Genomic DNA, 104,519 nt, shown 5'->3' on the forward strand with positions numbered 1-104,519 from the left:
GACCCCGCTCCCGAAGGGAGTAGCGCACACCAGGTTGAGTCAAGTGTTGTGCCAACAAGCACAGCCCAAGTAACACCGAACGCGCTTAACCCGCGCAGTTCGACTACTTCTTCCCAGATTGGTTGTGGCGTCTCCCCCAGAAACGACACAGCAACAAGTCATGCCTCATGACCATAGCGAGTTGGTACCACCCCTTCCCATCCCGAACAGGACCGTGAAACGACTCCACGCCGATGATAGTGCGGATCTCCCGTGTGAAAGTAGGTAATCGTCAGGCTCCTCATGCGTTAAACAAAAACCCCACCCTCAAAGTGGGGTTTTTGCGTTGGGGCGCGGCTATATATGAGAGGGCTAATCGAGCCAGATCGAATGTTGGGCTTGACACAAGCGTGTTGTTCTCTCATAATCGATAGTTCTCTGCGGAGGGGTGCCCGAGCGGCTAAAGGGGGCAGACTGTAAATCTGTTGGCTTACGCCTACGTTGGTTCGAATCCAACCTCCTCCACCAGAATTAAAGCGGTAATACGTAGGGAATCAACGCCCGTGCGGGTGTAGCTCAATGGTAGAGCAGAAGCCTTCCAAGCTTATGACGAGGGTTCGATTCCCTTCACCCGCTCCAACATCAATGGTTGCGCCCATGTGGCTCAGTGGTAGAGCACTCCCTTGGTAAGGGAGAGGTCGGCAGTTCGATCCTGCCCATGGGCACCAGTAGCTTCGGTTTAGAGTGTTTGCGCGCGGCGCAAGGTACGAAAATCCTGTTAGGAGTCGAAAATGGCCAAAGGTAAATTCGAGCGGACCAAGCCGCACGTGAACGTTGGAACGATTGGTCACGTTGACCACGGCAAGACCACGCTGACGGCAGCGATCACGACGGTGCTGACCAAGAAGTTCGGCGGCGAAGCCAAGGCGTATGACCAGATCGACGCGGCGCCGGAAGAAAAGGCGCGTGGTATCACGATCAACACGGCGCACGTCGAGTACAAAACGGCTAACCGCCACTACGCACACGTCGATTGCCCGGGTCACGCCGACTATGTGAAGAACATGATCACGGGTGCCGCGCAGATGGACGGCGCGATCCTGGTGTGTTCGGCCGCCGACGGCCCGATGCCGCAAACGCGTGAGCACATCCTGTTGGCTCGTCAGGTTGGCGTGCCGTACATCATCGTGTTCCTGAACAAGTGCGACATGGTTGATGATGCCGAGCTGCTCGAGCTCGTCGAAATGGAAGTGCGCGAGCTCCTCTCGAAGTACGACTTCCCGGGCGACGACACGCCGATCATCAAGGGTTCGGCCAAGCTCGCGCTGGAAGGCGACAAGGGCGAGCTGGGCGAAGTGGCGATCATGAACCTGGCCGACGCACTGGACACGTACATCCCGACGCCGGAGCGTGCAGTTGACGGCGCGTTCCTGATGCCGGTGGAAGATGTGTTCTCGATCTCGGGTCGCGGCACGGTGGTGACGGGCCGTATCGAGCGCGGCGTGGTGAAGGTTGGTGAAGAAATCGAAATCGTTGGTATCAAGCCGACGGTGAAGACGACCTGCACGGGCGTGGAAATGTTCCGCAAGCTGCTCGACCAAGGTCAAGCGGGCGACAACGTCGGTATCCTGCTGCGCGGCACGAAGCGTGAAGACGTCGAGCGTGGTCAGGTGCTGGCCAAGCCGGGTTCGATCAACCCGCACACGCACTTCACGGCAGAGGTGTATGTTCTGTCGAAGGACGAAGGCGGTCGTCACACGCCGTTCTTCAACAACTATCGCCCGCAGTTCTACTTCCGTACGACGGACGTGACCGGTTCGATCGAGTTGCCGAAGGACAAGGAAATGGTCATGCCGGGCGACAACGTGTCGATCACGGTAAAGCTGATCAACCCGATCGCGATGGAAGAAGGCCTGCGCTTCGCCATCCGTGAAGGCGGCCGTACGGTCGGCGCGGGTGTCGTTGCGAAGATTCTCGAGTAAAAGCCAGAAATTTTCTCGATAATCGGTAGTTTTCGGGGTCGTCGATAGCGTCGACCCCAAATGGTTTAGGGGTATAGCTCAACTGGCAGAGCGTCGGTCTCCAAAACCGAAGGTTGGGGGTTCGATTCCCTCTGCCCCTGCCACATTATTGCGCCAAGTGGCGCTGTTCAAGGTGTTATGGCGAATCCTTCCGTCGAAACTGTAAATACTTCCAGCGACAAGTTGATGGTGGCCGCGGGCGTATTGTTGGTATTGGCCGGGTTCGTGGGTTTCTTCTGGCTCGGTGGCCAGGAGTGGTACGTTCGCGGCGCCGCGTTGGCTATCGGCGTTGTCGCGGGAGTGGCGGTCGGTCTGCTCTCCGCGCCGGGGAAGGGGTTCATCGCCTTCGCCAAAGATTCGTACAAGGAAGTTCGTAAGGTTGTTTGGCCGACCCGCAAGGAAGCAACGCAGACAACGCTGGTGGTCTTCGCCTTTGTACTGATCATGGCCATCTTTCTCTGGCTTAGCGATAAGTCGATAGAATGGATGATTTTCTCGGTGATTCTGGGTTGGAAATGATATGAGCGATACTCCGGCATCCCCGAGTGGAAAACGTTGGTATGTTGTGCACGCTTACTCTGGAATGGAAAAGAGCGTGCAGCGGGCGCTTCAGGAGCGCATTGAACGCGCCGGCATGCAGGATCAGTTCGGCCAGATCCTGGTTCCGACCGAAGAGGTCGTTGAGGTGAAGGGTGGTCATAAGTCGGTGACCGAGCGTCGTTTCTTCCCGGGCTACGTCTTAGTCGAAATGGAAATGACGGACGAGACGTGGCACTTGGTGAAGAATACGGCTAAGGTCACAGGGTTTGTTGGTGGGGCGCGTAATCGTCCAAGCCCGATTTCCCCGCGGGAAGTTGAAAAAATCATGTCTCAAATGCAGGAAGGCGTAGAAAAACCGCGCCCGAAGACGTTGTTTGAGGTAGGGGAGATGGTTCGCGTGAAGGACGGCCCGTTCACTGACTTTAACGGAAACGTCGAAGAAGTGAACTATGAGAAGTCGCGCGTTCGCGTATCCGTAACCATCTTTGGTCGCTCGACTCCGGTTGAACTTGAGTTCGGCCAGGTCGAAAAATTGTAGATCTGAATTCTGCGCGCCGTGCTCACGCCCGTCGCGCAATTCGCGCTTACGGTCCGCGTCGTGGCCGTTGAGGAGCGTAAGTAGCCGACTTTCGGCAAAAGCGCGCTATCACTCACCGAACGCTAATGCGTTCAGAAGAGGTTTTCAACATGGCAAAGAAAATCATTGGCTTTATCAAGCTGCAGATTCCTGCAGGTAAAGCCAACCCGTCGCCGCCGGTCGGTCCGGCACTGGGCCAACGTGGCCTGAACATCATGGAGTTCTGCAAGGCGTTCAACGCGCAGACTCAAGCGATGGAGCCGGGTCTGCCGGTGCCGGTCGTCATTACGGCATTCGCGGACAAGAGCTTCACGTTCATCATGAAGACGCCGCCGGCCACCGTTCTGATCAAGAAAGCGGCCAAGATCGACAAGGGTTCGGCAAAGCCGCACACCGATAAGGTCGGCACTATCACCCGCGCGCAAGCGGAAGAAATCGCGAAGACCAAGCTGCCCGACTTGACGGCAGCGGATCTGGATGCAGCGGTCCGTACTATCGCTGGTAGCGCCCGTTCGATGGGCATCACCGTGGAGGGCGTGTAAATGGCTAAGCTTTCTAAGCGTCTTCAAGCGTTCGCGACCAAGGTCGACCGTCAGAAGCTTTATCCCGTCGACGATGCGCTGAACCTCGTCAAAGAATGCGCAAGCGCCAAGTTCGACGAATCGATCGACGTGGCTGTGCAACTCGGCATCGACGCCAAGAAGTCTGACCAAGTGGTTCGCGGCTCGGTCGTTCTGCCGGCGGGTACGGGAAAGTCGGTTCGCGTCGCGGTGTTCGCGCAAGGCGAAAAAGCGGAGCAGGCTCGTGCTGCTGGCGCAGAGATCGTCGGTATGGAAGACCTGGCTGAGCAGGTCAAAGCCGGCAATCTGAACTTCGACGTCGTGATCGCTTCGCCGGACACGATGCGCGTCGTTGGTACGCTCGGTCAGATTCTCGGTCCGCGCGGCCTGATGCCGAATCCGAAGGTTGGTACGGTTACCGCCGACGTCGCCCAGGCTGTGAAGAACGCCAAGGCGGGTCAGGTCCAGTTCCGTGTGGATAAGGGCGGTATCATCCACGCAACGATCGGCCGTGCTTCGTTCGAGCCGGCATCGTTGCGTCAGAACCTGTCGGCACTGGTGGAAGCCCTTCAAAAGGCCAAACCGGCGACCAGCAAGGGCGTGTATCTGCGCAAGATCGCATTGTCGAGCACCATGGGTGTCGGCGTGCGCGTCGATCAAGGAACGCTCGCGCAGTAAAGAATTGTGCGCATGGCCGGTTGGCTGTGCGTGGAGGGCTTTGGGCGGCTGTGGTTCAGATGGTTGAGCCCCAGCCGGTTGTCAAAGACCGTTGGTGGTGACGCATTGGGTAGGCGTGACCTTAATGAAGGCCAACGCAGATGGCGAACCCGGAAAGTTTTGTAGTGGTTGAAGTCGGTTGTCGTATGCCAAATGGTGTACACCAGCTGATCGAAATGCTCCTAACAGGTCGGACGCCGTTGTTGAACGCGATGTGCCACGTCGGCGCGTCGAATCTGGAGGTTTAACCGTGCCACTGAACAAAGAAAGTAAGCAGGCAGTCGTCGCCGAAGTCGCCGCGCAAGTCGCGAAGGCTCAGACGATGGTGCTCGCTGAGTATCGTGGGATCACGGTTGGCGATCTGACCAAGCTGCGTGCGAAAGCGCGCGAGCAGCAGGTGTATCTCCGCGTGTTGAAAAACACGCTGGCGCGTCGCGCCGTGGAAGGTACGCCGTTCGCTCCGCTGGCTGAGCAGATGACCGGTCCTCTGATCTACGGCATCTCGGAAGATGCCATTGCTGCAGCCAAGGTCGTCAATGACTTCGGCAAGGGCAATGACAAGTTGATCATCAAGGCTGGTTCCTACGAAGGCAACGTGATGGACAAGGCAGGCGTGCAAGCGCTGGCCAACATCCCGAGCCGCGAAGAACTGCTCTCCAAGCTGCTTTACGTTATGCAAGCGCCTGTTGCTGGCTTCGCGCGTGGCCTCGCCGCGCTCGCGGAAAAGAAGCAGGGCGAAGCTGCGTAACGTATTCACTTGGGCACCAGTTGCTCAGTTAGGTAATAGCTAGATCGCTAGCTCGATCCGAATTCAATCTAGGAGTATTTCAAATGGCAATCGCAAAAGAAGACATCCTCGAAGCCGTAGGCTCGATGTCGGTTCTGGAACTGAACGAGCTGGTCAAGGCGTTCGAAGAGAAGTTCGGCGTGTCGGCTGCAGCAGTTGCTGTCGCTGGCCCGGCAGGCGCTGCAGCTGCAGTCGCTGAAGAACAAACCGAATTCACGGTCAACCTGACGGAAATCGGCGCGAACAAGGTTTCGGTCATTAAGGCTGTTCGTGAACTGACGGGTCTCGGCCTGAAGGAAGCGAAGGACCTGGTCGACGGTGCACCGAAGCCTGTGAAGGAAGCGGTACCGAAGGCTGCCGCTGAAGAAGCGAAGAAGAAGTTGGAAGAAGCAGGCGCGAAAGCTGAAATCAAGTAAGTTTCATTGCGCTTTGCGGAGGCTGGCGGTTTCCACCGCCGGCCTTTTTGTGCTTTGTGCGGACTAACTTATTAATTGCCGGTTTCGGCAAAAAAGTCTGCCTAGAGGCCAAAGAGAATTGTCGATCGGAATATCATGCCGATACTTCTCTTTGTCTTCTGAAGCGACTGCAGAAGGCAAGTTTGGTCGGGTAGCGGGCAACACAGGCATCCGCTGCCGTCAGCCAGCGGTTGGTAGCGGCCAACCACCAAGCTTCTAGGCTCGTTCGTCCTCGCAGGGCGACTCACGAGTCTCAGTCGGTGAACACCGGGTCGTGTCATCGAGGTATCCCGCCTCGGCAACGCCCGCCGTGATTCGGAGATCGTATGCAATATTCCTTCACCGAGAAGAAGCGTATTCGCAAGAGTTTCGCGAAGCGCCCCATCGTTCACCAAGTTCCGTTCTTGCTGGCTACCCAGCTTGAATCATTCACGACGTTTCTGCAAGCAGACACGTCCGCGACGCAACGGAAATCGGAAGGCTTGCAAGCCGCTTTTTCGTCGGTTTTTCCGATCGTTTCGCACAACGGTTTCGCGCGACTCGAATTCGTCAGCTACATGCTTTCTCCGCCGGCGTTCAACATCAAGGAATGCCAACAGCGCGGCCTGACCTATTGCTCCGCCTTGCGCGCCAAGGTACGCCTCGTGCTGCTCGACAAGGAATCGCCGAGCAAACCCGTCGTCAAGGAGGTGAAGGAGCAGGAAGTGTACATGGGCGAAATTCCGCTCATGACGCCGACCGGCTCGTTCGTCATCAACGGCACGGAACGCGTGATCGTGTCGCAGTTGCACCGTTCGCCAGGCGTGTTCTTCGAGCACGACAAGGGCAAAACGCATAGTTCAGGCAAGCTGCTGTTCTCCGCGCGGATCATCCCCTACCGCGGTTCGTGGCTCGACTTCGAATTTGACCCGAAGGACGTACTGTATTTCCGCGTCGACCGTCGCCGAAAGATGCCGGTCACGATTTTGCTGAAAGCCATCGGCCTGACGCCGGAACAGATCCTTGCGAACTTCTTCGTGTTCGACAACTTCGCGCTGATGAACGAAGGCGCGCAGATGGAATTCGTGCCGGAACGCCTGCGCGGCGAAGTCGCGCGCTTTGACATCCAGGATCGCGAAGGCAACGTCATCGTCACGAAGGACAAGCGGATCAACGCGAAGCACATCCGCGACCTCGAAAGCGCGAAGACCAAGTTCATCTCGGTTCCGGAAGACTATCTGCTTGGCCGGGTGCTGGCGAAGAACGTCGTCGATGGCGAGACGGGCGAAGTGATCGCGAACGCGAACGACGAAATCACCGAAACGGTGCTCGAGAAGCTGCGCGAAGCGAAGGTCAAGGACATCCAAACGCTCTACACAAACGATCTGGATCAAGGTCCGTACATCTCGTCGACGCTGCGCATCGATGAAACCGCCGACAGGATGGCCGCGCGCATCGCGATCTACCGCATGATGCGTCCGGGCGAACCGCCGACCGAAGAAGCCGTGGAGGCGTTGTTCAACCGTCTTTTCTATAGCGAAGACGCGTACGACCTGTCGAAAGTCGGTCGCATGAAGTTCAATCGCCGCGTGGGCCGCGATGAAATCATCGGCCCGATGACGCTGCAGGACGACGACATCCTCGCGACCATCAAGATTCTGGTCGAGTTGCGTAACGGCAAGGGCGAAGTGGACGACATCGACCACTTGGGCAATCGTCGTGTGCGTTGCGTCGGTGAACTCGCTGAAAACCAGTTCCGCGCCGGTCTCGTGCGCGTCGAACGTGCCGTGAAGGAACGTCTGGGCCAAGCGGAAAGCGAAAACCTGATGCCGCACGACCTGATCAACTCGAAACCGATTTCGTCGGCGATTCGCGAGTTCTTCGGTTCGTCGCAGTTGTCGCAGTTCATGGACCAGACCAACCCGCTGTCGGAAATCACCCACAAGCGCCGTGTGTCGGCTCTTGGACCGGGCGGTTTGACGCGTGAGCGCGCAGGCTTCGAAGTCCGCGACGTGCACCCGACGCACTATGGTCGTGTCTGCCCGATTGAAACGCCGGAAGGTCCGAACATCGGCCTGATCAACTCGCTCGCGCTCTACGCGCACCTGAACGAATACGGCTTCCTCGAAACGCCGTATCGCAAGGTCGTGGACAGCAAGGTGACGGATCAGATCGACTATCTGTCGGCGATCGAGGAAGGCCGCTACGTGATCGCGCAGGCGAATGCCGCCATGGGCGAAGACGGCACGCTGACCGATGAACTGGTGTCGTCGCGTGAAGCGGGCGAAACGCTGATGGTCACGCCGGACCGCATCCAGTACATGGACGTGGCGCCGTCGCAGATCGTGTCGGTGGCGGCATCGCTGATTCCGTTCCTCGAGCACGACGACGCGAACCGCGCGTTGATGGGCTCGAACATGCAACGTCAGGCCGTTCCTTGCCTGCGTCCTGAAAAGGCCGTGGTCGGTACGGGTATCGAGCGCACGGTTGCGGTCGACTCGGGTACGACGGTGCAGGCGTTCCGCGGTGGCGTGGTGGATTACGTCGACGCGGGCCGTATCGTGATTCGCGTGAACGACGACGAAGCGGTCGCGGGCGATGTCGGTGTCGACATCTACAACCTGATCAAGTACACGCGTTCGAACCAGAACACGAACATCAACCAGCGTCCCATCGTGAAGGTCGGCGACAAGGTGTCGCGTGGCGACGTGCTGGCCGATGGCGCATCGACCGACCTGGGCGAACTCGCGCTCGGTCAGAACATGCTTGTCGCGTTCATGCCGTGGAACGGCTACAACTTCGAAGACTCGATCCTGATCTCGGAAAAAGTCGTGGCGGACGACCGTTACACGTCGATCCACATCGAAGAACTGAACGTCGTGGCTCGTGACACGAAGCTCGGACCGGAAGAAATCACGCGCGACATTTCGAATCTCGCTGAAGTGCAGCTTGGCCGTCTCGACGAGTCGGGCATCGTGTACATCGGCGCGGAAGTCGAAGCGGGCGACGTGCTGGTCGGCAAGGTGACGCCGAAGGGCGAAACCCAACTGACGCCGGAAGAAAAGCTGCTGCGCGCGATCTTCGGTGAGAAGGCGTCGGACGTGAAGGATACGTCGCTGCGCGTGCCGTCGGGCATGAGCGGCACGGTGATCGACGTGCAGGTGTTCACGCGCGAAGGCATCACGCGCGACAAGCGCGCGCAACAGATCATCGACGACGAACTGAAGCGCTATCGCCTCGATTTGAACGACCAGTTGCGCATCGTGGAAGGCGACGCGTTCTCGCGTCTCGCGCGCATGCTGAACGGCAAGATCGCGAACGGCGGTCCGAAGAAGCTGGCGAAGGGCACGGCGATCGATCTGCCGTACCTGGAAGACCTCGACCACTACCACTGGTTCGACATCCGCCTGGCGGACGAAGAAGCAGCGGCGCAGCTCGAAGCCATCAAGGACTCGATCGAACAGAAGCGCCACCAGTTCGACCTCGCGTTCGAAGAGAAGCGCAAGAAGCTGACGCAAGGCGACGAACTGCCGCCGGGCGTGCTGAAGATGGTCAAGGTGTATCTGGCGGTGAAGCGCCGTTTGCAGCCGGGCGACAAGATGGCCGGCCGTCACGGTAACAAGGGTGTCGTGTCGAAGATCGTACCGATCGAAGACATGCCGTACATGGCCGACGGCCGTCCGGCAGACGTCGTGCTGAATCCGCTCGGCGTGCCGTCGCGGATGAACGTGGGTCAGATTCTCGAAGTGCATCTGGGCTGGGCCGCGAAGGGTCTCGGCTGGCGTATCGGCGAAATGCTGCAGGCGCAGGCGAAGATCGAGGAACTCCGTAGCTTCCTGACTAAGATTTACAACGAGTCGGGCCGTGCCGAAGAGCTGGAAAGCTTCAGCGACGACGAAATCGTCGAGCTGGCGCGTAACCTGCGCGAAGGCGTGCCGTTCGCGACGCCGGTGTTCGACGGCGCGACGGAAGGCGAAATGGAGCGCGCGCTGGATCTGGCGTTCCCGGACGACATCGCGAAGCAGCTCGGCATGACGAAGTCGAAGAATCAGGTTCAGTTGAGCGACGGCCGCACGGGCGAACCGTTTGAACGGACCGTGACGGTCGGCTACATGCACTACCTGAAGCTGCACCACTTGGTCGACGACAAGATGCACGCACGTTCGACCGGACCGTACTCGCTCGTCACGCAGCAGCCGCTGGGTGGTAAGGCGCAGTTCGGTGGCCAGCGTTTCGGTGAGATGGAAGTGTGGGCGCTCGAAGCGTATGGCGCGTCTTACGTGCTGCAGGAAATGCTGACGGTGAAGTCGGATGACGTGGCGGGCCGGACCAAGGTTTATGAGAACCTGGTGAAGGGCGATCACGTGATCGATGCAGGCATGCCGGAATCCTTCAACGTGCTCGTGAAGGAAATCCGCTCGCTGGGTATCGACATCGACCTCGACCGCAACTAATCGGACTACGGAGAGAAGGCAATGAAAGCTCTGCTCGATCTATTCAAGCAAGTCCAGCAAGAAGAAGTATTCGACGCGATCAAGATCGGTCTGGCCTCGCCCGACAAGATTCGTTCGTGGTCGTTCGGTGAAGTCAAGAAGCCGGAAACCATCAACTACCGCACATTCAAGCCGGAACGCGATGGTCTGTTCTGCGCGAAGATCTTCGGGCCGATCAAGGACTACGAGTGCCTGTGCGGCAAGTACAAGCGCCTGAAGCACCGCGGCGTGATCTGCGAAAAGTGCGGCGTCGAAGTGACGCTCGCGAAGGTGCGTCGCGAACGGATGGGCCACATCGAACTGGCCTCGCCGGTTGCGCACATCTGGTTCCTGAAGTCGTTGCCGTCGCGTCTGGGCATGGTGCTCGACATGACGTTGCGCGACATCGAGCGCGTGCTGTATTTCGAGGCATACGTGGTGATCGATCCGGGCATGACGCCGCTGAAAGCGCGGCAGATCATGACGGAAGAGGATTACTACAACAAGGTCGAAGAGTACGGTGACGAGTTCCGCGCCGAGATGGGCGCGGAAGGCGTGCGCGAACTGCTGCGCGCGATCAACATCGACGAACAGGTCGAGATGCTGCGCACCGAACTCAAGAACACGGGTTCGGAAGCGAAGATCAAGAAGTACGCTAAGCGCCTGAAAGTGCTCGAGGCCTTCCAGCGTTCGGGCATCAAGCCCGACTGGATGGTGCTCGAAGTGCTGCCGGTGCTGCCGCCGGAACTGCGTCCGCTCGTGCCGCTCGACGGCGGCCGTTTCGCGACGTCGGACCTGAACGACCTGTATCGCCGCGTGATCAACCGTAACAACCGGTTGAAGCGTTTGCTCGAACTGAAGGCGCCTGAAATCATCGTCCGCAACGAAAAGCGGATGCTGCAGGAAGCCGTGGATTCGCTGCTCGACAACGGTCGTCGCGGCAAGGCGATGACGGGCGCGAACAAGCGTCCGCTGAAGTCGCTCGCCGACATGATCAAGGGCAAGGGCGGTCGTTTCCGTCAGAACTTGCTCGGCAAGCGTGTCGACTATTCGGGCCGTTCGGTGATCGTGGTCGGTCCGACGCTCAAGCTGCATCAGTGCGGCCTGCCGAAGCTGATGGCGCTCGAACTGTTCAAGCCGTTCATCTTCAATAAGCTGGAAGTGATGGGCGTCGCTACGACCATCAAGGCGGCGAAGAAGGAAGTCGAGAACCAGACGCCGGTGGTGTGGGACATTCTCGAAGAGGTCATTCGCGAACATCCGGTCATGCTGAACCGCGCGCCGACGCTGCACCGACTCGGCATCCAGGCTTTCGAGCCGGTGCTGATCGAAGGCAAGGCGATCCAGCTGCATCCGCTCGTTTGCGCGGCGTTCAACGCCGACTTCGACGGTGACCAGATGGCCGTTCACGTGCCGCTGTCGCTGGAAGCGCAGATGGAAGCGCGCACGCTGATGCTGGCGTCGAACAACGTCCTGTTCCCGGCGAACGGCGATCCGTCGATCGTGCCGTCGCAGGATATCGTGCTGGGTCTCTACTATGCATCGCGTGAAGCGGTGAACGGCAAGGGCGAAGGCATGACGTTCACGGGCGTGTCGGAAGTGATCCGCGCGTACGAGAACAAGGAAGTCGAGCTGGCATCGCGCGTCAACGTGCGGATCACCGAAATGGTCCACAACGAAGACCAGAGCGAAGGCGCGCCGAAGTTCGTGCCGAAGATCTCGTTGTTCGCCACCACGGTCGGCCGTTCGATCCTGTCGGAGATTTTGCCGCCGGGCCTGCCGTTCACGGTGCTGAACAAGCCGCTGAAGAAGAAGGAAATTTCGCGCCTGATCAACACGGCGTTCCGCAAGTGCGGTCTCCGCGAAACGGTGATCTTCGCCGACCAGCTGATGCAGATGGGTTTCCGTCTCGCGACGCGCGCGGGCATTTCGATTTGCGTCGACGACATGCTCGTGCCGCCGCAGAAAGAAACGATCGTCGGCGATGCCGCGAAGAAGGTGAAGGAATACGACCGTCAGTACATGTCGGGTCTCGTCACCGCGCAGGAACGCTACAACAACGTGGTCGACATCTGGTCGGCGACGTCGGAAGCGGTCGGCAAGGCGATGATGGAGCAGCTCGCGACGGAGCCGGTGGTCGATCGCGACGGCAACCAGACGAAGCAGGAATCGTTCAACTCGATCTACATGATGGCCGACTCGGGCGCGCGCGGTTCCGCTGTGCAGATTCGTCAGCTGGCCGGTATGCGTGGCCTGATGGCGAAGCCGGACGGCTCGATCATCGAGACGCCGATTACGGCGAACTTCCGCGAAGGCCTGAACGTGTTGCAGTACTTCATCTCGACCCACGGTGCACGTAAGGGTCTGGCTGATACGGCGCTCAAGACGGCGAACTCGGGTTACCTGACGCGGCGTCTCGTCGACGTGACGCAGGATCTGGTCGTGGTCGAGGACGATTGCGGCACGACGAACGGCGTGGCGATGAAGGCGCTGGTCGAAGGCGGCGAAGTCGTCGAAGCGCTGCGTGACCGGATTCTCGGTCGGGTTGCGGTGGCCGACGTCGTCAATCCGGAATCGCAGGAAACGCTCTACGCGTCCGGCGATCTGCTCGATGAAGACGCGGTCGAGGAAATCGAACGCCTCGGCATCGACGAAGTGCGCGTGCGCACGCCGCTCACCTGCGAAACGCGTTACGGCCTGTGCGCAAGCTGCTATGGCCGCGACCTGGGTCGTGGTTCGCGCGTGAACGTCGGCGAAGCGGTCGGTGTGATCGCGGCGCAATCGATCGGCGAGCCGGGCACGCAGCTTACGATGCGTACGTTCCACATCGGTGGTGCGGCGTCGCGTGCGGCGGTGGCTTCGTCGGTTGAAGCGAAGAGCAACGGCACGGTGCGTTTCACGCCGACGATGCGTTACGTCACGAACGCGAAGGGCGAGCAGGTCGTCATTTCGCGCTCAGGCGAGGCGATCATCGCCGACGACCTCGGTCGTGAACGTGAACGTCACAAAATCCCGTACGGCGCGACGCTGCTGCAACTCGACGGCGCGCAGATCAAGGCCGGTACGCAACTGGCTCAATGGGATCCGCTGACGCGTCCGATCATCACCGAGTGGGGCGGTACGGTGAAGTTCGAGAACGTCGAGGAAGGCGTGACGGTTGCGAAGCAGATCGACGATGTGACCGGTCTTTCGACCTTGGTCGTGATCGACGTGAAGCGGCGTGGCTCGCAGGCTGCCAAGAGTGTTCGTCCGCAGGTGAAACTGCTCGACGCGCAGGGCGAGGAAGTGAAGATCCCGAACACCGAGCATTCGGTGCAGATCGGCTTCCAGGTCGGCGCACTGATCACCGTGAAGGATGGTCAGCAAGTGCAGGTCGGTGAAGTGCTGGCACGGATCCCGGTTGAAGCGCAGAAAACGCGTGACATTACCGGTGGTCTGCCGCGCGTGGCCGAACTGTTCGAAGCGCGCTCGCCGAAGGACGCCGGCATTCTGGCGGAAGTCACGGGCACGACGTCGTTCGGTAAGGACACGAAGGGCAAGCAGCGTCTCGTGATCACGGATCTCGAAGGCGAACAGCACGAGTTCCTGATCGCGAAGGAAAAGCAGGTTCTGGTTCACGATGGTCAGGTCGTCAACAAGGGCGAAATGATCGTGGACGGTCCGGCCGATCCGCACGACATCCTGCGTCTGCAGGGTATCGAAGCGCTGTCGCGTTACATCGTGGACGAAGTGCAGGACGTGTACCGTCTGCAGGGCGTGAAGATCAACGACAAGCACATCGAGGTGATCGTGCGTCAGATGTTGCGTCGTGTTCAGATCGTCGATAACGGCGATACGCGTTTCATCATGGGTGAACAAGTCGAACGTTCGGACATGCTGGACGAGAACGACCGGATGGCCGCGGAAGACAAGATCCCCGCGACCTACGAGAACGTGCTGCTCGGTATCACGAAGGCTTCGCTCTCGACCGATTCGTTCATCTCTGCGGCGTCGTTCCAGGAAACGACTCGCGTGCTGACCGAAGCGGCAATCATGGGCAAGCGCGACGATCTGCGTGGCCTGAAGGAAAACGTGATCGTCGGCCGTCTGATTCCGGCCGGTACCGGTCTCGCGTTCCACAAGGCGCGCAAGAGCAAGGAAATGTCGGATCGCGAACGCTTCGACCAGATCGCAGCGGAAGAATCGTTCGATTTCGGTACGCCCGAAGCTGCACCTGCAGAACAGCAACATCCGGCGGAGTGAGTTGGCGGGGCTCGGGTCTGACGATTCGGGCTCCAACAACTAGCCAGCCGTTCAAAAGCCGCTCGGTTTCCACCGAGCGGCTTTTTTATTTCCATCGTCCGATCGGTCAACGCGCGTCCCGCGCCCGGGAAACCCGTGTCATCGTTGGTAAAATCGGTCCACTCTCGCTACGACGCCACCGTCCTTTCAATGTCCCGTTCGCTCGAAATTCTCAAGGAAGTATTCGGCTATCCCGCTTTCCGGGGGCAGCAGGCCGACATCGTCGAACACGTGGCCGCGGGTGGCGATTCGCTGGTTCTGATGCCGACGGGCGGCGGCAAGTCGCTCTGCTATCAGATTCCGGCTCTCGTGCGGCGCGAAGCGGGACTCGGCGCGGGGATCGTCGTGTCGCCGCTGATCGCACTAATGCAGGATCAAGTGGCGGCGCTTACCGAAGTCGGCGTGCGGGCGTCGTATCTGAATTCGACGCTGTCGGGCGCCGAAGCCGCCGCGACTGAGCGCGCGCTGCGCAACGGCGACATCGACTTGCTGTACGTCGCGCCCGAACGCTTGATGACGCCGCGCTTCCTGGACTTGCTAGAAAGCGCGCCGATCGGTCTGTTCGCAATCGACGAAGCGCATTGCGTGTCGCAATGGGGGCACGACTTCCGGCCTGAGTACATTCAGTTGTCGGTGTTGCACGAGCGGTTTCCGAACGTGCCGCGCATCGCGCTGACGGCCACCGCCGACGCCATCACGCGCGACGAAATCGTCCACCGTCTGGCGCTCGACGACGCCCGTATCTTCGTTTCGAGCTTCGATCGGCCGAATATCCGCTACCGGATCGTCGAAAAGGACAATGCGCGTGCGCAATTGCTCGATTTCATTCGCGCCGAGCACACGAACAAGGACGGCACGACCGACGCGGGCGTGATCTATTGCCTGTCGCGCCGCAAGGTCGAGGAGACCGCCGAGTGGCTCAAGGGCCAGGGCGTGCGCGCGCTGCCTTATCACGCGGGCATGGAGTTCGAGACGCGCCAGAAGCATCAGGAGATGTTTCAGCGCGAGGAGGGCATCGTGATGTGCGCGACGATCGCCTTCGGCATGGGCATCGACAAGCCGGACGTGCGCTTCGTGGCCCATCTCGATTTGCCGAAGAGCGTCGAGGGCTACTACCAGGAGACGGGGCGCGCGGGACGCGACGGCATGCCGGCGAACGCGTGGATGACTTACGGTCTCGGTGACGTCGTGCAGCAGCGCAAGATGATCGACGAATCCGACGCCGACGATACTCACAAGCGCGTTCAGGGCGGCAAGCTCGACGCGCTGCTCGGCCTGTGCGAGACGGCGTCCTGCCGGCGCGTGCGGCTGCTCGGCTATTTCGGCGAAACGAGCCAGCCATGCGGCAATTGCGATACGTGTCTCGAACCGCCGGCGTCGTGGGACGCGACGCGCGAGGCGCAGATGGCGCTTTCCTGCGTGTATCGCGCGTTCAAGGCGAGCGGTTTTCACTTCGGCGCCGGCCATCTGATCGACATCCTGCGCGGCAATCGCACCGAAAAGATGCTGCAGCGCGGGCACGAGAAGCTGTCGACGTGCGGCGTCGGCGCGACTTTGTCGGAGCCTGAGTGGCGTGCGGTGTTCCGCCAGCTGGTGGCGTTCGGCTACCTCGCCGTCGATCACGACGGTTTCGGCGCGCTCGTGCTCACCGACGCGAGCAAGCCCGTGCTCAAGGGCGAGCAGAACGTGACGCTGCGCAAATACGTGAAGCCGACGCGCACACGCCAGTCGTCGGGACGCACGGGCGAGCGCGCCGATCCGACCGCGGGCATGTCGCCGCGTGAAAAGGCGCGCTGGGAGCGGCTACGTTTGTGGCGCGCCGAGACGGCGAAGTCCGACGGCGTGCCGGCCTACGTCATTTTCCACGACGCGACGCTCGCCGAAATCGCCCGCAACGACCCGGATTCGATCGACGACCTGCGCAATATTCCGGGCATCGGTGCCCGCAAGCTCGACCGTTTCGGCGACGAACTACTCGAAGTCGCAGGCGCCGATTAGCGGGCAGCAGTGCCGGACATGGCCGGGAAACGCGGCAATCTATTGACCGGATTAGGATTTCCGGATTATCATGCTAGGTTCTCGTTCTTGGCTCGCTTGCGCACGTCGGAAAGTACCTAAAAGTACTACGGGCGCCAGCTAAGCAAGCCGGAACCAGAAGCTCGATACACGTCTTTTTCGCTTTGCCCGAAACGGACGTGTCGATTTTGATCAATCTCAGGAATAGACAATGCCAACCATCAATCAATTGGTTCGCAAAGGCCGCGCTTCCGAAACAGTGAAGAGCAAGTCGCCGGCTTTGCAGGACTGCCCGCAGCGTCGCGGCGTGTGCACCCGCGTGTACACGACGACGCCGAAGAAGCCGAACTCGGCGCTTCGTAAAGTTGCCAAGGTTCGTCTGACGAACGGCTTCGAAGTCATTTCGTACATCGGTGGTGAAGGCCACAACCTGCAGGAACACTCGGTCGTGCTGATTCGCGGCGGTCGTGTGAAGGACTTGCCGGGTGTGCGTTACCACATGGTTCGCGGCTCGCTGGATACCCAGGGCGTCAAGGATCGTAAGCAGGCTCGCTCGAAGTACGGTGCGAAGCGTGCCAAGGCTGGCAAGTAATTGCCGGTTTGCAGTTTCAGGTCGCCGAAAGGCGTTCAATGCGGTGGTGCCGGAAACGCCGGTGCTGTCGAGTAAGTGGTCACCCGGCCAAGCTGGTTAATCAAGTGAGATGGATCGGGTTTGTTGGTGGCCGCGGGGCTTAACGCTCCAACTGAAAAGTTAAAGGAAGAAACATGCCGCGTCGTCGCGAAGTCCCCAAACGGGAAGTGTTGCCGGATCCGAAATTCGGCAACGTAGATGTAGCTAAATTCATGAACGTGCTGATGCTCTCCGGCAAGAAGTCGGTTGCCGAGCGTATCGTGTACGGCGCTTTTGAACAAATCCAGACGAAGGGTGGCAAGGACCCGCTGGAAGTGTTCACGGTTGCGCTCAACAACGTGAAGCCGGTCGTCGAAGTGAAGAGCCGTCGCGTTGGTGGTGCGAACTATCAGGTTCCGGTCGAAGTGCGTCCGTCGCGTCGTATGGCATTGGCGATGCGTTGGCTGCGTGAAGCCGCGAAGAAGCGCAGCGAGAAGTCGATGGCACTGCGTCTGGCAGGTGAACTTTCGGAAGCGGCTGAAGGCCGTGGCGGCGCAATGAAGAAGCGCGACGAAGTTCACCGGATGGCAGAAGCCAACAAGGCGTTCTCGCATTTCCGTTTCTAAGTCTCACGACCCAGGTCGAACGGAAAAATTCCGGGCGGGTGCGCTTTTAAAGCGCCTCGCCCGTTTGTGTTAGGACGCGGCTGGCCACGAGCCGCTGCGTCGACCCAATAAAGGATTCAAAGTGGCTCGCAAGACACCTATCGAGCGCTACCGTAACATCGGTATCAGCGCTCACATCGACGCCGGCAAAACGACGACGACCGAGCGCATCCTGTTCTACACGGGCGTGAACCACAAGATCGGTGAGGTTCACGACGGCGCAGCAACGATGGACTGGATGGAGCAGGAGCAGGAGCGCGGCATCACCATCACGTCGGCAGCGACCACGGCCTTCTGGAAAGGCATGGCCGGCGACCGCGCCGAGCACCGCATCAACATCATCGACACCCCGGGCCACGTCGACTTCACGATTGAAGTCGAGCGCTCGATGCGCGTGCTCGACGGTGCGTGCATGGTCTACTGCGCCGTGGGCGGCGTGCAGCCGCAGTCGGAAACCGTTTGGCGCCAGGCTAACAAGTACGGCGTGCCCCGTCTCGCGTTCATCAACAAGATGGACCGTACCGGCGCGAACTTCTTCAAGGTTTACGACCAGTTGAAGGCTCGCCTGAAGGCGAACCCGGTTCCGGTCGTGGTGCCGATCGGCGCTGAAGAGACGTTTACCGGCGTGGTCGACCTCATCAAGATGAAGGCGATCATTTGGGACGAAGCGTCGCAAGGCACGAAGTTCTCGTACGAAGAAATCCCGGCGAACCTCGTCGACACGTGCAATGAATGGCGCGAGAAGATGATCGAAGCCGCGGCCGAGTCGACCGAGGACATGATGAACAAGTACCTCGAGACGGGCGAACTGACCGAGGCGGAAATCGTCAAGGGTCTGCGCGACCGTACGATCGCTTGCGAAATCCAGCCGATGCTGTGCGGTACGGCGTTCAAGAACAAGGGCGTGCAGCGCATGCTTGACGCGGTTCTGGACTTCCTGCCGTCGCCGGTCGACATTCCGCCGGTCACGGGCGAACTCGAAAGCGGCGAGAAGGCCGAGCGTCGCGCGGCCGACGACGAGAAGTTCTCGTCGCTGGCGTTCAAGATCATGACCGACCCGTTCGTCGGCCAGTTGATCTTCTTCCGTGTCTATTCGGGCACGACGAAGTCGGGCGACACGCTGCTGAACGCGACGAAGGACAAGAAGGAACGTCTGGGTCGTATTCTGCTGATGCACGCGAACCAGCGCGAAGAAATCAAGGAAGTGCACGCTGGCGACATCGCGGCTGCAGTTGGCCTCAAGGACGCGACCACGGGCGATACGCTGTGCGATCCGGCACACCCGATCGTGCTCGAACGCATGATCTTCCCGGAACCGGTGATCTCACAGGCTGTTGAGCCGAAGACGAAGCCGGACCAGGAAAAGATGGGTCTCGCACTGAACCGTCTGGCTCAGGAAGATCCGTCGTTCCGCGTTCAGACCGACGAAGAGTCGGGCCAGACCATCATTTCGGGAATGGGCGAGCTGCATCTCGAAATTCTGGTCGACCGGATGAAGCGTGAATTCGGCGTGGAAGCGACTGTCGGCAAGCCGCAGGTTGCTTATCGCGAAACGATTCGCAGCAAGGCTGAAGACGTCGACGGCAAGTTCGTCAAGCAGTCGGGTGGTCGCGGCCAGTATGGTCACGCGGTCATTACGCTCGAGCCGAACGAGCAAGGCAAGGGCTACGAGTTCCTCGACGAGATCAAGGGCGGCGTGATTCCGCGTGAATACATCCCGGCGGTTGACAAGGGTATTCAGGAAACGCTGAAGAGCGGCGTGCTGGCTGGCTTCCCGGTCGTCGACGTGAAGGTTCACCTGACGTTCGGTTCGTACCACGACGTCGACTCGAACGAAAACGCGTTCCGTATGGCTGGTTCGATGGCGTTCAAGGAAGCAATGCGCCGTGCGAGCCCGGTGATTCTTGAACCGATGATGGCCGTCGAAGTCGAAACGCCGGAAGACTACATGGGCAACGTGATGGGCGACCTGTCGAGCCGTCGCGGTATCGTCCAGGGCATGGACGACATGGTTGGCGGCGGCAAGATCGTCCGCGCTGAAGTACCGCTGTCGGAAATGTTCGGCTATTCGACGTCGCTGCGTTCGGCGACGCAAGGCCGCGCTACGTACACGATGGAATTCAAGCACTACTCCGAAGCTCCGCGTAACGTTGCTGACGCGATCATCAACGCGAAATCCAAGTAATTCGGCAAGTCGAAAGTCTTTAACCGATCAACATTTTTGAAAGAAGGCAATCATGGCAAAAGGTAAATTCGAGCGGACCAAGCCGCACGTGAACGTTGGAACGATTGGTCACGTTGACCACGGCAAGACCACGCTGACGGCAGCGATCACGACGGTGCTGACCAAGAAGTTCGGCGGCGAAGCCAAGGCGTATGACCAGATCGACGCGGCGCCGGAAGAAAAGGCGCGTGGTATCACGATCAACACGGCGCACGTCGAGTACGAAACGGCTAACCGCCACTACGCACACGTCGATTGCCCGGGTCACGCCGACTATGTGAAGAACATGATCACGGGTGCCGCGCAGATGGACGGCGCGATCCTGGTGTGTTCGGCCGCCGACGGCCCGATGCCGCAAACGCGTGAGCACATCCTGTTGGCTCGTCAGGTTGGCGTGCCGTACATCATCGTGTTCCTGAACAAGTGCGACATGGTTGATGATGCCGAGCTGCTCGAGCTCGTCGAAATGGAAGTGCGCGAGCTCCTCTCGAAGTACGACTTCCCGGGCGACGACACGCCGATCATCAAGGGTTCGGCCAAGCTCGCGCTGGAAGGCGACAAGGGCGAGCTGGGCGAAGTGGCGATCATGAACCTGGCCGACGCACTGGACACGTACATCCCGACGCCGGAGCGTGCAGTTGACGGCGCGTTCCTGATGCCGGTGGAAGATGTGTTCTCGATCTCGGGTCGCGGCACGGTGGTGACGGGCCGTATCGAGCGCGGCGTGGTGAAGGTTGGTGAAGAAATCGAAATCGTTGGTATCAAGCCGACGGTGAAGACGACCTGCACGGGCGTGGAAATGTTCCGCAAGCTGCTCGACCAAGGTCAAGCGGGCGACAACGTCGGTATCCTGCTGCGCGGCACGAAGCGTGAAGACGTCGAGCGTGGTCAGGTGCTGGCCAAGCCGGGTTCGATCAACCCGCACACGCACTTCACGGCAGAGGTGTATGTTCTGTCGAAGGACGAAGGCGGTCGTCACACGCCGTTCTTCAACAACTATCGCCCGCAGTTCTACTTCCGTACGACGGACGTGACCGGTTCGATCGAGTTGCCGAAGGACAAGGAAATGGTCATGCCGGGCGACAACGTGTCGATCACGGTAAAGCTGATCAACCCGATCGCGATGGAAGAAGGCCTGCGCTTCGCCATCCGTGAAGGCGGCCGTACGGTCGGCGCGGGTGTCGTTGCGAAGATTCTCGAGTAAAATCGAAGCCTTGCCTGTAGTTGATGTAAAGAAGTAACGTGCCCGGGGCCGGGCGTCCTCCCTCAGCGGATTCCCGGCCTCACGCTCTTTTACCAAATCGGCGGCGCAATACCGCCTCGCTCTTTTTCAAGGAATCGTCATGCAGAACCAGAAAATCCGCATTCGCCTGAAGGCTTTCGACTATCGTCTGATCGATCAATCGGCGGCTGAAATCGTCGATACCGCGAAGCGGACTGGCGCAATTGTTCGTGGTCCGGTGCCGCTGCCGACCCGCATCCAACGCTTTGACATCCTGCGTTCGCCGCACGTCAACAAGACGTCGCGCGATCAGCTCGAAATTCGTACGCACCAACGCCTGATGGACATCGTCGATCCGACGGACAAGACCGTCGACGCGCTGATGAAGCTCGACTTGCCGGCTGGCGTCGACGTCGAAATCAAGTTGCAGTAAGGTAGTAAATCGACGCCTGGCGAGCCTGGCGACGCTAAGTCTTTGATTGCTTGCGGAAAACGAAAAGCCTTGCTATACTTCAAGGCTTTTCGCGCATTTGCGCAAAAAAGCTGGCTCGAATTCACGCGTTTCAGCGGATTTTGAGGCCGGCATTTTGTAAATCAGCCCCGACCAATCGCAGTTGGGAATGGAGAAAACGATGAGCCTTGGACTCGTAGGTCGCAAGGTTGGCATGACCCGTATCTTTACGCCTGAAGGGGACTCAATTCCCGTCACCGTACTGGACGTGTCGGACAACCGCGTGACGCAGATCAAGACCGTTGAAACGGATGGTTATACCGCCGTTCAGGTTGCATTCGGCGCTCGCCGCGCATCGCGCGTGACGAAGCCGCTGGCAGGTCACCTTGCCAAAGCCGGTGTTCAAGCCGGTGAAGTCCTCAAAGAATTTCAAATCGATGCCGCGAAGGCTGCCGAGTTGTCGAGCGGCGCCGTGATCGGTACGGATCTTTTCGAAGTTGGCCAGAAAGTCGACGTGCAAGGCGTGTCGATCGGTAAGGGCTACGCCGGTACCATCAAGCGCTACAACTTCGCATCGGGCCGCGCATCGCACGGTAACTCGCGTTCGCACAACGTCCCGGGTTCGATCGGTATGGCGCAGGATCCGGGTCGTGTTTTCCCGGGTAAGCGCATGACCGGTCACATGGGTGACGACACGGTTACCGTGCAAAACCTCGTAATCGCTCGCATCGACGCTGACCGCAACCTGTTGCTGGTTCGTGGCGCCGTTCCGGGTGCCAAAGGCGGCAAAGTGTTCGTGACGCCGGCAATCAAGGCGCGCGCTGTGAAAGGAGCGAAATAATGGAACTTAAGCTCCTGAATGCCAATGGTCAGGAAGGCGCAGGCGTGAACGCATCGGACGTCGTGTTCGGTCGCGATTACAACGAAGCCCTGATTCATCAGGTCGTCGTGGCTTATCAAGCCAACGCACGCAGCGGTAACCGCGCGCAGAAGGACCGTGAGCAAGTCAAGCACACGACCAAGAAGCCGTGGCGTCAAAAGGGTACGGGCCGCGCTCGTGCCGGTATGTCGTCGAGCCCGTTGTGGCGCGGCGGTGGTCGTATCTTCCCGAATTCGCCGGAAGAAAACTTTTCGCACAAGGTCAACAAAAAGATGCATCGCGCAGGTCTCTGCTCGATCTTCTCGCAGCTGGCCCGCGAAGGCCGCATCTCGGTTGTCGACGAGCTCACGCTCGAAGCGCCGAAGACCAAGCTGTTGGCCGAGAAATTCAAGGCGATGGGTCTCGAGTCTGTGTTGGTCATTACCGATACGGTCGACGAAAACCTGTACCTCGCGTCGCGCAACCTCGCCCATGTGGCAGTTGTCGAGCCGCGTTACGCCGACCCGCTCTCGTTGATCTACTTCAAGAAGATCCTGATTACGAAGGCTGCGGTCGCCCAGATCGAGGAGTTGCTGTCATGAGCGAGATTCGCAAGAACGACCATCGTTTGATGCAGGTCCTGCTCGCGCCGGTGGTCTCCGAAAAGGCGACGCTGGTGGCCGACAAGAACGAGCAAGTTGTGTTCGAAGTCGCGCCCGATGCCACGAAGCAGGAAGTGAAGGCTGCCGTCGAGCTGCTGTTCAAGGTGGAAGTCAATTCCGTCAACGTGCTGGTCACGAAGGGCAAAGCCAAGCGCTTTGGCCGGTTCATGGGCAAGCGCAAGGACGTGAAGAAGGCGTATGTCTGCTTGAAGCCCGGCCAGGAAATCAACTTTGAAGCGGAGGCCAAGTAATCATGGCAATCGTAAAAGTTAAGCCGACATCGCCGGGTCGCCGCGCGATGGTCAAGGTGGTGAACAAGGACCTGTACAAGGGCAAGCCGCACGCAGCGCTGCTCGACTCGCAGTCCGTCACAGCTGGCCGTAACAACAACGGCCGTATCACGACCCGTCATAAGGGTGGTGGTCACAAGCAACATTACCGCCTCGTCGATTTTCGTCGCAACAAGGACGGCATTCCGGCAAAGGTCGAGCGTCTCGAGTACGACCCGAACCGTAGCGCGAACATCGCGCTGGTTCTGTACGCGGATGGCGAGCGCAAGTACATCATCGCTCCGAAGGGCGTGACGGTTGGTCAGCAGTTGCTGTCGGGTTCGGAAGCTCCGATCCGTGCAGGCAACACGCTGCCGATCCGTAACATCCCGGTCGGTACGACGATTCACTGCATCGAAATGCTGCCGGGCAAGGGCGCGCAGATCGCGCGATCGGCTGGTACGTCGGCGATGCTGCTGGCTCGCGAGGGCACGTACGCGCAGGTTCGCCTGCGTTCGGGCGAAATCCGCCGCGTGCACATCGAGTGCCGCGCGACGATTGGTGAAGTGGGCAACGAAGAGCATAGCCTCCGTCAAATCGGTAAGGCTGGCGCGAACCGCTGGCGCGGTATCCGCCCGACGGTGCGTGGCGTTGCGATGAACCCGGTCGATCACCCGCACGGTGGTGGTGAAGGTAAGACGGCAGCAGGTCGCGATCCGGTCAGCCCGTGGGGCACGCCGGCCAAGGGTTATCGCACCCGCAGCAACAAGCGCACGACGACGATGATCGTTCAGCGCCGTCACAAGCGCTAAGGAGTAGGCAATGGCACGTTCTGTTAAAAAAGGTCCGTTCTGCGACGCCCATTTGCTGAAGAAAGTTGAGGCGGCTGCAGCTTCGCGTGACAAGAAGCCGATCAAAACCTGGTCGCGTCGTTCGACGATTCTCCCGGATTTCATCGGTCTGACGATTGCCGTGCATAACGGCCGTCAACACGTTCCGGTGTATGTGTCGGAAAACATGGTCGGCCACAAACTTGGCGAGTTCGCATTGACCCGTACGTTCAAGGGTCATGCAGCCGACAAGAAGGCCAAGAAATAAGGGGCTATCAAGATGGAAGTAAAAGCTATTCATCGCGGTGCCCGCATCTCGGCGCAGAAAACGCGCCTTGTGGCTGACCAGATCCGTGGTTTGCCGGTCGACAAGGCGCTGAACGTTCTGACGTTCTCGCCGAAGAAGGCGGCGGGTATCGTCAAGAAGGTCGTGTTGTCTGCGATCGCAAATGCGGAGCACAACGAAGGCGCTGATATCGACGAGCTCAAGATCACGAGCATCATGGTCGACAAGGCTGCGTCGCTGAAGCGTTTCACCGCGCGCGCTAAAGGCCGCGGTAACCGCATCGAGAAGCAATCGTGTCACATCACTGTGACGGTCGGGAATTAAGGAGCCATACGATGGGACAGAAAATTCATCCGACAGGCTTCCGCTTGGCCGTCAGCCGTAATTGGGCTTCGCGTTGGTACGCGAATAACAACAATTTCGCGTCGATGCTGCAGGAAGACATCGGTGTTCGTGAATACCTGAAGAAGAAGCTGAAGAACGCTTCGGTTGGTCGGGTCGTCATCGAGCGTCCGGCGAAGAACGCGCGCATCACGATTTACAGCTCGCGTCCTGGTGTTGTCATCGGTAAGAAGGGCGAGGACATCGAACTGTTGAAGTCGGAACTCCAGAAGCGCATGGGCGTTCCGGTTCACGTCAACATCGAAGAAATCCGCAAACCGGAAACCGACGCGCAACTTATCGCCGATTCGATCACGCAACAGCTCGAGCGCCGGATCATGTTCCGCCGTGCGATGAAGCGTGCGATGCAAAACGCGATGCGTCTGGGTGCCCAAGGCATCAAGATCATGAGCGCCGGCCGTTTGAACGGTATTGAAATCGCCCGTACCGAGTGGTATCGCGAAGGTCGCGTGCCCCTCCATACGCTGCGCGCCGATATCGACTACGCAACGTCGGAAGCGAAGACCACGTACGGCATCATCGGCGTGAAGGTATGGGTCTACAAGGGCGACACGCTGGGCCGTAACGATGCACCGGTGGTCGAAGAAGTGGCCGAAGACAAGCGTCCGCGCCGTAACGCACGTCCGGGTGGCGATCGCCGTCCGCGTCGCGATGGTGAAGGTGGCGGTCCGGCAGGTGCACGCCGTGGCGCCCCCCGTCGTGCTGGCGGTGACGGGAAGACTGGAGAATAACGATGCTGCAACCGAAACGCAGAAAGTATCGCAAAGAGCAGAAGGGTCGTAACACCGGTAAGGCGACGCGCGGCAACGCCGTGTCGTTCGGTGAATACGGCCTGAAGGCCATCGGTCGTGGCCGTTTGACCGCGCGCCAAATCGAAGCGGCACGTCGTGCAATGACGCGTCACATCAAGCGCGGCGGCCGTATCTGGATCCGCATTTTCCCGGACAAGCCGATCTCGCAAAAGCCGGCTGAAGTACGGATGGGTAACGGTAAGGGTAACCCTGAGTACTACGTCGCAGAGATTCAACCGGGCAAGATGCTGTACGAAATGGACGGTGTTACCGAGGAACTGGCACGTGAAGCGTTCCGTCTGGCTGCAGCGAAGCTGCCGCTCAAGACGTACTTCGTCTCGCGCCAGCTCGGCGCCTAAGGAGTGAATGATGAAGGCTTCTGAACTTCACCAGAAAGACCAGGCCGCGCTCAACAAAGAGCTGACGGACCTGCTGAAGGCGCAATTCGGCCTGCGCATGCAACTCGCGACGCAGCAGCTCACGAACACGAGCCAGCTGAAGAAGGTTCGTCGCGACATCGCACGTGTGCGGACCGTCCTGACTGAGAAGGCGAACCAGAAATGAACGATAGCGTAAAAACCTCGCTCAAGCGGACGCTGGTCGGCAAGGTCGTCAGCAACAAGATGGACAAGACGGTCACCGTGCTGGTCGAGCACCGTGTGAAGCATCCGATCTACGGCAAGTACGTCGTGCGCTCGAAGAAGTATCACGCGCATGACGACGCGAACACGTACAACGAAGGCGATCTCGTTGAAATTCAGGAAACGCGTCCGATTTCGAAGACGAAGGCCTGGGTTGTGTCAAAGCTGGTTGAAGCGGCTCGCGTGATCTAACCGGCAAATGCGGTAAAAGTAGTATCGCAGTAACTTTCGCTTGCAAGACCGAGGTTGTGAGTTATAATCTCGGTCTTCCCTCTTTGTGGGAGCCCCGTCGCGGGCGAAGTTGGTGGGGGAAGCCGGTCCGGGCGCCATGCCTGTGCCGACAGATTCACCGGATTGCGATGGCGGGTTTCGTCTGCCCTCGCTGCCTGTTCTAACCCAAGCAGCCGATTGGCTGACGGGACCAAGACTGACCGGATGCGCCATGGTGGTGCACTCGGATTAAGTTGGGAAAGATAAACCATGATCCAGACCGAAACTCGGCTTGAAGTGGCCGACAACACGGGTGCGCGTGAAGTCATGTGCATCAAGGTGCTCGGCGGCTCGAAGCGTCGTTACGCTAGCATTGGCGACATCATCAAGGTGACCGTCAAGGAAGCAACGCCGCGCGGACGCGTGAAGAAGGGCGAAATCTACAACGCTGTGGTCGTTCGTACGGCCAAGGGCGTGCGCCGCCAGGACGGCTCGCTGATCAAGTTCGACGGCAATGCCGCCGTTCTTTTGAACGCGAAGCTGGAGCCCATCGGCACGCGTATTTTCGGGCCGGTCACGCGTGAACTGCGTAGCGAACGATTCATGAAGATCGTTTCGCTCGCGCCCGAAGTGCTGTAAGGAGTCGCGATGAACAAGATTCGCAAGGGTGACGAAGTGATCGTCATCACCGGCAAGGACAAAGGCAAGCGCGGTGTCGTGCTGGCCGTTGGGGAAGATCGTGTGACGGTCGAGGGTATTAACCTCGTCAAGAAGCACGTGAAGCCAAACCCGATGAAGGGTACGACGGGCGGTGTGGAAGCCAAAACGATGCCGCTGCATATTTCGAACGTCGCATTGGTCGACGCGAATGGCAAGGCGTCGCGAGTGGGCATCAAGGTCGAAGGCGACAAGAAGGTTCGCTTCTTGAAGTCGACGGGCGCCACGCTCAACGCCTGACGCGGAGTTAAAAAATGGCTCGTCTGCAAGAATTTTATAAAGAGAAAGTTGTACCCGGCCTCGTCGAGAAGTTCGGTTACAAGTCCATCATGGAAGTGCCGCGCATCACCAAGATCACCCTGAACATGGGTCTTGGCGAAGCCGTCGCCGACAAGAAGATCATCGAAAACGCCGTTGGCGACCTGACGAAGATTGCCGGCCAAAAGCCGGTCATCACGAAAGCGCGCAAGGCAATCGCTGGCTTCAAGATTCGTCAAGGTTATCCGATCGGCGCGATGGTTACGCTGCGCGGTCAGGCCATGTACGAATTCCTGGACCGTTTCGTGACGGTTGCGCTCCCCCGCGTGCGTGACTTCCGTGGCGTGTCGGGTCGTGCGTTCGATGGTCGCGGCAACTACAACATCGGTGTGAAAGAGCAGATCATTTTCCCCGAAATCGACTACGACAAGATCGACGCGCTGCGTGGGCTGAACATCAGCATCACGACGACTGCGAAGACTGACGACGAAGCAAAGGCACTGCTCGCCAGCTTCAAGTTCCCGTTCAGAAACTGAGGTTACCGTGGCTAAACTGGCACTGATCGAACGTGAAAAGAAGCGTGCACGCCTCGCAGCCAAGTACGCTCCCAAGCGCGCTGAACTGAAGGCCGTCATCGAAGACGCGAGCAAGTCCGACGAAGAGAAATACCTAGCTCGTCTGGCGCTGCAACAACTGCCCCGCAACTCGAACCCCACTCGCAAGCGTAACCGCTGCGCGATCACGGGTCGTCCGCGTGGCACGTTCCGCAAATTCGGACTTGCACGCAGCAAGATTCGTGAAATCGCGTTCCGCGGCGAAATCCCTGGCCTGACCAAGGCGAGCTGGTAATAGGAGAAACGTAAATGAGCATGAGTGATCCTATCGCCGATATGCTGACTCGCATCCGCAACGCGCAGATGGTCGAGAAGGTTTCGGTGACAATGCCCTCGTCAAAAGTCAAGGTTGCGATTGCGCAGGTTTTGAAGGACGAAGGTTATATCGACGATTTCGCAGTGAAGTCCGAAGGTGCGAAGTCGGAATTGAACATCGCGTTGAAGTACTACGCTGGCCGTCCGGTGATCGAGCGCATTGAACGCGTTTCGAAGCCTGGTCTGCGTGTGTACCGCGGTCGCAACGACATTCCGGTGGTCATGAATGGCCTCGGCGTTGCAATCGTGTCAACGCCTCAAGGTGTGATGACTGATCGCAAGGCGCGCCAGACGGGCGTCGGCGGTGAAGTCCTCTGCTACGTCGCTTAACCGAAAAGGAGAAGAACATGTCTCGAGTAGGTAAGAGCCCGATCGCGCTGCCGCAAGGCGCGGAAGTGGCCTTGAGCGGCGACGTCATCACCGTTAAGGGACCGCTGGGTACGATTTCGCGAGCAGCCAATCGGCTCGTGAAGGTGGAAAACGATAACGGCACGCTCAATTTCGCACCGACTGATGAAAGTCGTGAAGCGAATGCGATGTCCGGCACGATGCGCGCACTGGTTGCGAACATGGTGAACGGCGTGACGAAGGGTTTCGAGCGCAAGCTGACGCTGGTTGGCGTCGGTTATCGCGCACAGGCGCAAGGCGACAAGCTGAACCTGTCGCTGGGTTTCTCGCACCCTGTGGTGCACCAGATGCCGGAAGGCGTCAAGGCTGAAACCCCGACGCAAACCGAAATCGTGATCAAGGGGATCGACAAGCAGCAAGTTGGCCAGGTCGCTGCGGAAGTTCGCGGCTACCGTCCGCCGGAGCCCTACAAGGGCAAAGGTGTGCGCTACGCTGGCGAAGTCGTCATCCTCAAAGAAACGAAGAAGAAGTAAGGGTGCGCAATCATGGATAAGACTCAATCTCGCCTGCGCCGCGCTCGTCAAACGCGTGTCAAGATCTCTGAGCTTCAGGTCGCGCGTCTGGCTGTGCATCGCACGAACACGCATATCTATGCGCAAGTGTTCTCGCCGTGCGGCACTAAGGTGCTGGCAAGCGCGTCGACGCTCGAAGCCGAAGTTCGCGCCGAACTGGCCGACAAGTCGGGCAAGGGCGGCAACGTCAATGCTGCGACCGTTGTCGGCAAGCGTATTGCTGAAAAGGCCAAGGCCGCCGGCGTCGAATCCGTCGCCTTTGATCGTTCGGGTTTCCGTTACCACGGCCGCGTGAAAGCGCTGGCTGATGCGGCGCGCGAAGCCGGACTCAAGTTCTAAGGGAAGAATTCGTCATGGCAAAGATGCAAGCGAATGTGAAGGCTGAAGAACGCGACGACGGCCTGCGCGAAAAGATGATCGCGGTCAACCGCGTGACCAAGGTGGTGAAGGGCGGCCGGATTCTCGGTTTCGCCGCGCTGACCGTGGTTGGCGACGGTGACGGCCGCATCGGTATGGGCAAAGGCAAAGCGAAGGAAGTTCCGGTTGCCGTTCAAAAAGCAATGGAACAGGCCCGCCGCAACATGTTCAAGGTGCCGCTCAAGAACGGTACGCTGCAACACGAAGTGCACGGTAAGCACGGCGCATCCGCAGTCCTCCTCGCCCCGGCGAAGGACGGTACGGGCGTGATCGCTGGCGGCCCGATGCGTGCAGTGTTCGACGTAATGGGCGTGCAAAACGTGGTGGCGAAGAGCCACGGCTCGACGAACCCGTACAACCTCGTTCGTGCAACGCTCGACGGTCTGCGCAAGCAATCGACCCCGGGTGATATCGCGGCGAAGCGCGGCAAGTCCGTCGAAGATATTTTGGGCTAAGCCTCGAGGTCACCATGTCTGATAAAACTGTCAAGGTTCAGCTCGTCAAGAGCCTGATTGGGACCCGCGAATCGCATCGTGCAACGGTGCGTGGCCTGGGCCTGCGCCGACTCAACTCGGTCAGCGAATTGCAGGATACACCGGCAGTTCGCGGGATGATCAACAAGGTTTCGTACCTTGTGAAAGTCATCAACTGAGCGGCTGACTAGGGATTCAAGGAGTTGAATATGGATTTGAATAACCTGAAGCCGGCAGAAGGCGCAAAGCATGCAAAGCGTCGCGTCGGTCGCGGTATCGGCTCCGGCCTCGGCAAGACCGCAGGTCGCGGTCACAAGGGTCAAAAGTCGCGTTCGGGCGGTTTCCACAAAGTCGGCTTCGAAGGCGGTCAGATGCCTTTGCAACGTCGTCTGCCGAAGCGTGGCTTCACCTCGCTGACGAAGGAATTCGTCGGTGAAGTGCGCCTGTCGGATCTGGAAAAGCTGCCGGTCGACGAAATCGATTTGCTGGCACTGAAGCAAGCGGGGCTGGTCGGCGAGCTCATCAAGAGCGCGAAGATCATCAAGACCGGCGAGCTGACGCGCAAGATCACGGTGAAGGGCCTCGGTGCTACCAAGGGCGCCCGTGCTGCAATCGAAGCCGCTGGCGGCTCGTTCGCCGAGTAACGCGCTTTACGCGTTACTCGCACTAGCATCGGAGAAGGTTCTTGGCTAACAGCCCGAGTCTCGCAAAACCCGGTCGAAGCGCGGCGAAGTTCGGCGATCTGCGCCGGCGGGCAGTGTTTCTGCTGCTGGCGCTGATTGTTTACCGTGTCGGTGCGCATATTCCGGTGCCGGGTATCGACCCGGACCAACTGGCGAAGCTGTTCCAAAGCCAGTCGGGCGGCATCCTTGGCATGTTCAACATGTTCTCGGGTGGCGCACTATCGCGGTTCACGATTTTTGCGCTGGGCATCATGCCCTACATTTCGGCGTCGATCATCATGCAGTTGATGTCGATCGTGTCGCCGCAAATGGAGGCGCTGAAGAAGGAAGGGCAGGCGGGGCAACGCAAGATCACGCAGTACACGCGGATCTTCACGGTGGTTCTCGCGACGTTTCAGGCTTTCGGTATCGCAGTCGCGCTGGAAAATCAGCCGGGGCTGGTTCTTGACCCTGGCATGGTCTTTCGTTTGACGACGGTCGTCACGCTGGTGACGGGCACGATGTTCCTGATGTGGCTGGGTGAGCAAATCACGGAACGCGGTCTCGGTAACGGCATTTCGATCATCATCTTCGGCGGCATCGCGGCGGGTTTCCCGAATGCGATTGGTGGTCTGTTCGAACTTGTTCGCACCGGCTCGATGAGCATCATTTCGGCGATCATCATCGTGATGTTGATTGCGGCGGTCACGTATCTAGTCGTGTTCATCGAACGCGGTCAGCGCAAGATTCTCGTGAACTACGCCAAGCGCCAGGTCGGTAACAAGATTTACGGCGGCCAGTCTTCGCACTTGCCGTTGAAGCTGAACATGTCGGGTGTGATTCCGCCGATTTTCGCATCGTCGATCATCCTCTTCCCGGCGACCATCCTGAACTGGTTCAGTTCGGGTACGCGGACCGGTTGGTTCGCAAACACGCTGCACAACCTGGCCGAGGCCCTGAAGCCTGGTCAACCCGTGTACGTGTTGCTGTATGCGTTGGCGATCGTTTTCTTCTGTTTTTTCTACACCGCGTTGGTGTTCAACAGCAGAGAGACGGCCGACAACTTGAAGAAGAGCGGTGCTTTCGTTCCTGGAATCCGTCCGGGCGACCAGACCGCACGGTATATCGACCGCATCCTCACGCGTCTGACGCTGGCCGGTGCGATCTACATCGTGTTTGTGTGCTTGCTGCCTGAGTTTTTGGTATTGCGCTGGAACGTGCCGTTTTATTTTGGTGGAACGTCGCTGCTGATCATTGTCGTCGTCACGATGGACTTCATGTCGCAGGTGCAGTCGTACGTTATGTCGCAACAGTATGAGTCGCTGCTTAAGAAGGCCAACTTCAAGGGCGGCAACGTCCCGATGCGCTAATTAAGGACTATGGCCAAAGACGATGTAATCCAGATGCAGGGTGAGGTGATTGAAAACCTTCCCAATGCTACTTTCCGGGTGAAATTGGAAAACGGCCATGTGGTTCTCGGGCATATTTCAGGGAAGATGCGGATGCACTACATTCGTATTCTTCCGGGCGACAAGGTTACGGTTGAGTTGACGCCTTACGATCTGTCTCGTGCGCGGATCGTGTTCCGGGCGAAGTGATTTGAAAAAAGGGTAATATCATGAAAGTGATGGCATCGGTTAAGCGCATTTGCCGCAATTGCAAGATCATCAAGCGCAAGGGCGTTGTGCGCGTGATTTGCAGCTCTGATCCGCGCCACAAACAGCGTCAAGGCTGAACGCCGCGCTTTTTGCTTGCGCTTTTTGTTTGAGGAAAAACAATGGCTCGTATCGCAGGGGTTAACATCCCGAATCACCAGCATACCGAAATCGGCCTGACGGCTATCTTCGGTGTCGGCCGCACGCGTGCTCGCGACATCTGCGTTGCTTCTGGTGTGGAATTTTCGAAGAAGGTCAAGGACCTCACCGACGCAGACCTCGAAAAGCTGCGTGACGAAGTGGGTAAGTTCATCGTCGAAGGCGACCTGCGTCGTGAAGTGACGATGAATATCAAGCGCCTGATGGACTTGGGCTGCTACCGTGGCGTGCGCCATCGCAAGGGCTTGCCCATGCGCGGCCAGCGCACGCGCACGAACGCCCGTACGCGCAAGGGTCCGCGTCGTGCAGCGCAATCGCTGAAGAAGTAAGCGGAACTGACAGTTACAGGAAAACGTAATGGCTAAGGCTTCGAACAACTCCGCGGCGCAACGCGTTCGCAAGAAGGTCAAGAAGAACGTCGCCGAGGGCGTGGTTCACGTTCACGCGTCGTTCAACAACACCATCATCACGATCACCGATCGTCAAGGCAACGCGCTTGCCTGGGCAACGTCGGGCGGCCAAGGCTTCAAGGGCTCGCGCAAGTCGACACCGTTTGCAGCTCAGGTCGCAGCCGAATCGGCTGGCCGCGTGGCGATGGAATACGGCGTGAAGAACCTCGAAGTGCGGATCAAGGGCCCCGGTCCTGGTCGCGAATCGGCGGTGCGCGCGTTGCATGGTCTTGGTATCAAGATCACCGCGATCTCCGACGTGACGCCGGTCCCGCACAACGGCTGCCGTCCGCCGAAGCGTCGTCGTATCTGAGACGTCGCTGCCGCAAACTTCCTGCTGGTGCTCACGCGCCGGCGGGTTGCTTGCGTTATGAATTTGACTAAGCCCACCGTTCGGCCCAGAGGGTTCGGACTAGCGCGGATGCAAGTCCGCGTGATCAATTTTTAAGGATGCAAAGTGGCACGCTATACCGGTCCTAAAGCAAAGCTGTCCCGCCGTGAAGGCACTGACCTTTTCCTGAAGAGCGCACGCCGTTCGCTCGCCGACAAGTGCAAGCTCGATAGCAAGCCGGGCCAGCACGGCCGCACGTCGGGTGCTCGTACGTCCGACTACGGCACGCAGTTGCGCGAAAAGCAAAAAGTAAAACGCATCTACGGTGTACTCGAGCGCCAGTTCCGCCGTTACTTCGCCGAAGCCGATCGTCGCAAGGGCCCGACGGGTGAAAACCTGCTGCAATTGCTCGAATCGCGTCTCGACAACGTCGTGTATCGCATGGGCTTCGGCTCGACGCGCGCAGAAGCACGTCAGTTGGTGGGCCACAAGTCGATCACGGTCAACGGCCAAGTCGCGAACATTCCTTCGCTGCAAGTGAAGGCAGGCGACGTGGTTGCCGTGCGTGAACAGTCGAAGAAGCAAGCTCGGATCCTCGAAGCGCTCTCGCTGGCCGAGCAAGGCGGCATGCCGCAATGGGTTGCGGTCGACGCCAAGAAGTTCGAAGGCACGTTCAAGGCAATGCCGGAGCGCAGCGACATCGCTGGCGACATCAACGAAAGCCTGATCGTCGAATTGTATTCGCGGTAATCGGATTGGCGGCCGGGGGACCCTGATTGCCGAAGGCAAGGGGTTACCTCGGCTGTTTATTTTCGGGTTGTCACCGGTCAGCCTTATCGGCGTAACGAGCCGAGGGTATTGAAAAGGAAAACCTATGCAAACCAGTTTGTTGAAGCCCAAGATTATTGCGGTTGAATCGCTTGGCGAGAGCCACGCGAAAGTGGTCATGGAACCGTTCGAACGCGGTTACGGCCACACCTTGGGTAACGCGCTTCGGCGCGTGCTGCTGTCGTCGATGGTGGGCTACGCGCCGACCGAAGTGACGATCGCAGGCGTCGTGCACGAGTATTCGACGCTCGACGGTGTGCAAGAGGATGTGGTCAACCTGCTTTTGAACCTGAAGGGCGTCGTTTTCAAGCTGCACAATCGTGACGAGGTGACTGTCACGCTGCGCAAGGAAGGCGAAGGCGTCGTGACGGCCGGCGATATCGAACTCGCGCATGATTGCGAAGTCATCAACCCGGACCACGTGATTGCCCATCTGTCGAAGGGCGGCAAGCTCGACGTTCAGATCAAGATCGAAAAGGGCCGCGGCTATGTGCCGGGCAACGTGCGTCGTTATGGCGAAGAGTCGGCCAAGATCATCGGCCGGATCGTGCTGGATGCGTCGTTCTCGCCGGTTCGCCGCGTGAGCTATGCCGTGGAAAGCGCGCGTGTCGAACAGCGTACCGATCTCGACAAGCTCGTCATGAACATCGAAACCAACGGCGTAATTTCGCCCGAGGAAGCGATCCGTCAATCGGCGCGTATTCTGGTCGATCAGTTGTCGGTCTTCGCTGCACTGGAAGGCACCGAAGCAGCGGCGGAAGCGCCGTCGCGCGCGCCGCAGATCGACCCGATCCTGCTGCGTCCGGTGGATGATCTGGAACTCACGGTTCGCTCGGCGAACTGCCTGAAGGCCGAGAACATCTACTACATCGGCGACCTGATCCAGCGCACCGAGAACGAATTGCTGAAGACGCCGAACCTGGGTCGCAAGTCGTTGAACGAAATCAAGGAAGTGCTGGCTTCGCGCGGTCTGACGCTCGGCATGAAACTCGAAAACTGGCCGCCGGCTGGTCTCGACAAGTAAGCAGGACGTGGTAAGCGTATCTGGTCAAGACGCGGATTCTCCCTTAAAATCCGCGTCTTGCCTTTTTCTCGACCGGCCCGTGCGTTCGTCGGAACGTAATAGAAGAGCTGGATCAAAACTCAAAGTCATTTAGGAACTGAAAATGCGCCATAAACATGGTCTGCGGAAACTGAACCGCACGAGCAGCCACCGTCTGGCTATGCTCCGTAACATGTCCAACTCGCTGATCGAGCACGAAGTCATCAAGACGACGCTGCCGAAGGCTAAAGAACTCCGCAAAGTCGTCGAGCCGCTGATCACGCTCGGCAAGAAGCCGTCGCTGGCAAATCGTCGTCTGGCGTTCAACCGCCTGCGCGATCGCGATTCCGTCGCGAAGCTGTTTGACGTGCTCGGCCCGCGCTACGCTAGCCGTCCGGGTGGCTACCTGAGCATCCTGAAGTTCGGTTTCCGCGTTGGCGATAACGCTCCGATGGCGCTCGTCCAACTGATGGACCGTCCGGAAGTCGCTGAATCGGACGACGTCCAAGAAGCTGAATAAGCGCGCGACACCGCTTTGACGAAAAGGCCAAGCTTTGCTTGGCCTTTTTTGTTTTTGCTCGGCCGATCGCACGGGCGCGACGTTTCGTCACTAACTATGCCCATCCCGCGCCGGTGCTACGATACGCGCGTATCCTTCCCCAGCCACAAAATGCGATGGAGCCTGAAGTGAATATCCCGGTCGTGTTGATCGTCACGACGTTGCCCGACACTCTCACAGCCGACAAGCTAGCGCGAAAGGCGCTCGACGCGCGGCTGGCGGCGTGCGTGACGGAGAACGGCCTCGTGCGCTCGCGATACCGTTGGCAGGGGAAGCTCGAGGCGGCGGAAGAAATCCAGCTCCTTTTCAAGACCAGCGTCGCTCGCAGCGCCGAGCTTCAGTGCTTCATCGAATCGAATCACCCCTACGAAACGCCCGAAATCCTCGCTTGGCAGGCCGACGCTTCGCCGGGATATGGGCAGTGGGTTATCGCGGAAACTTCACGTCCTCTTCATGCTTAAGTCTTCTGGCGCCATCGGGCGTCCCTTGTTCGCCGCGGTTGCGTTTCTGCTCTCGTGTCTGTTCGTGCTATCCGGCGTCGCGAATTTTGCCCGTGCGGCCGACGACTTCCTCGACCCCGCCGTCGCCTTCAAGTTCAGCGCCACCGAGCATCCTGGCGAAATCGAGGTTCGATATAAGGTCGCGGACGGGTATTACATGTATCGCGAGCGCTTCGCCTTCGCGGCCAAAGGTGGCGGCGCGACGCTCGGTGACGCGCAACTGCCCGTCGGCAAGGTCCACTTCGATCAGACGTTCAACAAGGACGTCGAGACCTATCGCGGCGACGTCGTCATCCGCATCCCGGTGAAGCAGGCGAGCGGGCCGTTCGATCTCGCCATCACGTCGCAGGGATGCGCCGATCAGGGCATCTGCTATCCGCCGATGGAGCGCATCTATCGCGTGAGCGGCGCCGCGCTGCGTGCCGCCGACCCCAACGCTCCACCGCCCGTCAACTCACAAGTCTCCGACTTGCCCTGGTACGACCGCGCGACCAATGCCGATTACGCACAATCGCTGCTCGAGAGCGGCGGATTTTTTGCGATCGTCGGACTGTATTTCGCGGCGGGCGTCGTGCTGAGCCTGCTGCCGTGCTCCTATCCGATGATCCCGATCCTCTCGGCGATCATCATCGGCGAGGGGTCTAGTGTCACGCGCGGACGCGGGTTCGCGTTGTCGGGCGCGTATGTTTTCGGGATGGCGCTCGTCTATACGGCGCTCGGCGTCGCGGCTGCGCTGATCGGGCAGAGCCTCGGCGCGTGGCTCCAAAATCCGTGGGTGCTTGGCGCGTTCGGCGTGCTGCTCGCCGTGTTCGCGCTGACGCTGATCGCCGGCTTCGACATCACCCTGCCGGAGCGCTGGCAGAGCGGCGTGAACGCGGCGTCGCAGAAACGCTCGGGCGGGAAGTTTGCGGCGGTCGTCGGGATGGGGGCGCTGTCGGCGCTGGTCGTCGGCGCATGCATGACGGCGCCGCTCTTCGCCGTGCTCGCGTTCATCGCGCATACGGGCAACGCGGTGCTCGGCGGTGTGGCGTTGTTCTCGATGGGCGTCGGGCTTGGCGTGCCGCTGCTGATCATCGGGCTTGGTGCCGGATCGCTGCTGCCGCGCGCCGGCGCGTGGATGGATGGCGTGAAGGTGTTCTTCGGCGTCGTGCTGCTGGCGGCAGCGTTGTGGATCGTGTGGCCTGTGCTCGACGGCGTCACGCAGATGTTGTTGGCCGCGTTGTGGTTGCTGATCGCCGCAGCCGCACTCGGGCTTTTCGCGACGGGCACCGCGCCGGTCACGATCTGGCGACGACTCGGGCGCGGCATCGGCGCTGCGTTCACCATCTGGGCTGCGACGCTGCTCGTCGGGCTGGCCGCCGGCTCAACCGATCCGCTGCGTCCGCTTTCAGTGTTCGTTGCTAGGGAAGGCGGAGGCACCCAAACAGCGCGAGCGCCGACGTTCGCGCCGGTACGCTCGTCGACGGAACTGGATCTCGCGGTGAAATCCGCCGCGCGCCCCGCGATGCTCGATTTCTACGCCGACTGGTGTGTCTCCTGCAAGGAAATGGAGCATCTGACGTTCAGCGATCCGCGCGTGAAAGCGCGTCTCGCGCAGTTGAACCTGCTGCGCGCCGACGTCACGGCCAACAACGCCGACGACCAGGCGCTGCTCAAGCGCTTCAGGCTGTTTGGGCCGCCGGGCATCATTTTCTTCGATGCACAGGGCAACGAGACGGCGCGGGTGATCGGCTATGAATCGCCGGACAAGTTCTTGAAGAGCATGGAAAAGCTGGGCGCGCCGACGACCTGAAATGGGCTCCGACAACGCAAAAAGGGCGATGCCATCGGCATCGCCCTTTTTGCCAGAGCGCCAGAGCGCTCGAACCTACTTCGAAGCACGCAAAATCCGCGCCGCATCAAGCGCGAAATACGTGAGCACGCCATCCGCCCCCGCGCGTTTGAACGCGAGCAGCGATTCCATCATCGCTTTGTCGTGATCGAGCCAGCCGTTCTGCGTCGCCGCCTTGATCATCGCGTACTCGCCGCTGACCTGATACACATACGTCGGGAAGCGAAACTCTTCCTTTACGCGATACACGATATCGAGATACGGCATGCCGGGCTTGACCATCACCATGTCCGCGCCTTCCTCGATGTCCATGCGCACCTCACGCAGGGCTTCGTCGGAATTCGACGGGTCCATCTGATACGTCATCTTGTTGCCCTTGCCCAGGTTCGCCGCCGAGCCGACCGCATCGCGGAACGGCCCGTAGAACGCCGACGCGTACTTCGCGGCATAGGCCATGATGCGCGTGTGAATGTGGCCGTCGCTTTCCAGCATCTCGCGGATCGCGCCGATGCGCCCGTCCATCATGTCCGAGGGCGCGACAATATCGACGCCCGCTTCCGCCTGCGTGCGCGCCTGATCGACGAGGATTTCGCTCGTTTCGTCGTTCTTCACGTAGCCTTCCTCGTCGAGCACGCCGTCCTGGCCGTGGCTCGTGTACGGATCGAGCGCGACGTCGGTAAGCACGCCGAGCGTCGGGAAGTTCTTCTTGAGCTCGCGTACGGCGCGCGGGATCAGACCTTCCGGATTGGTCGCTTCGCGGCCATCGGGCGTCTTGATCGACGGCTCGATCGCCGGAAACAGCGACAGGACCGGCACGCCCAACTCGACGCACTGCTCGGCCACTTTCATCAGCAGATCGACGGACGTGCGCTCGACGCCCGGCATCGACGGCACCGCCTGCCGCACATTGCTGCCTTCGACGATGAAAACCGGGTAGATCAGGTCGTTCGTGGTGAGGAGGTTTTCGCGCATGAGACGGCGCGAGAAGTCGTCGCGGCGCATGCGGCGCGGACGGTGATGCGGATAGAAACTCATGGCATTTCCGACGTGGGGAGTAATCCGGGTGACAGGGTGCGGCGCGCCGATTTACGCGAAAGCCATGTGCGACAAGCCTCGCGGGGCCGTCCAGAACCTTTTCAAGACAATGGTATATCATACCGATCGAGCTAGGCGCTTTGCGCTGATCTCCCCGCTTCTCCTCCCTGAGCGGGTGCCTGTCGTTATTCGATTAGGCTGTTTGACCCGCCGTCATGCGGCGGGTTTTTTTATGTGCAAACGGTTTTGCATCGATCGGCGCTCACTCTGCCGCGTCCTCTTCCGCACTCTCGCCCTTGGCTTCAGGGATCAGCCAGCTTTCGATCAGCTCGTGCGCCTCATCGATCCCCACGCGCTTGAGCGCCGAGAACAGTTGAACCGTCAATTCCCCGCGATACCCGGCCGCCTTGTAATCCGCGAACGATTTTTTCGTCGCGCGCAGGGCGTTGGTCATCTCTTGTCGCGTCAATTTGTCGCATTTTGTGAGGAGCGCGTGGATCGGCTTACCCGTCGGCGCGAACCAGTCGATCATGATCTGATCGAGTTCGGTCAATGGCCGGCGCGAGTCCATCATCAGGATCATCCCGCAAAGCTGGGCGCGGCTCTGCAGGTAGGTGGACAGCAATTGCTGCCAGTGCGCTTTCGCCGCGCCGGGCACTTCGGCGTAACCATATCCGGGCAGGTCGACGAGATGCGCGACGGGGGCATCCGCCGGACCGACCGAGAAGTAATTGATATGCTGCGTACGTCCTGGCGTCTTGCTCGCGAAAGCCAGCCGTTTCTGATTGCACAGGATGTTGATCGCCGTCGATTTTCCCGCGTTCGAGCGTCCGGCAAAGGCGATTTCCGGTTGCGGCGTGGGCGGCAAATCGCGCAAATGATTGACGGTCGTGAAGAAGCGGGCTTGATGGAGCAGGAATGACATTGGCGGGCCGATTTAGAAAAGCGGTGAAAACCCAAGCCTTGAGAACCCGGTAAATACTGGGCATGCCCCGACTGGCGTCTTTGCGATTAGCAGGTTATTGTACAATACGGCGGTTTTTACAAGACCAGCACGGGCGCGCAAGACCCAAGCCAGATAAGGAGCAGGACGGATTTTCGGGCATTTTTGAGAGCCCAACGTTCAGGTGTCTTGCGGCAGAACGTGACATAAACGGTTGCCGTCGTTTTTTGCAGAACCTCACATTCTCACAAGACGAAAAACAGGGTACGCGATGAACCGACTGTACAAGTCTCTGATGGTGCTTCAAGTAGCAGCAACGTTCGGTGGATTGGCAGTGTCAGGACAAGCGGCGGAGCCCGCCCAGCCTGCAAAACCGGATCTGAACCGGGGACAGGCGATCGCAACCCAGGTATGCGCCGCATGTCACGCGGCGGACGGCAACAGCGCAGGCGCCGCGTTTCCGAAGCTCGCGGGCCAGCACGCGGAATACATCGTCAAGCAGTTGAAGGATTACAAGACGCAGCCGGGTGCAAAGGCGCCGGCGCGCAACAACCCGATCATGGCGGGCATCGCAAGCGCCTTGTCGGATCAGGACGCGGTCAACGTCGCGGCTTACTTCGCCGCGCAGAAAACCAAGCCCGGCTTCGCGCGCAACAAGAACGACGTCGCGCTCGGCCAGAAGATCTACCGCGGCGGCATCGCGGACAAGGGCGTGCCGGCGTGCGCGGCGTGTCACGGCGCGGCGGGCATGGGCATTCCGGTGCAGTATCCGCGGCTGTCGTGGCAGTGGGGCGACTACACCGCGGCGCAGTTGACCGCGTTCGCGCAGGGCACGCGCAACAACAGCGAGCCGATGCACACGATCTCGCTGCGCCTCACTGATGCCGAGATAAAGGCCGTGTCGGATTACATTGCGGGCCTGCACTGAGTTGAGCCGTACGAGTTAGAAGCGTCCAGCGATCTGCCGCGAGCAAACAGATCACCGCAGCAGTCGCCCACATTACGAAGCCGGTCCGACGAGACCGGCACAAACAAGAAAAGGGTGGGACGTCGGTCGGGCATGACCGCCAGCGTCTCCACCCTTTTTTGCTGTCCAGTCGGAGTTTGAATGAGCGTCACCACCTCGGGAATGCAGTCGAAGTCGAGTCGTCGGGCTGTCAGGCATTTCGTCGAACTGGTCAGTTCGATGCGCTTCGCGATCGCCTTGCTGGTCGTTCTCGCGATTGCGAGCATCATCGGCACGGTTCTCACGCAGGAAGATCCGTACCCGAATTACGTCAATCAGTTCGGTCCGTTCTGGGCCGACATCTTTCGCGGTGTGAGCCTCTACAACGTGTACAGCGCGTGGTGGTTCATGCTGATTATGATCTTCCTGGTGATCTCGGTGTCGCTGTGCGTGATCCGCAACGGCCCGAAAATGATCGCCGACATGAAAAGCTGGAAGGATCGCGTGCGCGAAGCCGGTCTGCGCGCGTTTCACCACAAGGGCGAATTCGAGGTGTCGACGAGTCGCGCGGAAACGTCCGCCGCGTTGCAGCGTCTGTCGGGCAAGCTCGGCTACAAGTTCGTCGCACGCGAAACCAACAGCGGCGCGACGCTGATCGCCGCCAAGCGCGGCGCGTTGACGAAGCTCGGCTACATCTCGGCGCATGTGGCGATCGTCGTGATCTGTCTCGGCGGCCTGCTCGACAGCAACCTGCCGATCAAGCTGCAAATGTGGCTCTTCAACAAGACGCCGGTCGCAACCAACGCCGTCATCAACGACATTCCGCCGGAACACCGCCTCGCCGCAACGAATCCCACGTTCCGCGGCTACGCGTGGGTGCCCGAGGGCCAGTTCGTCGGCACGGCGATTTTGAACCAGCAGGACGGATCGCTGATTCAGGACCTGCCGTTCTCGATCCAGCTCAACAAGTTCATCGTCGATTACTACTCGACCGGCATGCCGAAGCTCTTCGCGAGCGATATCGTCGTGATCGATCACGAGAGCGGCAAGCGCATTCCGGCGCGTATCGAAGTGAACAAGCCGTTCACCTATGACGGCATCTCGATTTACCAGTCGAGCTTTCAGGACGGCGGCTCGAAGCTCGACATGACCGCCTGGCCGATGTCCGGCGCCAGCGCGAAGACCACGCCGTTCGGCGGCGCGATCGGCTCGACGGCGCCGGTGAATGCGCAGATCATCGGCGCGAAGGGCGAAACCGTCGAATTCACTGATTTCCGCGCGATCAACGTCGAAAACGTGACGGACGGCCGCGGCGCCGTCGATGCGCGCGGCGTCGGCCAGACGCAGACGCTCCGGCAAGCGTTCGACGAACGCCTCGGCTCTGGCGCGAAAACCTCGAAGCCGACCGATCTGCGCAACGTGGGGCCATCGGTGCAATACAAGGTGCGTAGCACGGATGGCCAGGCGCGCGAGTACAACAACTACATGCTGCCGGTCGATGTCGGCGGCCAGCAGATGTTCCTCGCCGGCATGCGCGTGAGCCCGAACGATCCGTTCCGCTACCTTCGCATTCCCGCCGACGATCAAAGCTCGGTCAAGCAGTGGATGCTCCTGCGCGCCGCGCTCGCGACGCCCGGGATGCGAGCCGAAGCCGCCCACCGCTTCGCGCAGCGCTCGGTGCCGCAGGCGAGCGGCGACTTGCAGAAGCATCTGGAAGAAAGCGCCGTGCGCGTGCTGAACCTGTTCGCAGGCGCCGACGAAAACGGAGCCACGCCGCAGAACGGCCAGACGGTTGGCGGCTTCGCGGCGATCGCGACGTTCATCGACAAATCGGTGCCGAAGGGCGAGCAGGAAAAGGCGGCCGGCTTGCTGCTGCGCATGCTGGAAGGCGCGACGTGGGACCTGTGGCAGATTGCACGCGAGCAGAACGGCATGCCCGAAGCCAAGGTCGACGAAAAGAACACGGCGTTCGTACAGGCGTCGATCAATGCGCTTTCGGACAGCTTTCTGTACGGATCGCCGGTCTTCCTGCAACTCGAATCGTTCAAGCAGATCCAGGCGTCGGTGTTCCAGCTCACGCGCGCGCCGGGTAAAAAACTGGTGTATCTTGGCAGCCTCCTCCTCGTACTCGGCATCTTTTCGATGTTTTACGTACGCGAACGCCGCCTCTGGTTCTGGCTCAAAGATAAAGGCGAGGGCGGCGCGACGGTGCTGATGGCGATGTCGACCGCGCGCCGAACGCTCGACTTCGAAAAGGAATTCGCCCAGACGCGCGATACCGTCGCGGCCACGCTCGGCGGCAGGCCGGTCGGGGCAACCGAGGCACCGCCGCCCGCCGCCACCGCACAGCCCGAAGCCGTCGGCTCGCACGAATCAACCCGGTAAGATCATGGCCCTCATTCAAGCTTCCTCCCATTCGACTCCAGCCTGTCAGCGCGCGGCGCAAAGCCCCGCCGATGCGGCCCTTTTCGACGATCGTCCGTTCCTGAAGAAACTCGGCGCCATCGACTGGCTATTTGCCTTGGCGATGGTCGCGGGCGCGGGTTTCGCGCTGTATCGCTATCACCCGTTCATGGACGTCTACGACAAGGCCGTGCTGATCGCGGCCGTGCCGACGTTCACGGTGCTCGGCTGGCGCTGGAAACCGGTGCGTTTGTTGATCGCGATGATCGCAGTGCTGTCGCTTTTTTCGATCCAGCTCTATCACGCCGATCTCGCCCGTGCCGACACGAACTTCTTCCTGAAGTATTTCCTCTCGAGCCAGTCCGCCATCCTGTGGATGAGCGCGCTCTTCATCCTCGCGACGGTGTTCTACTGGATCGGCCTCGTCACGCGTTCGGCGACGGGCGGCGCGATCGGCTCGAAGATGACGTGGGTGGCCGTGCTGATGGGTTTCGTCGGCCTGATGGTGCGCTGGTACGAGTCCTATCTGATCGGCTCGGACGTCGGGCACATTCCGATCTCGAATCTGTATGAAGTTTTTGTGCTGTTTTGCCTGATCACGTCGCTGTTCTATCTCTATTACGAGCAGCATTACGCCACGCGCGCGATGGGCGCGTTCGTGCTGCTCGTGATCGGCGCGGCTGTCGGCTTCCTGATGTGGTACTCGATTGCCCGCGACGCGCAGCAGATCCAGCCGCTCGTCCCCGCGCTGCAAAGCTGGTGGATGAAGATTCACGTGCCGGCGAACTTCATCGGCTACGGCAGCTTCGCGCTGTCGGCGATGGTGTCCGTCGCGTATCTGTCGAAAGAGCGTGGCGTGCTCGCCGACCGCCTCCCGTCGCTCGAAGTGCTCGACGACGTCATGTACAAGTCGATCGCGGTCGGTTTCGCGTTCTTCACGATCGCGACGATCCTCGGCGCGCTGTGGGCCGCGGAAGCGTGGGGCGGCTACTGGAGCTGGGACCCGAAGGAAACCTGGGCGCTGATCGTCTGGCTGAACTACGCGGCGTGGCTTCATATGCGTCTGATGAAGGGCCTGCGCGGCGCGGCCGCTGCGTGGTGGGCGCTCACCGGATTGCTGGTCACGACGTTCGCGTTCCTCGGCGTCAACATGTTCCTGTCGGGGCTGCACAGCTACGGCAAGCTGTAATATTCCGCGACTTGCAGCGACTAAAAACCGTCACGCAGATTATGCTGGCGGTTTTTTTTCGCCCGTTGCGGAATAGCTGCATCTGAACACTTGTTTAACCCTTATATGCAGTCAGGAAACGCGGGCACGCCCGCGTGAAAAACGGTCAGGAACAGCCATGTTGATCAAACGAAATCGCCTGCTTTCCGGCGACGATATTGCGCGCAGCGAAATCACGCCGCGCGAAGTGTTCGAGAACCGCCGCCGTGTGCTGCGGGCGATGGGCGCGGGCGCGCTGGCCGCGACGGGGCTCGTTGGCTTGAACGGCGAAGCGCTCGCCACGATGACCTCGCCCGATGCCAAGGCGCAAAAGCTCGATGCGAAGACGAACTCGAAGTTCGTCGTTGTCGATAAGGTGACGCCATACAAGGACATCACGTCGTACAACAATTACTACGAATTCGGCACGGACAAGGGCGATCCGGTGCAGAACGCGCATTCACTGCGTCCGAAGCCGTGGAAGATTTCGGTCGAAGGCGCGATCAAGAATCCGAAGGTCTACGACATCGATGAAATCCTGAAGCTCGCGCCGCTCGAGGAGCGCGTGTACCGGCTGCGTTGTGTCGAAGGGTGGTCGATGGTGATTCCGTGGATCGGTATTTCGCTGTCGGAACTCATCAAGCGCGTCGAGCCGACCGGCAACGCGAAGTATGTGCAGTTCATCTCACTGGCCGACCCGTCGCAGATGCCGGGTTTGTCGACTCCGATCCTCGACTGGCCGTATTCCGAAGGCCTGCGCATGGACGAGGCGATGAATCCGCTGACGCTTTTGACCGTCGGACTTTACGGACAAGTGCTGCCGAACCAGAACGGCGCGCCGGTGCGGATCATCGTGCCGTGGAAATACGGCTTCAAGAGTGCGAAGTCGCTGGTGAAGATCCGTTTCGTCGAAAAGCAGCCCGCGACGAGCTGGAATACCTACGCGCCGAGCGAGTACGGCTTCTATTCGAACGTGAATCCGACGGTCGATCACCCGCGCTGGAGCCAGGCGACGGAGCGGCGCATCGGCGAGGATGGGTTTTTCACGCCGAAGCGCAAGACGCTGATGTTCAACGGCTACGGCGATCAGGTTGCGTCGCTGTATCAGGGCATGGACCTGAAGAAGAACTTTTGAGTGAACACGATGCCAACCGTATCCGATATCAAACGGCCGGCTGTGAAAACGAGCGGCGCCACCATGGGCTGGATCGTGCCGGCCAAGGTGATCGTGTTCGTCGCGGCGCTTTATCCGCTCGCGCGGCTCGTGCTGCTCGGCGTCACCGATGGGCTGGGCGCCAATCCGATCGAATTCATCACGCGCTCGACGGGTCTCTGGACGCTCGTCTACCTCTGCATCACGCTGGCGATTACGCCAGCGCGGAAGCTCACGGGTGTGAACGCGCTGCTGCGGTTTCGTCGGATGCTCGGGCTGTTCGCGTTCTTCTACGCCGTGCTGCATTTCACGACGTACCTGTGGTTCGACAAATGGTTCGACGTCGCTGAAATCGTCAAGGACATCGCCAAGCGGCCGTTCATTACGGTCGGATTCGCTGCGTTTTTGCTGCTGATTTCGCTCGCGGTGACATCGCCGAAAGCGATGGTGAAGAGGCTCGGACGCCACTGGCAGACGCTGCATAAGGCCATCTACCTGATCGCGACGCTCGCGATCCTGCATTTCTGGTGGATGAAGGCGGGCAAGCACGATTTGCAGCTGCCGAAAATCTACGGCGCGGTCGTGATTGTGCTGCTGGGCTGGCGGCTTTTCTTTTGGTTTAAGAGTCGACACGCGCGACCGACGCGCTGACAAAAAAAGCGATGCCGCGGCATCGCTTTTTTTCGACCAGAACGCGCAGTTTCAGTCCGGCAGAATCGATTCGCCGGCGAACAACTGCTTCACTTCCTCGCGTTCGCGCACGAGCCGCGCGCGTTCGTGATCGACCATCACTTCGGCCGCACGCGGGCGCGTGTTGTAGTTCGAGCTCATCACGAAGCCATAAGCGCCGGCCGAGCAGATCGCAAGCAGATCGCCCGGTTCGACCGCCAGTGCGCGATCGCGCCCGAGCCAGTCGCCGCTCTCGCACACCGGACCGACCACGTCGTAGAGCTGCGCCTGCGCCGCGCGCTTCACGACCGGCACGATCCGGTGAAACGCCTCATACATCGCCGGGCGCGCGAGGTCGTTCATCGCGGCATCGACGATGGCGAAGTTCTTTTCCTCGCCCGGCTTCAGATACTCGACGCGCGTCAGCAGCACGCCCGCATTGCCGACGAGCGAGCGGCCCGGCTCGAAATACACTTCGCGCTGGCCGTGTCCGCGCTTCTCGACGTGCGCGAGCAGCGTGCGCACGAATTCGCCGATGTCGGGAGGAGTTTCGTCGTCGTAGGTGATGCCGAGGCCGCCGCCCACATCGACATGACGAATTTGCGCGCCGTCCGCCTCGATCTGTTCGACAAGGTCGAGCAGCTTGTCGACGGCGTCGAGATACGGGCTGATCTCGGTGATTTGCGAACCAATGTGACAATCGATACCGATCACGTCCAGATGCGGCATCGCGTGCGCTTCGGCGTAGGTCGCGCGCGCATCGGCGAAGGCCACGCCGAACTTGTTCGACTTGAGGCCGGTGGAAATGTATGGATGCGTTTTCGCGTCGACATCCGGGTTCACGCGCAACGAAACCGGCGCCTGCTTGCCCGCGGCTTTCGCCACGTCGTTCAGCGCGTGCAATTCCGGAATCGATTCGACGTTGAAGCACTTCACGCCCGCGTCGAGCGCTTCGCGCATTTCGGCTGCCGTCTTGCCGACGCCCGAGAACACCGTGTTTTCTGCCTTGCCGCCCGCGGCCAGCACGCGTGCCAGTTCACCCGCCGACACGATGTCGAACCCCGCGCCGAGCCGCGCGAACACGTTGAGCACGGCGAGGTTGCTGTTCGCCTTCACCGCGACGTGGATTTTCGCGCGGTGGCCGGCGCAGGCATCGGCGTAGGCGCGATAGGCCTCGGTCAGCGCGCTGCGCGAGTAGACGTAGAGCGGCGTGCCGAACTGATCGGCGAGCGACGCGGCGGAAACGCCTTCGACGTGCAGGACGTCGTCGTCGTAGGAGAATGCGGATTGAGTCATGCGAAACCTGAGAGCGGCGAGTTAGTCAGCCGACGAAGCGGCTTTGGGCGCTGCGGCGTTGGATTTCAGATCGGTGTCGGGAGAAAGCGAGAGCGGCTGGCCGGAGGTGTCAGGAACGGTGCTTTCATCGCTGGAAGCGGCATCCGGCGGCGGCGTTTCCTGGAGACTGGCCGGGCGCTGGGGCAAGGGCGGCGTGGCCGGAAGATACAGCGGACCGCGTTGTCCACACCCGCCGAGCGCGCCCACCGTGACGGCGGAAACGGCCAAAGCCGCTACAATCGCGCTCATCCTGAAAACCACTCGCATGACTGTCCCTGAATAATTAATCGCTGGAGTTTAGCATGACAGACCAGGAATACCTGACCCTTGCCGAGGCCGCGCTGACAGCCATCGAACGCTCTGTGGACAAGGCTCTCGCGGATATCGAGTTCGAGCGCAGCGGCAATGTTCTGACGCTGGAATTCGAGAATCGCACGAAGGTGATCGTCAATTTGCAGCCGCCGAAACACGAGATCTGGCTGGCGGCGAAGGCGGGCGGTTTTCACTACAAATATGTCGACGGAAAGTGGCGCGACACGCGCGACAACTCCGAATTCTTCGCGACGCTGACGAAATACGCGACCGAACAAGCAGGCGAGCCGGTCAGCTTTTCAGCGTGACCGGCTCGATTGGGCGGTAGCGAAAACGTCTTTCGCCGTCAGTTGCTGCCCTTGAACAGATTCATGATGTCCTGCTTTTCCTGCTCGCCGACGTCAGGTGTCGGGGCCGTCACGCCCGACACACCGTCCTGCGGCGGCGCCTGACTCACGCCGATCGTCGCGACGAAGCCGTGGCCCGGCGTCATGTCGTCGTAGTACAGTTCGCCGCCGAGTGAGGTGACATCGGGCGGCTGCATCGGGCGCCATTCCGGCACGTCGCGCAACGCGCGCGTCATGTAGTCCATCCACACAGGCAGCGCCAGTCCGCCGCCGGTTTCCTTGTCGCCAAGGGAGCGCGGGTTGTCATAGCCGATCCACGCGATCGCCACGAGCGAATGCTGGTAGCCGGCGAACCAGGCATCGCGCGAATCGTTCGTCGTGCCCGTCTTGCCGGCGAGATCGCCGCGCTTCAGCTGATTCGTCTTCGATCCCGTGCCGCGCTGCGCGACGCTTTGCAGCAGGCTGTTCATCACGTACGCGTTGCGCGGAGTGATCGCGAGCGGCGCGGTTTCCTGCGCGACGAGCGGCTGCGGATGCGCGACCACCGCGCCGCGCGGATCGGTGATATCGGCGATCAGATACGGATTCACGCGATAACCGCCGTTCGCGAATACCGAATACGCGGTTGCCATCTGCAGCGGCGTGACGAGCCCCGCGCCGAGCGCCATCGGCAGATAGGCGGGTTGACGGTCGGCATCGAAGCCGAAGCGCGTGACGTACTGCTGCGCGTACTTTGTGCCGATGTGGCTGAGGATGCGGATCGACACGAGGTTCTTCGAGCGTTGCAGCGCCTGGCGCATCGACATTGGGCCGTCGAAGCCGCCGCCGTAGTTCTTCGGCTCCCACGCCTGGCCGCCCGTGTCGGCGGCGCTGAAGAAGAGCGGGGCGTCGTTGATGATGGTCGCGGGCGAGAGGCCCTTTTCCAGCGACGCCGAGTAGACGAACGGCTTGAAGCTCGATCCCGGCTGGCGCCACGCCTGCGTGACGTGGTTGAACTTGTTCTTGTTGAAGTCGAAGCCGCCGACGAGCGCGCGGATCGCGCCGTCCTGCGGCACGACCGAGATCAGCGCGCCTTCCACCTGCGGCAGTTGCGTGATGGTCCAGTCGCCGGCTTCGTTTTTCACGAGCCGCACGATCGCGCCCGGCCGGATGCGCTGGTTCGGCTGCGGGCGGGTCGAGAGCGCGTTCGCGACGAAACGCAGGTTGTTGCCATCGATGGTCGCCACGTTGCCGTCGATAAAACTCGCCTTCACCTGCTTCGGGCTTGCCGCCGTCACGACCGCCGCGACGATTTCGCCGTTATCCGGATGCTCGACGAGGGCGTCGTCGATGGCCTGCTCGCGATCGTCTGCGTCTTTCGGAAGCTCGATGAACCCTTCTGGACCACGATAGCCGTGACGGTGCTCGTAATCCATCAGGCCTTTTCGCACGGCGCGGTAGGCGGCGTCCTGATCGGCGGAATCGAGGGTGGTCACGACGTTCAGGCCGCGCGTGTACGCCTCCTCGCGGTATTGCGCGTACATCATCTGGCGCACCATTTCCGCCACGTACTCCGCGTGCACGCTGAATTCGCGCCCGGCGCCCTTCACGATGATCGGCTGCTTCGTCGCCTGTTCGTATTCGTCGGGCGTGATGTAGCGCAGTTCGAGCATGCGCTGAAGGATGTACTCCTGGCGCACCTTCGCGCGTTTCGGATTCACGACCGGGTTATACGCCGACGGCGCCTTCGGCAACCCGGCGAGCATCGCCGCCTCGGCGAGCGAAATATCTTTCAGATCTTTTCCGAAATAGACCCGCGCGGCGCTTGCAAAGCCGTACGCGCGCTGTCCGAGATAAATCTGATTCATATAGACCTCGAGAATCTGATCTTTCGTCAGCGCCCGCTCGATCTTGTACGCGAGCAGCATCTCGTAAATCTTGCGGGTGTAGGTTTTTTCGCTCGACAGGAAGAAGTTGCGCGCGACCTGCATCGTGATCGTGCTCGCGCCTTGCGACGCCCGGCCGTTCGTCAGCGCGACGCTGCCCGCGCGCAGGATGCCGGTGAGGTCGACGCCGCCGTGGTCGTAGAAGCGCGCGTCCTCGATGGCGAGCACCGCTTTTTTCAGATGATCCGGCACGTCCTGGATACGCACGACACTGCGCCGCTCTTCGCCGAATTCGCCGATCAGCACGTGATCCGCCGTGTAGATGCGCAGTGGCACCTTCGGACGGTAGTCAGTCAGGGCTTCGAGCGACGGCAGGTTCGGTATCGCGACGACGAGCGCATAGCCGAGTACGAGCGCCGCGGAAATGATCAGCCCGAATATACAGATGAAAAATCCGAACAGAAGCCGCAACAGAAGCGGGCGCTTCTGCCGCTTGGGCGGCTGAGACGGCGGGTTCGACGGGGAAGAGGATTGCATAGCACCACCAAAAAACGGTCCCGCGATTATAGCTGGCCGACTTTGCCGTCCTCGCTGCATGTTTCTTCGTCGTAGCACGCCGCCGGACCCGCGTTAGCCATCCGGCCGAATGGTCGCGACGCCCGCCGCTCACCACAATTCTCCTACTGCAAGCGCCTGAATGGTTCGGCGCGGGAGATATGAAGGGAGGCGGGATGAAGAGGGAAGAAGCATTACGCACGTCGTTGCTGACGGTCACGCGCCGGTACGCGGCGGGCATCGACGTAAGTGAGCGGGCGGTACGGCTCGCGGTCGTCAGCAGGCGGCTGCGAGCGAATGGGCCGGTATGCGTGGAGCACCTCGAATCGGTGCCGCTGCCGGCGGGCGCGATGATCGGCGGCGATTTCGTCGATCGGAACGCGATTTCGGCGGCGCTCAGCGAAGCGTTCGGGCGTTTGCCCGCGCGTGGCTCGTGCCGGGCGCTGCGTTGCGCGATGGGGCTGCCGGCTTCGGCGACGCTCACGGCGCAGGTGCCGCTCGCACGGCTGATCGAGGCGCGCAACGGTGCGCGGGGCGGGCGCGATCCGCTTGGCCTCCTAGAGCCGGCGGTGCTCGCGGAGGCCGAGCGCGCGGCAGGCATCGAGCGCGCGGCGCTGGCGGTCGACTGGTCGGTCGTATCGCGCAGCGACGGCTGCGCGCAGGTATCGATTGCGGCGACGGCGCGCCAGCACGTGGAGTCGCGCGTCGAGACGGCGGCGGCGGCCGGCATCTCGCTCTCGGCTATCGACGGCGAGCCCGCTGCGGCGTTGCGCGCGATGCGGCGTGCCGGAAGCATCGAACTCGATTCGCGTGACAGCTACATCGTGTGCTGGGCCGAGGGCACGGGGCTGCACGCGTGGCTCGTCGGCGAGGACGGCGTGGAAAACGAACTGCGCTATCCGACGCCTGAGCATCTGTCGATCACCGACGCGCTGCGCGACCTGATCGGGCCGAAGGGGCCGCCGGACTGGATCTTCGTCGGCGGGGACCTCGATCTGCTCGGCCGCGCGGGCTATCCCGCGACCGAGTTGCAGGCGATCTTCCGCTGTCCTGTGCTGCCGTTCGAATGCGCGCCATTCTGTAACGGGGCATCGCAAGTCGAGGAGGCGCTGCGGCACTCGCCGCTCTTCGCCGTCGCGTTCGGACTGGCCCTTCGCGAGGTGACGCAATGACGAACTTCGTATTACGAGATGGCTTCAATCTCCTGCCGTATCGGTCGAGAAAGCGGCGCGAGGCCCGCAACCGGCGTTTGGCTGCGCTCGCGGCGGCCGGGTTGGCGGGATGCGCGGCGGTCGGCGCGGTCGCGGGCTGGGATACGTTCGAGCGGGTGCGGCTCGATCGGGTGCGAGGTGCGCTGGAAGCGGAACTTCGCAAATCGAGCGCGGAGGTCGCCGAGCACGGCCGGCTGACGGAATCCGAAGCAGAGCGGCGGCGCGCCCGCGAAGCCGCTGGACCGCTCGCGGCGCCCGGCGCGCGGTTTCTCGGCCTCCTCGATGCGCTCGCTCAGGCGTCGCAGGGCGGCGTCGCGTTGCAGCGCGTGTCGCAGCGTGCGCAGGAGGTCGAGCTCGCGGCGTTCGCGCCCGATTCGCAGACGGCGGCGCGCTGGCTCAAGCGCCTGGAAACCGTGCGCGGCGTGCAGGCGGTGGAGGTCGTCGAAATGAAGCGGCCTGCGTCGCATGGCAAAGCCGATGCCGCCAGCGGCTACGAATTCACTGCGCTTGTGCGCTGGACTGGCGACGCGCCGTCCGCGCGGCCGCCGAAAGCGGTCGCGGCGGCGTCGAATCAACGGAGGCCCGCAAAATGAATACGCTCGCGATGAATCGCCAGATGGGGCGTGAAAGTGTTCTCAAACGATTGGCGACGCAGCCTATCGACGCATGGAGCCGCCGGCGCACGGCGCTGACCGCCATCGCGTTCGGCACGCTCGTCTGTGTGCTGGGCGGGCAGATGTGGCGCGCGTCCGGCATCAGCGGCGTGGACGCCAGCCGCTCGACACTCGACGAAATGCAGCGGCGCGTCCAGCGGACGGGCAGCATCGTGTCCGCGCTGCCGGCGCTCCGGGCGCGTTTGGCGCACGATCGGCAAGCGACCGCGCGCTGGACTTCGGCCGATGCGCTCCAATCCATCCCGACACTCGCCGCGCAACACGGGCTGCGGGTCAGTGCGATCGAACCGGTGTCGGGAAAAAGCGGCGCGTCGGACGGCGAGCGCGCGCTGAAGCTGCGCGCGGAGGGCACGTTCGGCGAGGTGCGCCGCTTTCTGGACGCGCTCGGCTCACTGCCGCGTCTGGTCGTCGCGGACGCGGTCCAGTTGAAGCGCGGTCCGAATTCGCCCGCCTTCGAAGCGACGTTGCGTGTCTTCGAGACGCTGCCGGTCGTCGCGCGGCTTGTCCAGACGGATCGGCGCGATGTTTCCGTCATCGATCCGTTCGGCAAAAAGGGCGCGGCGGCATTCGGGACGGCGGGTGAGATGTTGCTCGTCGGGACGCTGATCGGGCGGAAACGCGCGATGGCGCTAGTCGAGACGGCTTCGGGCATCGACGGCTTCGCGCCCGGGCAGATGATTGGCGACGAACGGCTCGGCCGGGTCAAGCCACGTTCGATCGACCTCGCGCGCGGCGATGGCCAGTCGCGCACGGTGGCGTTCGCGGAGGATCGTCCGTGATGGCGCGTTCGATCAATTTGCGGCGTCGAAAGCTGGCTGCCGGCGCGATCCTGCTGTGTCACGCGCTGGCGACGCAAAGCGCGGTGCCCCCTCTGCCTCCTTTGCCCGACACGCTTCCGACGGACCAATTCGCCGTCGATACGAGCGTGCCGCCTCCATCGGCTGTCGTCGCTCCCGAGACAAACGACTCGGGATGGCTTGCCCCTGCGGAAAAAACGGTCGCGCCAACGCCAGCAGCGCCTGAAATGCTCGAAGGCCCGCCAACGCCGCTGCCGCCTCTCGAACGCCTGAGCCACGCGAAAGACAATAAGGGCGACGACGGCAAGCCGATCACGCTGAGCCTGAAAAACGCCGACCTTCCCGCCGTCCTTCAAACCTTCGCGAAATTTTCGGGCCTGAATATCGTCGTCAGCGAGAAGATCCGCGGCGTCGTCTCGTTGAATCTCGTGAACGTGCCCTGGTGGCGCGCGTTCGACACGCTCCTCGAAGTCAACGGCCTCGCGATGGAGCGCCACGGCGAGGTGATCTGGGTCGCGCCGCTCGCGGAACTGGCGGCGCGCGAAAAAATGCGCTTCGAAGCGCACGCCCGCGCCGCCGACCTGGAGCCGCTCGGCAGCCGCACGTTCGTGCTGCGCTACCCGCGCGCCGAAGACGTCCGCAAACTCCTGACCGGCTCGGGCAGCCAGCGAGTGCTGTCCAAGCGCGGCTCGGTGATGGCGGATTCGCGCACGAACCTGCTGTTCGTCACCGATCTGGAGGCGCGCGTCGCGCAGATCGCCGAACTGATCGCTCGGATCGACCAGCCGACGCCGCAAGTGATGATCGAAGCGCGGATCGTCGAGGGCGAAGCCGGGTTCTCGCGCAATCTGGGCGTGAAGCTGTCGATGACGGCGGCGAGCGACCCCGCGCGCGGGTTGTCGAGCGGCGGATACGACCTGTCGGCGCGGCCGATCTCCGGTTTCGATGCTGCGACGGCCGGCCTCACGCTCTTCGCCACGCAGGCGACGCGGCTCCTGAACATCGAGCTGAGCGCGCTCGAAGCCGAGGGGCGCGGCCAGATCGTGTCGCGGCCGCGCGTCGTCACCGCGGATCGCGTAAAGGCGCTGGTCGAGCAGGGCACCGAGCTTCCTTATCAGGCGAAGGTCGGAAATGGCGTCTCGGGGGTGCAGTTTCGTCGCGCTGCGCTCAAACTGGAGGTCGAGCCGCAGATCACGCCGCATGGGCGCGTGATCCTGGACCTGGATGTGTCGAAGGACAGTGTCGGCGAGCAGACCGCCGCCGGGCCCGCGATCAACACGAAGCACGTCCAGACGCGCGTCGAGGTGGAAGACGGCGGGACGGTCGCGATCGGCGGAATTTATTCCGCAGACGAACGCGATGACGTCACAGGCGTGCCGCTGCTGTCGAAAATCCCGGTCCTTGGCGCGCTGTTCCCGCACGACGCGCGGCGGCGCTCGAAGAGCGAGCTGGTGATCTTCATCACGCCGCACATCGTGGGCTCGCCGGGCTGACGCGGGTCCGGCCGAGGGCGTCCAGACTCGACAAAGCGGGCGGTTTGCCCTTAAGCTGCCGCACGAAACAAAATCAGATTTCACCCAAAAGGAACCGAGTTGCACGCCGGGCACGCAAACGCGAACATTTTTTTTGTCGGACTCATGGGGGCGGGAAAAACCACCGTGGGCCGTGCGGTTGCGCGCCGGTTACAGCGCTCGTTCATCGATTCGGACCACGAGATCGAGGCGCGCACCGGCGCCCGGATTCCGGTGATCTGGGAACTCGAGGGTGAGGAAGGTTTTCGACTGCGCGAGGCCAATGTGATCGACGAGCTTTCGCAGCGCGAAGGCATCGTCCTCGCGACGGGCGGCGGCGCGATATTGCGGCCGGAAAATCGCGAACATCTGAAGAATCGCGGCATCGTCGTCTATTTGCGCGCGAATCCGCACGATCTCTGGCAGCGCACGCGGCGGGACAAGAACCGTCCGCTGCTGCAAACGGACGATCCGCGCGGCAAGCTCGAAGCGCTCTTCACAACGCGCGATCCGCTCTATCACGAGTGCGCGCATTTCATCGTCGAAACCGGGCGGCCGACCGTCAACGCGCTCGTCAATATGGTCCTGATGCAACTGGAGATGGCCGGCATCGTCAGACCGGCTGAGTCATAATGTCCGCCATGATTACTGTCAACGTCGAGCTGGGCGAGCGCGCCTACCCCATCCACATCGGCGCCGATCTGATCGGACAGACCGGGCTTTTTGCGCCGCACATCGCGGGGTCGTCGGTCGCGATCGTCACCAATTCCACCGTCGATCCGCTGTACGGCGACAATCTTCGCGCCGCGCTCGCGCCGCTCGGCAAGAAAGTGACGACCGTCGTCCTGCCCGACGGCGAAGCGCACAAGAACTGGGAAACGCTGAACCGCATCTTCGACGCTCTGCTGACCGAACGCGCCGATCGCAAGACGACGCTGATCGCGCTCGGCGGCGGTGTGGTCGGAGACATGACGGGTTTTGCCGCCGCCTGCTACATGCGCGGCGTGGCGTTCATCCAGGTGCCGACCACGCTGCTGTCGCAAGTCGATTCGTCGGTCGGCGGCAAAACCGGCATCAACCATCCGCTCGGCAAAAACATGATCGGCGCGTTCTACCAGCCGCAAGCGGTGATCGCCGACATCGGCGTGTTGCGCAGCCTGCCGCAGCGCGAACTCGCGGCGGGCCTGGCCGAAGTCATCAAGACGGGCGCAATCGCCGACGCCGAATTCTTCCAGTGGATCGAAGCGAACATCGAGGCGCTCAACCGCTGCGACGCCACCGCTCTCGCGCACGCGGTCAAGCGCTCGTGCGAGATCAAGGCGTCGGTCGTGGCCGTTGACGAACGCGAAGGCGGCTTGCGCGCGATCCTCAACTTTGGCCACACGTTCGGCCACGCGATCGAAGCCGGCTTGGGCTACGGCGAGTGGCTGCACGGTGAGGCGGTTGGTTGCGGGATGGTGATGGCGGGCGATCTTTCGGTGCGGCTCGGCAGGCTCGACGAAGCGTCGCGCAAGCGTCTCGTCGACGTGATCGCAGCGGCGAACCTGCCGGTCAAGGCACCGACGCTCGGCGCGGACCGCTATGTCGACCTGATGAAGGTCGACAAGAAAGCGCAGGCGGGCGAGATCAAATTCATCCTGCTGACGCGCTTCGGCGACACGCAGATCACGACCGCGCCCGACGAAGCGGTGCGCGCGACGCTCGCGGCAAGCGTCTGAAGCGACGAGCGGCGGCCGGAACACGATGATGCGGAGCAGCCGGTGAGCGAAACAAAGCGTCAAATCTTCGTGGGCACGCCCACCTCGTTCGCGATGGAGGCGCATCTCGCGCCGTACGCCGCTCACTCGGCGACATCGCGCGGGCGTCGTTATACGGAAGCGCCGCCCACCGCGCGCACCGAATTCCAGCGTGATCGCGACCGCATCGTCCATTCCACGGCGTTTCGCCGGCTCGAATACAAGACGCAGGTCTTCGTGAACCATGAGGGCGACCTCTTTCGCACGCGGCTCACGCACAGTCTCGAAGTGGCGCAGATCGCGCGGTCGGTGGCGCGCAACCTGCGCGTGAACGAAGACCTGGTCGAAGCGATTTCGCTCGCGCACGATCTCGGGCACACGCCGTTCGGCCATGCGGGACAGGACGCGCTGCACGAATGCATGCGCGATCACGGCGGCTTCGAGCACAACCTGCAGAGCCTCGCAGTCGTCGATCAACTCGAAGAACACTACGGCGCGTTCAACGGCCTCAATCTCTGCTTCGAAACGCGCGAAGGCATTCTCAAGCATTGCTCGCGCGAAAACGCACGCAAGCTCGGCGATCTTGGCGAGCGGTTTTTGACGGGCCGCCAGCCGTCGATCGAAGCACAGATCGCGAACGTCGCCGACGAAATCGCGTACAACAATCACGACGTCGACGACGGCCTGCGCTCCGGTTTCATCACGCTCGAGCAACTGGCCGACGTGAGCCTCTGGCACACGCATCACGAGGCGGCGCGAAGCGAGTATCCGCGCATCGACGGACGGCGGCTGATTCACGAGACGATTCGCCGGATCATCAACACGCTGATCGTCGACCTGATCGACACCACGAACGACAATCTCGCGCGCATCGCGCCCGAATCGCTCGACGACGTGCGCAATGCGCCGCCGCTCGTCGCGCACAGTGAGGAAGTCGCGGCGCAGGCCGCCGCGCTCAAGCGCTTCCTGTTCAAGAACCTGTATCGGCACTATCGCGTGATGCGCATGGCGAACAAGGCGCGGCGCGTCGTGACGGGCCTTTTCGGCGCGTTCACCGAAGACCCGCGTCTCTTGCCGCCGTCGTATCAGGCGCGCGGGCCGGTCGCGGAGGAGTCGGCGAACGACGCCGCCGGGCCTACGTACAACGGGTCGCAGGCGCGCCTGATCGCACATTACATCGCGGGCATGACCGATCGGTACGCACTGAAGGAATATCAACGCCTGTTTGTCATCGACGATAACTAGAATCGGCGCTTTTGCAGTTCGACGGAAGCGCCTCAATTTCAACAACGCAACTACGTTGCATGGGACCAGAGTAAGCGCGTGCGGCCAGAGTAAGCGGGCCGACAGCGCCAACGCTGGTCGACAGGAGACACATCGATGAGTTTCAAGCCCTTGTTCCGCTCGATTTCGGCGGCCGCCGTCCTGACTTTCAGCGCCGTGAACGCCGCGCAAGCCGCGACGGAAGTCCAGTTCTGGCACGCGATGGAAGCCGCGCTCGGCGAACGCGTGAATGACATCGCCAACGATTTCAATGCGTCGCAAAGCGACTACAAGATCGTGCCGGTGTTCAAGGGCACCTACGACCAGACGCTCGCCGCGGGCATCGCGGCGTATCGCAGCGGCAACGCGCCCGCGATCCTGCAAGTGTACGAAGTCGGCACGGCCACGATGATGCAGGCGAAGAAGGCGGTCATCCCGGTCTCGGACGTGTTCAAGCAGGCCGGCGTCCCGCTCGACGAAAAGGCGTTCGTGCCGACCATCTCCGGCTACTACAGCGACGCGAAGACCGGCCACCTGATCTCGATGCCGTTCAACAGCTCGACGCCCGTCCTCTACTACAACAAGGAAGCGTTCAAGAAGGCCGGGCTCGATCCGAACCAGCCGCCCAAGACGTGGGCCGACGTCGAAGCCGATGCGAAGAAGCTGAAGGCATCGGGATTGTCGTGCGGTTATTCGTCGGGATGGCAAAGCTGGATTCAGCTCGAGAACTACAGCGCGTGGCACGCCGCGCCGTTCGCGACGCAGAACAACGGCTTCAACGGCCCCGACGCCAAGCTCGAATTCAACAAGCCGCTGCAGGTCGCGCACATCCAGTTCCTGCAGGACATGGCGAAGGAAGGCACGTTCACCTATGTCGGCCGCAAGGACGAACCGGTGTCGAAGTTCTATAGCGGCGACTGCGGGATCATCACGAACTCGTCGGGCTCGCGCGCGACGATCAAGAAATACGCGAAGTTCGATTTCGGCGTCGGCATGATGCCGTACGACGCGAACGTGAAGGGCTCGCCGCAAAACGCGATCATCGGCGGCGCGAGTCTCTGGGTGCTCGCGGGCAAGGACCCGGCGGTGTACAAGGGCGTCGCGAAATTCCTCGCGTATCTGAGCTCGCCGCCCGTCGCGGCGAAGTGGCATCAGGACACGGGCTACCTGCCGGTCACGACCGCCGCGTATGAACTGACGCAAAAAGACGGCTTTTACGACAAGAACCCCGGCGCCGATGTCGCGATCAGGCAGATGCTGAACAAGCCGCCGCTCGCGTACACGAAGGGTTTGCGGCTCGGCAACATGCCGCAGATCCGCACGGTGGTCGACGAAGAACTTGAGCAGGTTTGGGCGCAGAAGAAGTCGCCGAAGGAAGCGCTCGATTCATCGGTCACGCGCGGCGACGAGTTGCTGCGACGCTTCGAAAAAGCGGGCAGCTAAGCAGCGGTCCCCGGCCGCGCCCGATCGGGCGCGGCCGTTCCTTTCGCGCATCAGGATCAGTCGATGGAAAAGCGGTCTCGTTTCAACACGAGCGTGTTGCCGTACCTGCTGGTCGCGCCGCAGCTCGCGATCACGGCATTTTTCTTTCTATGGCCTGCGGGCGAGGCGCTCTGGCAGGCCACGCAGAGCCAGGACGCGTTCGGCACGTCGAGCGAATTCGTCGGGCTCGCCAACTTCAAGCAGCTTTTCAACGATCCGCTGTATCTGTCGTCGTTCAATACGACGCTGATCTTCTGCTCTCTCGTCACCGTGTCGGGGCTCGTGATCTCGCTCCTGCTCGCCGCGTGCGCTGATCGCGTCACGCGTGGCGCGAAGGCGTATCAGACGCTTCTGATCTGGCCGTACGCCGTCGCGCCCGCGATCGCCGCCGTGCTGTGGTCGTTCCTGTTCAACCCGAGCATCGGCCTCGTAACGTACGCGCTCTCGAAATACGGCATCGTGTGGAATCACGCGCTGAACGGCTCGCAGGCGATGTTTCTCGTCGTGCTTGCGTCAGTGTGGAAGCAGGTGAGCTACAACTTCCTGTTCTTCTACGCGGGCCTGCAAGCGATTCCGCGCTCGCTGATCGAAGCCGCCGCCATCGACGGTGCCGGTCCCGTGCGGCGTTTTTTCGGCATCGCGTTGCCGCTCCTTTCGCCGACGAGTTTCTTCCTGCTCGTCGTCAATCTCGTCTATGCGTTCTTCGATACCTTCCCCGTCATCGACGCAGCCACCGGCGGCGGCCCCGCCCAATCGACGAAGACGCTCATCTACAAGATCTTCGCCGAAGGCTTCCAGGGCCTCGACATCGGCAGTTCGGGCGCGCAGTCGGTCGTGCTGATGGCGATCGTCGTTGGCCTGACGGTCGTGCAGTTCCGCTTCATCGAGCGCAGGGTGCAATATTCATGATCGAGAATCGCCGCGGTTTCGACATCTTCTGCCACGCCGTGCTGATCGTGGGCGTGTTGCTCGTCGTGTTTCCGGTCTACGTCGCGTTCTGCGCGGCCACGATGAACGACAAGGAAGTGTTCAGCGTGCCGCTTTCGCTGATCCCGAGCACGCATCTGTTCGAGAACATCGCGAACATCTGGACGCGCGGCAGCGGCAACGCCGCCGCGCCGTTCGGCCGCATGCTGCTGAACAGCCTCGTGATGGCGCTCGTGATCTCGATCGGCAAGATCGCTGTTTCGATGATCTCCGCGTATGCCATCGTCTTCTTCCGCTTTCCGTTCAAGAATCTCGCGTTCTGGCTGATCTTCGTCACGTTGATGTTGCCAGTCGAAGTGCGTATTTTCCCGACGGTGCAAGTCGTATCGTCGATGCATCTTTCGAACACGTATGCCGGCCTCACGCTGCCGCTGATCGCTTCGGCGACGGCAACGTTCCTCTTCCGCCAGTTCTTCATGACGCTGCCCGACGAGCTGATGGAGGCGGCGCGCATCGACGGCGCGGGGCCGCTGCGTTTCTTTTGGGACGTCGTGCTGCCGCTTTCGAAGACGAACATCGCCGCGCTCTTCGTGATCACGTTCATCTACGGCTGGAACCAGTATCTGTGGCCGATCCTGATCACGAGCCAGCAGTCGCTGCAGACGGCGGTGGTCGGCATCAAGAGCATGATCGCTTCCGGCGACACCGCCACCGAATGGCACCTCGTCATGAGCGCGACGCTGCTCGCGATGCTGCCGCCGCTCGCCGTCGTGCTGACGATGCAGCGCTGGTTCGTGCGCGGCCTCGTCGATTCCGAAAAATAACTGGAGACCTGACCTCATGATTCTCGAGATTGCGCAGTTGCCGGTGAAGGCCGGCGAGAAGGCCGCGTTCGAAGCCGCCTTCGAAGAAGCGCAGAAGATCATCGCCGCGCAACCCGGCTACCGTTCGCACGAACTGGTGCGCGGCGCCGATGCCGGCAACGGCTCGCGCTACGTGTTGCTCGTGCGCTGGGATTCGGTCGAGGCGCACGATCCGGGCTTTCGCCAGTCCGCCGACTACCAGAAGTGGCGCGAGCAACTGCATCGTTTCTACGAACCCGGCATCGCCGTCGCGCATTTCGCGACGGTCGCGGGCGCGCTGGAAGGCTAGCCGATGGCCGCACTGACTCTGAACGCCGTCAAGAAAAGCTACGACGGAAAGTCGTTCGTGCTGCACGGCATCGACGTTGCCGTTGAGGACGGGGAGTTCGTCGTGATGGTCGGGCCGTCGGGCTGCGGGAAATCGACGCTGCTGCGCATGGTCGCGGGATTGGAGAGCGTGTCGGAGGGCACGATCTCGATTGGCGGCAAGGTCGTGAACAAGCTCGAGCCGAAGGATCGCGACATCGCGATGGTCTTCCAGAACTACGCGCTCTATCCGCACATGAGCGTCGCGCAGAACATGGCGTACGCGCTGAAAATCGGCGGCGTGGATCGCGCGACGATCGACAAGCGCGTCGCGAACGCGGCGCGCATCCTCGAACTCGAACCGCTGCTCGCGCGCAAGCCGCGCGAGCTGTCAGGCGGGCAGCGGCAGCGCGTCGCGATGGGCCGCGCGATCGTGCGCGAACCGGCCGTGTTCCTCTTCGACGAACCTTTGTCGAATCTCGACGCGAAGCTGCGCGTGCAGATGCGTCTCGAAATTCAGCGCCTGCACGCGCGGCTTGCGACGACGAGCCTCTACGTCACGCACGATCAGATCGAGGCGATGACGCTCGCGCAACGCGTGATCGTGATGAATCGCGGGCACGCCGAGCAGATCGGCGCGCCGACCGAAGTCTACGAGCGCCCGGCGACGGTGTTCGTCGCGAGCTTCATCGGCTCGCCGGCGATGAATCTGCTCGAAGGGCGCGTGTCGGACGACGGTTCCGTCTTCGAAGTCGCGGGCAACGGGCCGAAGCTGCCGCTCGCGGGCGTGCAGGGCATGGGGCGCGAGATGAACGGACGTGAGTGGATCGTCGGCATCCGGCCCGAGCACATGACGCCGGGTCAGCCGGGCATCGCGCATGTGACGCTGAACGTCGATTCGTGCGAGCTGCTCGGCGCCGATAACCTCGCGCACGGCAAGTGGGGCAAGCACGATGTGGCGGCGCGCTTGCCGCATGCGCATCGGCCGGAGGTCGGCGAGGCGCTGGAAGTCGCGCTGCCGGCGCATCGCCTGCATTTCTTCGATCCGGCGAGCGGGCTGCGTGCCAATTGAAGGGGAAGGAGACGCGATCATGAGAACCTGGCCTTATCCGTGCGTCGTCGCGCATCGCGGCGGCGGCAAGCTCGCGCCGGAAAACACCCTGGAAGCGATCGATACCGGGGCGCGGCTCGGTCTGAAGATGATCGAATTCGACGCGAAGCTGTCAGCGGACGACGTCGCTTTCCTCCTGCACGACGATGACGTCGATCGGACGTCGAACGGGCACGGCGCGGCGAAGTCGATGAGCTATGCGCAGATCGCGCAGCTAGACGCAGGAAGCTGGTTCGACGCGACGTTTGCTGGCGCGCGTATGCCGACGCTGGAGCAAGTGGCGGCGCGTTGCAAAAAGCACGGACTTTCGGCAAATGTCGAGATCAAGCCGTGCGAAGGGCGCGACGTGGACACCGGGCGGATCGTGGCGCAGGAATCGGCGCGCCTGTGGTCCGATGCCGAACCGGCGCCGCTGTTGTCATCGTTTTCCTACGCGGCGTTAGAAGCCGCACGCGATGCCGCGCCCGACCTGCCGCGCGGAATGCTGTATGGCGAGATTCCGCACGACTGGCAGGCGCAGACGGCGGCCCTCGCGTGCGTGTCGCTGCACGCGGACCACCGGAAGCTGACCGAAGCCCTGGTCGCGCAGATCAAGGACTCGGGGCTGCGGATTCTGGCCTATACCGTCAACGATCCCGAGCGCGCGCGGCTGCTCGCGCGCTGGGGCGTCGATGCGATCTGCACGGACCGCATCGACATTATCGGCGCAGATTTCGTCGAATAGGACGCGCGTGCTGCTACGAGCGCACGCGTGCGAGCAAGACACCCGCAACCAGTGCCAAACCGCCCACGAGCGCGATGGTCTGCCACGGCTTTTCGTGAATGTAGGCATCGGCGTCGGAAAGCGCGGCGTTCGCGCGTTGGCGCATTGCGAGATGCGTGTCGTTCAGACGCGAGCGCGCCGTATCGATGCGGCGCCCCAGCTGCGCCCTCAGGGCGGCGACATCGGCCTGCGTGCCGTCGGCGAGCGTGGATTCGAGTTCGGACAGCAGCGTGCGCAATTCGACGCCGATATCCTCGGCTGCTTCGCGTCCGTGGCGCGCGATACGACGGGCGCGACGGCTCGTCGAATTCCATGAATCTCCGATGGCGCCGCGCGTATTGGGAAGTGCATTCATAAGATCGCTCCGTCGATGGATGAATCGTGGATAGGCCGCGTAGCTGAAGTGCGGCGGGCAAACTCCTGAGGCAGCAGGTTCGATGCCGACGCTCGGTCGTGGTTCAATGAGTTTCCGACGCGCGTGGGTAGAAGCGTGCGCGCATGACGGCGAGAGGGCAAGTGTTACGCGAGATGCGTAAGAAATGCAATTGCGGGTTTTTAAGCAGTCAGATTTACAGGCGTGAAAATGCAAACGCCGCTGTGGCGTGGTGCAACAGCGGCGTTTTGCGTCGTACGGGCGGCCTCAGAACTTATAGCCAACCTTAACATACGTCACGATCGGATTCAGCGTGATACGCGCTTCCGACTTCACGTTGAGCACGCCGACAGGCGTCTGCGCCTGAGTGCTGAGCTTCGCGGTAGCCTTCATCGGAATGAAGGAGACCGACACGCCCGCGAACCAATGCTCGGTGAACGAATAATTGAAGCCGACATTAAAAACCGGTGCCCACGAACTATCCGTGTCTACACTGGTCGGACCATGCAGCACGCCGTTCTCAAACGCTCCATTGGTGATCTTCGCGTCCGAGAACCATGTGTAGGTCACGCCGAGGCCCACGTAGGGGCGAAACTTCGATTGCGGGCTCAGGAAGTGGTATTTGAAGAGCAGCGTCGGGCTCCACTGTTTCGCGGTGCCGAGCGTGCCGTAGGGTTCCAGCGAGCCCGTGCCTTCCAGGTTGAACTTGAGGGGCAGGCCCATTTCGAGTTCGGCCGCGATAGCGTCGGTGATGAAGTAGCCGACGGTGAAACCGGCGGTGTCGGCGCTAGAGATTCCCGCACCCGTGCCCGGTACGCTGATATTGACCGGACTTCCGCCTACACTTGTTTCTTTGAGCGGGCCGCTGCTGTCTTGCGGCGCGAAGTGAAACCAGCCTGTGGTGAGGTAGATGGAACCCGCGGATTGCGCATGTGCCGCCGTCGATATGCAGGCCAGCGCCGCCGCTCCTATAACCACTTGTTTTATTTTCAATTTGTGCTCCTCCAGAAAAAGCACGCTCATTATGAACACATCATTTCAAAGTAACCATAGCGCTGCCGTAGAGCATTTTCCCTAGCGGGAAGCGGCATTCGCGCCCGGCCGTCCGACGTTTCAAGGCTTTGCCCGAAAACGTCGATGCCGCCAACAGAGCGCCCCTTACGGGTGAACACCAACGCGACCAACGGATACTTCAGCATGGCACGGCTTGCACGACTCTATGTTCCCGAACAGCCGCAGCATGTCATCCTGCGCGGTCTCGACCAGCAGCCCGCATTCGTCGATGACCAGGACTACGACCTCTTTCTCGACTGCCTGAGAACGGCTTCACGCGATCATCAGCTCGCCGTTCACGCGTACGCACTGATGCCAGGCGCCGTCCATCTGCTCGTCACGCCACGCGACGAGTCCAGCCTCCCGAAGGCGATGCAGGCCGTTGGCCGCCGCTACGTCGCGCACTTCAATCGCCGCTACATGCGACGCGGCACCCTGTGGGAAGGCCGCTATCGGGCGACGGTTATCGAAGGGGAGCGGTACTTTCTGCTCGCGAGCCGCGTCGTGGAGATGGCACCGGTGCGTGCGCAACTCGCCGCCGCTCCGCAGGACTACAAGTGGTCGAGCTACCGGCATCACATCGGCATGACGCTCGATCCACTCATCACCGACCATCCGCTTTACTGGTCACTCGGCAACACGCCGTTCGAACGCCAGCACGCCTACAAGGAACTCTGCGAACAGCCGCTCGATGAACGCGAAGCGAATCGTCTGCTGCAGGCAACGCTCAAAGGCTGGGTGCTCGGCAGCGACTCGTATCGCGAGTGGGCGGGACGCGCCGCGAACCGCCGCGTGTCGCCGCTGCCGCGCGGCCGGCCGCGCAAGATTCGTGAAACTCCTCAGACTCAATAACGGCGCAACCCGCCAAAGCTGAAGCGCACTTCTGAAACGGCGTCTCGAAAATTCGATGCGCCGTTTATTTTTGGGTCTTTGGCGATTGAGACCCAATTAAATGGGGCATTCTTGCACCATATCGATAATCGGTGTCAGATCATCAGGTTTTATTTGCCATCTGCTTGATTCGTCGCGTATATTTCGATTTCCGGCGGTTTGGGGCGCTTGGCGCCCAGTGCACGACCGGCTTCGCGGCTTTTGTCAGAGTTATAGACGAAAGCGCGAGCAATAAGAATATGGTTCAACGGCCCTCCGGCCCCTCACAGAAGACGGTGTCCCTTATGAACGATCAACAGCAGCCGGGTTTCGGTTCGCTTCCCGCCGCGCAGGGGTTGTACGACCCCGCCAACGAACACGACGCTTGCGGCGTCGGTTTCGTCGCTCACATCAAGGGCAAGAAGAGCCACGAGATCATTCAGCAGGGTCTCAAGATCCTCGAAAACCTCGACCACCGGGGCGCCGTCGGCGCTGATCCGCTGATGGGCGACGGCGCGGGCATCCTGATCCAGGTGCCGGACGGCTTCTATCGCGAGGAGATGGCGAAGCAAGGCGTGACGCTGCCGCCGGCCGGCGAATACGGCGTCGGCATGATCTTTTTGCCGAAGGAACATGCTTCGCGGCTCGCGTGCGAGCAGGAACTGGAACGCACGGTGAAGGCCGAAGGCCAGACCGTGCTCGGCTGGCGCGACGTGCCCGTCGATGCCACGATGCCGATTTCGCCCACCGTCAAGGCGAGCGAGCCGCTGATCCGCCAGATCTTCATCGGGCGGGGCAAGGACATCGTCGTGACGGACGCGCTCGAGCGCAAGCTCTACGTCATTCGCAAGACCGCGAGCCACCGCATTCAAGCGCTCAAGCTCAAGCACGGCAAGGAATACTTCGTGCCGTCGATGTCGGCGCGTACGGTCGTGTACAAAGGGCTTTTGCTCGCGGGTCAGGTCGGCGTGTACTACCGCGACCTGCAGGACGACCGCACGGTCTCGGCGCTCGCGCTCGTGCACCAGCGCTTTTCGACCAACACGTTCCCCGCGTGGGAACTCGCTCACCCGTACCGGATGATCGCCCACAACGGCGAAATCAACACGGTGAAGGGCAACGTCAACTGGCTGAACGCGCGCACCGGCGCGATCGCGTCCTACGTGCTCGGCGACGACCTGCCGAAGCTCTGGCCGCTGATCTACCCCGGCCAGTCCGACACCGCCTCGTTCGACAACTGTCTCGAACTGCTCGTCATGGCCGGCTATCCGCTCGTCCACGCGATGATGATGATGATCCCGGAAGCGTGGGAACAGCACACGCTGATGGACGACAACCGCCGCGCGTTCTACGAATACCACGCCGCGATGATGGAGCCGTGGGACGGCCCCGCTGCAATCGCGTTCACGGATGGACGCCAGATCGGCGCGACGCTCGACCGTAATGGCCTGCGTCCGGCGCGCTTCATCGTCACCGATGACGACCTCGTGATCCTCGCGTCGGAATCGGGCGTGCTGCCGATTCCTGAGTCGAAGATCGTGAAGAAGTGGCGCCTGCAGCCGGGCAAGATGTTCCTGATCGACATGGAACAGGGCCGCATCATCGAGGACAAGGAGCTGAAGGACAACCTCGCGAACGGCAAGCCGTACAAGAGCTGGATCGACGCCGTGCGCATAAAACTCGACGAAATCGAGCCGAAGGCCGAGGAAGTCGACACGCAGCGCCGCGAAGCCGCCGCCTTGCTGGATCGCCAGCAGGCGTTCGGCTACACGCAGGAAGACCTCAAGTTCCTGATGGCGCCGATGGCGCAGTCGGGCGAGGAAGCTGTCGGTTCGATGGGCAACGACTCGCCGCTCGCCGTGATGTCGAGCAAGAACAAGACGCTGTATCACTACTTCAAGCAGCTCTTTGCGCAAGTGACGAACCCGCCGATCGACTCGATCCGCGAAAACATGGTGATGTCGCTCGTGTCGTTCATCGGCCCGAAGCCGAACCTGCTCGATACGACCAACATCAACCCGACGATGCGTCTCGAAGTGTCGCAGCCGGTGCTCGACTTCAAGGACATCGCGAAGATCCGCGCCATCGATAAGTACACCGGCGGCAAGTTCAGCTCGTACGAACTCAACATCTGCTACCCGGTCGCGTGGGGCAAGGAAGGCGTGGAAGCGCGCCTCGCGTCGCTGTGCGCGGAAGCCGTCGATGCCGTGAAATCCGGCTACAACATGCTGATCGTGTCGGACCGCAAGACGGACCGCGACAACGTCGCGATCCCCGCGCTGCTCGCGACGTCCGCGATCCATACGCATCTCGTGCAGCACGGCCTGCGCACGAGCACGGGCCTCGTCGTAGAAACCGGCTCGGCGCGCGAGACGCACCACTTCGCGCTGCTCGCGGGCTATGGCGCGGAAGCCGTGCATCCGTACCTCGCGCTGGAAACGCTCGCGCAGATGGCCGAAGGGCTCAAGGGCGACCTCTCGGCCGATAAGGCGATCTACAACTACACGAAGGCGGTCGGCAAGGGCCTGCACAAGGTCATGTCGAAGATGGGCATTTCGACGTACATGTCCTACACCGGTGCGCAGATTTTCGAAGCGGTCGGACTGTCGAGCGATCTCGTCGAGCAGTATTTCAAGGGCACGGCGTCGAAGGTCGGCGGCATCGGCATCTTCGAAGTGGCGGAGGAAGCGATTCGCCTCCATCGCGACGCATTCGGCGACAACCCCGTCCTCGCGACGATGCTCGACGCAGGCGGCGAGTATGCGTATCGCGTGCGCGGCGAAGAGCACATGTGGACGCCGGACGCGATCGCAAAGCTCCAGCACTCGGCGCGCAGCAACTCGTACCAGACGTACAAGGAATACGCGCACCTGATCAACGACCAGACGCGCCGTCACATGACGTTCCGCGGCCTGTTCGAGTTCAAGGTCGATCCGCACAAAGCCATCCCGCTCGACGAAGTGGAATCGGCGAAGGACATCGTCAAGCGTTTCGCGACGGGCGCGATGTCGCTCGGCTCGATCAGCACGGAAGCGCACGCCACGCTGGCGGTCGCGATGAACCGCATCGGCGGCAAGTCCAACACAGGCGAAGGCGGTGAGGACGAGAAGCGCTATCGGAACGAACTGCGCGGCATCCCGATCAAGACCGGCGACACGATGAAGTCGATCATCGGCGATGAAGTCGTCACCGACATCCCGCTGAAAGACGGCGATTCGCTGCGCTCGAAGATCAAGCAGGTCGCGTCCGGCCGCTTCGGCGTGACGGCGGAGTATCTGTCGTCGGCGGACCAGATCCAGATCAAGATGGCGCAGGGCGCGAAGCCGGGCGAAGGCGGTCAGTTGCCGGGGCACAAGGTGTCGGAGTACATCGGCAAGCTGCGGTACTCGGTGCCGGGCGTGGGCCTCATTTCGCCGCCTCCGCACCACGACATCTATTCGATTGAAGACCTGGCGCAGCTTATCCACGATCTGAAGAACGCGAATTCGTCGGCGAGCATCTCGGTGAAGCTCGTGTCGGAAGTGGGCGTCGGCACGGTCGCGGCGGGTGTGGCGAAGGCGAAGGCCGATCACGTCGTGATCGCGGGCCATGACGGCGGCACGGGCGCTTCGCCGCTGTCGTCGCTCAAGCACGCGGGCACGCCGTGGGAACTGGGCCTCGCCGAAACGCAGCAGACGCTCGTGCTCAACCGCCTGCGCGGCCGCATCCGCGTGCAGGCCGACGGCCAGATGAAGACCGGCCGCGACGTCGTGATCGGCGCGCTCCTCGGCGCTGATGAATTCGGCTTCGCGACGGCGCCGCTTGTCGTCGAAGGCTGCATCATGATGCGCAAGTGCCACCTGAACACGTGCCCGGTCGGCGTCGCGACGCAGGACCCGGTGCTGCGCGCCAAGTTCACCGGCCAGCCGGAACACGTCGTGAATTTCTTCTTCTTCATCGCCGAAGAAGTGCGCGAAATCATGGCGCAACTGGGCATCCGCAAGTTCGACGACCTGATCGGCCACCCCGAACTGCTCGACATGAAGAAGGGCATCGAGCACTGGAAGGCGAAGGGTCTCGACTTCTCGCGCATCTTCTATCAGGTGCCGCAGCACGGCGAAATCGCGACCCGTCACGTCGATGTGCAGGACCACGGCCTCGACAAGGCGCTCGACCACGTGCTGATCGAGAAGTCGAAGGCGGCGATCGAGAAGGGCGAGCATGTGTCGTTCATCCAGCCGGTGCGCAACGTGAACCGGACGGTCGGCGCGATGTTGTCGGGCCTGATCGCGAAGAAGCACGGCCACGACGGCCTGCCGGACGACGCCATCCACATCCAGTTGAAGGGAACGGCCGGCCAGAGTTTCGGCGCGTTCCTCGCGAAGGGCGTGACGCTAGACCTGGTCGGCGACGGCAACGACTACGTCGGCAAGGGGCTGTCGGGCGGGCGCATCATCATTCGCCCGACCAACGACTTCCGCGGCAAGTCCGAGGAAAACATCATCTGCGGCAACACGGTGATGTACGGCGCGATCGAAGGCGAATCGTATTTCCGCGGCGTCGCGGGCGAGCGCTTCTGCGTGCGCAACTCGGGCGCGACGGCGGTCGTCGAAGGCACGGGCGACCACGGCTGCGAATACATGACGGGCGGAACGGTCGTCGTGCTCGGCGAGACCGGGCGCAACTTCGCGGCGGGGATGTCGGGCGGCGTGGCGTTCGTCTACGATCCGGACGGCTCGTTCGCCGGCAAGTGCAACAAGTCGATGGTCGCGCTCGATCCGGTGCTGCAGCAGGCCGAACAGGAACGCACGATCGACCGCGCGCTCTGGCACACCGGCCAGACCGACGAAGCGCTGCTGAAGGGCCTGATCGAGCGTCACTTCCAGTTCACCGGATCGCCGCGCGCGAAGGCGCTGCTCGAAACCTGGGATGCGTCGCGCCGACAGTTCGTCAAGATCTTCCCGACCGAGTACAAGCGGGCGCTCGGCGAGCTTGGCGCGAAGAAGGCGAAGCAGGCGCTCGCGGCTTAAGCGGTTTCAATAGAAGGGCTCTCCGGCGCACGGCGCTGGAGGGTAAGTTCCTCACCAAATACAGAGAAAGAAGAGAACCATATGGGCAAGGCAACCGGTTTTCTCGAGTTCGAACGCCGCCACGAGGCGTACGAAGCACCGCTGACCCGCGTCAAGCACTACAAGGAATTCGTCCACGCGCTGTCCGACGAAGACGCGAAGATCCAGGGCGCGCGCTGCATGGATTGCGGCATTCCGTTTTGCAATAACGGCTGTCCGGTGAACAACATCATTCCGGACTTCAACGATCTCGTGTTCCAGCAGGACTGGAAGACTGCGATCGAAGTCCTGCATTCGACAAACAACTTCCCCGAATTCACCGGCCGGATTTGCCCGGCGCCGTGTGAAGCGGCCTGCACGCTCGGCATCAACGACGATCCGGTCGGCATCAAGTCGATCGAACACGCGATCATCGATAAAGCGTGGGCCGAAGGCTGGGTCGCGCCGCAGCCGCCGAAGCACAAGACCGGCAAGAAGGTCGCGGTCGTCGGCTCGGGGCCGGCGGGGATGGCCGTTGCGCAGCAACTGGCGCGGGCCGGACACGACGTCACCGTGTTCGAGAAGAACGATCGGATCGGCGGATTGCTGCGCTATGGCATTCCGGATTTCAAGCTGGAAAAGTGGCTGATCGATCGTCGCATGCGGCAGATGGAAGCCGAAGGCGTCGCGTTCCGGACGAGCGTGTTCATCGGCAAGGAAGGGCTGCCGTCGCACATCGGCAACACGGCGAAGGAAACCATCACGCCGGATGAGCTGCGCGAACAGTTCGACGCGATCGTGCTGTCGGGCGGCTCGGAAACGCCGCGCGACTTGCCGGTGCCGGGGCGCGAGCTGGAAGGCATCTACTACGCGATGGAGTTTTTGCCGCAGCAAAACAAGGTCAACGCGGGCGACAAGGTCGACGATCAACTGGTCGCGAAGGGTAAGCATGTCGTCGTGATCGGTGGTGGCGATACGGGGTCGGACTGCGTCGGCACGTCGAACCGGCATGGCGCGAAGGGCGTCACGCAGTTCGAACTGCTCGCCCAACCGCCCGGCGAAGAGAACAAGCCGCTCGTGTGGCCATACTGGCCGATCAAGCTGCGGACTTCGTCGTCGCATGAAGAGGGCTGCGAGCGCGACTGGTCGGTTGCGACGAAGCGCTTCGAGGGCAAGAACGGCAAGGTCGAGAAGCTGATCGCGGTGCGTGTGGAGTGGAAGAACGGGCGCATGCAGGAAGTGCCGGACTCCGAATTCGAGATGAAGGCCGATCTGGTGCTGCTCGCGATGGGGTTCACGCAGCCGCTGTCGCCGGTGCTGGAGGCGTTCGGCGTCGAGAAGGATGCGCGTGGGAATGTGCGCGCGGCGACTGAAGGTGAGAAGTCGTATTACACGTCGGAGAATAAGGTGTTCACCGCTGGCGATATGCGGCGTGGACAGTCGCTCGTCGTGTGGGCGATTCGCGAAGGACGGCAGTGCGCACGGTCGGTCGATGCGTTTTTGATGGGGCATAGCGAGTTGCCGCGGTAGGTTTCGCTGCGGTTTTCGCTGATGTGAAAAAGCCGGGCCCGCCGCAAAGCAGGCCCGGCTTTTTCGTGGCCGATCGGCGGGAGCGCTTCAGGCGCTTCTCAGCCGATGGCGGATCTTCTTTTCAAGCGCGGTTTTCGCGGTGATCGAGTCGACCATATCGTTGGCCGCGTTCATCAGGCGGCGCAAGTCGCTACTCGGGATCTCGCTCGCATCCTGAAAGACGACGATCGAATCGAACGCGGAAAATGTACGGATCGATGTGCTGAAGCACGATCGTCGCAAGCCGCGCGCGGTCGCGGGTCGGCACGCCGAAGATGAAGAGCGGCGAAGGCCCGCCGGTGATGGCGAAGTCGATCGGGTAATCGGCGGCATCGGGGACTTCGGGCGCAAGGTAATGCTCCTGCACCCGCTCCGCGCCGGCGATCTCCGCAAGGGTCAGCTTGAGATCGTCGAAAAATGTCGAGGCAATGCGTGATTTGCTCCAACTCTTGAGGTCGTTCACGCGAAGAAGCGCCTGCCCGTAACGCAGCAGCGACATGCCGATATGCTGCTCCTCCGTCTCCGACACGATCTGCCCGTCGTCGCCCAGCCTGGCGCCATATTCCGCGAGCATCCTGTCTAGCAGCACCCGCCGCGGGCCACGCGTCACCGCGCTTGCATCCGAATCATACGAAATGCGCATGAGGGTGGTGCCCGCGTCTTCCAGGCGCCAGCCGCCCATCGTCCGGCGCAGCCACACCGTGACAAAGTCGCCGTCCGCTTCGAGTAGCGGCATCGAGAGGCGCAAGGCGTCGCCGTCCTCCGACACTTCCAGCTCGGAGCACCATGTTTTCGCACAGGAGTCGCTTTACCGTTTCGGGCGCGTGGAGCATGTCAAAAGTCGAGGGTCGCTTGCAGCGAGTTGGAATTGACGGGCGCGATGTTGCAGTCGCGGCATAGGCAGTCGAAGGCGCCATCGACCGAATTGTAGTCGGAGATTGGTTCCGCGTATCCGGACGGATCGAGCCCGGCGCGGATGTAGCGCTGAGTGGTCATGTGCCGGTGATATGCCGCAGGCACCTTCGTGCCTTCGAGCACGTTCCGATGCGAGTGATACGCGCCGTTATAGCGGACCAGCACGAGAACTTCGTCGGCCGAGAACGTGCGCGCGAGTCCCACGGAAAAGACGCCCACGTTCGACGACGACACTCTCACGAAGACGCGGTACGTTTCCGTCGGACTCGTCGAGTGGCGCAGCAGGAAGTTCTTTTCCTTGTGTCCGCCCTTGGGCATCCATCGCGCGGCAGGATTGGCGATCATCTTGGGCGCGCGGCGCATCGCGTCCAGATCGATATCGGAGAGGGTTTGGAAGTCCATGCGCTGGTCGAATCCCGCGTCGCGTTTAACGAGCGGACAGTCCAGGCGTTGATGATTCGAGCCCGTTGCGCCAGCAGAAAAAAATCAGAAAAACCGTAGATCGATCATGCGATGCGCCCCCACGCATCGCCCCGCTCGCAAAAGAATCAAACTTCCGCCAGCGCTCGCTCGATCTCGATCTTGTAATCATGGAACAACGCGACCGATTCGCGATGCGCGACGCTCAAAATCGCCGCGTTCGGCAGCCGTTCCGTGAGCGTGTTGTAGATATGCAGTTCGTTATCGGCATCGAGCGCGCTGGTGGCTTCGTCGAGGAACAGGAAGTCGGGCTTGTGCAGAAGCACGCGCGCTGCGGCGAGCCGTTGATGCTCACCCGGCGACATCATTTTCGCCCAATGCCCGGCCTCTTCCAGCCGATCCCCATACGCTTCCAGATTGCAAGCACGCAGCACCTCGCGTGACTCCTCATCACTGAACGTACCGCCCGGCGACGGGTAGCTCAGCGCCGCCCGCAGCGTCCCGATCGGCAGATAGCTCTGCTGCGGAATGAACATCATCTTCGCGTCGACGGGCGCGTCGATCGTGCCGTCGCCGAACGGCCAGAGGCCCGCGAGCGCGCGCATCAGCGTGCTCTTGCCCGCCCCCGACGGCCCATGCACGAGCCAGCGCGATCCTGGTTCCACCGAGACATCCGGCACACGCGCGAGAGGCGTGCCGTTCGGGAGCGCGAGCGTCAGGTCGCGCGTAGTGAGCGCTTTCGTGCTCGTGTAGTGCAGGTTGATGCCGCCATGCACGGTCGCCGGCGACGAAGCTTCGCGAATATGCGTCGAGCGCATGACGCGCTTGAATTCGCGCAGACGATTCACCGTCGCGCGCCATTCGACCAGCGTCGAGTAACTGTTGATGAACCAAGAGAACGAATCGCTGACCGTACCGAACGCCGATGAAATCTGCATCAGCACGCCAAACGAGAATGCGCCCGCGAAGTAGCGCGGTGCCGCGACCATGATCGGGAAGATGATCGCAATCTGTCCGTAGAAACTCAGCACGAAGGTCATGCGCTTCGTGTACTTCATGATCATCCACCAGTTGTCGCGGATGCGCGCGAAGATGCCCTTCGCGTTGGCGGTTTCCGTCGCGATGCCGTCGTAGAACGCGATCTGCTCGGCGTTCTCGCGCACGCGGATCAGCCCGAAACGGAAATCGGCCTCGACTTTCTGCTGCTGGTAATTGATCGACACGAGCGGATGGCCGACCTTCTGGATGATCAGCGACCCGGCAATCGCGTACAGCGCCGCGGCCCAGACCATGTAGCCCGGAATCACGAGCGGCGTGCCGAACGCGGTCAGCGTCAGCGCGCCGGCGAGCGTCCACAGGATCGTGATGAAGGTGACGAGCGTGACGAGCGTCGAGAGCAGGTCGAGCGAGAGGGCGAGCGTTGTCGTGGCGAACGATTGCAGGTCGTCGCTGATCCGCTGGTCGGGGTTGTCAGCGAGGCGGTCGCGTTCGATGCGGTAGAACGCGCGGTCGCCGAGCCATTGCTCGAGGTATTTGTTGGTGAGCCACTGGCGCCAGCGAAAGCCGAGCATCTGCCGCAGATACCGCCCGTACACGGCGAGCAGGATGTACGCGAACGCGAGGCCGGTGAAGATCAGCAGCAGATGCGGAAAATCGGTGACGTTCTTGCTCTGCAGCGCGTTGTAGAAGTCGGCGTTCCAGCGGTTCAGGCGGACGTTGATCCACACCACCGTCATGTTGATCGCGATGATCGCGATCAGAAGGCCCCACGCGACGCCGCGTTCTTCCGAGACCCAATAGGGCCTGATGAGGCCCCACGTGGACACATTGTCGGCATCTTGCTGTGAGTTGTCGGATGTGCTGTTGGTCATGAGCTTCCTGATGTTGTGCCGGCGCCGTGGCCGGGTGAAACGCCGTGCAAAACGTGCTGAACGTCGTGCGAAGCGTGCAATTGCGGACCAAGGCGAAGTGACCCTGACGCGCGGATTGTTCCGCGCTTCCCTTAACTGCGGCTTAACAGGCCGGTGCGCGGCCGCCGCGCGGACGGCCGTGCCAATGCGGACCACGTTCGCGGCATTGTGCCAGAGTGCTGGATTTGGCGAAAAAAGCCGGGAATCCCCGGTTTGCGGCGGCTTCGGCTTTCATGCTTTAATGATCGTCGACGAAACAGGGGTGCTTCGCACGCGTTCATGCAGGACGACGCGGCGAGGCTGAGAGAAACCCTTTGCACCCGATCCGGGTAATACCGGCGAGGGAAGTTTCCGGAAAACGGTCGTTTTTCCAGTTTCTTCCAGTATTTAACCCGCCTTGGGCTCGATTTCACGACGCCCGGCCGGTCTCGCCGCTGATTCGTCCTTTGATTGTGCGTCTGCCGCACTCGAGGAAAGGGCCTGAGACCGGAATTCCCCGCCATCGGCTTTCCCGCGTGCCGCAGCTCGTTGCTGAGGAGGCATCGCATCGTGAATATCGACGTAGACCAGAGCGCCCGGCGCACCGCATCGGATGGCGCGCATCGGCCGGATTTCGCCGTCGTCGGCGGTGGGCTGTGCGGGCGGCTCGTCGCGTGGCAACTGGCGGGCGCGGGGCATCGGGTCGCGCTGTACGAGCGCGGCGACGCGGCCGGCACGCAGTCGGCGGCGTGGGTCGCGGCGGCGATGCTCGCGCCGCTCGCCGAAGCGGCCAGCGCCGAGCTGCTGATCACGGAACTCGGCGCGGCGTCGCTGGAACGCTGGCCGGCGTTGATCGCGCAATTGCCCGAGCCGGTTTTCTTCCAGCGCAACGGGACGCTCGTCGTCTGGCACGCGGGCGATCGCGCCGAAGCGCCCTTGTTCGAGCGCCGCCTGCGCGCCAACGCGCCGGCCGCGCTCTTCGACAACGGCTTCGTCAAGCTGGCGGGCGCGCAGGTCGCGCAGGCGGAGCCGTCGCTCGGGACGCGTTTCGCGCAGGGCTGGCTGCTGCCTCACGAAGGCCAGCTCGACAACCGGCAGGTGCTATCGGCACTGGCGGCGGGTTTGGCGCAACGCGGCGTTCAGACGCACTGGAACACCCCGATCGACGCCATGCCCGACGCCCGGTTCGTGATCGATTGCCGCGGACTCGGCGGCAAGCCCGCGTGGCCCGCGCTGCGCGGCATCCGCGGCGAAGTCGCGCGGGTGCATGCGCCGGGAATCGGTTTGACGCGGCCGGTGCGGCTGCTGCATCCGCGCTACCCGCTCTACATCGCGCCGAAACAGGGCGATTTGTACGTGATCGGCGCGACCGAAGTAGAGGGCGAGGACATGTCGCCCGTCACCGTGCGCTCGGCGCTCGAACTGCTGAGCGCGGCGTTCGCCGTGCATCCGGGTTTCGGCGAGGCACGCATCCTCGAACTCAACGCGCATTGCCGCCCGACGTTGCCCGACCATCGTCCGGCCATCGTCTGGGACGGGGCGCGGACCTTGCGGGTGAACGGTTTGTACCGCCACGGCTTCATGATCGCGCCGGAAGTCGCCGATGCCGCCGCGCAACTCGCCAGAGCGCTCCTCTCACAGACCGTATCCGGCCCCGATTCCTTCGACGACTTCCGCCACCGCGCGCGCTGGTCCGATTTACTGCACACCGAGCACACCGTGCCGTCGCTCTGAATACGCGCTAAATAGATAGAAGACATCGCCATGAACATCCACATCAATCAGAGGCCATTCGATCTGCCCGACGCGGCCACCGTCACCGATGCCCTCGCCGCGTTCGGCGCAAAGCCGCCGTTCGCGGTCGCGCTGAACGGCCAGTTCGTCGCGCGCGGGGAGCACGCGTCGAAGGCGCTCGCTGCGGGCGACAAGCTCGACGTCGTCGCGCCGGTCGCGGGCGGCTGATGACGCGATCACACGATCAAACACAGGATCGAATCATGACCACTACCACCATCACAACCGCCGACGCGCTCACGCTCTACGGCGAGGCATTTCCGAGCCGCGTGCTGCTCGGGACGTCGCGTTATCCGTCGCTGCAGTCGCTCTCAGATTCCATCGATGCCGCCAGGCCCGGCATGGTCACGGTCGCGTTGCGGCGCCAGTCGGCGACGGGCGAAGCCGGCTTCTTCGACGTGCTGAAGCGCCACGGCGTCGCGCTCCTGCCGAACACGGCGGGCTGCCAGAGCGTCGACGAGGTACTGACGACCGCCCACATGGCGCGCGAAGTTTTCGAGACGCCGTGGATCAAGCTCGAACTGATCGGCGACGACTACACGCTCCAGCCGGACCCGATCGGCCTGGTCGAAGCGGCGTCGAAGCTGATCCGCGACGGTTTTAAGGTGCTGCCGTACTGCACGGAAGACCTGGTGATCGGACGGCGTCTGCTCGACGTCGGCTGCGAGGCGCTGATGCCTTGGGGCGCGCCGATCGGCACGGGCAAGGGCGTGACGAATCCGTACGGCCTGCGCACGCTGCGCGAGCGGCTGCCGAACGTGCCGCTGATCGTCGATGCCGGGCTCGGCGTGCCGTCGCACGCGTGCCAGGTGATGGAATGGGGCTTCGACGGCGTGCTGCTCAACACAGCCGTCTCGCAGGCGACCTTCCCGCCGCAGATGGCGCGCGCGTTCGCGCTGGGCGTCGAGGCCGGTCGCATGGCCTATCTCGCCGGACCGATGGCCGAGCGCGACAGCGCGCAGGCGAGCACGCCGGTCGTCGGCATGCCGTTCTGGCACCAGGACGGAGGCGCGGCATGAGCTTGCTGAATCGCGAGATTTTCTGGCCGCCGGCGGACGAACTGACCGAAGTCGCCGAGCGGATTCGCGGGCAGCTCGGTGACTGGCCGGCGGCATCGACGCAATGGCGCGTCTGCCTGACGCCGCCTGAGGCGCACGGCGCGAGCGACCTGATCGTGTTCACGGAAACGCATGGCGCGGACGTCGAGCGTTTGCTGGCTGACGGCGCCGCCGTGCTCGAAGCGCACGGCGGACGGGCGGTGCTGCGTCGCGGGGACGCGCGTTTCGTGCTGGAAGGCGAGTGGTCGGACGACTGGCTCGCGGCGCTCGCGGCGTTTCTGGATTGCGATTTCGAGCCCCACGACGCGCTGGTGCTCGCGCTCGCCTGGCGCGCCGGCGATGAAAACAAGCCGGACGCATGGCCCGTCGATTTCGATACGTTCCCGCGCGTCGGCGACTTGCCGGCGCCGCCTTCCGTGCAGTTTCCGAGCTGTCCGGCGCGGCTCGGCCTGTATCCGGTGCTGCCGAGCGCTGAATGGGTCGCGCGTGTGCTGGACCTGGGCGTCACGACGGCGCAGCTACGCCGCAAATCCACCGATGCCGATGATCTGAAGCGCGAAATCGAAGGCGCGGTGAGCGCAGGACACAAGCATCAGGCGCAGTTGTTTATCAACGATCACTGGCGCGAGGCGATCGCAGCGGGCGCGTACGGCGTGCATCTCGGGCAGGAAGACGTGCAGACCGCCGACCTCGAAGCGATCGCCCAAGCCGGCGTGCGCCTCGGCCTTTCGACGCACGGCTACTACGAGATGCTGCGCGCGCTGCATTTCCGTCCTAGCTACCTGGCGCTCGGCGCCGTCTTCCCCACGACGACCAAGGTCATGCCGACCGCGCCACAAGGTCTCGCGCGGCTGGCACGATACGTGCGATTGCTGGACGGCCGCGTGCCGCTCGTGGCGATCGGCGGGGTGAACAGTGAAGTCTTGCGTGACGTGTTGGCGACGGGTGTCGGCAGCGCGGCGCTCGTACGCGCGGTGACCGAGGCGCCTGACACGGCGGCGGCGGTTACTGCGCTACAACAGGAGTTCGCGCAACAATGTTGAAAATTCGGAAAAATTCACTAGTCGAAAGGTAGGCCAAGGCATCGTTTACGCGTAGGCCCTATAATTCGGCCTCTTGCGTAAAAGGACTTACCGCTTCCGTGTCTGCATCCCCCGAGACCCTGCTTGAGCTTCGCGACGTCGACTTCGGTTACGGCGACCGGCTCGTTTTGTCGAACCTGAACATGCGTTTCACGCGTGGACAGGTGGTTGCAGTCATGGGCGGGTCGGGCTGCGGCAAGACCACGGTGCTGCGCCTGATCGGCGGATTGGTGAAGGCGAAGCGCGGACAAGTGCTGTTCGGCGGCGCGGATGTCGGCGCCCAGACGCGCGACGGCCTCTACGCGCTGCGCCGCAAGATGGGCATGCTGTTCCAGTTCGGTGCGCTTTTCACCGATCAGACCGTCTTCGAAAACGTCGCTTTCCCGCTGCGCGAACACACCGATCTTCCCGAAGAACTCCTGCGCGACCTCGTGCTGATGAAGCTCAACGCGGTCGGCCTGCGTGGCGCGCGCGATCTCGCGCCGTCGGAGATTTCGGGCGGCATGGCGCGCCGCGTGGCGCTCGCACGCGCCATCGCGCTCGATCCGCAACTGATGATGTACGACGAGCCGTTCGCCGGACTCGACCCCATTTCGCTCGGCATTACGGCGAACCTGATCCGCACGCTGAACAGCGCGCTTGGCGCGACGTCGATTCTCGTCACGCACGACGTGCCGGAGTCGTTCGCTATCGCCGATTACGTTTATTTCATCGCGAACGGCGGCATTCTGGCCGAAGGTACGCCGGAACAATTGCGTGCATCGACCGATCCGTCGGTGCGCCAGTTTATCGACGGTGCGCCCGACGGCCCGTTCAAGTTCCACTACGCCAGCGCGCCGCTCGCGGCGGATTTCGGTATCGGAGGTCAGGCATGATCAGCGCGCTCGGACGCTGGGTGCTCGACGGCTTCGGCACCGCCGGTTACGCGACGCGCATGTTCGTGCGCCTGGTGCTCGAAATCTTCCCGCTACTGCGCCGCCCGCGCCTTGTCACGAAACAGATTCATTTTGTCGGCAATTATTCGCTGGTGATTATTGCGGTGTCGGGGTTGTTCGTTGGCTTCGTGCTGGGCTTGCAGGGGTACTACACGCTCAATCGCTATGGCTCGGAGCAGGCGCTCGGGTTGCTCGTGGCGCTGTCGCTTGTGCGTGAGCTCGGGCCGGTGGTCACCGCGCTCCTGTTCGCCGGGCGCGCGGGCACGTCGCTCACCGCCGAAATCGGGTTGATGAAAGCCGGCGAGCAACTGACGGCGATGGAAATGATGGCCGTCGATCCGCTGAAAGTCGTGGTCGCGCCCCGCATGTGGGCCGGCATCATCTCGATGCCGATCCTCGCCGCGATCTTCAGCGCGGTCGGCGTGATCGGCGGGTACGTGGTGGGTGTGCTGATGATCGGTGTCGATGCCGGCGCGTTCTGGTCGCAAATGCAGGGCGGCGTGGACGTGTGGCGCGATGTCGGCAACGGCGTGATCAAGAGCATCGTGTTCGGCTTCGCGGTGACGTTCATCGCGCTGTTTCAGGGCTACGAAGCCAAGCCGACGCCCGAAGGCGTGTCGCGCGCGACGACCAGGACGGTCGTGTACGCGTCGCTCGCCGTGCTCGGTCTCGATTTCCTGCTGACCGCGTTGATGTTCAGCTAACGCATTGATTAAAAAGGGCGCTCGCGCATCGCGGGCGTGGCGCACGGCGCAGTCCTGCGCACCTTTTAGCGACAAGATTCTCTTTGGATAGACGATGAAAAAGACTGCTCTCGACTTCTGGGTCGGCCTCTTCGTGGTGCTGGGTTTCGTGGCGCTGCTGTTTCTTGCTCTGAAAGCCGGAAACATGAGTTCGCTGTCGTTCCAGCCGACTTACGCCGTGAAGCTCAAGTTTGACAACATCGGCGGGCTGAAGGCACGCGCGCCGGTGAAGAGCGCGGGCGTGACGGTCGGCCGGGTTGGTTCGATCGGCTTCGACCAGAACACGTATCAGGCCGTCGTGACCATCGATATCGACAAGCAATTCGGGTTTCCCAAGGATTCGTCGGCGAAGATCCTGACCTCGGGCCTGCTCGGCGAGCAGTACATCGGCCTCGAACCCGGCGGCGACGACCAGATGCTCAAGAACGGCGACACCATTTCGATGACGCAATCGGCCGTCGTGCTGGAAAACCTGATCGGTCAGTTCCTGTACAACAAGGCGGCGGATTCGGGCGCGTCGAAACCGCCCGCGTCGCCCGCTGCGACCGCACCCGCGCCGGCGTTCCCGGGTGCGGCAAGCGCGATGGGCGCGAGTTCGGCCGGTCAATAAGGAGAAGGACATGCAGGCGATGCGCGTGAGAAGCGCGAGTATCGTGGTTGCCGTGGCGCTGTTGGCCGGCTGCGCGACCGTGACGACGCCGACCAAGGGCGACCCGTTCGAGAGCTACAACCGGACGATGTTCACGGTCAACGACAAGATCGACCAGGTTGCCCTGAAGCCGGTCGCGAAGGCGTACGTCTGGGCGGTGCCGGAGCCCGTGCGCAACAGCGTGACCAACTTCTTCTCGAACATCGGCGACGTCTACATCGCGGCGAACAACCTGCTGCAATTGAAGATCGCCGACGGCGTGTCGGACATCATGCGCGTCGCGATCAACACGCTGTTCGGCATCGGCGGGCTGTTCGACGTCGCGACGATTGCGAAGCTGCCGAAGCACGAAGCCGATTTCGGCCTGACGCTCGGCCATTACGGCGTGCCGTCGGGGCCGTATCTCGTGCTGCCGCTGCTCGGGCCGAGCACGATCCGCGACACGGGCGGCACGGTTGTCGATTATTTCGGCAACCCGCTCACCTACGTGCATCCGGATTCGGTCAGCTGGGCGCTGTATGGCGTGAATCTCATCGACGTGCGCGCGAACCTGCTCGGCGCGAGCGACGTGCTCGCCGATGCCGCGCTCGACAAATATTCGTTCGTGCGCAACGCGTATTTGCAGCGGCGCCAGTATCTGATCTCGGGCGGCGACGGTTCGACGCCGGACTACGGCGAAGAAGCGCTGCCGACCTACGACGACACCGCGTCCGGCGGCACGGCGGGCGCGGCTGCCGCGACGGCGGCATCGGCCACCGCGACGCCGCTTGCGCCGGCATCGGCCACGGCGGCACCGGCGACGGCGGCATCGGCGCCGGAAGCGGCATCGGAAGGGGCGGAAGCGCCTGGGGCGGCAAGCGGCAGCAGTACGATCAAGGGGAACCAGATGGTGCCGCCGCGCATCCCGTCGTTCCCTTCGATCCGCCTGCGCTGATTCGGCGGCGCATAACGAGCCGTAACATAATTGACAGGTATTTTGACGGTTTGGCGGGTGTGGCGCGTGAACTCGGAATCCGCGCCATGCTCAAACTCAAGCCACTTTAAAAGCAGGGTTTGAAATGAAAAAACTATTGTTGCTTCCCCTTTTCGCCTTGTTCCTCGCGTTCTCGAGCAGCGCCTCGGCGCAGGCTGTCGATACGAGCAATCCGGATGTCCTGATCAAGACGGTCACGCAGCAGGTGCTCGACCAGATCAAGGCCGACAAGCAGATCCAGTCGGGCAACATCACGCGCATCACGGAACTCGTGAACCAGAAGATCCTGCCTTACACGGACTTCACGCGCACGACGCGCCTCGTCATGGGCCGCAACTGGAACACCGCGACGCCGCAGCAGCAGAAGGAAATCGTCGAGCAGTTCAAGATACTGCTGATTCGCACGTATTCGGGCGCGCTTGCACAGGTGCGCGACCAGGAAGTGCAGTACAAGCCGTTCCGAGCATCGCCGGAAGATACGGACGTGGTCGTGCGCTCGGTCGTCATCAACAACGGTCAGCCGATCCAGCTCGACTATCGCCTGTACAAGACGCCGCAAGGCTGGAAGGTATATGACATCAACGTGCTCGGCGCATGGCTGATCCAGGCTTATCAGCAGCAGTTCAGCGAGCAGATTTCGCAGCATGGCGTCGACGGGCTGCTGCAGTTCCTGACGCAGCGTAACCAGCAACTCGCGAGCGGCAAGGCATCGTGAGCGGTTTGAATCACGCGTCCCGCTTCGAAACCGCCGCCGCGCTCACGCACGAGAGCGCGAAGGCCGCGCTCGAAGCGGGGCTGTCGCGGATCGTGGCGGGCGCAACCGAAGTCGATTGCGCGCCGCTCACGCAGTTCGATTCGTCGGCGCTCGCGGTGTTTCTCGCGTGGCAGCGCGCGGCGTCCGCTCGCGGCGGCGCGCTTGCCATCGTCAATTTTCCCACCGGGCTTGCCAGTCTCGCGCAGGCCTACGGCGTCGACACGCTCCTCTCCTTCCGACATTGATCCTGCTTTAAGCCGCAACCGGCGCGGCGCGGGACGACGTCCCGCCGCGTCCGGCAAAATCGGGCTCGGCCCGTTTGCCCTATAATCAAATGTTTTTTCGGCCACGTACCCGGCCTCTTTTGGCCGTGTTCCGGCACTGAAGCGAGCGCATTTTCCGCGCGCTTTCAGCCGGATCAGGCCCGTACCGCACACTCGAGGCGCCGCCTTTTTCAGCGAGCGCACTGTCATGTCAGCCATAGAAATCCGAAACGTCAGGAAGCGCTATAAAGAGCTGCAAGCGCTCAAAGGCGTGAGTTTCACGGTGGAAGAAGGCGAATTCTTCGGCCTGCTCGGTCCCAACGGGGCGGGCAAGACCACCCTGATCAGCATCCTCGCGGGCCTCGCGCGCGCCGACAGCGGCACGATCTCCGTGCGCGGCCACGACGTCGTCACGGATTTTCGCGCCGCGCGCCGCGCGCTCGGCATCGTGCCGCAGGAACTCGTGTTCGATCCGTTCTTCACCGTGCGTGAATCGCTGCGCATCCAGTCGGGCTACTTCGGCTTGCGCCACAACGACGACTGGATCGACGAAATCATGGCGAATCTCGATCTCACCGAGAAAGCCGACGTGAACACCCGCGCGCTGTCCGGCGGGATGAAGCGGCGCGTGCTGGTCGCACAGGCGCTGGTGCATCGCCCGCCCGTGATCGTGCTCGACGAGCCGACTGCCGGCGTCGATGTCGAATTGCGCCAGACGTTGTGGAAATTCATCTCGCGCCTGAATCGCGAGGGTCACACGATCGTCCTCACGACGCACTATCTCGAAGAAGCCGAGGCGCTCTGCGACCGGCTCGCGATGCTGCGGCGAGGCGAAGTCGTCGCGCTGGAGCGGACGAGCTCGCTGCTCCAGCGCTTCTCGGGCATGCAGTTGTCGCTGCGCTTCTCGCGCGGCGTGCTGCCCGCCGAACTGCGTGCGCTGGAAGTCGATCCGCACGCGGTATCGGGCGCGCAGCATCTGTTGCGCCTCGCGAGCTACGACGACGTGGAGCCGATTCTCGCGAAATGCCGCGCGGCCGGCTGCGCGTTCGACGAAATCGAAGTGCGCAAGGCCGATCTGGAAGACGTCTTCGTGCAGGTCATGAACGAGCCTGAAGTGGTCGAGGGACTTTCATGAGCGGTTTCAGAACGCTGTTTTACAAGGAAATCTTGCGTTTCTGGAAGGTCGCCTTCCAGACGGTGCTCGCGCCGGTCATCACGGCGCTCCTGTATCTGATGATCTTCGGCCACGCGCTGTCGAGCCACGTGCAGGTTTATCCGGGCGTCGCGTACACGAGCTTTCTCGTGCCCGGCCTCGTCATGATGAGCGTGCTGCAGAACTCGTTCGCGAACAGTTCGTCGTCGATGATCCAGTCGAAGATCACCGGCAATCTCGTGTTCGTGCTGCTCCCGCCGATTGCGCACTGGGAAATGTATTTCGCGTACGTGCTGGCGTCGGTCGTGCGCGGGCTGGTGGTCGGATTCGGCGTGTTCATCGTGACCGTATGGTTCATCCCGATGACTTTTTCCGCGCCGCTCTACATCATTGCGTTCGCGGTGCTCGGCTCGGGGATTCTCGGCACGCTCGGGCTGATCGCTGGCATCTGGGCCGAGAAATTCGACCAGCTCGCCGCTTTTCAGAATTTCCTGATCATGCCGCTCACGTTCCTGTCGGGCGTGTTTTACTCGACGCATTCGCTGCCGCCCGTCTGGCGCGAAGTGTCGCGTCTGAACCCGTTTTTCTACATGATCGACGGCTTCCGCTACGGGTTCTTCGGCATGTCCGACGTGAGCCCGCTTGCGAGCCTGGCCATCGTCGGCGCGTTTTTCGCCGTGTTGGCCGCGATCGCCGTGCGAATGCTGGCGAGCGGCTATAAGCTGCGTCACTGAATATTCAAGGAGACTTCCGATGTTGCCGACCCCGGAACAAGTGAAGGATTACATCGCTGGCGGGCTTGCCTGCCAGCATCTGGAAGTAGAGGGCGATGGGCAGCACTTTTTCGCCACCATCGTGAGCGATGCGTTCCAGGGCAAGCGCCTGATCGCGCGGCATCAATTGGTCTACGCGGCGCTCGGCGACCGCATGCGCGCCGAAATTCACGCGCTCAGCATGAAGACGCTGACGCCGGACGAGTGGAAATCGGCATAAGCCGGGCAGCGCTCAATTCAAATCAACCGCGACGCCGACCAAGGCGCCGCAGCAGAGAAGCAAGGTAGAAGGACAGCAAGCATGGACAAACTGGTCATCACTGGGGGCACGAAGCTCTCGGGCGAAATCGTCGTATCGGGTGCGAAGAACGCGGCGCTGCCGATTCTCTGCGCGAGCCTGCTCACCGCCGACGACGTCCATCTCGAAAACGTTCCGAACCTGCAGGACGTACGCACCATGCTCAAGCTGTTGCGTCAGATGGGCGTGAATTCGGAAGTGAGCGGCGACGGCCGCGTGACGCTGAATGCGTCGAAGGTCGACAACCTCGTCGCGCCGTACGAGATGGTCAAGACGATGCGCGCGTCGATTCTCGTGCTCGGGCCGCTCGTTGCACGCTTCGGCGAGGCGAAGGTTTCGCTGCCGGGCGGCTGCGCGATCGGCGCGCGTCCGGTGGACCAGCACATCAAGGGCCTGCAGGCGATGGGCGCCGAGATCAACATCGAGCACGGTTTCATCGAGGCGCGGGCGAAGCGGCTGAAGGGCGCGCGCATCGTCACCGACATGATCACCGTCACCGGCACGGAAAACCTGCTGATGGCGGCGGTGCTCGCCGATGGCGAAACGGTGATCGAAAACGCCGCGCGCGAACCGGAAGTGAGCGACTTGGCGCATCTGCTCGTGAAGATGGGCGCGAAGATCGACGGGATCGGCTCGGACCGGCTCGTGATCCAGGGCGTCGCGAAGCTGCGCGGCGCGCGCCATTCGGTCGTGCCGGACCGCATCGAAGCGGGCACGTTCCTGTGCGCGGTCGCGGCCGCTGGCGGCGACGTGACGCTGCGTCACGTAAGCCCCGGCCTGCTGGATGCCGTGACGTCGAAGCTGCGCGAAGCGGGTGTATCGATCGAGGAAGGCGATAGCTGGATGCGCGTCAAGATGGCGAAGCGTCCCGAAGCGGTCAGCTTCCGCACTTCAGAATACCCGGCGTTTCCGACGGACATGCAGGCGCAGTTCATGGCCCTCAACGCGATCGCGATGGGCACGTCGCAAGTCGTCGAGACGATCTTCGAGAACCGCTTCATGCACGTCCAGGAACTGAACCGGCTCGGCGCGCACATCACGATCGACGGCAATACCGCGCTCGTGTCGGGCGTCGAGAAGCTGTCGGGCGCGAAGGTGATGGCAACCGACCTGCGCGCGTCGGCGAGTCTCGTGATCGCGGCGATGTGCGCAGATGGCGATACGCTGATCGACCGCATCTATCACCTCGACCGCGGCTACGACCGCATGGAAGCGAAGCTGACGGCGGTCGGCGCGAAGGTGAGCCGCATCAAGGGCAGCGGGAGCGAGCAATGACCTCGGTGCCGCAGACTTCGTCGTCGGTGGAGGCGAGCGCGCCGCTGACGCTCGCGTTGTCGAAAGGGCGTATCTTCGAAGAGACGCTGCCCTTGCTGGCAGCCGCCGGCGTGCAGGTCGCCGAGGACCCGGAGACGTCGCGCAAGCTGATCCTGCCGACCACGAATCCGAATCTGCGCGTGATCATCGTGCGCGCCACCGACGTGCCGACCTACGTGGAATACGGCGCGGCGGACTTCGGCGTCGCGGGCAAGGACGTGCTGATCGAGCACGGCGGCGGCGGCCTGTACCAGCCGGTCGACCTGAACATCGCGCGCTGCCGGATGTCGGTGGCGGTGAAGGCGGGCTTCGACTACGCGAGCGCCGTGCGTCAGGGCGCGCGTCTGCGCGTCGCGACGAAATACGTGGAAGTCGCGCGCGAGCATTTCGCGTCGAAGGGCGTGCACGTCGACCTGATCAAGCTGTACGGATCGATGGAACTGGCGCCGCTCGTCGGTCTGGCCGACGCGATCGTCGATCTGGTCAGCTCCGGCGGCACGCTGCGGGCGAACAATCTCGTCGAGGTCGAGGAAATCATGCAGATTTCGTCGCGTCTCGTCGTCAATCAGGCCGCGCTGAAGCTGAAGCGCGCGGCGCTGAAGCCGTACCTCGACGCGTTCGAACGCGCGTCGGTGGGCAACGGCAACTGAGCGTGCGCGTTTTTAACCACACGCGATACTGAAACGGAAAACCAGCATGTCTATCAAGATTCGCAGACTCGATTCCAGCGCCAACGGTTTTCACCCGGCCCTGCATGCCGTGCTCGCGTTCGAGGCGAGCGAGGACGAAGCGATCGAGCGCTCTGTCGCGCAGATTCTCGTCGACGTGAAGGCGCGCGGCGACGAAGCCGTGCTTGAATACACGAACAAGTTCGACCGGCTGAAAGCGACGAGCGTCGCGGCGCTCGAACTGCCGGCGTCAGAACTGGAGGCCGCGCTGGAAGGGCTCGAACCGAAGCGACGCGCCGCTCTGGAAGCGGCGGCGGCGCGGGTGCGCGGGTATCACGAGAAGCAGCGGATCGAATGTGGCAGCCATAGCTGGCAGTACACCGAAGCCGACGGCACCGTCCTCGGCCAGAAAGTCACGCCGCTCGATCGCGCGGGCATCTACGTGCCGGGCGGCAAGGCAGCGTATCCATCGTCGGTGCTGATGAACGCGATTCCGGCGCGCGTCGCGGGCGTCAAGGAAATCGTGATGGTCGTGCCGACGCCCGATGGCGTGAAGAATCCGCTCGTGCTCGCGGCCGCGCTGCTCGGCGGCGTGGATCGCGTGTTCACGATCGGCGGCGCGCAGGCGGTCGGCGCGCTCGCGTACGGCACGGAATCGGTACCGGCCGTCGACAAGATCTGCGGCCCTGGCAATGCGTACGTGGCGTCAGCGAAGCGCCGCGTATTCGGCACGGTCGGCATCGACATGATCGCGGGGCCGTCCGAAATCCTCGTGATCTGCGACGGCACCACCGATCCGCGCTGGGTCGCGATGGACCTCTTTTCGCAAGCCGAGCACGACGAACTCGCGCAATCGATCCTGCTGTGCCCGGACGCCGCGTTCATCCAGCGCGTGGAAGATGCGATCGTCGACTTGCTGCCGTCGATGCCGCGCCGCGACGTGATCCAGCGCTCGCTCGAAGACCGCGGCGCGCTCGTCAAGGTGAAGGACATGGCCGAAGCCTGCGCGATCGCCAACGATATCGCGCCGGAGCATCTCGAAATTTCCGCGCTAGATCCGCATCATTGGGCTGCGCAGATCCGGCACGCCGGCGCGATCTTCCTCGGCCGCTACACGAGCGAGAGCTTGGGCGATTATTGCGCCGGCCCGAACCACGTATTGCCGACATCGCGCACGGCGCGCTTTTCGTCGCCGCTCGGCGTCTACGATTTCATTAAGCGTTCGAGCGTGATCGAAGTGAGCGCGGAAGGCGCGCAGACGCTCGGCGAAATCGCGGCGGAACTCGCGTACGGCGAAGGCTTGCAGGCGCACGCCCGCAGCGCCGAGTACCGCATGAAGAACATGGGCCAGTAACGGCCGAACGGGGACAGGCGGCCCCAAGAGCCGCCGTGTGGCCGACGAGAGCGGCCAGTTAAAACCATGACGACACCACACGACATCATCCGCGCCGACATCCTTTCGATGACGAGCTACCCCGTGCCCGACGCCACGGGCCTGATCAAGCTCGACGCGATGGAGAACCCGTACCGCCTGCCCGCCGATCTCGCCACGAAGCTCGGCGAACATCTGGCGGGCGTCGCGCTAAACCGCTATCCGGCGCCGCGCCCGGCCGGCCTGCTCGCCAAGATCAAGCGCGCGATGCAGGTTCCGCCCGCTTGCGAAGTCCTGCTCGGCAACGGCTCGGACGAACTGATCAGCATGTTGTCGATGGCGTGCGCGAAGCCGGGCGCCAAGGTCGTGGCGCCGGTGCCGGGCTTCGTGATGTACCAGATGTCGGCGGCATTCGCGCATCTCGAATTCATCGGCGTGCCGCTCAACGCCGATTTCACACTCGATACCGACGCGCTCATCGCCGCGATCGACGAGCACACGCCCGCGCTGGTGTATCTCGCGTACCCGAACAACCCGACCGGCACGCTCTACGACGACGACGCCATCGAGCGCGTGATCGCGGCGGCGAAGAAGAGCCTCGTCGTGATCGACGAGGCCTATCAGCCGTTCGCCAAAAAGAGCTGGCTGCCGCGCGCGGCGGAGTTCGACAACGTCGTCGTGATGCGCACGGTCTCGAAGCTCGGTCTCGCGGGCATCCGCCTCGGCTACATGGCGGGCACGGCGAAGTGGATCACCGAGTTCGACAAGGTGCGCCCGCCATACAACATCAACGTCCTGACGCAAGCCACCGCCGATTTCCTGCTCGATCACCTCGACGTCCTCGACGCGCAAGCCGCCGAGCTGCGCGCCGAGCGCACGAAGCTGGCGAAGGCCGTCGCGACGTTGCCTGGAGCCACGGTTTTCCCCAGCGCGGGCAACTTCCTGCTGGTGCGCGTGCCGGACGCGGCCGTCACCTTCGAAACCCTGCTCACGTCGCGGGTTTTGATCAAAAACGTGAGTAAAATGCACCCATTGCTGGCAAATTGCGTGCGTTTGACGGTCGGATCGGCTGAAGAGAACGCGCAGATGATCGCCGCCCTGAAGCTCGCGCTGCACTGAACCCTCTTCTTAAAAAGTCTCAAGGAAACACCATGCGTATTGCGGAAGTCGTTCGCAACACCAGCGAAACGCAGATCCGTGTGAAGCTCGATCTGGATGGCACCGGCAAGCAGAAGCTCGCCACTGGCGTGCCGTTCCTCGACCATATGCTCGACCAGATCGCGCGCCACGGCCTCTTCGACCTCGAAGTCGAAGCGCATGGCGACCTCCATATCGACGATCACCACACGGTCGAAGATACCGGCATCACGCTCGGGCAGGCGGTGGCGAAGGCCATCGGCGATCGCAAGGGCATTCGCCGCTACGGCCATTCGTACGTGCCGCTGGATGAAGCGCTGTCGCGTGTCGTGATCGACTTTTCGGGCCGTCCGGGCCTCGAATTCCATGTGCCGTTCACGCGCGCGCGCATCGGCACGTTCGATGTCGATCTCACCATCGAATTCTTTCGCGGCTTCGTGAATCACGCGGGCGTGACGCTGCACATCGACAACCTGCGCGGCATCAACGCGCACCATCAGGTCGAGACCGTTTTCAAGGCGTTCGGCCGCGCGCTGCGCATGGCTGTCGAGTTCGACGAACGCGCCGCAGGCCAGATTCCGTCGACCAAGGGCAGCCTCTAAGCCCTGCCGGATGGCGGGTACGAACCGGGCGCATGCCCGTGTGAAAGTGTTCTAACGGCCCGCAATGGACCTGCTCAAATCGTTTATTTCCCTGCTCGCGCTGATCAACCCGGTCGGCGCGATCCCTTTCTTTCTGAGCCTGACCGCACAACAGTCCGGCTTCGAGAAGCGCAACACGATCCGCATTGCATCGATTTCGGTGTTCTGCGTAATCGCGGTGACGGCGCTCTTCGGCCAGCAGATCATCGCGTTCTTCGGGATTTCGGTCGGATCGCTTGAAGTCGGCGGCGGCATCATCATGTTGCTGATGGCGATCAACATGCTGAACGCGCAGATCGGCAACACGCGCTCCACGCCGGAAGAGCGCCACGAGGCCGAAATGAAGGACAGCGTCGCCGTCGTGCCGCTCGCGATTCCGCTCCTCACGGGGCCGGGCGCGATCAGCACGGTGATCGTCTATTCTGCGAATGCGCCGCACTGGTACGACCGCATCGGCCTGATCGCGATCGGCGCGGTGCTCGCCGCCCTGTGCTTCGGCGCGCTGAACCTGGCCGAGCCGATCGCGCGCTGGGTCGGGCGCACCGGCATCAATATCGGCACGCGTCTGATGGGATTGATGTTGTCGGCTTTGGCGGTGGAATTCATCGTCGACGGATTGAAGGCCTTGCTGCCTACCTTGAAATGAAAACTTCGATAGCGATTGTTGATTACGGAATGGGCAACCTGCGCTCGGTGTATCAGGCGCTGAAGAAGGCGGCCGCGGAAGCCGACGTGGCGATCGTCGAGCAGCCCGAGGCGATTCGCGCGGCGGAGCGCATCGTGCTGCCCGGACAGGGCGCGATGCGCGACTGCATGGGGCATCTCGGCGCGTCCGGCTTGCAGGAAGCCGTGCTGGAAGCCGCGCGCGAAAAGCCGATGCTCGGCGTGTGCGTCGGCGAGCAGATGCTTTTCGACTGGAGCGAGGAAGGCGATACGAACGGTCTCGGCCTCTTTCCGGGCAAGGTCGTGCGTTTTCAGCTCGACGGCCAGCTCCAGGACGACGGCTCGCGCTTCAAGGTCCCGCAGATGGGCTGGAACCGCGTGCGCCAGACGCAGCCGCACGCGCTCTGGGACGGCGTCGCCGACGGCGCGTTCTTCTACTTCGTGCACAGCTATTACGTGGCGCCGGCCGATCCGGCCCACACGGCGGGCGAAACCGTCTACGGCAAGCCGTTCACGTCGGCGGTGGCGCGTGACAACATCTTCGCGACGCAATTCCACCCCGAGAAGAGCGCCGACGCGGGCCTGCGCCTGTATCGCAATTTCGTGCACTGGAATCCGTAATTTTTTTGCGCAAATCCGGCATTCCGGCGTATGCCGATTGCATCCGCGAGCGTTGCAAGACTTGTACTACACTAGCGAGACGGTTGGGAACACGGCGCAGCGCCTCTCGTTCGCAATCGTTTTGACCAACCCTCACCAGATAACACGCGATTTCTATGCTGCTCATTCCGGCCATCGATCTTAAAGACGGTCAGTGCGTACGCCTCAAACAAGGCGATATGGACCAGGCGACCATTTTTTCCGAAGATCCGGCGGCGATGGCCCGGCACTGGGTCGATCGGGGCGCGCGGCGTCTCCATCTCGTCGACCTGAACGGCGCATTCGCTGGCAAGCCGAAGAACGAAGACGCGATTCGCGCGATCATCGAGGAAGTCGGCAGCGACATCCCGGTGCAACTGGGCGGCGGCATCCGCGACCTGAACACCATCGAGCGCTATCTCGACGACGGCCTCGAGTACATCATCATCGGCACGGCAGCGGTGAAGAATCCTGGCTTCCTGAAGGATGCGTGCACCGCGTTTGGGGGCCACATCATCGTCGGGCTCGACGCGAAGGATGGCAAGGTCGCGACAGACGGCTGGAGCAAGCTGACCGGCCACGAAGTCGTGGATCTCGCCCGCAAGTTCGAGGACTACGGCTGCGAGGCGATCATCTACACCGACATCGGCCGCGACGGCATGCTCCAGGGCATCAACATCGAAGCGACGGTGCGGCTCGCGCAGGCGGTGAAGATTCCGGTAATCGCGAGCGGCGGCCTGTCGAATCTCAACGACATCGCGTCACTCTGCGAAGTGGAAGACGAAGGGATCGAAGGCGTGATCTGCGGCCGCGCGATCTATTCGGGCGATCTCGATTTCGCCGCCGCGCAAGCGCGCGCCGACATGCTGCGCGAAGCCGACGACGCCTGATTACTGCACGGCTTCAGGGCCGAAGCGCGGCGCGCTGTCGGCCGCTCGCCGGCATCGCGTTGGCAACCACACGGTATCTGCAAGAACATGGCTCTCGCTAAACGCATCATCCCCTGTCTCGACGTGACCGCCGGGCGCGTCGTCAAAGGCGTCAATTTCCTCGAATTGCGCGACGCCGGCGACCCCGTCGAAATCGCGCGCCGCTACGACGATCAAGGCGCCGACGAACTCACGTTCCTCGACATCACCGCGACCTCCGACCAGCGCGACCTGATCCTGCCGATCATTGAATCGGTGGCATCGCAGGTGTTCATTCCGCTGACGGTCGGCGGGGGCGTGCGCGCCGTCGAGGACGTGCGGCGCCTTCTGAACGCCGGCGCGGACAAGATCAGCATGAATTCGTCTGCGGTGGCGAATCCGCAACTCGTGCGCGACGCGTCGGATAAGCACGGCTCGCAGTGCATCGTCGTCGCGATCGACGCGAAACGCGTGTCGGCCGAAGGCGAAACGCCGCGCTGGGAAGTGTTCACGCACGGCGGCCGGAAGGCGACCGGTCTGGACGCAATCGAATGGGCGCGCAAGATGGCCGCGCTCGGCGCGGGCGAAATTCTGCTCACCAGCATGGACCGCGACGGCACGAAATCCGGCTTCGATCTCGCGCTCACGCGCGCCGTGTCGGACGCGGTGCCGGTGCCGGTGATCGCCTCGGGCGGTGTGGGATCGCTGCAGCATCTGGCGGACGGCATCGTCGAAGGCCGCGCGGACGCCGTACTTGCTGCCAGCATTTTTCACTACGGCGAGCACACGGTCGGCGAGGCCAAGCGCTTCATGGCGGACCAGGGCATTTCGGTGAGGATCTGAGCCATGAGCACGCAAAACGAGTGGCTCGACAAGGTCAAATGGGACGCGAACGGCCTCGTGCCCGTAATCGCGCAGGAAGCGTCGAGCGGTGACGTGCTGATGTTCGCGTGGATGGATCGCGAGGCGCTCGTGAAAACCGTCGAGCTGAAACGCGCCGTCTACTATTCGCGTTCCCGCCAGCGCCTGTGGTTCAAGGGCGAGGAATCGGGGCACGTTCAGCACGTGCACGAAGTCCGGCTCGATTGCGACGAAGACGTCGTGCTGCTCAAAGTGGAGCAGGTGTCGGGCATCGCGTGCCACACGGGCCGCCATTCGTGCTTTTTCCAGAAATTCGAGGGATCGGCGGAAGAGGGCGACTGGCTCGCCGTCGAACCGGTCCTGAAAGACCCCGAACACATCTACAAATGACGCAAATCACCACGCAGGACACGCTGCTGCGCCTCGCCGCTATCATCGACAGCCGCAAGGGCGGCGATCCGGAACAATCCTACGTTTCTCGACTCTTTCATAAAGGTGACGACGCCGTTCTGAAAAAGATCGGCGAAGAGGCGACGGAAGTCGTCCTGGCGGCGAAGGATGCGCGCCACGGCGGCGCGCCGAAGGCGCTCGTCAGCGAAGTTGCCGATTTGTGGTTCCACTGTCTCGTGATGCTGTCGCACTTCGACCTCAACCCGGCCGACGTGATCGCCGAACTCGAACGGCGCGAAGGTCTGTCGGGTATCGAAGAAAAGGCGCTGCGCAAGTCGCGCGACCGCGAGCAAAACGGCGGCTAACGAGCATTTTCGCCACGGCGAAGGAGGGATGTCGAGATGAATCAGCCTTATGAACCCTATCCGCCGCCCGTGTATCAGAATTCGGCCGAAGCCGAACGTCTGCGCGGCCTGCGCACGCTCACCCACGTTCTTTACGGCCTCTACGCCGCGTACTGGCTGACGGGCGGCATCACCGTCCTGATCGCGATCATCGTCAATTACCTGAAGCGCAGCGACGTCGCTGGAACGCCTTACGAAGCGCACTTCGAGTGGCAGATCCGCACGTTTTGGTGGGCAGTGCTCGGCCACCTGATCGGCGTCGCGCTACTCTTCGTGCTGATCGGCTTTCCGGTGCTGTTCGCGGTCGGGATCTGGACGCTGTATCGGGTGATAAAAGGCTGGCTATATCTTTACGAAGAGAAGCCGATCGAGCCGCGCGCCTGGTTCTGAGCTGCGTGCATGAATTCGAGACAAACCGGGACATCCATGAGCCACGAAAACTGCATTTTCTGCAAAATCGCCGCGGGAGAACTCCCGAGCAAGAAAGTCTACGAGGACGACGAATTCGTCGCGTTCAACGACATCAACCCGGCCGCGCCGGTACACGTTCTGGTGATTCCTCGTAAACATATTGAGACACTCTCGCATTGCACCGAAAGCGATGCGCCGCTGCTTGGTAGAATGGTCAGTCTGGTCGGACGTCTCGCGGATGAACTGGGTGTCGCGTACACCGGCGGCGAAACGGGTTTTCGTACGGTGATCAATACCGGACCGGGGGGCGGGCAGGAGGTGTATCACATTCATGCGCATCTCCTGGCTGGCGCGCGTCCGTGGCGTCGAATGGGTTAAATCGCGCAATAAAGACGCGAATTGAGTCTTCCAAATGAAATATTGGATGCACAGAATCGACGTTTGACCTTTTGGAGCGTTTCCGCTCCGGCTTGGGGCCGCAAGGCTGGAATTCGCCGCCGCGACTGATCAATGGCGCGGTGGAATCAAGGAGAGTTTTCATTCATGGGTTCATTAAGTATTTGGCATTGGCTGATCGTGTTGCTCATCGTGGCACTCGTTTTCGGCACGAAAAAGCTGCGTAACATTGGCGGCGACCTCGGCGGCGCGGTGAAGGGCTTCAAGGAAGGCATGAAAGAGGGCGACCAGCCCGCTGCCGACCAGCGTGAACTGCCGCGCAATGGCACCGTCGACGTCGAAGCAAAAGACAAGACGCGCTCGGGCGACTATCGCTGATCGCACGCACCACAGACTCCGGGAAACCTCGATTCCATGCTCGACCTCGGTCTGACAAAAATGGCGCTGATCGGCGTCGTGGCGCTTGTCGTGCTCGGGCCGGAACGCCTGCCGGGCGTCGCGCGCACTGCCGGCGCGCTGTTTGGCCGTGCGCAGCGCTACATCAACGACGTGAAGTCGGAAGTCGCGCGCGAAATGGAACTTGACGAGCTGAAAAAGATGCGCACCGAGTTCGAGACGGCGGCGACGAACGTCGAGAGCACGATCCAAAGCAATCTCAAGCAGCACGAAGCCGAACTGAACGACGCGTGGAATCAGGGCACGTCGGTGTCGCCGAGCATCGCGGGCGGTTCCGAAGAGAACGCCACCGCGGCGGAAGGCAACAGTTGGCGCAGTGGCACGTCCTCGTATTCGAAGCGCAAGAACTGGCGCGTAAAGACGGGCGCCGTGCCTGATTGGTACAAGCGCTCGACCGGCCGGCGCACCCGCGTGCAATCGGGCGCGGCGCGCGTCGCGCGGCATACGCCTTCCAGCATGCGCCGTCCGACGAAGTTCTTCTGATCCGCGCTGCAATTCCTTCCATCGATGATCCCCAACCGAGGGCCGGCGTGAGCGACCCGCAACAAAACAAAGACGAGGCCGTCGAAGAGACGTTCATCTCGCACCTGGTCGAATTGCGCGACCGCATCATTCGCGCGGGCCTTTCGGTCATTGTCGTTTTCATCAGCCTGGTTTATTGGGCGCCGGACATCTTCAAGCTGCTCGCGCGGCCGCTGATGCAGAACCTGCCGAAGGACGGCAAGATGATCGTCACCGATGTCACCGGCTCGTTCTTCGTGCCGATGAAGGTGACGATGCTCGTCGCGTTCGTGATCGCGCTGCCGATCGTCCTGTATCAGATCTGGGCTTTCGTCGCACCGGGGCTTTATCAGCACGAGAAAAAGCTGGTCGCGCCACTTGTCGGCAGCAGCTATACACTGTTTTTGTGCGGCATGGCGTTCGCTTATTTCGTCGTGTTCCCGACGATTTTTCGCGTCATGGCGCACTACAACGCGCCGCTCGGCGCGGAAATGACCACCGATATCGATAATTACCTCAGTTTCGTGCTGACGATGTTCCTCGCGTTCGGTGTGACGTTCGAGGTGCCGATCGTCGTCGTGATTCTGGCGCGCATGGGCATCGTGTCGATCAAGAAGCTGAAGGAAATTCGTCCGTACGTGATCGTTGGCGCGTTCGTGATTTCGGCTGTCGTGACGCCGCCGGACGTTTTTTCGCAGCTTATTCTTGCGATTCCGCTCGTCATTCTTTACGAGTTGGGGATCATCGCGGCGCGGTTCGTGGTTGGTAAAGACGGCGTCAAAAAGGAAGCAGAAGCAGCGGCGGAATAGCACCACGCGCTTTGATCAACAAAAAAGGCAGCTTCGCAAGAAGCTGCCTTTTTTGCTTAATGGGGCGCCGCGCGTGCCCGCGCTTACTCCTCGCCCTGATCGCCCTGATCGTCCTCAGGCAACTGCGGCGCGCGCGGCTGAGCCGGCCGCTTGCCGATCATCACGTTGACATCCAGCTCCTTATTCTTGCGCATGAGGTGCACTTTCACCGCTGTCCCCGGCTTGATCTGCGCCACGACATTGAGCAGGCGCGTCGTGTCGGTGATTGTATCGTCGTTGATGCTGACGAGGATATCGCCCGGCTTGATGCCCGCCTTGTCGGCCGGGCCGCCCTGCAGCACGCCCGCCACGATCGCGCCCGATTTCTGGTCCAGCCCGAACGATTCCGCGATCTCCGGCGTCACGTCCTGCGGCTCAACGCCGATCCAGCCGCGTGTCACCGTGCCCGTCGTGATGATGCTCTCCAGCACGCTGCGCGCAGTGGACACCGGAATCGCGAACCCGATCCCGAGCGAACCGCCGCTGCGCGAATAGATCGCCGTGTTGATGCCGAGCAGATTGCCGTTGATATCGACGAGCGCCCCACCCGAGTTGCCCGGATTGATCGCGGCATCGGTCTGGATGAAGTTTTCGAACGTGTTGATGCCGAGGTGATTGCGCCCGAGCGCGCTTACGATACCCATTGTGACCGTCTGGCCTACGCCGAACGGATTGCCGATCGCGAGCACCACGTCGCCGACGCGCGTCTGGTCCATGCGCCCGAGCGTGATGGTCGGCAGGTTCGTCATGTTGATCTTCAGCACGGCGAGGTCGGTTTCGGGGTCGATGCCGATCACTTTCGCGCTCGACGTGCGGCCGTCGGCGAGCGCGACTTCGATCTGATCGGCGCCATCGACCACATGCTGGTTCGTTAGAATGTAACCTTCGGAGCTCACGATGACGCCCGAGCCCAGGTTCGACGCCGGCGGCTCGTCGCTCTTGCGCTTGTTCTTGTCGCCGAAGAAGTAGCGAAAGAGCGGATCTTTCGCGCGCGGGTCGGGCGGCAGCGTGCCATCCTTGCTGGAGAACACGTTGACGACGGCGGGCATCGCCTTCTGGGCGCCATCCGCATACGACGACTGCGCAGGCCGGGAGCCGATGCTCGGCGCCACTTCCTGCAACGCGACGATCGGTTCGGCGAGTTGCTTGCCGAACTGGCCCTGGCGTTGAAGCCACTGCGGTTTTAAGGTCGCGACGATGAACATCAGCGCCAAAATCACGGTCACCGCTTGGGCAAAAAATAGCCAGAAGCGTCTAAGCATTTGATGGGATAGAGGATTTCATGGATCGGATCGAACTCGAATTGTATCTGAACAATCTGCTTCAAATTGAGCGGTTCCGCGACTATTGCCCCAATGGCCTGCAGGTCGAAGGCAGCCGGCGCGTGCATAAAATCGCGACGGGCGTGACGGCGTCGCTCGCGTTTCTCGAGGCGGCCGTCGAGTGGGGCGCCGATGCCGTCCTCGTCCATCACGGCTATTTCTGGAAGAACGAGGCGCCGCAGGTCACGGGGCGCAAGTATCGCCGGCTCCGCACGCTGATCGCGAACGACCTCAATCTGTTCGCCTATCACCTTCCGCTCGACTCGCATCCCGAACTCGGCAACAACGCACAGATTGGCGCGCGTCTCGGCCTGATCGCCGATGGCCGCTTCGGCGAGCAGGACCTCGGCTGGATCGCGCCGCTGCCGATGCCGCTCTCGCTCGAGCACTTCACCGCGTCGGTGGAAATCTCGCTCGGGCGCAAGCCGCTCGTGCTCGGCGACGGCAATCGCGAATTGCGCCGTGTCGCATGGTGCACGGGCGGCGCGCAAGGCTTCTTCGACGACGCCATCGCCGCTGGCGCCGACGTCTATCTGAGCGGCGAAGTCTCCGAGCAAACGACGCACATTGCCGCCGAAAGCGGCGTCGCGTACCTCGCGGCGGGTCACCACGCGACCGAGCGCTTCGGCGTGCAGGCGGTCGGCGCACACGTCTCCGAGCATTTCGATATCGAACATCTCTTTATAGATATCGATAATCCTGTTTGAATAACGCGCGGCACCGCATTAATTGCGGCGGCGCAATACGAGTAAATAAACACTTCGTAAGAAGGCGTGAAAAAGTGCGGGGAAACCCTGAAGGATCAAAGACTTCGAGTGATTTTTACTACTCGGGCCTTGTAAATGACGGCTCCATTCGCGCACACTAGCGGCGGAAGAACTGATGTGACGGTATAAATCCAACTCAGAATTGGGGCGTGTGATGCGAGACAAGGAAGAGAAACCCGTCGATGGCGGCCGCCGTACCTGGCTGGTTGCGACGACCGTAGTAGGTGGCTTTGGAGGCGTTGCCACTGTCATACCGTTTGTTGGCTCGTTCGCTCCGTCGGCAAAGGCCAAGGCGGCCGGCGCGCCGGTCGAGGTCGATATCAGCAGTCTCAAGCCCGGCGACATGATGACGGTCGCCTGGCGCGGCAAGCCCGTCTGGATCATCAACCGCACTGAAGAACAGCTCGCCGACATCAAGAAAGCCGACAACGAAGTCGCTGATCCAAAGTCGAAGCTCGAGTTCACGATGCCGTTGCCGGAGTACTGCAACAACGAATTCCGCTCGCGCCCCGATCACAAGAATATCTTCGTCGCGGTCGCTGTCTGCACGCACCTCGGCTGCACGCCCACGCCGCGCTTCCAGGAAGGCCCGCAACCCAATCTCCCCGACAACTGGCCCGGCGGCTTCCTCTGCCCCTGCCACGGCTCGACTTACGACCTGGCCGGCCGCGTCTTCAAGAACAAGCCCGCGCCGCAGAACCTGGACGTGCCTCCGTACATGTTCACTTCGGCAACGCAACTCGTGATCGGCAGGGACGAAAAGGGAGAGGCTTGATGGCGACCGCAGACAAGGAAGTGGAAACAACCGGGATCGTCGGCTGGATCGACCGGCGCTTTCCGATGACGTCGACGTGGAAAAAGCACGTCTCCGAGTATTACGCGCCGAAAAATTTTAACTTTTGGTATTTTTTCGGCTCGCTTGCGCTGCTGGTGCTGGTGAACCAGATCGTCACCGGCATCTTTTTGACGATGAACTACAAGCCCGACGCGACGCTTGCGTTCGCCTCGGTCGAGTACATCATGCGCGAGGTGCCGTGGGGCTGGCTCATCCGCTACATGCACTCGACGGGTGCGTCGATGTTCTTCGTCGTCGTGTACCTGCACATGTTCCGTGGGCTGATGTACGGCTCGTATCGCAAGCCGCGCGAACTCGTCTGGATCTTCGGCTGCGCGATTTTCCTATGCCTGATGGCCGAGGCGTTCTTCGGCTACCTGCTGCCTTGGGGACAGATGTCGTTCTGGGGCGCGCAGGTGATCGTGAACCTCTTTTCGGCGATCCCGTTCATCGGGCCGGACCTGTCGCTGTGGATTCGCGGCGATTACGTCGTGTCGGACGTGACGTTGAACCGTTTCTTCGCTTTTCACGTCATCGCGATTCCGCTCGTGCTGATCGGGCTCGTCGTGGCACACATCGTGGCGCTGCACGAAGTCGGCTCGAACAACCCGGACGGCGTCGAGATCAAGGGGAAAAAGGACGCGAACGGAATTCCTCTGGACGGCATCCCGTTCCATCCGTACTACTCCGTCCACGATTTCATGGGCGTGTGCGTGTTCCTGTTCATCTTCGCCGCGATCATTTTCTTCGCGCCGGAAATGGGCGGCTACTTCCTCGAAGCGAACAACTTCGTGCCGGCCAATCCGCTGCAGACGCCGCCGGAAATCGCGCCGGTCTGGTACTTCACCGCGTTCTACGCGATGCTCCGCGCGACCACCGATCCGTTCAAGATCGTCCTGATGGTGATCATCGCGCTGCTCGGCGTGCTCGCGCTGTTACGCGCGCGCGGGAAATGGCGGCTGGGGCTGCCGGTGCTGGCGATTGCGGTGGTCGTGTTCATGGCGCTCACCGAGTCGAAGTTCTGGGGCGTGGTGGTGATGGGCACAGCGGTCGTGTCGCTCTTTTTCCTGCCATGGCTCGATCGGAGCCCGGTCAAATCGATCCGCTACCGGCCGACGTTCCACAAGGTTTTCTACGGCATCTTCGTGTTCGCGTTCCTGGTGCTCGGCTATCTCGGAACCCGGCCACCATCGGCCAGCGCGACGCTGATCGCGCAGATTTGCGCGCTGATCTACTTCGCGTTTTTCTTCGGGATGCCGTTCTGGACGACGCGCGGACGCTTCAAACAGCCGCCCGAGCGCGTGCGCTTCAAATCCCACTGACGCTGAGCCTGGAGACAACACGATGAAAAAATGGCTCTCTACACTGGCGCTGATCGGGGCGGCGATGTTCGCATTCGGCGCGGCGCCGGCGCACGCGGAAAGCGAAGTGGCGCTCGACCGCGCGCCCGACAGCGCGGACAATTTCGCGTCCCTGCAGCACGGCGCCCAATTGTTTGTAAACTATTGCCTGAATTGCCACAGCGCGAACCTGGTGCGCTACAACCGGCTGACCGACTTGGGCATCGACCCGAAGGAAATCCAGCAAAACCTGCTTTTCACGACGGACAAGATCGGCAACACGATGTCGATCGCGATGCGCCCGGAGGACGCCAAGGCGTGGTTCGGGGCGTCGCCGCCGGATTTGTCTGTGGAAGCGCGGGCGCGCGGGAGGGACTGGCTGTACACGTACTTGCGCAGTTTTTACCGTGATGAAGCGCGGCCGACAGGCTGGAACAACCGCGTGTACGAGAACGTCGGGATGCCGCATGTGCTGTGGACGTTGCAGGGCATCCGCACGGCGAAATTCGAGACCGAAACCGACGAACATTCTGGGGAAAAGGTAAAACATTTCGCCGGATACACGCAGGTAACGCCGGGGTCGATGTCGCCAGTGGATTATGATTCGGCTATGGCCGATCTGGTTTCGTACCTTTCGTGGATGGCGGAACCGGCCCAGCAGACCCGCAAGCAGTTGGGTGTCTGGGTGCTGATTTTCCTGGGGATTTTGAGCTTTCTCGCGTGGCGCCTCAACGCGTCATACTGGAAAGACATTAAATAAACACGCCGCGATCGGTGTGGGCCAGCTTGCCGAAAAGCGCCTCTTCGAAGGCGCTTTTCGCGCGCGCTGGCCCGTCGAGTTTTCTGAAGGGACTTTAAAACATGATGGTTTTGTACTCCGGCACTACTTGCCCGTTCTCCCAGCGCTGCCGGCTGGTGTTGTTCGAAAAGGGCATGGATTTTGAAATCCGCGACGTCGACCTGTTCAACAAACCGGAAGACATCGCGGTGATGAACCCGTACGGACAGGTTCCGATCCTGGTCGAGCGCGACCTGATCCTGTATGAGTCGAACATCATCAACGAATATATCGACGAGCGTTTCCCGCACCCGCAACTGATGCCGGCCGACCCGGTGCAGCGCGCCCGCGCCCGCCTGTTCCTGCTCAATTTCGAGAAGGAACTGTTCGTTCACGTCGGCACGCTTGAAAACGAAAAGGGCAAGGCCGCCGAGAAGAATCACGAGAAGGCGCGCAACGCGATCCGCGATCGCCTTACGCAGCTCGCGCCGATCTTCCTGAAGAACAAGTACATGCTCGGCGAAGAGTTTTCGATGCTCGACGTGGCGATCGCCCCGCTCCTGTGGCGCCTGGATCATTACGGCATTGAGCTGTCGAAGAACGCCGCGCCGTTGATGAAGTACGCCGAGCGGATTTTCAGCCGCCCGGCCTATATCGAAGCGCTGACGCCTTCGGAAAAGGTGATGCGTCGCTAAGTTTTGCGTAAGTTCGGGCGCGCCGTCGCGGTTCGCGCGGCGCCGCTCCGGTAAAGGACAGTTGATGCAAGAGATTTCCACCAAGCCTTATCTACTGCGCGCGCTTTATGAGTGGTGCACGGATAATGGCTTCACGCCGCACATCGCGGTTCGGGTCGACAATGGCACGCGCGTGCCGCGCCAGTTCGTGCGCAACGACGAGATCGTGTTGAACATCAGCTTCGAGGCGACGAGCCAGCTGCAGATGGGCAATGAGTGGATCGAGTTCAGCGCGCGTTTCTCGGGCAAGTCGCACAAGATTGAGGTGCAGGTCGCGAACGTGCTCGCCATTTACGCGCGGGAGAACGGCCAGGGCATGGCGTTCCCGGTCGAGCAGGCGGCGTTGGCGCCGGCGTCGGGCACGCCCGACGCGCCGCGCTCGTCGGAGCTTGATCTCACCGAGCTCGAGGAGGAGTCGGCAGCGGGATCGAAGGCGCTGTCCGCATCGCCGACGGAAGAGAACCCTTCCGCCGACGACGAGACATCAAAATCGACCGGCCGATCGCACCTCAAAGTCATCAAATGAAGTAGAATCTCTCGCTTCGCCGGCTTAGCTCATCTGGTAGAGCGCTTGACTTGTAATCATGAGGTGGCGGGTTCGAGTCCTGCAGCCGGCACCAGACAAGTATTGACGGGTCACGCGACGTCCGCGTAACCCGTTTGCTTTCTGGTGAAGAAGTGTGAAGGCGTTTGGGTTTGTATCCGGAGTGGCAAGCTTGCTTCGGGAAGTTGATAGGAAATTCTTAAAAAACCTGTTGACGAGTCACAAAACGTTCTTCATAATCTCGTTTCTCTGCTGCTGATGCAGCGACGCAGAACGAAGCGCTGAAGTTGAGTGCTGTAGGCGACTGAAGGTGTGGGCGCCGGTTCGTGCGAATGTTCTTTAAAAACTA

The 104,519-nt window shown here is 61.8% G+C and carries 114 protein-coding genes, 5 tRNA genes, 1 rRNA gene and 1 riboswitch; of the genes, 108 read left to right on the top strand and 12 right to left on the bottom strand.

All coding sequences use genetic code 11. The annotated features are described in order from the left end of the window. Window positions 1-163 precede the first annotated feature (163 nt). The 50 genes from rrf to dsbD all read left to right on the top strand — a co-directional run bounded on the left by rrf (window position 164) and on the right by dsbD (window position 38,197). Window positions 164-277, top strand: a 5S ribosomal RNA gene (gene rrf, locus AWB67_RS18870). A 144-nt stretch (window positions 278-421) separates the two neighbouring features. After that, window positions 422-507, top strand: a tRNA-Tyr gene (locus tag AWB67_RS18875). 37 nt (window positions 508-544) lie between these two features. Further along, window positions 545-618: transfer RNA gene (locus AWB67_RS18880), tRNA-Gly, on the top strand. Between the two features lie 14 nt (window positions 619-632). Then, window positions 633-707 (top strand) — tRNA-Thr (locus AWB67_RS18885). Window positions 708-770: 63 nt separating this feature from the next. Further along, complete coding sequence (gene tuf / locus AWB67_RS18890) at window positions 771-1,961, top strand: elongation factor Tu (RefSeq protein ID WP_087657781.1); 1,191 nt, start codon at window positions 771-773, stop codon at window positions 1,959-1,961. A 67-nt stretch (window positions 1,962-2,028) separates the two neighbouring features. After that, window positions 2,029-2,104, top strand: a tRNA-Trp gene (locus AWB67_RS18895). A gap of 34 nt (window positions 2,105-2,138) precedes the next feature. Continuing rightward, entirely contained in the window at window positions 2,139-2,519 is a 381-nt protein-coding gene (gene secE, locus AWB67_RS18900) for a preprotein translocase subunit SecE (RefSeq protein WP_087657782.1), read from the top strand. Between the two features lies 1 nt (window position 2,520). Then, complete coding sequence (gene nusG, locus AWB67_RS18905) at window positions 2,521-3,078, top strand: transcription termination/antitermination protein NusG (protein WP_035935568.1); 558 nt, start codon at window positions 2,521-2,523, stop codon at window positions 3,076-3,078. Window positions 3,079-3,227: 149 nt separating this feature from the next. Then, a complete protein-coding gene (gene rplK / locus AWB67_RS18910; RefSeq protein ID WP_087657864.1) occupies window positions 3,228-3,659 on the top strand; it encodes a 50S ribosomal protein L11 in 432 nt (143 codons plus the stop codon). Next, window positions 3,660-4,355 carry a 50S ribosomal protein L1 gene (gene rplA, locus AWB67_RS18915; protein WP_087657783.1) on the top strand — a complete coding sequence of 232 codons (696 nt, stop codon included), beginning with the start codon at window positions 3,660-3,662 and terminating at the stop codon, window positions 4,353-4,355. 289 nt (window positions 4,356-4,644) lie between these two features. After that, entirely contained in the window at window positions 4,645-5,142 is a 498-nt protein-coding gene (gene rplJ / locus AWB67_RS18920; RefSeq protein WP_087657784.1) for a 50S ribosomal protein L10, read from the top strand. An 83-nt stretch (window positions 5,143-5,225) separates the two neighbouring features. Continuing rightward, window positions 5,226-5,597, top strand: a complete 372-nt coding sequence (gene rplL / locus AWB67_RS18925) for a 50S ribosomal protein L7/L12 (RefSeq protein WP_087657785.1) — start codon at window positions 5,226-5,228, stop codon at window positions 5,595-5,597. 365 nt (window positions 5,598-5,962) lie between these two features. Further along, window positions 5,963-10,069, top strand: a complete 4,107-nt coding sequence (gene rpoB, locus AWB67_RS18930; protein WP_087657786.1) for a DNA-directed RNA polymerase subunit beta — start codon at window positions 5,963-5,965, stop codon at window positions 10,067-10,069. A gap of 21 nt (window positions 10,070-10,090) precedes the next feature. After that, complete coding sequence (gene rpoC, locus AWB67_RS18935) at window positions 10,091-14,329, top strand: DNA-directed RNA polymerase subunit beta' (RefSeq protein WP_087657787.1); 4,239 nt, start codon at window positions 10,091-10,093, stop codon at window positions 14,327-14,329. A 189-nt stretch (window positions 14,330-14,518) separates the two neighbouring features. After that, the gene (gene recQ / locus AWB67_RS18940) at window positions 14,519-16,366 is read left to right on the top strand and encodes a DNA helicase RecQ (RefSeq protein WP_087657788.1); all 1,848 of its coding nucleotides are present in this window, start codon (window positions 14,519-14,521) and stop codon (window positions 16,364-16,366) included. A gap of 229 nt (window positions 16,367-16,595) precedes the next feature. Continuing rightward, window positions 16,596-16,976, top strand: a complete 381-nt coding sequence (rpsL, locus tag AWB67_RS18945) for a 30S ribosomal protein S12 (protein WP_035935550.1) — start codon at window positions 16,596-16,598, stop codon at window positions 16,974-16,976. A gap of 173 nt (window positions 16,977-17,149) precedes the next feature. Further along, on the top strand, window positions 17,150-17,620 hold the full coding sequence (gene rpsG, locus AWB67_RS18950) for a 30S ribosomal protein S7 (protein ID WP_006053291.1): 471 nt from the start codon (window positions 17,150-17,152) through the stop codon (window positions 17,618-17,620). A 121-nt stretch (window positions 17,621-17,741) separates the two neighbouring features. Continuing rightward, window positions 17,742-19,844, top strand: a complete 2,103-nt coding sequence (fusA, locus tag AWB67_RS18955; protein ID WP_087657789.1) for an elongation factor G — start codon at window positions 17,742-17,744, stop codon at window positions 19,842-19,844. Between the two features lie 52 nt (window positions 19,845-19,896). Then, window positions 19,897-21,087 (top strand): elongation factor Tu, encoded by a 1,191-nt coding sequence (gene tuf / locus AWB67_RS18960; protein WP_087657790.1) that lies wholly within the window; start codon window positions 19,897-19,899, stop codon window positions 21,085-21,087. 139 nt (window positions 21,088-21,226) lie between these two features. Next, on the top strand, window positions 21,227-21,538 hold the full coding sequence (gene rpsJ / locus AWB67_RS18965; RefSeq protein ID WP_006998489.1) for a 30S ribosomal protein S10: 312 nt from the start codon (window positions 21,227-21,229) through the stop codon (window positions 21,536-21,538). 199 nt (window positions 21,539-21,737) lie between these two features. Continuing rightward, window positions 21,738-22,397, top strand: a complete 660-nt coding sequence (gene rplC / locus AWB67_RS18970; protein ID WP_087657865.1) for a 50S ribosomal protein L3 — start codon at window positions 21,738-21,740, stop codon at window positions 22,395-22,397. Then, the gene (rplD, locus tag AWB67_RS18975) at window positions 22,397-23,017 is read left to right on the top strand and encodes a 50S ribosomal protein L4 (protein WP_087644071.1); all 621 of its coding nucleotides are present in this window, start codon (window positions 22,397-22,399) and stop codon (window positions 23,015-23,017) included. The genes rplC and rplD overlap by 1 nt, the downstream gene beginning before the upstream one ends. Further along, window positions 23,014-23,328: a 50S ribosomal protein L23 gene (gene rplW / locus AWB67_RS18980; RefSeq protein WP_060858186.1), complete on the top strand. Its 315-nt coding sequence runs from the start codon at window positions 23,014-23,016 to the stop codon at window positions 23,326-23,328. The genes rplD and rplW overlap by 4 nt, the downstream gene beginning before the upstream one ends. Before the next feature lie 2 nt (window positions 23,329-23,330). Continuing rightward, window positions 23,331-24,158 (top strand): 50S ribosomal protein L2, encoded by an 828-nt coding sequence (gene rplB / locus AWB67_RS18985; protein WP_087657791.1) that lies wholly within the window; start codon window positions 23,331-23,333, stop codon window positions 24,156-24,158. Window positions 24,159-24,168: 10 nt separating this feature from the next. Next, complete coding sequence (gene rpsS, locus AWB67_RS18990) at window positions 24,169-24,444, top strand: 30S ribosomal protein S19 (RefSeq protein ID WP_035554748.1); 276 nt, start codon at window positions 24,169-24,171, stop codon at window positions 24,442-24,444. Window positions 24,445-24,456: 12 nt separating this feature from the next. Next, window positions 24,457-24,786, top strand: coding sequence for a 50S ribosomal protein L22 (gene rplV, locus AWB67_RS18995; protein WP_087632570.1), 330 nt, complete (start codon window positions 24,457-24,459; stop codon window positions 24,784-24,786). An 11-nt stretch (window positions 24,787-24,797) separates the two neighbouring features. Beyond that, window positions 24,798-25,595: a 30S ribosomal protein S3 gene (gene rpsC, locus AWB67_RS19000; protein ID WP_087657792.1), complete on the top strand. Its 798-nt coding sequence runs from the start codon at window positions 24,798-24,800 to the stop codon at window positions 25,593-25,595. Window positions 25,596-25,597: 2 nt separating this feature from the next. Continuing rightward, window positions 25,598-26,014 (top strand): 50S ribosomal protein L16, encoded by a 417-nt coding sequence (gene rplP, locus AWB67_RS19005; protein WP_031361576.1) that lies wholly within the window; start codon window positions 25,598-25,600, stop codon window positions 26,012-26,014. A 10-nt stretch (window positions 26,015-26,024) separates the two neighbouring features. Next, complete coding sequence (rpmC, locus tag AWB67_RS19010; protein WP_035933103.1) at window positions 26,025-26,219, top strand: 50S ribosomal protein L29; 195 nt, start codon at window positions 26,025-26,027, stop codon at window positions 26,217-26,219. Continuing rightward, on the top strand, window positions 26,216-26,488 hold the full coding sequence (gene rpsQ, locus AWB67_RS19015) for a 30S ribosomal protein S17 (RefSeq protein ID WP_008343854.1): 273 nt from the start codon (window positions 26,216-26,218) through the stop codon (window positions 26,486-26,488). The genes rpmC and rpsQ overlap by 4 nt, the downstream gene beginning before the upstream one ends. Window positions 26,489-26,776: 288 nt before the next feature. Further along, on the top strand, window positions 26,777-27,145 hold the full coding sequence (rplN, locus tag AWB67_RS19020; protein WP_006052212.1) for a 50S ribosomal protein L14: 369 nt from the start codon (window positions 26,777-26,779) through the stop codon (window positions 27,143-27,145). A gap of 9 nt (window positions 27,146-27,154) precedes the next feature. After that, window positions 27,155-27,463, top strand: coding sequence for a 50S ribosomal protein L24 (gene rplX, locus AWB67_RS19025; protein WP_062638156.1), 309 nt, complete (start codon window positions 27,155-27,157; stop codon window positions 27,461-27,463). Window positions 27,464-27,477: 14 nt separating this feature from the next. Beyond that, on the top strand, window positions 27,478-28,017 hold the full coding sequence (rplE, locus tag AWB67_RS19030) for a 50S ribosomal protein L5 (protein ID WP_035933066.1): 540 nt from the start codon (window positions 27,478-27,480) through the stop codon (window positions 28,015-28,017). Window positions 28,018-28,024: 7 nt separating this feature from the next. Continuing rightward, window positions 28,025-28,330 carry a 30S ribosomal protein S14 gene (gene rpsN / locus AWB67_RS19035; RefSeq protein ID WP_087657793.1) on the top strand — a complete coding sequence of 102 codons (306 nt, stop codon included), beginning with the start codon at window positions 28,025-28,027 and terminating at the stop codon, window positions 28,328-28,330. A 14-nt stretch (window positions 28,331-28,344) separates the two neighbouring features. After that, window positions 28,345-28,740 (top strand): 30S ribosomal protein S8, encoded by a 396-nt coding sequence (rpsH, locus tag AWB67_RS19040; protein WP_031361569.1) that lies wholly within the window; start codon window positions 28,345-28,347, stop codon window positions 28,738-28,740. 17 nt (window positions 28,741-28,757) lie between these two features. Continuing rightward, on the top strand, window positions 28,758-29,291 hold the full coding sequence (rplF, locus tag AWB67_RS19045; RefSeq protein WP_087657794.1) for a 50S ribosomal protein L6: 534 nt from the start codon (window positions 28,758-28,760) through the stop codon (window positions 29,289-29,291). 12 nt (window positions 29,292-29,303) lie between these two features. Then, on the top strand, window positions 29,304-29,669 hold the full coding sequence (gene rplR / locus AWB67_RS19050; protein ID WP_087657795.1) for a 50S ribosomal protein L18: 366 nt from the start codon (window positions 29,304-29,306) through the stop codon (window positions 29,667-29,669). Window positions 29,670-29,683: 14 nt separating this feature from the next. Next, window positions 29,684-30,202, top strand: coding sequence for a 30S ribosomal protein S5 (gene rpsE, locus AWB67_RS19055; RefSeq protein WP_031361566.1), 519 nt, complete (start codon window positions 29,684-29,686; stop codon window positions 30,200-30,202). Window positions 30,203-30,216: 14 nt separating this feature from the next. Then, window positions 30,217-30,399, top strand: a complete 183-nt coding sequence (gene rpmD / locus AWB67_RS19060) for a 50S ribosomal protein L30 (RefSeq protein ID WP_035933051.1) — start codon at window positions 30,217-30,219, stop codon at window positions 30,397-30,399. Between the two features lie 30 nt (window positions 30,400-30,429). Next, the gene (rplO, locus tag AWB67_RS19065; RefSeq protein ID WP_035933048.1) at window positions 30,430-30,864 is read left to right on the top strand and encodes a 50S ribosomal protein L15; all 435 of its coding nucleotides are present in this window, start codon (window positions 30,430-30,432) and stop codon (window positions 30,862-30,864) included. A 41-nt stretch (window positions 30,865-30,905) separates the two neighbouring features. Beyond that, complete coding sequence (gene secY, locus AWB67_RS19070; RefSeq protein WP_087657796.1) at window positions 30,906-32,252, top strand: preprotein translocase subunit SecY; 1,347 nt, start codon at window positions 30,906-30,908, stop codon at window positions 32,250-32,252. 9 nt (window positions 32,253-32,261) lie between these two features. Next, a complete protein-coding gene (gene infA, locus AWB67_RS19075; RefSeq protein WP_004521905.1) occupies window positions 32,262-32,480 on the top strand; it encodes a translation initiation factor IF-1 in 219 nt (72 codons plus the stop codon). A gap of 20 nt (window positions 32,481-32,500) precedes the next feature. After that, window positions 32,501-32,617 (top strand): 50S ribosomal protein L36, encoded by a 117-nt coding sequence (gene rpmJ, locus AWB67_RS19080; protein WP_004199844.1) that lies wholly within the window; start codon window positions 32,501-32,503, stop codon window positions 32,615-32,617. A gap of 42 nt (window positions 32,618-32,659) precedes the next feature. Beyond that, entirely contained in the window at window positions 32,660-33,025 is a 366-nt protein-coding gene (rpsM, locus tag AWB67_RS19085; RefSeq protein ID WP_087657797.1) for a 30S ribosomal protein S13, read from the top strand. Between the two features lie 28 nt (window positions 33,026-33,053). Then, window positions 33,054-33,458, top strand: a complete 405-nt coding sequence (rpsK, locus tag AWB67_RS19090) for a 30S ribosomal protein S11 (protein ID WP_006052224.1) — start codon at window positions 33,054-33,056, stop codon at window positions 33,456-33,458. Between the two features lie 144 nt (window positions 33,459-33,602). Beyond that, complete coding sequence (rpsD, locus tag AWB67_RS19095; RefSeq protein WP_087657798.1) at window positions 33,603-34,226, top strand: 30S ribosomal protein S4; 624 nt, start codon at window positions 33,603-33,605, stop codon at window positions 34,224-34,226. Window positions 34,227-34,350: 124 nt separating this feature from the next. Next, window positions 34,351-35,328: a DNA-directed RNA polymerase subunit alpha gene (locus AWB67_RS19100; RefSeq protein ID WP_040050462.1), complete on the top strand. Its 978-nt coding sequence runs from the start codon at window positions 34,351-34,353 to the stop codon at window positions 35,326-35,328. Between the two features lie 142 nt (window positions 35,329-35,470). Continuing rightward, the gene (rplQ, locus tag AWB67_RS19105) at window positions 35,471-35,866 is read left to right on the top strand and encodes a 50S ribosomal protein L17 (protein WP_087657799.1); all 396 of its coding nucleotides are present in this window, start codon (window positions 35,471-35,473) and stop codon (window positions 35,864-35,866) included. Between the two features lie 167 nt (window positions 35,867-36,033). Beyond that, the gene (cutA, locus tag AWB67_RS19110) at window positions 36,034-36,366 is read left to right on the top strand and encodes a divalent-cation tolerance protein CutA (protein ID WP_087657800.1); all 333 of its coding nucleotides are present in this window, start codon (window positions 36,034-36,036) and stop codon (window positions 36,364-36,366) included. Beyond that, window positions 36,359-38,197, top strand: coding sequence for a protein-disulfide reductase DsbD (dsbD, locus tag AWB67_RS19115; RefSeq protein ID WP_087657801.1), 1,839 nt, complete (start codon window positions 36,359-36,361; stop codon window positions 38,195-38,197). Before cutA ends, dsbD begins: the two co-directional genes overlap by 8 nt. Window positions 38,198-38,272: 75 nt before the next feature. On the opposite strand, the gene hemB is transcribed toward dsbD, so the two are convergent. Both hemB and yihA read right to left on the bottom strand, forming a co-directional pair. Further along, window positions 38,273-39,271, bottom strand: coding sequence for a porphobilinogen synthase (gene hemB, locus AWB67_RS19120; RefSeq protein WP_200822258.1), 999 nt, complete (start codon window positions 39,269-39,271; stop codon window positions 38,273-38,275). Window positions 39,272-39,533: 262 nt separating this feature from the next. Then, complete coding sequence (gene yihA, locus AWB67_RS19125; RefSeq protein ID WP_087657803.1) at window positions 39,534-40,196, bottom strand: ribosome biogenesis GTP-binding protein YihA/YsxC; 663 nt, start codon at window positions 40,194-40,196, stop codon at window positions 39,534-39,536. A 289-nt stretch (window positions 40,197-40,485) separates the two neighbouring features. Here yihA and AWB67_RS19130 point away from each other — a divergent pair, with 289 nt between their 5' ends. The 5 genes from AWB67_RS19130 to msrQ all read left to right on the top strand — a co-directional run bounded on the left by AWB67_RS19130 (window position 40,486) and on the right by msrQ (window position 46,574). Beyond that, window positions 40,486-41,142, top strand: coding sequence for a c-type cytochrome (locus AWB67_RS19130; protein WP_087657804.1), 657 nt, complete (start codon window positions 40,486-40,488; stop codon window positions 41,140-41,142). Window positions 41,143-41,322: 180 nt separating this feature from the next. Further along, a complete protein-coding gene (locus tag AWB67_RS19135) occupies window positions 41,323-43,545 on the top strand; it encodes a cytochrome c biogenesis protein ResB (protein WP_087657805.1) in 2,223 nt (740 codons plus the stop codon). 4 nt (window positions 43,546-43,549) lie between these two features. Continuing rightward, window positions 43,550-44,752 (top strand): c-type cytochrome biogenesis protein CcsB, encoded by a 1,203-nt coding sequence (gene ccsB / locus AWB67_RS19140; RefSeq protein ID WP_087657806.1) that lies wholly within the window; start codon window positions 43,550-43,552, stop codon window positions 44,750-44,752. Window positions 44,753-44,909: 157 nt separating this feature from the next. After that, window positions 44,910-45,905 carry a protein-methionine-sulfoxide reductase catalytic subunit MsrP gene (msrP, locus tag AWB67_RS19145; RefSeq protein WP_087657807.1) on the top strand — a complete coding sequence of 332 codons (996 nt, stop codon included), beginning with the start codon at window positions 44,910-44,912 and terminating at the stop codon, window positions 45,903-45,905. A 9-nt stretch (window positions 45,906-45,914) separates the two neighbouring features. Beyond that, on the top strand, window positions 45,915-46,574 hold the full coding sequence (msrQ, locus tag AWB67_RS19150; protein WP_087657866.1) for a protein-methionine-sulfoxide reductase heme-binding subunit MsrQ: 660 nt from the start codon (window positions 45,915-45,917) through the stop codon (window positions 46,572-46,574). A gap of 51 nt (window positions 46,575-46,625) precedes the next feature. Here the strand turns inward: msrQ and lysA are convergent, their stop codons facing one another. Together lysA and lptM are read right to left on the bottom strand one after the other, a co-directional pair. Further along, the gene (gene lysA, locus AWB67_RS19155) at window positions 46,626-47,888 is read right to left on the bottom strand and encodes a diaminopimelate decarboxylase (protein WP_087657808.1); all 1,263 of its coding nucleotides are present in this window, start codon (window positions 47,886-47,888) and stop codon (window positions 46,626-46,628) included. Window positions 47,889-47,909: 21 nt separating this feature from the next. Further along, window positions 47,910-48,194: an LPS translocon maturation chaperone LptM gene (gene lptM / locus AWB67_RS19160; protein WP_087657809.1), complete on the bottom strand. Its 285-nt coding sequence runs from the start codon at window positions 48,192-48,194 to the stop codon at window positions 47,910-47,912. Window positions 48,195-48,229: 35 nt separating this feature from the next. Between lptM and cyaY the strand changes: the two genes are divergently transcribed. Further along, window positions 48,230-48,547 (top strand): iron donor protein CyaY, encoded by a 318-nt coding sequence (gene cyaY, locus AWB67_RS19165; RefSeq protein ID WP_087657810.1) that lies wholly within the window; start codon window positions 48,230-48,232, stop codon window positions 48,545-48,547. Between the two features lie 38 nt (window positions 48,548-48,585). On the opposite strand, the gene AWB67_RS19170 is transcribed toward cyaY, so the two are convergent. Further along, window positions 48,586-50,988 carry a penicillin-binding protein 1A gene (locus tag AWB67_RS19170; protein WP_087657811.1) on the bottom strand — a complete coding sequence of 801 codons (2,403 nt, stop codon included), beginning with the start codon at window positions 50,986-50,988 and terminating at the stop codon, window positions 48,586-48,588. Between the two features lie 194 nt (window positions 50,989-51,182). Here AWB67_RS19170 and pilM point away from each other — a divergent pair, with 194 nt between their 5' ends. The 13 genes from pilM to ugpQ all read left to right on the top strand — a co-directional run bounded on the left by pilM (window position 51,183) and on the right by ugpQ (window position 63,611). Then, window positions 51,183-52,178, top strand: coding sequence for a type IV pilus biogenesis protein PilM (pilM, locus tag AWB67_RS19175; protein WP_087657812.1), 996 nt, complete (start codon window positions 51,183-51,185; stop codon window positions 52,176-52,178). Then, complete coding sequence (locus AWB67_RS19180; RefSeq protein WP_087657813.1) at window positions 52,175-52,810, top strand: PilN domain-containing protein; 636 nt, start codon at window positions 52,175-52,177, stop codon at window positions 52,808-52,810. Before pilM ends, AWB67_RS19180 begins: the two co-directional genes overlap by 4 nt. After that, entirely contained in the window at window positions 52,807-53,670 is an 864-nt protein-coding gene (locus tag AWB67_RS19185; protein ID WP_087657814.1) for a GspMb/PilO family protein, read from the top strand. The genes AWB67_RS19180 and AWB67_RS19185 overlap by 4 nt, the downstream gene beginning before the upstream one ends. Beyond that, window positions 53,670-55,181 (top strand): type IV pilus secretin PilQ, encoded by a 1,512-nt coding sequence (locus AWB67_RS19190; RefSeq protein WP_087657815.1) that lies wholly within the window; start codon window positions 53,670-53,672, stop codon window positions 55,179-55,181. The genes AWB67_RS19185 and AWB67_RS19190 overlap by 1 nt, the downstream gene beginning before the upstream one ends. Before the next feature lie 144 nt (window positions 55,182-55,325). Beyond that, window positions 55,326-55,832: a shikimate kinase gene (locus tag AWB67_RS19195; RefSeq protein WP_374729833.1), complete on the top strand. Its 507-nt coding sequence runs from the start codon at window positions 55,326-55,328 to the stop codon at window positions 55,830-55,832. Beyond that, window positions 55,832-56,917, top strand: coding sequence for a 3-dehydroquinate synthase (gene aroB / locus AWB67_RS19200; protein ID WP_087657817.1), 1,086 nt, complete (start codon window positions 55,832-55,834; stop codon window positions 56,915-56,917). The genes AWB67_RS19195 and aroB overlap by 1 nt, the downstream gene beginning before the upstream one ends. Window positions 56,918-57,010: 93 nt before the next feature. Beyond that, entirely contained in the window at window positions 57,011-58,180 is a 1,170-nt protein-coding gene (locus AWB67_RS19205) for a deoxyguanosinetriphosphate triphosphohydrolase (protein WP_087657867.1), read from the top strand. A gap of 135 nt (window positions 58,181-58,315) precedes the next feature. Continuing rightward, entirely contained in the window at window positions 58,316-59,641 is a 1,326-nt protein-coding gene (gene ugpB / locus AWB67_RS19210) for a sn-glycerol-3-phosphate ABC transporter substrate-binding protein UgpB (protein WP_087657818.1), read from the top strand. A gap of 63 nt (window positions 59,642-59,704) precedes the next feature. After that, complete coding sequence (ugpA, locus tag AWB67_RS19215; protein WP_087657819.1) at window positions 59,705-60,589, top strand: sn-glycerol-3-phosphate ABC transporter permease UgpA; 885 nt, start codon at window positions 59,705-59,707, stop codon at window positions 60,587-60,589. Continuing rightward, on the top strand, window positions 60,586-61,431 hold the full coding sequence (gene ugpE, locus AWB67_RS19220; protein ID WP_087657820.1) for a sn-glycerol-3-phosphate ABC transporter permease UgpE: 846 nt from the start codon (window positions 60,586-60,588) through the stop codon (window positions 61,429-61,431). Before ugpA ends, ugpE begins: the two co-directional genes overlap by 4 nt. Window positions 61,432-61,447: 16 nt before the next feature. After that, window positions 61,448-61,759 carry an antibiotic biosynthesis monooxygenase family protein gene (locus AWB67_RS19225; RefSeq protein WP_087657821.1) on the top strand — a complete coding sequence of 104 codons (312 nt, stop codon included), beginning with the start codon at window positions 61,448-61,450 and terminating at the stop codon, window positions 61,757-61,759. A gap of 3 nt (window positions 61,760-61,762) precedes the next feature. Further along, entirely contained in the window at window positions 61,763-62,848 is a 1,086-nt protein-coding gene (locus AWB67_RS19230; RefSeq protein WP_087657822.1) for a sn-glycerol-3-phosphate import ATP-binding protein UgpC, read from the top strand. Window positions 62,849-62,867: 19 nt separating this feature from the next. Beyond that, window positions 62,868-63,611, top strand: a complete 744-nt coding sequence (gene ugpQ / locus AWB67_RS19235) for a glycerophosphodiester phosphodiesterase (protein WP_087657823.1) — start codon at window positions 62,868-62,870, stop codon at window positions 63,609-63,611. Window positions 63,612-63,624: 13 nt separating this feature from the next. Here the strand turns inward: ugpQ and AWB67_RS19240 are convergent, their stop codons facing one another. Next, on the bottom strand, window positions 63,625-64,005 hold the full coding sequence (locus tag AWB67_RS19240; protein ID WP_087657824.1) for an ElaB/YgaM/YqjD family protein: 381 nt from the start codon (window positions 64,003-64,005) through the stop codon (window positions 63,625-63,627). Window positions 64,006-64,290: 285 nt separating this feature from the next. Beyond that, window positions 64,291-65,016 carry an OmpW/AlkL family protein gene (locus AWB67_RS19245; protein WP_087657868.1) on the bottom strand — a complete coding sequence of 242 codons (726 nt, stop codon included), beginning with the start codon at window positions 65,014-65,016 and terminating at the stop codon, window positions 64,291-64,293. A 204-nt stretch (window positions 65,017-65,220) separates the two neighbouring features. Here AWB67_RS19245 and AWB67_RS19250 point away from each other — a divergent pair, with 204 nt between their 5' ends. Further along, a complete protein-coding gene (locus tag AWB67_RS19250; protein WP_087657825.1) occupies window positions 65,221-65,928 on the top strand; it encodes a transposase in 708 nt (235 codons plus the stop codon). A gap of 149 nt (window positions 65,929-66,077) precedes the next feature. Here AWB67_RS19250 and AWB67_RS40825 read toward each other — a convergent pair whose 3' ends face one another. Continuing rightward, on the bottom strand, window positions 66,078-66,215 hold the full coding sequence (locus tag AWB67_RS40825; protein ID WP_159964872.1) for a hypothetical protein: 138 nt from the start codon (window positions 66,213-66,215) through the stop codon (window positions 66,078-66,080). Between the two features lie 36 nt (window positions 66,216-66,251). Between AWB67_RS40825 and AWB67_RS19255 the strand changes: the two genes are divergently transcribed. Both AWB67_RS19255 and AWB67_RS19260 read left to right on the top strand, forming a co-directional pair. After that, a complete protein-coding gene (locus tag AWB67_RS19255; RefSeq protein ID WP_087657826.1) occupies window positions 66,252-70,955 on the top strand; it encodes a glutamate synthase-related protein in 4,704 nt (1,567 codons plus the stop codon). A gap of 81 nt (window positions 70,956-71,036) precedes the next feature. Further along, the gene (locus AWB67_RS19260; RefSeq protein WP_087657827.1) at window positions 71,037-72,503 is read left to right on the top strand and encodes a glutamate synthase subunit beta; all 1,467 of its coding nucleotides are present in this window, start codon (window positions 71,037-71,039) and stop codon (window positions 72,501-72,503) included. Window positions 72,504-72,693: 190 nt separating this feature from the next. Here AWB67_RS19260 and AWB67_RS19265 read toward each other — a convergent pair whose 3' ends face one another. The 3 genes from AWB67_RS19265 to AWB67_RS19275 form a co-directional block, all read right to left on the bottom strand. Then, a complete protein-coding gene (locus AWB67_RS19265) occupies window positions 72,694-73,311 on the bottom strand; it encodes a DUF1828 domain-containing protein (protein ID WP_087657828.1) in 618 nt (205 codons plus the stop codon). 65 nt (window positions 73,312-73,376) lie between these two features. Further along, a complete protein-coding gene (locus AWB67_RS19270; protein WP_087657829.1) occupies window positions 73,377-73,859 on the bottom strand; it encodes a hypothetical protein in 483 nt (160 codons plus the stop codon). 146 nt (window positions 73,860-74,005) lie between these two features. Continuing rightward, on the bottom strand, window positions 74,006-75,748 hold the full coding sequence (locus AWB67_RS19275; protein ID WP_087657830.1) for an ABC transporter ATP-binding protein/permease: 1,743 nt from the start codon (window positions 75,746-75,748) through the stop codon (window positions 74,006-74,008). 287 nt (window positions 75,749-76,035) lie between these two features. Beyond that, window positions 76,036-76,151, top strand: a riboswitch (TPP riboswitch). Window positions 76,152-76,336: 185 nt separating this feature from the next. On the opposite strand from AWB67_RS19275, the gene AWB67_RS19280 reads away from it, so the two are divergent. From AWB67_RS19280 to tatC, 29 genes are all read left to right on the top strand, one after another. After that, window positions 76,337-77,500: an FAD-dependent oxidoreductase gene (locus tag AWB67_RS19280; RefSeq protein ID WP_235025219.1), complete on the top strand. Its 1,164-nt coding sequence runs from the start codon at window positions 76,337-76,339 to the stop codon at window positions 77,498-77,500. 30 nt (window positions 77,501-77,530) lie between these two features. Continuing rightward, complete coding sequence (gene thiS / locus AWB67_RS19285; protein WP_087657831.1) at window positions 77,531-77,728, top strand: sulfur carrier protein ThiS; 198 nt, start codon at window positions 77,531-77,533, stop codon at window positions 77,726-77,728. A gap of 35 nt (window positions 77,729-77,763) precedes the next feature. Next, window positions 77,764-78,579, top strand: a complete 816-nt coding sequence (locus AWB67_RS19290) for a thiazole synthase (protein WP_087657832.1) — start codon at window positions 77,764-77,766, stop codon at window positions 78,577-78,579. Continuing rightward, a complete protein-coding gene (gene thiE, locus AWB67_RS19295) occupies window positions 78,576-79,661 on the top strand; it encodes a thiamine phosphate synthase (RefSeq protein WP_087657833.1) in 1,086 nt (361 codons plus the stop codon). Before AWB67_RS19290 ends, thiE begins: the two co-directional genes overlap by 4 nt. Window positions 79,662-79,759: 98 nt before the next feature. After that, complete coding sequence (locus AWB67_RS19300) at window positions 79,760-80,575, top strand: ABC transporter ATP-binding protein (RefSeq protein WP_087657834.1); 816 nt, start codon at window positions 79,760-79,762, stop codon at window positions 80,573-80,575. Then, window positions 80,572-81,339 carry a lipid asymmetry maintenance ABC transporter permease subunit MlaE gene (mlaE, locus tag AWB67_RS19305; protein ID WP_087657835.1) on the top strand — a complete coding sequence of 256 codons (768 nt, stop codon included), beginning with the start codon at window positions 80,572-80,574 and terminating at the stop codon, window positions 81,337-81,339. The genes AWB67_RS19300 and mlaE overlap by 4 nt, the downstream gene beginning before the upstream one ends. A 94-nt stretch (window positions 81,340-81,433) precedes the next feature. Then, window positions 81,434-81,988, top strand: a complete 555-nt coding sequence (gene mlaD, locus AWB67_RS19310) for an outer membrane lipid asymmetry maintenance protein MlaD (RefSeq protein ID WP_087657836.1) — start codon at window positions 81,434-81,436, stop codon at window positions 81,986-81,988. A gap of 10 nt (window positions 81,989-81,998) precedes the next feature. Beyond that, window positions 81,999-82,961, top strand: coding sequence for an MlaA family lipoprotein (locus tag AWB67_RS19315; protein WP_087657837.1), 963 nt, complete (start codon window positions 81,999-82,001; stop codon window positions 82,959-82,961). A gap of 124 nt (window positions 82,962-83,085) precedes the next feature. Next, window positions 83,086-83,715 carry an MlaC/ttg2D family ABC transporter substrate-binding protein gene (locus AWB67_RS19320; protein WP_087657838.1) on the top strand — a complete coding sequence of 210 codons (630 nt, stop codon included), beginning with the start codon at window positions 83,086-83,088 and terminating at the stop codon, window positions 83,713-83,715. Further along, window positions 83,712-83,999 carry an STAS domain-containing protein gene (locus AWB67_RS19325; protein ID WP_374729834.1) on the top strand — a complete coding sequence of 96 codons (288 nt, stop codon included), beginning with the start codon at window positions 83,712-83,714 and terminating at the stop codon, window positions 83,997-83,999. Before AWB67_RS19320 ends, AWB67_RS19325 begins: the two co-directional genes overlap by 4 nt. A gap of 226 nt (window positions 84,000-84,225) precedes the next feature. Beyond that, a complete protein-coding gene (locus tag AWB67_RS19330) occupies window positions 84,226-85,152 on the top strand; it encodes an ABC transporter ATP-binding protein (protein ID WP_087657840.1) in 927 nt (308 codons plus the stop codon). Beyond that, a complete protein-coding gene (locus tag AWB67_RS19335; RefSeq protein ID WP_087657841.1) occupies window positions 85,149-85,904 on the top strand; it encodes an ABC transporter permease in 756 nt (251 codons plus the stop codon). The genes AWB67_RS19330 and AWB67_RS19335 overlap by 4 nt, the downstream gene beginning before the upstream one ends. A gap of 19 nt (window positions 85,905-85,923) precedes the next feature. Next, window positions 85,924-86,163, top strand: coding sequence for a BolA family protein (locus AWB67_RS19340; protein WP_087657842.1), 240 nt, complete (start codon window positions 85,924-85,926; stop codon window positions 86,161-86,163). Window positions 86,164-86,244: 81 nt separating this feature from the next. Next, window positions 86,245-87,516 carry a UDP-N-acetylglucosamine 1-carboxyvinyltransferase gene (gene murA, locus AWB67_RS19345; protein WP_087657843.1) on the top strand — a complete coding sequence of 424 codons (1,272 nt, stop codon included), beginning with the start codon at window positions 86,245-86,247 and terminating at the stop codon, window positions 87,514-87,516. Continuing rightward, window positions 87,513-88,205 (top strand): ATP phosphoribosyltransferase, encoded by a 693-nt coding sequence (gene hisG, locus AWB67_RS19350; RefSeq protein ID WP_087657844.1) that lies wholly within the window; start codon window positions 87,513-87,515, stop codon window positions 88,203-88,205. The genes murA and hisG overlap by 4 nt, the downstream gene beginning before the upstream one ends. A 46-nt stretch (window positions 88,206-88,251) precedes the next feature. Next, a complete protein-coding gene (gene hisD, locus AWB67_RS19355; RefSeq protein WP_087657845.1) occupies window positions 88,252-89,577 on the top strand; it encodes a histidinol dehydrogenase in 1,326 nt (441 codons plus the stop codon). Window positions 89,578-89,643: 66 nt separating this feature from the next. Beyond that, on the top strand, window positions 89,644-90,714 hold the full coding sequence (gene hisC, locus AWB67_RS19360) for a histidinol-phosphate transaminase (protein ID WP_087657846.1): 1,071 nt from the start codon (window positions 89,644-89,646) through the stop codon (window positions 90,712-90,714). Window positions 90,715-90,746: 32 nt separating this feature from the next. Continuing rightward, a complete protein-coding gene (gene hisB / locus AWB67_RS19365) occupies window positions 90,747-91,334 on the top strand; it encodes an imidazoleglycerol-phosphate dehydratase HisB (protein WP_062638205.1) in 588 nt (195 codons plus the stop codon). A 64-nt stretch (window positions 91,335-91,398) separates the two neighbouring features. Next, complete coding sequence (locus tag AWB67_RS19370; protein WP_087657847.1) at window positions 91,399-92,019, top strand: MarC family protein; 621 nt, start codon at window positions 91,399-91,401, stop codon at window positions 92,017-92,019. Then, entirely contained in the window at window positions 92,016-92,657 is a 642-nt protein-coding gene (gene hisH, locus AWB67_RS19375; RefSeq protein ID WP_087657848.1) for an imidazole glycerol phosphate synthase subunit HisH, read from the top strand. The genes AWB67_RS19370 and hisH overlap by 4 nt, the downstream gene beginning before the upstream one ends. Before the next feature lie 155 nt (window positions 92,658-92,812). Then, window positions 92,813-93,565 carry a 1-(5-phosphoribosyl)-5-[(5-phosphoribosylamino)methylideneamino]imidazole-4-carboxamide isomerase gene (gene hisA, locus AWB67_RS19380; RefSeq protein ID WP_087657849.1) on the top strand — a complete coding sequence of 251 codons (753 nt, stop codon included), beginning with the start codon at window positions 92,813-92,815 and terminating at the stop codon, window positions 93,563-93,565. An 87-nt stretch (window positions 93,566-93,652) separates the two neighbouring features. After that, a complete protein-coding gene (hisF, locus tag AWB67_RS19385) occupies window positions 93,653-94,426 on the top strand; it encodes an imidazole glycerol phosphate synthase subunit HisF (RefSeq protein ID WP_087657850.1) in 774 nt (257 codons plus the stop codon). Between the two features lie 3 nt (window positions 94,427-94,429). Beyond that, complete coding sequence (hisI, locus tag AWB67_RS19390; protein ID WP_087657851.1) at window positions 94,430-94,834, top strand: phosphoribosyl-AMP cyclohydrolase; 405 nt, start codon at window positions 94,430-94,432, stop codon at window positions 94,832-94,834. Then, window positions 94,831-95,199 carry a phosphoribosyl-ATP diphosphatase gene (locus AWB67_RS19395; RefSeq protein WP_087657852.1) on the top strand — a complete coding sequence of 123 codons (369 nt, stop codon included), beginning with the start codon at window positions 94,831-94,833 and terminating at the stop codon, window positions 95,197-95,199. The genes hisI and AWB67_RS19395 overlap by 4 nt, the downstream gene beginning before the upstream one ends. Window positions 95,200-95,235: 36 nt before the next feature. Further along, the gene (locus tag AWB67_RS19400; RefSeq protein ID WP_087657853.1) at window positions 95,236-95,628 is read left to right on the top strand and encodes a DUF4870 family protein; all 393 of its coding nucleotides are present in this window, start codon (window positions 95,236-95,238) and stop codon (window positions 95,626-95,628) included. A 36-nt stretch (window positions 95,629-95,664) separates the two neighbouring features. Next, a complete protein-coding gene (locus tag AWB67_RS19405) occupies window positions 95,665-96,027 on the top strand; it encodes a histidine triad nucleotide-binding protein (protein WP_087657854.1) in 363 nt (120 codons plus the stop codon). A 165-nt stretch (window positions 96,028-96,192) separates the two neighbouring features. Next, on the top strand, window positions 96,193-96,423 hold the full coding sequence (gene tatA / locus AWB67_RS19410; RefSeq protein ID WP_087657855.1) for a Sec-independent protein translocase subunit TatA: 231 nt from the start codon (window positions 96,193-96,195) through the stop codon (window positions 96,421-96,423). Window positions 96,424-96,459: 36 nt separating this feature from the next. After that, window positions 96,460-96,984 (top strand): Sec-independent protein translocase protein TatB, encoded by a 525-nt coding sequence (gene tatB / locus AWB67_RS19415; RefSeq protein ID WP_087657856.1) that lies wholly within the window; start codon window positions 96,460-96,462, stop codon window positions 96,982-96,984. 47 nt (window positions 96,985-97,031) lie between these two features. Next, complete coding sequence (tatC, locus tag AWB67_RS19420) at window positions 97,032-97,811, top strand: twin-arginine translocase subunit TatC (RefSeq protein WP_087657857.1); 780 nt, start codon at window positions 97,032-97,034, stop codon at window positions 97,809-97,811. An 83-nt stretch (window positions 97,812-97,894) separates the two neighbouring features. Here the strand turns inward: tatC and AWB67_RS19425 are convergent, their stop codons facing one another. Further along, window positions 97,895-99,112 carry a S1C family serine protease gene (locus AWB67_RS19425; protein WP_087657858.1) on the bottom strand — a complete coding sequence of 406 codons (1,218 nt, stop codon included), beginning with the start codon at window positions 99,110-99,112 and terminating at the stop codon, window positions 97,895-97,897. A gap of 20 nt (window positions 99,113-99,132) precedes the next feature. Between AWB67_RS19425 and AWB67_RS19430 the strand changes: the two genes are divergently transcribed. The 7 genes from AWB67_RS19430 to AWB67_RS19460 all read left to right on the top strand — a co-directional run bounded on the left by AWB67_RS19430 (window position 99,133) and on the right by AWB67_RS19460 (window position 104,246). Beyond that, window positions 99,133-99,879, top strand: a complete 747-nt coding sequence (locus AWB67_RS19430; RefSeq protein WP_087657859.1) for a Nif3-like dinuclear metal center hexameric protein — start codon at window positions 99,133-99,135, stop codon at window positions 99,877-99,879. Between the two features lie 214 nt (window positions 99,880-100,093). Further along, window positions 100,094-100,714 (top strand): ubiquinol-cytochrome c reductase iron-sulfur subunit, encoded by a 621-nt coding sequence (gene petA, locus AWB67_RS19435; RefSeq protein WP_087657860.1) that lies wholly within the window; start codon window positions 100,094-100,096, stop codon window positions 100,712-100,714. Then, window positions 100,714-102,096: a cytochrome b gene (locus AWB67_RS19440; RefSeq protein WP_087657861.1), complete on the top strand. Its 1,383-nt coding sequence runs from the start codon at window positions 100,714-100,716 to the stop codon at window positions 102,094-102,096. Before petA ends, AWB67_RS19440 begins: the two co-directional genes overlap by 1 nt. Before the next feature lie 22 nt (window positions 102,097-102,118). Beyond that, window positions 102,119-102,874 (top strand): cytochrome c1, encoded by a 756-nt coding sequence (locus AWB67_RS19445; RefSeq protein ID WP_087657862.1) that lies wholly within the window; start codon window positions 102,119-102,121, stop codon window positions 102,872-102,874. Window positions 102,875-102,975: 101 nt separating this feature from the next. Next, entirely contained in the window at window positions 102,976-103,587 is a 612-nt protein-coding gene (locus AWB67_RS19450) for a glutathione S-transferase N-terminal domain-containing protein (RefSeq protein ID WP_031362199.1), read from the top strand. A 64-nt stretch (window positions 103,588-103,651) separates the two neighbouring features. After that, window positions 103,652-104,152 carry a ClpXP protease specificity-enhancing factor gene (locus AWB67_RS19455; RefSeq protein ID WP_087657863.1) on the top strand — a complete coding sequence of 167 codons (501 nt, stop codon included), beginning with the start codon at window positions 103,652-103,654 and terminating at the stop codon, window positions 104,150-104,152. Window positions 104,153-104,170: 18 nt separating this feature from the next. Further along, window positions 104,171-104,246: transfer RNA gene (locus AWB67_RS19460), tRNA-Thr, on the top strand. Window positions 104,247-104,519: the final 273 nt, after the last annotated feature.

The organism is Caballeronia terrestris, from assembly GCF_001544515.1.
GTDB lineage: Bacteria > Pseudomonadota > Gammaproteobacteria > Burkholderiales > Burkholderiaceae > Caballeronia > Caballeronia terrestris.

What these genes read in the sequence shown, in the direction of transcription:
- rplE (WP_035933066.1), top strand. Translation starts at nt 27,478, where the DNA reads ATGGCTCGTCTGCAAGAATTTTATAAAGAGAAAGTTGTACCCGGCCTC.
- rplD (WP_087644071.1), top strand. Translation starts at nt 22,397, where the DNA reads ATGGAACTTAAGCTCCTGAATGCCAATGGTCAGGAAGGCGCAGGCGTG.
- tatB (WP_087657856.1), top strand. Translation starts at nt 96,460, where the DNA reads ATGCTCGACCTCGGTCTGACAAAAATGGCGCTGATCGGCGTCGTGGCG.
- AWB67_RS19205 (WP_087657867.1), top strand. Translation starts at nt 57,011, where the DNA reads ATGGAGGCGCATCTCGCGCCGTACGCCGCTCACTCGGCGACATCGCGC.
- AWB67_RS19130 (WP_087657804.1), top strand. Translation starts at nt 40,486, where the DNA reads ATGAACCGACTGTACAAGTCTCTGATGGTGCTTCAAGTAGCAGCAACG.
- AWB67_RS19330 (WP_087657840.1), top strand. Translation starts at nt 84,226, where the DNA reads ATGTCAGCCATAGAAATCCGAAACGTCAGGAAGCGCTATAAAGAGCTG.
- rpsK (WP_006052224.1), top strand. Translation starts at nt 33,054, where the DNA reads ATGGCTAAGGCTTCGAACAACTCCGCGGCGCAACGCGTTCGCAAGAAG.
- hisF (WP_087657850.1), top strand. Translation starts at nt 93,653, where the DNA reads ATGGCTCTCGCTAAACGCATCATCCCCTGTCTCGACGTGACCGCCGGG.
- murA (WP_087657843.1), top strand. Translation starts at nt 86,245, where the DNA reads ATGGACAAACTGGTCATCACTGGGGGCACGAAGCTCTCGGGCGAAATC.
- AWB67_RS19430 (WP_087657859.1), top strand. Translation starts at nt 99,133, where the DNA reads ATGGATCGGATCGAACTCGAATTGTATCTGAACAATCTGCTTCAAATT.
- AWB67_RS19370 (WP_087657847.1), top strand. Translation starts at nt 91,399, where the DNA reads ATGGACCTGCTCAAATCGTTTATTTCCCTGCTCGCGCTGATCAACCCG.
- rplC (WP_087657865.1), top strand. Translation starts at nt 21,738, where the DNA reads ATGAGCCTTGGACTCGTAGGTCGCAAGGTTGGCATGACCCGTATCTTT.
- rpmD (WP_035933051.1), top strand. Translation starts at nt 30,217, where the DNA reads ATGTCTGATAAAACTGTCAAGGTTCAGCTCGTCAAGAGCCTGATTGGG.
- AWB67_RS19275 (WP_087657830.1), bottom strand. Translation starts at nt 75,748, where the DNA reads ATGACCAACAGCACATCCGACAACTCACAGCAAGATGCCGACAATGTG.
- rpmC (WP_035933103.1), top strand. Translation starts at nt 26,025, where the DNA reads ATGAAGGCTTCTGAACTTCACCAGAAAGACCAGGCCGCGCTCAACAAA.
- infA (WP_004521905.1), top strand. Translation starts at nt 32,262, where the DNA reads ATGGCCAAAGACGATGTAATCCAGATGCAGGGTGAGGTGATTGAAAAC.
- rpsJ (WP_006998489.1), top strand. Translation starts at nt 21,227, where the DNA reads ATGCAGAACCAGAAAATCCGCATTCGCCTGAAGGCTTTCGACTATCGT.
- cyaY (WP_087657810.1), top strand. Translation starts at nt 48,230, where the DNA reads ATGACAGACCAGGAATACCTGACCCTTGCCGAGGCCGCGCTGACAGCC.
- AWB67_RS19395 (WP_087657852.1), top strand. Translation starts at nt 94,831, where the DNA reads ATGACGCAAATCACCACGCAGGACACGCTGCTGCGCCTCGCCGCTATC.
- AWB67_RS19100 (WP_040050462.1), top strand. Translation starts at nt 34,351, where the DNA reads ATGCAAACCAGTTTGTTGAAGCCCAAGATTATTGCGGTTGAATCGCTT.
- rplF (WP_087657794.1), top strand. Translation starts at nt 28,758, where the DNA reads ATGTCTCGAGTAGGTAAGAGCCCGATCGCGCTGCCGCAAGGCGCGGAA.
- ugpA (WP_087657819.1), top strand. Translation starts at nt 59,705, where the DNA reads ATGGAAAAGCGGTCTCGTTTCAACACGAGCGTGTTGCCGTACCTGCTG.
- AWB67_RS19340 (WP_087657842.1), top strand. Translation starts at nt 85,924, where the DNA reads ATGTTGCCGACCCCGGAACAAGTGAAGGATTACATCGCTGGCGGGCTT.
- rplR (WP_087657795.1), top strand. Translation starts at nt 29,304, where the DNA reads ATGGATAAGACTCAATCTCGCCTGCGCCGCGCTCGTCAAACGCGTGTC.
- tuf (WP_087657790.1), top strand. Translation starts at nt 19,897, where the DNA reads ATGGCAAAAGGTAAATTCGAGCGGACCAAGCCGCACGTGAACGTTGGA.
- hisH (WP_087657848.1), top strand. Translation starts at nt 92,016, where the DNA reads ATGAAAACTTCGATAGCGATTGTTGATTACGGAATGGGCAACCTGCGC.
- AWB67_RS19250 (WP_087657825.1), top strand. Translation starts at nt 65,221, where the DNA reads ATGGCACGGCTTGCACGACTCTATGTTCCCGAACAGCCGCAGCATGTC.
- rplQ (WP_087657799.1), top strand. Translation starts at nt 35,471, where the DNA reads ATGCGCCATAAACATGGTCTGCGGAAACTGAACCGCACGAGCAGCCAC.
- AWB67_RS19260 (WP_087657827.1), top strand. Translation starts at nt 71,037, where the DNA reads ATGGGCAAGGCAACCGGTTTTCTCGAGTTCGAACGCCGCCACGAGGCG.
- AWB67_RS19255 (WP_087657826.1), top strand. Translation starts at nt 66,252, where the DNA reads ATGAACGATCAACAGCAGCCGGGTTTCGGTTCGCTTCCCGCCGCGCAG.
- hisA (WP_087657849.1), top strand. Translation starts at nt 92,813, where the DNA reads ATGCTGCTCATTCCGGCCATCGATCTTAAAGACGGTCAGTGCGTACGC.
- rpsS (WP_035554748.1), top strand. Translation starts at nt 24,169, where the DNA reads ATGGCACGTTCTGTTAAAAAAGGTCCGTTCTGCGACGCCCATTTGCTG.
- AWB67_RS19320 (WP_087657838.1), top strand. Translation starts at nt 83,086, where the DNA reads ATGAAAAAACTATTGTTGCTTCCCCTTTTCGCCTTGTTCCTCGCGTTC.
- ugpB (WP_087657818.1), top strand. Translation starts at nt 58,316, where the DNA reads ATGAGTTTCAAGCCCTTGTTCCGCTCGATTTCGGCGGCCGCCGTCCTG.
- AWB67_RS19190 (WP_087657815.1), top strand. Translation starts at nt 53,670, where the DNA reads ATGGCGCGTTCGATCAATTTGCGGCGTCGAAAGCTGGCTGCCGGCGCG.
- rplX (WP_062638156.1), top strand. Translation starts at nt 27,155, where the DNA reads ATGAACAAGATTCGCAAGGGTGACGAAGTGATCGTCATCACCGGCAAG.
- thiS (WP_087657831.1), top strand. Translation starts at nt 77,531, where the DNA reads ATGAACATCCACATCAATCAGAGGCCATTCGATCTGCCCGACGCGGCC.
- rpsC (WP_087657792.1), top strand. Translation starts at nt 24,798, where the DNA reads ATGGGACAGAAAATTCATCCGACAGGCTTCCGCTTGGCCGTCAGCCGT.
- rplK (WP_087657864.1), top strand. Translation starts at nt 3,228, where the DNA reads ATGGCAAAGAAAATCATTGGCTTTATCAAGCTGCAGATTCCTGCAGGT.
- petA (WP_087657860.1), top strand. Translation starts at nt 100,094, where the DNA reads ATGCGAGACAAGGAAGAGAAACCCGTCGATGGCGGCCGCCGTACCTGG.
- AWB67_RS19450 (WP_031362199.1), top strand. Translation starts at nt 102,976, where the DNA reads ATGATGGTTTTGTACTCCGGCACTACTTGCCCGTTCTCCCAGCGCTGC.
- rpmJ (WP_004199844.1), top strand. Translation starts at nt 32,501, where the DNA reads ATGAAAGTGATGGCATCGGTTAAGCGCATTTGCCGCAATTGCAAGATC.
- AWB67_RS19225 (WP_087657821.1), top strand. Translation starts at nt 61,448, where the DNA reads ATGATTCTCGAGATTGCGCAGTTGCCGGTGAAGGCCGGCGAGAAGGCC.
- ugpE (WP_087657820.1), top strand. Translation starts at nt 60,586, where the DNA reads ATGATCGAGAATCGCCGCGGTTTCGACATCTTCTGCCACGCCGTGCTG.
- rpsH (WP_031361569.1), top strand. Translation starts at nt 28,345, where the DNA reads ATGAGCATGAGTGATCCTATCGCCGATATGCTGACTCGCATCCGCAAC.
- nusG (WP_035935568.1), top strand. Translation starts at nt 2,521, where the DNA reads ATGAGCGATACTCCGGCATCCCCGAGTGGAAAACGTTGGTATGTTGTG.
- mlaD (WP_087657836.1), top strand. Translation starts at nt 81,434, where the DNA reads ATGAAAAAGACTGCTCTCGACTTCTGGGTCGGCCTCTTCGTGGTGCTG.
- rpoB (WP_087657786.1), top strand. Translation starts at nt 5,963, where the DNA reads ATGCAATATTCCTTCACCGAGAAGAAGCGTATTCGCAAGAGTTTCGCG.
- recQ (WP_087657788.1), top strand. Translation starts at nt 14,519, where the DNA reads ATGTCCCGTTCGCTCGAAATTCTCAAGGAAGTATTCGGCTATCCCGCT.
- AWB67_RS19135 (WP_087657805.1), top strand. Translation starts at nt 41,323, where the DNA reads ATGAGCGTCACCACCTCGGGAATGCAGTCGAAGTCGAGTCGTCGGGCT.
- pilM (WP_087657812.1), top strand. Translation starts at nt 51,183, where the DNA reads ATGAAGAGGGAAGAAGCATTACGCACGTCGTTGCTGACGGTCACGCGC.
- AWB67_RS19180 (WP_087657813.1), top strand. Translation starts at nt 52,175, where the DNA reads ATGACGAACTTCGTATTACGAGATGGCTTCAATCTCCTGCCGTATCGG.
- ugpQ (WP_087657823.1), top strand. Translation starts at nt 62,868, where the DNA reads ATGAGAACCTGGCCTTATCCGTGCGTCGTCGCGCATCGCGGCGGCGGC.
- rplV (WP_087632570.1), top strand. Translation starts at nt 24,457, where the DNA reads ATGGAAGTAAAAGCTATTCATCGCGGTGCCCGCATCTCGGCGCAGAAA.
- secE (WP_087657782.1), top strand. Translation starts at nt 2,139, where the DNA reads ATGGCGAATCCTTCCGTCGAAACTGTAAATACTTCCAGCGACAAGTTG.
- hemB (WP_200822258.1), bottom strand. Translation starts at nt 39,271, where the DNA reads ATGAGTTTCTATCCGCATCACCGTCCGCGCCGCATGCGCCGCGACGAC.
- AWB67_RS19170 (WP_087657811.1), bottom strand. Translation starts at nt 50,988, where the DNA reads ATGCAATCCTCTTCCCCGTCGAACCCGCCGTCTCAGCCGCCCAAGCGG.
- mlaE (WP_087657835.1), top strand. Translation starts at nt 80,572, where the DNA reads ATGATCAGCGCGCTCGGACGCTGGGTGCTCGACGGCTTCGGCACCGCC.
- tuf (WP_087657781.1), top strand. Translation starts at nt 771, where the DNA reads ATGGCCAAAGGTAAATTCGAGCGGACCAAGCCGCACGTGAACGTTGGA.
- hisC (WP_087657846.1), top strand. Translation starts at nt 89,644, where the DNA reads ATGACGACACCACACGACATCATCCGCGCCGACATCCTTTCGATGACG.
- hisG (WP_087657844.1), top strand. Translation starts at nt 87,513, where the DNA reads ATGACCTCGGTGCCGCAGACTTCGTCGTCGGTGGAGGCGAGCGCGCCG.
- AWB67_RS19455 (WP_087657863.1), top strand. Translation starts at nt 103,652, where the DNA reads ATGCAAGAGATTTCCACCAAGCCTTATCTACTGCGCGCGCTTTATGAG.
- msrP (WP_087657807.1), top strand. Translation starts at nt 44,910, where the DNA reads ATGTTGATCAAACGAAATCGCCTGCTTTCCGGCGACGATATTGCGCGC.
- AWB67_RS19425 (WP_087657858.1), bottom strand. Translation starts at nt 99,112, where the DNA reads ATGCTTAGACGCTTCTGGCTATTTTTTGCCCAAGCGGTGACCGTGATT.
- rplL (WP_087657785.1), top strand. Translation starts at nt 5,226, where the DNA reads ATGGCAATCGCAAAAGAAGACATCCTCGAAGCCGTAGGCTCGATGTCG.
- aroB (WP_087657817.1), top strand. Translation starts at nt 55,832, where the DNA reads ATGTCCGCCATGATTACTGTCAACGTCGAGCTGGGCGAGCGCGCCTAC.
- AWB67_RS19400 (WP_087657853.1), top strand. Translation starts at nt 95,236, where the DNA reads ATGAATCAGCCTTATGAACCCTATCCGCCGCCCGTGTATCAGAATTCG.
- lysA (WP_087657808.1), bottom strand. Translation starts at nt 47,888, where the DNA reads ATGACTCAATCCGCATTCTCCTACGACGACGACGTCCTGCACGTCGAA.
- rpsQ (WP_008343854.1), top strand. Translation starts at nt 26,216, where the DNA reads ATGAACGATAGCGTAAAAACCTCGCTCAAGCGGACGCTGGTCGGCAAG.
- rplW (WP_060858186.1), top strand. Translation starts at nt 23,014, where the DNA reads ATGAGCGAGATTCGCAAGAACGACCATCGTTTGATGCAGGTCCTGCTC.
- hisI (WP_087657851.1), top strand. Translation starts at nt 94,430, where the DNA reads ATGAGCACGCAAAACGAGTGGCTCGACAAGGTCAAATGGGACGCGAAC.
- tatA (WP_087657855.1), top strand. Translation starts at nt 96,193, where the DNA reads ATGGGTTCATTAAGTATTTGGCATTGGCTGATCGTGTTGCTCATCGTG.
- dsbD (WP_087657801.1), top strand. Translation starts at nt 36,359, where the DNA reads ATGCTTAAGTCTTCTGGCGCCATCGGGCGTCCCTTGTTCGCCGCGGTT.
- ccsB (WP_087657806.1), top strand. Translation starts at nt 43,550, where the DNA reads ATGGCCCTCATTCAAGCTTCCTCCCATTCGACTCCAGCCTGTCAGCGC.
- AWB67_RS19240 (WP_087657824.1), bottom strand. Translation starts at nt 64,005, where the DNA reads ATGAATGCACTTCCCAATACGCGCGGCGCCATCGGAGATTCATGGAAT.
- AWB67_RS19405 (WP_087657854.1), top strand. Translation starts at nt 95,665, where the DNA reads ATGAGCCACGAAAACTGCATTTTCTGCAAAATCGCCGCGGGAGAACTC.
- AWB67_RS19195 (WP_374729833.1), top strand. Translation starts at nt 55,326, where the DNA reads ATGGGGGCGGGAAAAACCACCGTGGGCCGTGCGGTTGCGCGCCGGTTA.
- lptM (WP_087657809.1), bottom strand. Translation starts at nt 48,194, where the DNA reads ATGCGAGTGGTTTTCAGGATGAGCGCGATTGTAGCGGCTTTGGCCGTT.
- hisB (WP_062638205.1), top strand. Translation starts at nt 90,747, where the DNA reads ATGCGTATTGCGGAAGTCGTTCGCAACACCAGCGAAACGCAGATCCGT.
- AWB67_RS19290 (WP_087657832.1), top strand. Translation starts at nt 77,764, where the DNA reads ATGACCACTACCACCATCACAACCGCCGACGCGCTCACGCTCTACGGC.
- AWB67_RS19230 (WP_087657822.1), top strand. Translation starts at nt 61,763, where the DNA reads ATGGCCGCACTGACTCTGAACGCCGTCAAGAAAAGCTACGACGGAAAG.
- rpoC (WP_087657787.1), top strand. Translation starts at nt 10,091, where the DNA reads ATGAAAGCTCTGCTCGATCTATTCAAGCAAGTCCAGCAAGAAGAAGTA.
- rpsG (WP_006053291.1), top strand. Translation starts at nt 17,150, where the DNA reads ATGCCGCGTCGTCGCGAAGTCCCCAAACGGGAAGTGTTGCCGGATCCG.
- rplP (WP_031361576.1), top strand. Translation starts at nt 25,598, where the DNA reads ATGCTGCAACCGAAACGCAGAAAGTATCGCAAAGAGCAGAAGGGTCGT.
- AWB67_RS19440 (WP_087657861.1), top strand. Translation starts at nt 100,714, where the DNA reads ATGGCGACCGCAGACAAGGAAGTGGAAACAACCGGGATCGTCGGCTGG.
- rplB (WP_087657791.1), top strand. Translation starts at nt 23,331, where the DNA reads ATGGCAATCGTAAAAGTTAAGCCGACATCGCCGGGTCGCCGCGCGATG.
- msrQ (WP_087657866.1), top strand. Translation starts at nt 45,915, where the DNA reads ATGCCAACCGTATCCGATATCAAACGGCCGGCTGTGAAAACGAGCGGC.
- rpsE (WP_031361566.1), top strand. Translation starts at nt 29,684, where the DNA reads ATGGCAAAGATGCAAGCGAATGTGAAGGCTGAAGAACGCGACGACGGC.
- thiE (WP_087657833.1), top strand. Translation starts at nt 78,576, where the DNA reads ATGAGCTTGCTGAATCGCGAGATTTTCTGGCCGCCGGCGGACGAACTG.
- hisD (WP_087657845.1), top strand. Translation starts at nt 88,252, where the DNA reads ATGTCTATCAAGATTCGCAGACTCGATTCCAGCGCCAACGGTTTTCAC.
- rplO (WP_035933048.1), top strand. Translation starts at nt 30,430, where the DNA reads ATGGATTTGAATAACCTGAAGCCGGCAGAAGGCGCAAAGCATGCAAAG.
- AWB67_RS19335 (WP_087657841.1), top strand. Translation starts at nt 85,149, where the DNA reads ATGAGCGGTTTCAGAACGCTGTTTTACAAGGAAATCTTGCGTTTCTGG.
- rpsM (WP_087657797.1), top strand. Translation starts at nt 32,660, where the DNA reads ATGGCTCGTATCGCAGGGGTTAACATCCCGAATCACCAGCATACCGAA.
- AWB67_RS19445 (WP_087657862.1), top strand. Translation starts at nt 102,119, where the DNA reads ATGAAAAAATGGCTCTCTACACTGGCGCTGATCGGGGCGGCGATGTTC.
- rplA (WP_087657783.1), top strand. Translation starts at nt 3,660, where the DNA reads ATGGCTAAGCTTTCTAAGCGTCTTCAAGCGTTCGCGACCAAGGTCGAC.
- AWB67_RS19270 (WP_087657829.1), bottom strand. Translation starts at nt 73,859, where the DNA reads ATGGACTTCCAAACCCTCTCCGATATCGATCTGGACGCGATGCGCCGC.
- AWB67_RS19315 (WP_087657837.1), top strand. Translation starts at nt 81,999, where the DNA reads ATGCAGGCGATGCGCGTGAGAAGCGCGAGTATCGTGGTTGCCGTGGCG.
- AWB67_RS19185 (WP_087657814.1), top strand. Translation starts at nt 52,807, where the DNA reads ATGAATACGCTCGCGATGAATCGCCAGATGGGGCGTGAAAGTGTTCTC.
- yihA (WP_087657803.1), bottom strand. Translation starts at nt 40,196, where the DNA reads ATGTCATTCCTGCTCCATCAAGCCCGCTTCTTCACGACCGTCAATCAT.
- rpsL (WP_035935550.1), top strand. Translation starts at nt 16,596, where the DNA reads ATGCCAACCATCAATCAATTGGTTCGCAAAGGCCGCGCTTCCGAAACA.
- rplN (WP_006052212.1), top strand. Translation starts at nt 26,777, where the DNA reads ATGATCCAGACCGAAACTCGGCTTGAAGTGGCCGACAACACGGGTGCG.